This is a genomic window from Atlantibacter sp. (assembly GCF_032062175.1).
In the GTDB taxonomy this organism is placed as follows: Bacteria; Pseudomonadota; Gammaproteobacteria; order Enterobacterales; family Enterobacteriaceae; genus Atlantibacter.
On the sequence record NZ_DAMBQK010000021.1, the window covers coordinates 1 to 90,109 of the forward strand.

The 90,109-nt window shown below is 56.1% G+C and carries 75 protein-coding genes; 35 read left to right on the forward strand and 40 right to left on the reverse strand.

What is annotated here, in order from left to right; genetic code table 11:
• Positions 1–245 precede the first annotated feature (245 nt).
• From RT120_RS16720 to tdcB, 5 genes are read right to left on the reverse strand one after another with little or no spacing between them, the layout of a single operon-like run.
• Positions 246–635, reverse strand: a complete 390-nt coding sequence (locus RT120_RS16720; protein ID WP_312984337.1) for a RidA family protein — start codon at positions 633–635, stop codon at positions 246–248.
• A 52-nt stretch (positions 636–687) separates the two neighbouring features.
• Positions 688–2,979 carry a formate C-acetyltransferase gene (pflB, locus tag RT120_RS16725; protein WP_312984339.1) on the reverse strand — a complete coding sequence of 764 codons (2,292 nt, stop codon included), beginning with the start codon at positions 2,977–2,979 and terminating at the stop codon, positions 688–690.
• Between the two features lie 41 nt (positions 2,980–3,020).
• Positions 3,021–4,229: a propionate kinase gene (gene tdcD, locus RT120_RS16730; protein ID WP_312984341.1), complete on the reverse strand. Its 1,209-nt coding sequence runs from the start codon at positions 4,227–4,229 to the stop codon at positions 3,021–3,023.
• A 53-nt stretch (positions 4,230–4,282) separates the two neighbouring features.
• Positions 4,283–5,617, reverse strand: a complete 1,335-nt coding sequence (gene tdcC / locus RT120_RS16735; RefSeq protein ID WP_312984343.1) for a threonine/serine transporter TdcC — start codon at positions 5,615–5,617, stop codon at positions 4,283–4,285.
• Between the two features lie 24 nt (positions 5,618–5,641).
• A complete protein-coding gene (tdcB, locus tag RT120_RS16740; protein WP_312984345.1) occupies positions 5,642–6,634 on the reverse strand; it encodes a bifunctional threonine ammonia-lyase/L-serine ammonia-lyase TdcB in 993 nt (330 codons plus the stop codon).
• 527 nt (positions 6,635–7,161) lie between these two features.
• Between tdcB and RT120_RS16745 the strand changes: the two genes are divergently transcribed.
• Positions 7,162–8,367, forward strand: a complete 1,206-nt coding sequence (locus RT120_RS16745) for a sugar transporter (RefSeq protein WP_312984347.1) — start codon at positions 7,162–7,164, stop codon at positions 8,365–8,367.
• Between the two features lie 80 nt (positions 8,368–8,447).
• Here the strand turns inward: RT120_RS16745 and RT120_RS16750 are convergent, their stop codons facing one another.
• On the reverse strand, positions 8,448–9,119 hold the full coding sequence (locus RT120_RS16750; protein ID WP_312984349.1) for a MarC family NAAT transporter: 672 nt from the start codon (positions 9,117–9,119) through the stop codon (positions 8,448–8,450).
• Between the two features lie 264 nt (positions 9,120–9,383).
• Between RT120_RS16750 and marR the strand changes: the two genes are divergently transcribed.
• From marR to marB, 3 genes are read left to right on the forward strand one after another with little or no spacing between them, the layout of a single operon-like run.
• A complete protein-coding gene (gene marR / locus RT120_RS16755; RefSeq protein ID WP_312984477.1) occupies positions 9,384–9,818 on the forward strand; it encodes a multiple antibiotic resistance transcriptional regulator MarR in 435 nt (144 codons plus the stop codon).
• A gap of 17 nt (positions 9,819–9,835) precedes the next feature.
• Complete coding sequence (gene marA, locus RT120_RS16760; protein WP_312984351.1) at positions 9,836–10,210, forward strand: MDR efflux pump AcrAB transcriptional activator MarA; 375 nt, start codon at positions 9,836–9,838, stop codon at positions 10,208–10,210.
• Between the two features lie 41 nt (positions 10,211–10,251).
• Positions 10,252–10,455, forward strand: a complete 204-nt coding sequence (gene marB, locus RT120_RS16765; protein WP_312984353.1) for a multiple antibiotic resistance regulatory protein MarB — start codon at positions 10,252–10,254, stop codon at positions 10,453–10,455.
• A gap of 34 nt (positions 10,456–10,489) precedes the next feature.
• Here marB and eamA read toward each other — a convergent pair whose 3' ends face one another.
• Entirely contained in the window at positions 10,490–11,386 is an 897-nt protein-coding gene (gene eamA, locus RT120_RS16770) for an O-acetylserine/cysteine exporter (RefSeq protein WP_312984355.1), read from the reverse strand.
• Positions 11,387–11,585: 199 nt separating this feature from the next.
• Here eamA and ydeE point away from each other — a divergent pair, with 199 nt between their 5' ends.
• Positions 11,586–12,776, forward strand: coding sequence for an efflux MFS transporter YdeE (gene ydeE, locus RT120_RS16775; RefSeq protein WP_312984357.1), 1,191 nt, complete (start codon positions 11,586–11,588; stop codon positions 12,774–12,776).
• 86 nt (positions 12,777–12,862) lie between these two features.
• The gene (locus tag RT120_RS16780) at positions 12,863–13,072 is read left to right on the forward strand and encodes a type II toxin-antitoxin system MqsA family antitoxin (protein ID WP_312984359.1); all 210 of its coding nucleotides are present in this window, start codon (positions 12,863–12,865) and stop codon (positions 13,070–13,072) included.
• Positions 13,073–13,106: 34 nt separating this feature from the next.
• On the opposite strand, the gene urtE is transcribed toward RT120_RS16780, so the two are convergent.
• The 10 genes from urtE to RT120_RS16830 form a co-directional block, all read right to left on the reverse strand.
• Positions 13,107–13,805 carry an urea ABC transporter ATP-binding subunit UrtE gene (gene urtE, locus RT120_RS16785; RefSeq protein WP_312984361.1) on the reverse strand — a complete coding sequence of 233 codons (699 nt, stop codon included), beginning with the start codon at positions 13,803–13,805 and terminating at the stop codon, positions 13,107–13,109.
• Positions 13,806–13,814: 9 nt separating this feature from the next.
• Entirely contained in the window at positions 13,815–14,612 is a 798-nt protein-coding gene (gene urtD, locus RT120_RS16790; RefSeq protein ID WP_312984479.1) for an urea ABC transporter ATP-binding protein UrtD, read from the reverse strand.
• Positions 14,612–15,685: an urea ABC transporter permease subunit UrtC gene (gene urtC, locus RT120_RS16795; protein ID WP_312984481.1), complete on the reverse strand. Its 1,074-nt coding sequence runs from the start codon at positions 15,683–15,685 to the stop codon at positions 14,612–14,614. The genes urtD and urtC overlap by 1 nt, the downstream gene beginning before the upstream one ends.
• Entirely contained in the window at positions 15,685–17,256 is a 1,572-nt protein-coding gene (urtB, locus tag RT120_RS16800) for an urea ABC transporter permease subunit UrtB (RefSeq protein ID WP_312984483.1), read from the reverse strand. The genes urtC and urtB overlap by 1 nt, the downstream gene beginning before the upstream one ends.
• Positions 17,257–17,316: 60 nt before the next feature.
• The gene (gene urtA / locus RT120_RS16805; protein ID WP_312984363.1) at positions 17,317–18,588 is read right to left on the reverse strand and encodes an urea ABC transporter substrate-binding protein; all 1,272 of its coding nucleotides are present in this window, start codon (positions 18,586–18,588) and stop codon (positions 17,317–17,319) included.
• A gap of 37 nt (positions 18,589–18,625) precedes the next feature.
• Positions 18,626–19,309, reverse strand: a complete 684-nt coding sequence (locus RT120_RS16810) for a GntR family transcriptional regulator (protein ID WP_312984365.1) — start codon at positions 19,307–19,309, stop codon at positions 18,626–18,628.
• Positions 19,309–22,926: an urea carboxylase gene (gene uca, locus RT120_RS16815; RefSeq protein ID WP_312984367.1), complete on the reverse strand. Its 3,618-nt coding sequence runs from the start codon at positions 22,924–22,926 to the stop codon at positions 19,309–19,311. The genes RT120_RS16810 and uca overlap by 1 nt, the downstream gene beginning before the upstream one ends.
• A 10-nt stretch (positions 22,927–22,936) precedes the next feature.
• Entirely contained in the window at positions 22,937–24,718 is a 1,782-nt protein-coding gene (gene atzF / locus RT120_RS16820; RefSeq protein WP_312984369.1) for an allophanate hydrolase, read from the reverse strand.
• Between the two features lie 281 nt (positions 24,719–24,999).
• Entirely contained in the window at positions 25,000–26,103 is a 1,104-nt protein-coding gene (locus RT120_RS16825) for a cobalamin-independent methionine synthase II family protein (RefSeq protein WP_312984372.1), read from the reverse strand.
• A gap of 197 nt (positions 26,104–26,300) precedes the next feature.
• Positions 26,301–27,245, reverse strand: a complete 945-nt coding sequence (locus tag RT120_RS16830) for a sugar-binding transcriptional regulator (RefSeq protein ID WP_312984374.1) — start codon at positions 27,243–27,245, stop codon at positions 26,301–26,303.
• Positions 27,246–27,452: 207 nt separating this feature from the next.
• Here RT120_RS16830 and RT120_RS16835 point away from each other — a divergent pair, with 207 nt between their 5' ends.
• The 8 genes from RT120_RS16835 to RT120_RS16870 all read left to right on the forward strand — a co-directional run bounded on the left by RT120_RS16835 (position 27,453) and on the right by RT120_RS16870 (position 36,401).
• On the forward strand, positions 27,453–28,394 hold the full coding sequence (locus RT120_RS16835) for a D-ribose ABC transporter substrate-binding protein (RefSeq protein ID WP_312984376.1): 942 nt from the start codon (positions 27,453–27,455) through the stop codon (positions 28,392–28,394).
• Positions 28,395–28,406: 12 nt separating this feature from the next.
• A complete protein-coding gene (locus tag RT120_RS16840) occupies positions 28,407–29,000 on the forward strand; it encodes a DUF2291 family protein (protein WP_312984379.1) in 594 nt (197 codons plus the stop codon).
• Positions 29,000–30,514, forward strand: a complete 1,515-nt coding sequence (locus RT120_RS16845) for a sugar ABC transporter ATP-binding protein (protein WP_312984381.1) — start codon at positions 29,000–29,002, stop codon at positions 30,512–30,514. The genes RT120_RS16840 and RT120_RS16845 overlap by 1 nt, the downstream gene beginning before the upstream one ends.
• 1 nt (position 30,515) lies before the next feature.
• Positions 30,516–31,616, forward strand: coding sequence for an ABC transporter permease (locus RT120_RS16850; protein WP_312984383.1), 1,101 nt, complete (start codon positions 30,516–30,518; stop codon positions 31,614–31,616).
• An 87-nt stretch (positions 31,617–31,703) separates the two neighbouring features.
• Complete coding sequence (locus RT120_RS16855) at positions 31,704–32,534, forward strand: transketolase (protein ID WP_312984385.1); 831 nt, start codon at positions 31,704–31,706, stop codon at positions 32,532–32,534.
• Positions 32,527–33,471 carry a transketolase C-terminal domain-containing protein gene (locus RT120_RS16860; RefSeq protein WP_312984387.1) on the forward strand — a complete coding sequence of 315 codons (945 nt, stop codon included), beginning with the start codon at positions 32,527–32,529 and terminating at the stop codon, positions 33,469–33,471. The genes RT120_RS16855 and RT120_RS16860 overlap by 8 nt, the downstream gene beginning before the upstream one ends.
• A 2-nt stretch (positions 33,472–33,473) precedes the next feature.
• Positions 33,474–34,961: an FGGY-family carbohydrate kinase gene (locus tag RT120_RS16865; RefSeq protein WP_312984388.1), complete on the forward strand. Its 1,488-nt coding sequence runs from the start codon at positions 33,474–33,476 to the stop codon at positions 34,959–34,961.
• A gap of 21 nt (positions 34,962–34,982) precedes the next feature.
• Entirely contained in the window at positions 34,983–36,401 is a 1,419-nt protein-coding gene (locus RT120_RS16870) for an L-fucose/L-arabinose isomerase family protein (RefSeq protein WP_312984391.1), read from the forward strand.
• Between the two features lie 100 nt (positions 36,402–36,501).
• Here RT120_RS16870 and RT120_RS16875 read toward each other — a convergent pair whose 3' ends face one another.
• The 4 genes from RT120_RS16875 to RT120_RS16890 form a co-directional block, all read right to left on the reverse strand.
• Positions 36,502–37,179 (reverse strand): DUF1963 domain-containing protein, encoded by a 678-nt coding sequence (locus RT120_RS16875; protein ID WP_312984393.1) that lies wholly within the window; start codon positions 37,177–37,179, stop codon positions 36,502–36,504.
• A 310-nt stretch (positions 37,180–37,489) separates the two neighbouring features.
• Positions 37,490–37,906, reverse strand: a complete 417-nt coding sequence (locus RT120_RS16880; protein WP_312984484.1) for a helix-turn-helix domain-containing protein — start codon at positions 37,904–37,906, stop codon at positions 37,490–37,492.
• 63 nt (positions 37,907–37,969) lie between these two features.
• A complete protein-coding gene (locus RT120_RS16885) occupies positions 37,970–38,416 on the reverse strand; it encodes a hypothetical protein (RefSeq protein WP_312984395.1) in 447 nt (148 codons plus the stop codon).
• A 45-nt stretch (positions 38,417–38,461) separates the two neighbouring features.
• Positions 38,462–39,955, reverse strand: coding sequence for a SmvA family efflux MFS transporter (locus RT120_RS16890; RefSeq protein ID WP_312984397.1), 1,494 nt, complete (start codon positions 39,953–39,955; stop codon positions 38,462–38,464).
• 117 nt (positions 39,956–40,072) lie between these two features.
• On the opposite strand from RT120_RS16890, the gene RT120_RS16895 reads away from it, so the two are divergent.
• The 6 genes from RT120_RS16895 to narI all read left to right on the forward strand — a co-directional run bounded on the left by RT120_RS16895 (position 40,073) and on the right by narI (position 49,037).
• On the forward strand, positions 40,073–40,657 hold the full coding sequence (locus RT120_RS16895; protein WP_312984399.1) for a TetR family transcriptional regulator: 585 nt from the start codon (positions 40,073–40,075) through the stop codon (positions 40,655–40,657).
• Positions 40,658–40,941: 284 nt separating this feature from the next.
• Positions 40,942–42,330 carry a NarK family nitrate/nitrite MFS transporter gene (locus RT120_RS16900; RefSeq protein WP_312984401.1) on the forward strand — a complete coding sequence of 463 codons (1,389 nt, stop codon included), beginning with the start codon at positions 40,942–40,944 and terminating at the stop codon, positions 42,328–42,330.
• 53 nt (positions 42,331–42,383) lie between these two features.
• Positions 42,384–46,124 carry a nitrate reductase subunit alpha gene (locus tag RT120_RS16905; RefSeq protein ID WP_312984403.1) on the forward strand — a complete coding sequence of 1,247 codons (3,741 nt, stop codon included), beginning with the start codon at positions 42,384–42,386 and terminating at the stop codon, positions 46,122–46,124.
• Entirely contained in the window at positions 46,121–47,665 is a 1,545-nt protein-coding gene (narH, locus tag RT120_RS16910) for a nitrate reductase subunit beta (protein ID WP_312984405.1), read from the forward strand. Before RT120_RS16905 ends, narH begins: the two co-directional genes overlap by 4 nt.
• Entirely contained in the window at positions 47,665–48,360 is a 696-nt protein-coding gene (narJ, locus tag RT120_RS16915; protein ID WP_312984407.1) for a nitrate reductase molybdenum cofactor assembly chaperone, read from the forward strand. The genes narH and narJ overlap by 1 nt, the downstream gene beginning before the upstream one ends.
• Complete coding sequence (narI, locus tag RT120_RS16920; RefSeq protein WP_312984409.1) at positions 48,357–49,037, forward strand: respiratory nitrate reductase subunit gamma; 681 nt, start codon at positions 48,357–48,359, stop codon at positions 49,035–49,037. Before narJ ends, narI begins: the two co-directional genes overlap by 4 nt.
• A 7-nt stretch (positions 49,038–49,044) precedes the next feature.
• On the opposite strand, the gene smrA is transcribed toward narI, so the two are convergent.
• On the reverse strand, positions 49,045–49,608 hold the full coding sequence (gene smrA / locus RT120_RS16925; RefSeq protein WP_312984412.1) for a DNA endonuclease SmrA: 564 nt from the start codon (positions 49,606–49,608) through the stop codon (positions 49,045–49,047).
• 555 nt (positions 49,609–50,163) lie between these two features.
• Here smrA and ogt point away from each other — a divergent pair.
• The 4 genes from ogt (at position 50,164) to RT120_RS16945 (ending at position 53,834) form a co-directional block, all read left to right on the forward strand.
• On the forward strand, positions 50,164–50,679 hold the full coding sequence (gene ogt / locus RT120_RS16930; RefSeq protein WP_312984414.1) for a methylated-DNA--[protein]-cysteine S-methyltransferase: 516 nt from the start codon (positions 50,164–50,166) through the stop codon (positions 50,677–50,679).
• Between the two features lie 167 nt (positions 50,680–50,846).
• A complete protein-coding gene (fnr, locus tag RT120_RS16935) occupies positions 50,847–51,599 on the forward strand; it encodes a fumarate/nitrate reduction transcriptional regulator Fnr (RefSeq protein WP_125293384.1) in 753 nt (250 codons plus the stop codon).
• 137 nt (positions 51,600–51,736) lie between these two features.
• Complete coding sequence (uspE, locus tag RT120_RS16940; RefSeq protein ID WP_312984418.1) at positions 51,737–52,687, forward strand: universal stress protein UspE; 951 nt, start codon at positions 51,737–51,739, stop codon at positions 52,685–52,687.
• A gap of 133 nt (positions 52,688–52,820) precedes the next feature.
• Positions 52,821–53,834 (forward strand): LacI family DNA-binding transcriptional regulator, encoded by a 1,014-nt coding sequence (locus tag RT120_RS16945; RefSeq protein WP_312984420.1) that lies wholly within the window; start codon positions 52,821–52,823, stop codon positions 53,832–53,834.
• A gap of 63 nt (positions 53,835–53,897) precedes the next feature.
• Here RT120_RS16945 and RT120_RS16950 read toward each other — a convergent pair whose 3' ends face one another.
• From RT120_RS16950 to pntA, 13 genes are all read right to left on the reverse strand, one after another.
• Positions 53,898–54,821, reverse strand: coding sequence for an OmpG family monomeric porin (locus RT120_RS16950; protein WP_312984422.1), 924 nt, complete (start codon positions 54,819–54,821; stop codon positions 53,898–53,900).
• Between the two features lie 72 nt (positions 54,822–54,893).
• Positions 54,894–55,976, reverse strand: a complete 1,083-nt coding sequence (locus tag RT120_RS16955) for a sn-glycerol-3-phosphate ABC transporter ATP-binding protein UgpC (protein WP_312984424.1) — start codon at positions 55,974–55,976, stop codon at positions 54,894–54,896.
• Between the two features lie 9 nt (positions 55,977–55,985).
• The gene (pgmB, locus tag RT120_RS16960) at positions 55,986–56,666 is read right to left on the reverse strand and encodes a beta-phosphoglucomutase (protein ID WP_409515063.1); all 681 of its coding nucleotides are present in this window, start codon (positions 56,664–56,666) and stop codon (positions 55,986–55,988) included.
• Between the two features lie 31 nt (positions 56,667–56,697).
• A complete protein-coding gene (locus RT120_RS16965) occupies positions 56,698–58,917 on the reverse strand; it encodes a glycosyl hydrolase family 65 protein (protein WP_312984425.1) in 2,220 nt (739 codons plus the stop codon).
• The gene (locus RT120_RS16970; protein WP_312984427.1) at positions 58,914–59,960 is read right to left on the reverse strand and encodes a Gfo/Idh/MocA family oxidoreductase; all 1,047 of its coding nucleotides are present in this window, start codon (positions 59,958–59,960) and stop codon (positions 58,914–58,916) included. The genes RT120_RS16965 and RT120_RS16970 overlap by 4 nt, the downstream gene beginning before the upstream one ends.
• A 13-nt stretch (positions 59,961–59,973) precedes the next feature.
• Entirely contained in the window at positions 59,974–60,762 is a 789-nt protein-coding gene (locus tag RT120_RS16975; protein ID WP_312984429.1) for a sugar phosphate isomerase/epimerase family protein, read from the reverse strand.
• Between the two features lie 17 nt (positions 60,763–60,779).
• Positions 60,780–61,832, reverse strand: coding sequence for a zinc-binding alcohol dehydrogenase (locus RT120_RS16980; RefSeq protein ID WP_312984431.1), 1,053 nt, complete (start codon positions 61,830–61,832; stop codon positions 60,780–60,782).
• 26 nt (positions 61,833–61,858) lie between these two features.
• Positions 61,859–62,701 (reverse strand): carbohydrate ABC transporter permease, encoded by an 843-nt coding sequence (locus tag RT120_RS16985; RefSeq protein ID WP_312984434.1) that lies wholly within the window; start codon positions 62,699–62,701, stop codon positions 61,859–61,861.
• Positions 62,688–63,566 (reverse strand): carbohydrate ABC transporter permease, encoded by an 879-nt coding sequence (locus RT120_RS16990; protein WP_409515064.1) that lies wholly within the window; start codon positions 63,564–63,566, stop codon positions 62,688–62,690. The genes RT120_RS16985 and RT120_RS16990 overlap by 14 nt, the downstream gene beginning before the upstream one ends.
• Before the next feature lie 23 nt (positions 63,567–63,589).
• Positions 63,590–64,879 carry an extracellular solute-binding protein gene (locus tag RT120_RS16995; protein ID WP_312984438.1) on the reverse strand — a complete coding sequence of 430 codons (1,290 nt, stop codon included), beginning with the start codon at positions 64,877–64,879 and terminating at the stop codon, positions 63,590–63,592.
• Positions 64,880–64,896: 17 nt separating this feature from the next.
• On the reverse strand, positions 64,897–66,576 hold the full coding sequence (locus RT120_RS17000; protein ID WP_312984440.1) for a sugar phosphorylase: 1,680 nt from the start codon (positions 66,574–66,576) through the stop codon (positions 64,897–64,899).
• Between the two features lie 247 nt (positions 66,577–66,823).
• On the reverse strand, positions 66,824–68,212 hold the full coding sequence (pntB, locus tag RT120_RS17005; protein WP_312984442.1) for a Re/Si-specific NAD(P)(+) transhydrogenase subunit beta: 1,389 nt from the start codon (positions 68,210–68,212) through the stop codon (positions 66,824–66,826).
• 10 nt (positions 68,213–68,222) lie between these two features.
• Positions 68,223–69,752 carry a Re/Si-specific NAD(P)(+) transhydrogenase subunit alpha gene (gene pntA / locus RT120_RS17010; RefSeq protein ID WP_312984444.1) on the reverse strand — a complete coding sequence of 510 codons (1,530 nt, stop codon included), beginning with the start codon at positions 69,750–69,752 and terminating at the stop codon, positions 68,223–68,225.
• A 522-nt stretch (positions 69,753–70,274) separates the two neighbouring features.
• Here pntA and ydgH point away from each other — a divergent pair.
• The 6 genes from ydgH (at position 70,275) to tus (ending at position 76,660) form a co-directional block, all read left to right on the forward strand.
• Complete coding sequence (gene ydgH / locus RT120_RS17015; protein WP_312984446.1) at positions 70,275–71,219, forward strand: DUF1471 family protein YdgH; 945 nt, start codon at positions 70,275–70,277, stop codon at positions 71,217–71,219.
• Positions 71,220–71,409: 190 nt separating this feature from the next.
• Positions 71,410–72,792: an amino acid permease gene (locus tag RT120_RS17020; RefSeq protein ID WP_312984448.1), complete on the forward strand. Its 1,383-nt coding sequence runs from the start codon at positions 71,410–71,412 to the stop codon at positions 72,790–72,792.
• 41 nt (positions 72,793–72,833) lie between these two features.
• Positions 72,834–73,556 carry a dihydromonapterin reductase gene (folM, locus tag RT120_RS17025; protein WP_312984450.1) on the forward strand — a complete coding sequence of 241 codons (723 nt, stop codon included), beginning with the start codon at positions 72,834–72,836 and terminating at the stop codon, positions 73,554–73,556.
• 75 nt (positions 73,557–73,631) lie between these two features.
• Positions 73,632–74,354 carry a two-component system response regulator RstA gene (gene rstA / locus RT120_RS17030; protein ID WP_312984452.1) on the forward strand — a complete coding sequence of 241 codons (723 nt, stop codon included), beginning with the start codon at positions 73,632–73,634 and terminating at the stop codon, positions 74,352–74,354.
• Positions 74,355–74,429: 75 nt separating this feature from the next.
• Positions 74,430–75,644 (forward strand): two-component system sensor histidine kinase RstB, encoded by a 1,215-nt coding sequence (rstB, locus tag RT120_RS17035; protein ID WP_409515065.1) that lies wholly within the window; start codon positions 74,430–74,432, stop codon positions 75,642–75,644.
• A gap of 89 nt (positions 75,645–75,733) precedes the next feature.
• Entirely contained in the window at positions 75,734–76,660 is a 927-nt protein-coding gene (tus, locus tag RT120_RS17040; RefSeq protein WP_312984456.1) for a DNA replication terminus site-binding protein, read from the forward strand.
• Here the strand turns inward: tus and fumC are convergent.
• Together fumC and fumA are read right to left on the reverse strand one after the other, a co-directional pair.
• Entirely contained in the window at positions 76,657–78,054 is a 1,398-nt protein-coding gene (gene fumC, locus RT120_RS17045) for a class II fumarate hydratase (RefSeq protein ID WP_312984458.1), read from the reverse strand. The two genes, tus and fumC, sit on opposite strands and share 4 nt — an antisense overlap.
• 153 nt (positions 78,055–78,207) lie before the next feature.
• The gene (gene fumA, locus RT120_RS17050) at positions 78,208–79,854 is read right to left on the reverse strand and encodes a class I fumarate hydratase FumA (protein WP_312984460.1); all 1,647 of its coding nucleotides are present in this window, start codon (positions 79,852–79,854) and stop codon (positions 78,208–78,210) included.
• 204 nt (positions 79,855–80,058) lie between these two features.
• Between fumA and manA the strand changes: the two genes are divergently transcribed.
• Entirely contained in the window at positions 80,059–81,237 is a 1,179-nt protein-coding gene (gene manA, locus RT120_RS17055; RefSeq protein WP_312984462.1) for a mannose-6-phosphate isomerase, read from the forward strand.
• A 105-nt stretch (positions 81,238–81,342) separates the two neighbouring features.
• The gene (locus RT120_RS17060; RefSeq protein WP_312984464.1) at positions 81,343–82,899 is read left to right on the forward strand and encodes a YdgA family protein; all 1,557 of its coding nucleotides are present in this window, start codon (positions 81,343–81,345) and stop codon (positions 82,897–82,899) included.
• A gap of 111 nt (positions 82,900–83,010) precedes the next feature.
• Here the strand turns inward: RT120_RS17060 and RT120_RS17065 are convergent, their stop codons facing one another.
• The 3 genes from RT120_RS17065 to RT120_RS17075 form a co-directional block, all read right to left on the reverse strand.
• The gene (locus RT120_RS17065) at positions 83,011–83,490 is read right to left on the reverse strand and encodes a type VI secretion system tube protein TssD (protein ID WP_312984466.1); all 480 of its coding nucleotides are present in this window, start codon (positions 83,488–83,490) and stop codon (positions 83,011–83,013) included.
• Between the two features lie 215 nt (positions 83,491–83,705).
• Entirely contained in the window at positions 83,706–84,425 is a 720-nt protein-coding gene (locus RT120_RS17070) for a hypothetical protein (RefSeq protein ID WP_312984468.1), read from the reverse strand.
• A gap of 287 nt (positions 84,426–84,712) precedes the next feature.
• Positions 84,713–85,741: a Mal regulon transcriptional regulator MalI gene (locus RT120_RS17075; protein ID WP_312984470.1), complete on the reverse strand. Its 1,029-nt coding sequence runs from the start codon at positions 85,739–85,741 to the stop codon at positions 84,713–84,715.
• Positions 85,742–85,902: 161 nt separating this feature from the next.
• Between RT120_RS17075 and malX the strand changes: the two genes are divergently transcribed.
• The 3 genes from malX (at position 85,903) to add (ending at position 90,033) form a co-directional block, all read left to right on the forward strand.
• Entirely contained in the window at positions 85,903–87,495 is a 1,593-nt protein-coding gene (malX, locus tag RT120_RS17080; RefSeq protein WP_312984472.1) for a maltose/glucose-specific PTS transporter subunit IIBC, read from the forward strand.
• Between the two features lie 49 nt (positions 87,496–87,544).
• On the forward strand, positions 87,545–88,720 hold the full coding sequence (locus RT120_RS17085) for a MalY/PatB family protein (protein WP_312984473.1): 1,176 nt from the start codon (positions 87,545–87,547) through the stop codon (positions 88,718–88,720).
• A 311-nt stretch (positions 88,721–89,031) separates the two neighbouring features.
• Positions 89,032–90,033: an adenosine deaminase gene (gene add / locus RT120_RS17090; RefSeq protein WP_312984475.1), complete on the forward strand. Its 1,002-nt coding sequence runs from the start codon at positions 89,032–89,034 to the stop codon at positions 90,031–90,033.
• Positions 90,034–90,109: the final 76 nt, after the last annotated feature.

Consider the following 90,109-nt stretch of genomic DNA (forward strand, 5'->3'; position numbering starts at 1 on the left):
GGGAGCCGGGGGTGTTGGGGGCGCGGCGGCGAGCGCCCCCAACCCGTTCGCGTACACCTGCGCTTAAGACGGACTCGACAGCCCAGGCGAACGGAACAATTCCACTGAACAAACTAAACGGAACCCTCCCACTGACCGGAACAACTCCCCTAAACAAAGCCCCCCTGCCCCCAGGCAAAAAAAAAGCTCCCGCCTCATGACGGGAGCAACCAGGGTACTACAAATGAAAAAATGAAAACCTACACTTACGGACGTACTGCAATCGCCTCGATTTCAATCTTCACATCTTTCGGCAAACGCGCCACTTCCACACACGACCGCGCCGGGAAGTTCGCGTTGTGCTCCATAAAGAACCCGTTATACACGCGGTTCACCGCCTCAAAATCCGCCAGGTCTTTCACAAACACGGTAGTCTTAATGATGTTATTCACCGTCAGCCCCGCCGCTTCGATAATCCCTTTGACGTTATGTAACGACTGAAGCGTTTGCGCCTCAATGTCCGCCGCGATCGCACCCGTCTCGGGGCACAGCGGGATCTGCCCGGAAGTAAAGACGAAACTGCCCATATCCACACCCTGGACGTACGGGCCGATGGCTGCCGGAGCTGTGTTGGTCGAAATAATGGTCGTTGTCATACTCACTCCTTTAAAAAAAGGTAAACGTGCGGCTTGCCGCCGCACGCAATAATTACAGAGCGCTGGTAAAGGTCCTGGACACCACATCCTGCTGCTGCTCGCGGGTCAGCGCGTTAAAGCGCACCGCATAGCCGGAAACGCGGATCGTCAGGGTTGGGTATTTTTCCGGGTGATCGATAGCGTCCAACAGCATTTCGCGGTTCATCACGTTGACGTTAAGGTGCTGTCCGCCCTCAATCGCCACGTCATGATGGAAATACCCGTCCAGCAGCCCCACCAGGTTGTTCTTCCGCGCCATCTCGTCTTTACCCAGCGCCGCCGGAACAATAGAGAAGGTGTAAGAAATCCCGTCTTTGGCGTATTTGAACGGCAGTTTCGCCACCGACGTTAGCGATGCCACTGCGCCTTTGCGATCGCGGCCATGCATCGGGTTGGCACCCGGCGCGAACGGCGTGCCGCCACGGCGGCCATCCGGGGTATTGCCGGTTTTCTGGCCGTACACCACGTTGGAGGTAATCGTCAGGATCGACTGGGTCGGCACCGCGTTGCGGTAGGTCGGCAGCGCCTGGATTTTTTGCATAAAGCGCGATACCAGGTCGCAGGCGATGCTGTCAACGCGGTCGTCGTTATTGCCGTATTGCGGGTATTCCCCTTCAATCACAAAATCCAGCGCCAGACCGTTGTGATCGCGCACCGGCATCACGCGGGCATATTTAATGGCCGACAGCGAATCCACCGCCACCGATAGCCCGGCGATGCCGCAGGCCATGGTGCGGTGCACATCGCGGTCGTGCAGCGCCATCAGCGAGGCTTCGTAGCTGTACTTATCATGCATGTAGTGGATCAGGTTCAGGGCGCTAACGTACTGCACCGCCAGCCAGTCCATAAAGTTGTCGAGGCTTGCCATTACGGTGTCGTAATCCAGCACCTCATCCATGATCATCGGCGTTTTCGGGCCAACCTGGATTTTCAGCTTCTCATCCATGCCGCCGTTGATGCAGTACAACAGCGTTTTCGCGAGGTTGGCGCGCGCGCCGAAGAACTGCATCTGCTTGCCGATCACCATCGGGCTGACGCAGCAGGCAATGGCGTAATCGTCGCTTTCAAAATCCGGGCGCATTAAGTCGTCGTTTTCATACTGTAATGAAGACGTGTCGATAGAGACTTTCGCCGCATAGGCTTTAAACGCTTTCGGCAGCGCTTCCGACCACAGAATGGTCAGGTTCGGCTCCGGCGATGGGCCCATGGTGTGCAGGGTATTCAGGTAGCGGAATGAGTTTTTGGTCACCAGGGTGCGGCCATCCAGCCCCATCCCGCCGATCACTTCGGTAGCCCAAATCGGGTCGCCGGAGAACAGGGTGTCGAATTCCGGGGTGCGCAGGAAGCGCACCATGCGGATTTTCATAATGAAATGGTCGATCAGCTCCTGGGCCTGAATCTCATTCAGTACGCCCGCTTTGATGTCGCGCTCAATGTAGATATCAAGGAACGTCGCGGTGCGGCCCAGCGACATCGCGCCGCCGTTCTGCGATTTCACCGCTGCCAGATAGCCAAAGTACAGCCACTGCACCGCTTCCTGGGCGTTACGCGCTGGGCGGGACACGTCGAAGCCGTAGTTACCGGCCATCTCGGTGATTTGTTGCAGCGCACGACGGTGTTCCGCCAGTTCTTCACGCAGACGAATCGTTGCTTCCAGATCTTCGCCCCGCTCCAGCCGGGGTTGCAGATCGGCAAACTGCAATTCGCGTTCGCGGATCAAATACGCCGTACCGTACAGCGCCACGCGGCGGTAATCACCGATAATGCGCCCACGGCCATAGCCGTCCGGCAAGCCGGTCAGCACGCCGGATTTACGGCAGCGCAGCATATCCGGGGAATAAACGTCAAATACACCCTGATTATGGGTTTTACGCAGATGAGTGAAGGTGTACTCGAAATCTTTGTCCATTTCGCGGCCATAGGCATCGAAAGAACTTTTAATCATATTCACGCCGCCGTAGGGGTGCAGCGCACGCTTCAGCGGCTGATCGGTTTGCAGACCGACGATTTTTTCCAGCCGCTGCTCAATGTAACCCGGCCCGTGGGCGGTAATGGTGGTGGCGACGTTGGTATCGAAATCTACCGGCGCATGGGTGGCGTTCTCCTTGCGGATGCCTTCCATAACCTTTTCCCACAGCTGCACGGTAGCCGGCGTCGCATCAGCGAGGAAGCTTTCGTCCCCTTCATACGGGGTGTAGTTATGCTGAATAAAATCGCGGACGTTAATGGTTTCCTGCCAGTCAGAGCCAGCAAAGCCCTGCCAGGCGTCGAGATACGTGTCGTTTAACGCTACATCAACCTTCATTACAAACTCCCTCTGTACGGTACAGATTAAATAATTCGATATCAGGCAAATTCAGGCTGTGAAACCTGGCGGCCCAGGCGGATAGCGTCCTGAGCGATCATTTTTTCTTCATTGGTGGGGATCACCGCCGCAACGGCGCGTGACTGTGCGCCAGAGACCACACGCGGCCCCACGCGGTTCGGCTGGGCGTTTTTGGCCTCGTCTACCTCAATGCCAAACACCTTCAGGCGTTCAATCACCAGATGGCGGATAAGCACCGAGTTCTCGCCGATCCCGCCGGTGAAGATCACCCCATCCAGACGGCGTAGCGAACTGGCATGGCCGCCGATATGGCGGGCAATGCGGTGGACAAACGCGCCAATCGCGCGCTGTGCGCCCGCGTGGCCGTCGTGGTACGCCTGCTCCAGCACGCGTAAATCCGACGACAAACCCGACAGGCCAAGCAGCCCGGAAGATTTATTCACCACCCGCTCCAGATCTTCCAGGCTCTGACCGGTCTGGCGCGCGAGATAGGCCAGCGCACCGAAATCCACATCGCCGCTGCGGGTCCCCATAATCAGCCCTTCCAGCGGGGTCATGCCCATAGAGGTATCGACGCTTTTACCATCCTGCACCGCGCAAATGGATGCGCCGTTGCCCAGATGGGCAATCACCAGCCCGGCATCGTTCTCATCCAGATTAAGCAGCGCAACGGCTTCGCTGGCGACATAGCGGTGCGAGGTGCCGTGGAATCCGTAGCGGCGCACGCCGTGCTGTTCTGCGTACTGATAAGGCAGACCGTAGAGATAAGCTTCAGGCTTTAAGGTTTGATGGAAACCGGTATCGAACACCGCGACCTGCGGCAAACCGGGGAACAGATGGCGCGCAGCTTCCACACCCGCCAGGTTGGCGTAGTTGTGGAGCGGTGCCAGCGGTGAGACTTTCTTGATTTGCTTGATGACGTCATCGGTGATGATCACCGCGTCGCTAAAAATCTCGCCGCCGTGGGCGATGCGATGGCCGATTAACGTCACCGCATCCATTAACTGGCGCTTATCCAGCTCCCCGGCAATAGCCGCCAGCGCGGCGTCGTAGGTGCTGTCAGCAAGTTTAATTTCAGTGGTTTTATCCACCACCAGGAAGGCATTGTCAGAACCAATGCTGTCGGCAATGCCGGAGAGAACCACGTCGCAATGCTCAACGTCTAAAACGGAAAATTTGATCGACGACGAGCCACAATTAATAACAAGGACTACAGAATCTACGTTCATTACACTGCTCCGCCCACCCTTTCGGGTGGGCTTTGAGGTTAATAGAGTGGGGATTAGAACAGTTTGTAAGCGATGTTCAGGATGGTCAGCAGGCCAATCACGGTCACGAAGAAGTTATCCGCACGACCTTTGTATTTCGCCATCGCCGGGGTTTTACCAATCGCGTACATCGGCAGCAGGCACAGCAGAGAAGCGATAATCGGCGCACCCATAGCTTCAATCAGGTCCAGGATGTTCGGGTTCGCGTAAGCCACAACCCAGGTGGAACCCATGATGAAGACCATGCTGATGGTGTTCAGTTTGCTTTCAGAGATTTTGTTTTTGTCGCCCTGGTAACCAAACTTCAGGATCAGGCCGTTCAGACCTTCCAGGGTGCCCAGGTAGTGGCCGAAGAACGATTTGAAAATCGCCACCAGCGCAATCAGGGACGCGGCATACTCCAGAACGGTTGCGAACGTCGATTTGGTTCCGCTCATAGAGGCAAAGTGGTTAGCCAGGTAAGACAGCACCGGAATGTTCTGCGCTTTGGCTTCCGCCATGTTGGCCGGAGACAGCGTGAACAGGCAGCTGAAGGCAAAGAACATCACCACGGCGACCATCAACATGCTGGCGCGGGAGATAATCTGGGAGCATTTCTTCTCGGTGTACTCTTTACCGAATTCGCCTTCGTACTCTTCGCGTTTAGACACCACGAAAGAAGAGACAATCGGCGAGAAGTTAAAGGAGAACACCATGATGGAGATACCCAACCATACGGTGACCAGAATACCGTCATGACCCAGCAGGGAGATATCCGCGACGCTGGCCTGCTCGATCACCGCACCGTTCCAGTAAGGGATCAGCGACAGGGAAATCAGCACCAGGCTGGCGATGAACGGGAATACCAGGAAGCTCATGACTTTCACCATCAGGTCTTTACCAAACCAGATAACGAATGCCATCAGCAGCAGCAGGAACAGCGCCACAAAGCCGCGGTTCAACGGTTCCATGCCAAGCTGGTTAACCCAGAACGTCATAAAGGTGTTGGTGATGGTTACGCCATAGATCCACAGCAGCGGGCAAATCGCGAAGAAGTACAGGAACGTAATCACCACGCCGCCGGTTTTACCGAAGTGCTCTTCGACGGTTTCGGTGATGTTGCCCGATGGGTTACTGCCGGACAGGCACAAGCGAGCCAGCGCGCGGTGGCAATAAAAAGCGATCGGGTAAGCCAGCACTAACATTAATAAAATTGGAATTAAGCCACCGAAACCGGCGCGAATCGGGAAAAATAATACCCCAGCGCCGATTGCCGTACCAAACAGACCGAGTGTCCACGTGGTGTCAGATTTACGCCAGGCGAAGCCCGACGCTTTCTGACCGGTTACAACAGTATTATCCAAACTCATTTGAAGTATCCTGTACAAAAATTATTAGTGAGTGGTTTCAAGACCGGTAATTTGCGATACGCGCGACAGGTCAATATTGCCACCGGAAATAATGCTAACGGTTTTCTTACCCTGGATATAATGATCAAGCTTGCCGCTTAATAATGCAGCGCTGGCTAAAGCCCCTGCCCCTTCAGTGATAATTTTATTTCTCTGGATCAGGTGAACCATACTGGAACGAATCTCTTCTTCGGTGACCAGTACAATATCCGTGACCAGATCTTTAACGATTTCATACGTTAAAATGCCCGGACGCGCGACATCACAGCCGTCGGCTAACGTTCCGGCATTACGGTGATTGGTAATGTGGCCGGCATAATAAGAAGACGCCATTCCGTGAACGTTTTCTGACTGTACGCCGATAATATTAATGCGCGGGTTGATGGATTTAATCGCCAGCGCTACGCCGGCAATCAGTCCGCCGCCGCCGATTGGCACAATAACGTTATCCACATCGTATAAATCTTCAAGGATTTCAAGGCCAATTGTGCCCTGGCCGGCGATGACTTTTTCGTCATCAAATGGCGGGATAAATAAGCGCCCTTCCATTTCCATAATTTCACTGGCTTTAGCGATTGTTTCGTTAAAGCTATTTCCGTGCAGAATCACTTCCGCAGAATAATCGGTGGTTGCGGCCACTTTTGATTTCGGCGCGCAGGAAGGCATGACCACCTTTCCGTTAATTCCCAGCATGGCGCAAGAAAGAGAAACACCCTGAGCATGGTTGCCTGCTGAGCACGCGACTACACCCTGACGCTTTTCATCTTCAGTTAACGAACTTAATTTATTAAAGGCTCCACGAATTTTAAATGACCCGGTGCGTTGCATGTTTTCAAATTTAAGAAATATTTCTCCCTTGCAACGTTCGCTTAAATAATTGGAACGCGGTTGACCGGTTTTATAGATGCGCCCATTAAGACGGGTGCGGGCTTCCATTATGTCATGGATGGTCAGTGGAAGATTATCGTAGGTTATCATGGTAAATCCTTTCGTAGCCGTCTGATACAGAGTTTTATTTTCAAGACGCGGCGATCCTAAGGTACATCCACCACCATTAATGTGACACACACGTCAAAACGCCCCCGGTCAATGTTTTCGGAGAGTAATTAATTAAGAAAATGCTACGGGGTCGACATTTTAATAATTTCGGATTAATTTAACTAATGCGAATTAAATAAAAATAGTAATACCTCTTTAGGAGCAATATGTTTAAATTTAAATCGAAAGTTAATTCGTGAATTAAATACAGCGCTTTTAAATAAATTATAAATTACACAACTCACCAATCATTAACATATTATTTACTTATGGGTGAATTCATGATCATAAGCAGCCTGAATGTTTTTCAGCCAACGTTTTTTCTGCAAGCAAGTTTTGCCGATTTTTACACGTCCTTCCTTGCAGTTAAAAATGAGATTCGGGTCACAAAAAGATTGAATTCACCGGAGTGATGGTTTTATGATCGCCGTACTCCCACCATTTCTTAACCATCGCGATACTTCTCTATGACAAACAACACAGTCTCACGCAAAACCGCGTGGCTGCGGGTGGTTACGCTTGCTGTCGCCGCATTCATCTTTAACACCACCGAGTTTGTGCCGGTGGGTTTACTGTCGGACATCGCCAGCAGCTTTGGTATGCAAAGCGCCCAGGCGGGCATCATGCTGACGATTTACGCCTGGGTGGTGGGGTTGATGTCCCTGCCCTTTATGCTGCTTACCAGCCAGATTGAGCGTCGCAAACTGTTGATTGCGCTGTTTGTGGTGTTTATCGCCAGCCATATTGTGTCGTTTCTGGCCTGGAATTTTGAAGTACTGGTTATCAGCCGCGTTGGCATTGCATTCGCTCATGCGATTTTCTGGTCGATTACCGCCTCGCTGGCGATCCGCCTGGCCCCGGCGGGCAAACGCGCCCAGGCGCTAAGCCTGATCGCCACCGGCACCGCGCTGGCATCCGTGCTGGGTATCCCGATTGGCCGCGTGGTCGGGCAGTACTTCGGCTGGCGTACCACCTTTTTCGCCATCGGGATGGGCGCATTAATTACCCTGGTGTGTCTGGCACGCCTGCTGCCGAAACTGCCGAGCGAGCACTCCGGTTCATTAAAAAGCCTGCCGGTATTGTTCCGCCGTCCGGCGTTAATCAGTATTTATATTCTGACGGTAGTGGTTGTGACCGCGCACTTTACCGCCTACAGCTATATCGAGCCGTTTGTGCAGACCGTGGCGGGGCTGAGCGAAAACTTCGCGACATATATGCTGCTGGTGCTGGGCTTTACCGGCATTATCGGTAGCGTGATTTTCGGCAAACTGGGCAACCAGCACGCCTCGCTGCTGATCGGTATGGCGATAGCCTTGCTGGTGTGCTGCCTGCTTCTGCTGTTGCCCGCCAGCCGTAACACCTGGTCGCTGACCGCGCTGTGCGCCTTCTGGGGGGTGGCGATTATGCTGATCGCACTGGGGATGCAGGTGAAAGTGCTGGCACTGGCCCCGGACGCCACCGATGTGGCGATGTCGCTGTTTTCCGGCATTTTTAATATTGGCATCGGCGCGGGCGCGCTGGTCGGCAACCTGGTGAGCATGAATCTTTCAATGGACTCGGTGGGCTATATCGGCGCGATCCCCGCGCTGGCAGCGCTGGGTTGGGCAGTGATTATTTTTCGCCGCTGGCCGGTGTCGCTGGAAGAGCCGCCCCGCCAGGTTAACCCGAACTAAGCACGCGTTTCATCACGCTCGCCTGCCAGGTGAACCACGGGTGCCTGGCCAGGCGGGCGCGGATTTTCTCCGGTGGTTGCTTACCCTCCGTGATAGCTGGCCACAATCTCAAGCACGCCGTTAATAATAAACTGCACGCCCATACAGACCAGCAGGAAGCCCATCAGGCGTGATATCGCTTCAATGCCGCCCTTACCCACCACGCGCATTACCGCGCCGGAGCTCCGCAAACTGCCCCAGAGAATAATGCCGATAATGATAAACAGCAGCGGCGGCGCAACGGCGACAATCCAGGCCGGAAACGCATCGGAATGGCGCAGCGTGGAGGCGGAACTGATGATCATCGCAATGGTGCCAGGCCCGGCGGTACTCGGCATCGCCAGCGGTACAAAGGCAATATTGGTGTCCGGCTCCTGATGGATCTCTTCGGCTTTGCTCTGCACCTCCGGGGCTTCATGGCCTTTAGCTGGCGGGAACAGCATCCGAAAACCAATAAACGCCACAATCAAGCCGCCTGCAATACGCAAACCGGGAATCGAAATGCCGAAGGTATCCATCACCAGCTGACCGGCGTACCACGCCACCAGCATGATGACCACCACGTTAATCGACGTCATCAGCGCCGTGCGGTTGCGCTCGGCGCTGCTCATATGGCCGGATAAACCCAAAAACAGCGCCACGGTGGTGAGCGGGTTTGCCAGCGGTAACAGCACCACCAGCCCAAGCCCCAGAGCCTTAAATAATTCCAGCATATCAATCCTCTTCCTGTGAATGGCAGGCGGAGTATAAGGAGGCCCGCGCCGGGATACCATCATCAAAGCGTAAGGTTTCGTCGTGTTCTTTACAAACCCGGTTTGCTGCCTAACTCCCTTCTGGCGCGAGTAACATTTCGCCGTTAAAAGTTTAACTTATGAAACGTTTTAGCAGATCGTGTCATCTTCTTTTCATTCAGTTGACTTATATTTGCCTGGGCAATAATATCTGCCGTGACTAATCTACTTGCCTGGGCAACCACCGTGAATCATCCCGACGATCTGTTTAATAACATCATCCCGCTGGGTCGCCTGATCCATCTGGTGAATCAGAAAAAAGATCGTTTGCTTAATGACTACCTCTCCCCGATGGATATCACCGCCGCGCAGTTCAAAGTGCTGTGTTCCATACGCTGTGGAGGTTCCATTACGCCGGTGGAGCTGAAAAAGGTGCTATCGGTAGATTTAGGCGCCCTGACCCGCATGCTTGACCGCCTGGTCTGCAAAGGCTGGATCGAACGCTTGCCGAACCCCAACGACAAGCGCGGCGTACTGATCCAGTTAACGCCTGAGGGCGCTGCGCTGTGTGAGCAATGTCATCAATTAGTAGGGCAAACCCTGCATCAAGAATTAACTAAAAATATGACGGCAGAAGAAGTGGCAACCCTTGAATACCTGCTCAAGAAGGTTCTGCCGTAATCGACGGAGATAAGACGATGTCCAGACGTAACAATGATGCGGTGACGATTCATAGCATTTTGGACTGGATTGAAGAGAATCTGGAGTCCCCGCTTTCACTGGAGAAGGTGTCCGAACGCTCAGGTTATTCGAAATGGCACCTGCAACGGATGTTCAAAAAAGAAACCGGCCATTCATTAGGCCAATACATCCGTAATCGCAAACTGACTGAAATCGCACAGCAGTTGAAAAGCAGCAACGAACCGATCCTGTTTTTGGCGGAGCGCTATGGGTTTGAATCGCAGCAAACCTTAACCCGCACGTTCAAAAACTATTTTTCGCTGCCGCCGCATAAGTTCCGCGTGAATGCCACCGCGAACGATGCGCTGTATTTACACCGAATCCATCATTAAACCTGCAATAACTTCGCGTTTCGAACGTGACTGAGGAAATCATGAAATACGTCTTAGCAGCCTGCGCCCTGCTGGTACTGGCGACAGGCTGTGCTGCGGCGGAGCAATCCACTGGCTTTAGCCATCAGGAAGCCCGCGACCCGATGCTGACGTCCACCACCAACTGCACCTCACCGTATGATTTCAACCATCGCGGCGCGGGCAGCGATAAGTCTGATGAGCTTGGGGTGGCGTACTACAACTGAGTTTGCTGGCGGCCTTTATGCCCGCCAGGGTCACTCACACCCGGCGCGTTTTGCGCGCCATTGGGAAGCCAAACACATTGATATACAGCCCCGCCATAACCAGCACCGCCCCGCACATCTGCAACCACGACAGCCGCTCATCTAATAACAACGCCGCACTGGCCAGCCCAACCACCGGCACCAGCAGCGACAGCGGCGCTACGCGCCAGGTTTCATAACGCCCTAACAGCGTGCCCCAAATCCCGTACCCCACAATGGTTGCGCCAAACGCCAGGTACAACAGCGACAGGATCGTCACCATGTCGATATGCATCAGGCTCAACACCACCGTAGTTGGGCCGTCCAGCAGCATACTGGCCACCAAAAACGGCGCGATGGGGATCAGGGCGCTCCACACCACCAGTGACATTACCGCCGGGCGCGCGTCGTGCTGCATAATCTTCTTATTAAAAATATTGCCGCAGGCCCAGCTAAAGGCCCCGCCCAGCGTCAGGATAAAGCCCAGCAGCGGCACGTGCTCGCCGGTGAGGCTGGCTTCAATCAGCACCAGCACGCCGACGACCGCCAGCAGAATTCCCGCCATCTGGCGCGACTGTAGGCGTTCGCCAAAGGTCAACGCCCCGAGAATAATGGTGAAAAACGCCTGGGCCTGAAGCACCAGCGACGCCAGCCCGGCAGGCATACCGAATTTAATGGCACAGAACAGAAAGGCGAACTGCCCAAAGCTGATGGTCAATCCATAACCCAGCAGCAGGCGTAGCGGGACTTTCGGACGGGCGACAAAAAACAGCGCCGGAAAAGCGACCAGCAGAAAACGTAACCCCGCCAGCAGCAACGGGGGCATGGCGTGCAGCCCCCACTTGATGACAACAAAATTGACTCCCCACACCGTCACCACCAGCAGCGCCAGTAGCCCATCTTTACGTGTCATACCCTGCCCCAAAATAATTAAAAAAGTGTTAACACTTCACCCTACCGCAAAACTTTACAAAAAGGCATCACCAAAATATGCCTTGTTAAAAAGCACGCCAGAACAAAGGGCTGGGTGTACAACGCCGGTATGCCGTGGTATTGCTTGATGGCATAACAACCGCAGCACAACCCACTGTTAATTACAAAAAGATTACAATATGCAGCCCAGGCACACATTTTCTATTGGCGCACTGCTCGCCTCATCGCTCCTGTTAACCATCGGACGCGGCGCGACGCTGCCCTTTATGTCCATCTATTTAAATCGCCAGTACGCGATGCCGGTGGACCAGATTGGTATTGCCATGAGTATCGCCCTGACGGTGGGCGTTTTCTTTAGCCTGGGATTCGGCATCCTGGCCGACCGCTTCGAGAAAAAACGCTATATGCTGTTGGCCATCGCCGTGTTTGTCGGCGGCTTTGTGGCCATTCCGCTCACGCATCATGCCGCACTGGTGGTGGCGTGGTTTTCACTGGTGAACTGCGCCTATTCGGTATTCGCCACGGTATTGAAAAGCTACTTTTCCGACACCCTCACCCCGGCGGTAAAAGCCAAAGTCTTTTCGTTGAACTACACCTTTTTAAATATCGGTTGGACTATCGGGCCGCCACTCGGCACCTGGTTGCTGCTTTACGGCGTGAATATGCCGTTCTGGCTGGCGGCCATCAGCAGTTCGCTCCCGTTTGTGCTGATCCAGTGCTGCGTGAAACCGCTGCATACCTTTTCTGAGCATAACGGCGAAAAGCGCAACGTCATCGCCGTATTGTTGCAGGACCGCGCGCTGATTTATTTCACGCTTTCGGCGTTTCTCGGCTCGCTGGTATTTGGCTCTTTTGCCTCCTGCATCGCGCAGTACGTCATGGTGGTAGCAGACAACCGGCTGGCGGAAACCGTCATAGGCGTGGTGCTGCCGGTGAACGCGGCGGTGGTGGTGTCGTTACAGTACATGGTGGGGAAACGTATACGTGCCGAAAACCTCAAGCGCCTGATGCTGCTGGGCACACTGTTTTTCCTGCTGGGGCTTGGCGGATTTATGTTTGCCGGTGCCAATCTCTGGATTTGGGGGCTGTCTGCCGCCGTGTTTACCTTTGGGGAACTCATCTTCGCGCCTGGCGAATACATGCTGGTGGATAACATCGCGCCCAACGGTTTGAAAGCCAGCTACTTCTCGGCCCAGTCGCTGGGCTGGCTCGGCGGCGCGCTCAACCCACTGGTCACCGGGATTATCTTAACTCACCTGCCGCCCTGGTCACTGTTCGCTATTCTGATGGTGGCGACGACGGGCGCGTACCTGCTGATGCTGAAAGGGATGCGCGCGCCGCGAGCGGCGACGGTAACGGGGTGTGTTTAAGATTCAGGCAGATGCCTTTTTAAACTTTGCAGATATAAGATCTGCGCGGTTAACAACCAACTGAGTCAATCCTTTAAGGAATGATAATGAAGAAATGTTTAATTTGCGGCGGCGGTTATTTAACCCATGTGACCCGCGATCTGCCTTATAAACATCAAACCGGAAAGACAACGCTTAACGGCATTTCCGGCGAGTATTGCGATAAATGCGGTGAAATTATCTTCTCTCCGGAAGAATGCGAGGCTTTCTGTAGCCAGGCCGCAAAGTTGAAGTCAGAAGAACATAATTCTGTCTAATCTGTTTCAGTCAATTGCCGGGCCATCGCCCGGCTTAAATCGCCACCAGCCCCCTGACCCCATCCTGCTCCATCTGGTTGCCCGCGCCGCGCTGGATAATTTCGCCGCGCGACATCACCAGATAGCTGTCCGCCAGTTCGGCGGCGAAGTCGTAAAACTGCTCCACCAGCAATATCGCCATATCCCCGCGCTTCGCCAGTTCAGCAATCACTGCGCCGATCTGTTTAATCACCGAAGGCTGAATGCCCTCCGTCGGTTCATCCAGAATCAGCAACTGAGGGCGGCAGGCCAGCGCCCGACCAATCGCCAACTGCTGCTGTTGGCCGCCGGAGAGATCGCCGCCGCGCCGCTGTTTCATCTCGTGCAGCACCGGGAATAGCGCGTAGATTTCCTCAGGAACAGTGCGCGCGTCGCGACCGGTGAAGCGCGACAGCCCCATCAGCAAATTTTCCTCCACCGTTAAGCGTGGGAATATTTCCCGGCCCTGGGGCACATACGCCATGCCTGCCCGCACCCGCTGGTGCGGCTTCAGGCGGGTGATGTTTTTATCCTGAAAGTGAACGTCGCCGGAACGGGCGGCGATCAGCCCCATCAGGCACTTCAGCAAGGTGCTTTTCCCTACGCCGTTACGCCCCAGCAGGCAGGTCACCTCGCCGGGCTGCACCTCGAACGACACGCCGCGCAGAATATGGCTACCGCCGTAATATTGATTCACACCGCTTACCATTAACATGCCCGCTCCTTAGCGCCCTAAATAGACGTCGATAACCTGCTCGTTGTTCTGTACCTCGCGCAGCGACCCTTCCGCCAGCACCTGCCCCTGATGCAGCACCGTCACCCGGTCGGCGATGGTCTCCACAAAGCCCATATCGTGCTCCACTACCATCAGCGAATGCTTGCCCGCCAGCGTGCGGAACAGCTCAGCGCTGTATTCGGTTTCCGCGTCGGTCATGCCCGCAGCAGGCTCATCCAGCAACAGCAGATGCGGCTCCTGAATCAGCAACATGCCGATCTCCAGAAACTGCTTTTGTCCGTGGGATAGCGTACCCGCAGCGCGATGGCGTTCGGCGTTAAGCCGCAGCAGGCTTAAAACTTCGTCGATGCGGTCACGCTTTTCACCGCTGAGCCGCGCCCGCAGCGTGCCCCACACCGATTTATCGCCTTTCTGCGCCAGTTCGAGATTTTCAAACACGCTCAGGGCTTCAAACACCGTTGGCTTCTGAAATTTTCGCCCGATGCCCTGGCGGGCGATATCGATTGACGACAGCGCGGTTAAGTCAGTGGACTGGTCATAAATTGCCCGCCCGCTTTGGGGCCGGGTTTTCCCGGTGATCACATCCATCAACGTGGTTTTCCCTGCGCCGTTGGGGCCGATAATGCAGCGCAATTCACCGACGCCAATCTGCAAACTGAGATCGGTCAGCGCCTTAAACCCGTCGAAACTGACGTTGATATTTTCCAGTTGCAGTACCGGGTCGGTTTGTGAACGGTAGCGATCGGTCATCTGCTGGCGGGTAAACAGCCCTTCATCTGGTTGCATCATTGTTTGCCTCGCTTAATCACACCCACTACGCCGCGCGGTAAAAAGCGCGTCACCAGAATAAACATCAGCCCAAGAAACAGCAGCCAGTATTCGGGCATCACCACGGTGAACAGGCTTTTTGCGCCGTTGACCAGACCCGCGCCGATCACCGGGCCGATCAGCGTGCCGCGCCCGCCCAGCGCCACCCAGATCGCTGCCTCGATGGAGTTAGTAGGCGACATTTCGCCAGGGTTAATAATGCCCACCTGCGGCACATACAGCGCCCCTGCCAGCCCGCACAGCACCGCCGACAGCGTCCAAACCAGCAGCTTAAAGCCTTTAGGATCGTAACCGCAGAACGTCAGGCGGCTTTCCGCGTCGCGCACCGCCGTCAGCACCCGGCCAAATTTGCTTTTCGCCAGCAGCCAGCCGATCGCCAGGCTGAGGGTTAACACCAGCACCGTGGCGACAAACAGCCCGATTCGCGTGCCGGTGGCGGTGACCGGCATCCCGAGCAGCGTGGTAAACCCGGTAAAACCGTTATTACCGCCGAAGCCGGTTTCATTGCGGAAAAACAGCAGCATTCCGGCCCAGGTGAGTGCCTGGGTCATGATCGAGAAGTAAACGCCTTTGATTTTCGAGCGAAACGCGAAGTAGCCAAACAGCAGCGCCAGCAGGCCCGGCACCAGCACAACCAGCATCAGCGTCCAGAGGAAACTACTGGTGCCGAACCAGTACCAGGGCAATTCGCTCCAGGATAAGAAGCTCATAAACCCCGGCAGCCCGTCTCCGGCAGCCTGGCGCATCAAGTACATCCCCATGGCGTAGCCGCCGAGGGCGAAAAACAGTCCGTGGCCCAGCGACAGCATCCCGGCGTAGCCCCACACCAGATCCAGCGCCACCGCCATGATGGCGTAGCAGAGGATTTTGCCTACCAGCGTCAGCATCCACTCCGACAGGTGCAGCGGGTGCGCGGCGGGCAGCAGCGCCAGGAACGGCAGCACCAGCAGTGCCGCCAGCATCGCGCCGCCCAGCGCCAGGCTCAGTTTTGGCCGCCGCCGGGTGGCGGCAGTGGTTAACGGCAGGCTAATCATTCGACAACCCTCCCTTTGAGTGCAAACAGGCCCTGGGGGCGTTTCTGGATAAACAGCACAATCAACAGCAGGATCAGGATCTTGCCCAATACCGCGCCGAGCTGCGGTTCGAGGATTTTATTCAGGATGCCGAGGCTGAACGCCGCCGCCACGCTGCCTGCCAGCTGGCCGACGCCGCCCAGTACCACCACTAAAAACGAATCGATAATGTAACCCTGGCCAAGTTCCGGGCCGACGTTGCCCAGCTGCGACAGCGCCACGCCGCCCAGCCCGGCGATGCCGGAACCCAGGCCGAACGCCAGCATATCCACGCGCCCTTCCGGTACGCCGCAGCACGCCGCCATCGCGCGGTTCTGGGTTACCGCCCGCACGTTCATCCCCAGCCGGGTGCGGTTGAGCAGTAGCCAGGTAAAGGCCAGCACCAGCAGCACAAAGCCAATCACCGCCACCCGGTTCCACGGCAGGATCAGGTTCGGCAATACCTGAATACCGCCGGAGAGCCACGCCGGGTTCGCCACTTCAACGTTTTGCGCCCCGAACACCCTCCGCACAATCTGGATCAGCATCAGGCTGATGCCCCAGGTGGCGAGCAGTGTCTCCAGCGGTCGCCCGTAAAGATGGCGGATCACGCTACGCTCCAGCGCCATGCCGATCCCCGCCGTGACCAGAAACGCCACCGGCAGCGCCACCAGCGGATAGAGTGCCAGCCACTGCGGCGCCCAGGCGGCGAAGGCGTTCTGGGTAAGCCAGGTGCTGTACGCGCCCAGCATCAGCATTTCGCCGTGGGCCATATTGATCACCCCCAATAGCCCGTAGGTGATCGCAAGGCCCAGCGCCGCCAGCAGCAGAATCGACCCCAGCGACAGGCCCATAAACGCCTGGCCCGCCAGCTCGCCCCACATCAGGCGCTGGCCGATGGCCTTAACGCTTTTTTCCGCCTGGGCGCGCACGTCGGCGTCGCTTTCGTTGTGGGGGTCGGTTAACGGTTGCAGCCGCGCCTGTACCTGCGGCGAGCCGGAGCTTTCAAGCTGCTGCACCGCCGCCAGGCGGATAGCGGGTTGAGAATGATTAAGATTGAGCAGCGCCAGCGCGGTAATCAGCGCCTCGCGCACCGCGCCATCGGTTTCCTGCTGGCGACGGGTTTCCAGCAGCGCGGCCATTTCCGGGCTGGCGTCACGCTGCAACGTCTGGGCTGCGCGCAATCGTTCCGTGACGTTGTCACTCACAAGATAGTGCGACGCCAGCGCGGCTGCCGCCAGATTGCGTAGCCGGTTGGTCAGGCGCAGCTTTTGCGTTTCCCCCGCTGGCGCAGCGGCATCGCCCAACGGTGTCAGGGTTCCGGCGTTTTCGTCAAAAACCTGTTTATGGCTATCCAGCACCACCCGCTCAGCGGCCAGCGCTGTTAAAAACGGTAACCGGCTGGGTTCGGGCGCCGTGCCCCAGGCTTCCAGCATTTTCGCCTGTTCGCTACGGTTGGCCCGCCCAAAGTCATCGCCATCGGCGGCCCATGCCCGTGCCGGTAGCAGCAGCATCACCCACAGCACATACCACAAGGTGGCGAATTTCATCATCGCGTCTCCGCATCGGCTCTGCGTCACACAGCCTCCCGTCGCCGGGAGGCATACGTCTTAGTTGCTGGCGGTTTTCACCGGCTGGTCGGATTTTTTGTCGTTACCGGCGATAAACGGGCTCCAGGGCTGGGCGCGTACCGGCTGTTCGGTCTGCCACACCACGTTGAACTGACCGTTACCCTCGATCTCGCCAATCATCACCGGCTTGTGAAGATGATGGTTGGTGGCGTCCATGGTCAGGGTAAAGCCGGACGGGGCCTTGACGGTTTGCCCGGCCATGGCGGCGCGCACTTTATCCACATCGGTGGTACCCGCTTTCTCGACCGCCTGGGCCCACATATGGATGCCCACCCAGGTGGCTTCCATCGGATCGTTGGTCACTACGCTATCGGCGTTCGGCACCTTATTGGCTTTGGCCCAGGCTTTGTACGCGGCGACAAACTGGGTATTGGTGGGGTTATCCACCGATTCAAAGTAGTTCCACGCCGCGAGATTGCCGACCAGCGGTTTGGTGTCGATGCCGCGCAGTTCCTCTTCGCCCACCGAGAACGCCACCACCGGCACGTCGGTGGCTTTCACCGCCTGGTTAGCCAGCTCTTTATAGAACGGCACGTTGGAGTCACCGTTGATGGTGGAGATCACCGCCGTTTTGCCAGCCGCCGAGAATTTCTTGATGTTAGCCACAATGGTTTGGTAATCGCTGTGGCCAAACGGGGTGTAGACCTCTTCGATATCCTTATCCGCCACGCCTTTGGAGTGCAGGAACGAACGCAGGATTTTGTTGGTGGTACGCGGGTACACATAGTCGGTGCCCAGCAGGAAGAAGCGCTTCGCGCCGCCGCCGTCTTCGCTCATCAGGTATTCCACCGCCGGGATCGCCTGCTGGTTCGGCGCGGCCCCGGTGTAGAACACGTTCGGCGACATCTCTTCGCCTTCATACTGCACCGGGTAGAACAGCAGCCCGTTCAGCTCCTCAAACACCGGCAGCACCGATTTGCGCGATACCGAGGTCCAGCAGCCGAATACCACGTCGACTTTATCCTGGCTCAGTAGCTGGCGGGCTTTCTCCGCGAACAGCGGCCAGTTGGATGCCGGGTCGACGACTACCGGTTCGAGTTTTTTACCCAGAACGCCGCCTTTGGCGTTGATCTCGTCGATGGTCATCAGCGCCACGTTTTTCAGCGGCGTCTCGGAGATCGCCATCGTGCCGGACAGCGAGTGCATAATCCCCACTTTGATGGTATCCGCAGCCTGAACGCTGAAGGTCATGCCCATCGCCGACACCGATGCGCAGAGGGCAAACGCTTTTAACAAGGTACGTCGTTGCATAAAGATCACTCCGAAAAATTGTGCTGTGTGATTAGGGTTAACGACACTTCTCCTGCCGCGCCTGTTGCAGCATATGAAGCGTAATTTTGCGAACCTCTTTCTGGCTTTGTACGATATGCGCGGTCAGTCGGTCACACGCCTCCTCTACGTCGCGGTGGATAATGGCGAGCAAGATGGCGCTATGCTCGGCGTACGTTGCCGCCACGCGCGGTGCCTGGGTGAAATCGAGGCGCCGCACGATGCGTATTTTTTCGGTCACTTCGCGGTGTACCCGCGCCATTTCCGGGTTCCCGGCGGCGCTTACCAGCGTCATATGAAAGGCTTCATCCCAGGGCGCGACGTCGCTGCCCTCCGCCAGCGCGGGAGAATCTATCCAGAAGCTCACCAGCGCCTGGAGCGAGGCAGGCATATCGCCTGCCGGCCGCTGGCATAAGCGCCGCACCGCTTCGCTTTCCAGCACCACCCTTAAGTCGTAAAAGGCTTCCAGCGCGTCGAAGTCCACCGGCTTCACCTGCCAGCCGCTGCGCGGTTGCACGTCGAGATAGCCTTCCTGTTCAAGGGCATACAGCGCCTGGCGCACCGGCGTGCGGCTGACGCCTACCCGGGTAGCGATATCCGATTCGCTAAACCGGTCCCCCGGCAGCAGTTGGAAATCGAAAATCGCCTGTTTAACGTGCTGATAAACCCGTCCGGCGATGCCTTCCTGCGCGAACATGCTCATTAACTGGCCGCCAGCCACAGCAGTGCGTCGCCGGGGCCAACCGGACGGCCCTGCTGGCAGCCAATCGCAGTCACCGTGCCGTCGTTCGGGGCGCAGACCATCAGTTCCATTTTCATCGCTTCAACCACGATCAGCGGTTCGCCCTGCTTCACGCACTGGCCTGGCTCAACGAGGATTTTCCAGATGTTGCCGTTGAGATCGGCGTTCACCCGCTGGCCCTGATGGGGGTTGTCGTCTGTGTCGATGTGGGCAATGCTCGTGACACTGTCACTTTCTTCATATTGCCAGCGCGCGACTTCCTCGCTAAACGCCCTCTGTTGCCGCTCGCGGAACGTGGCGATATCGGCAGCGTTGCTCGCCAAAAACTGTTGATAAGCGGCAAAATCAAACTCGCTTTCCTCAATACGCACCTCTGCGCGCCCTTCCCGGAAGGCTTCACGGAATTCGGTTAACTCGGCTTCGCTGACCGGGTAAAAACGCACCTGGTCAAAGAATTTCAGCAGCCACGGCTCGTCGCCAAACTGACCGTTGCGCAGGAATTTGTTCCAGATAGGCAGCGTGCGCCCCACCAGTTGGTAGCCGCCGGGGGAATCCATGCCGTAGATACACATGTACATCCCGCCGATGCCGACGGTGCCTTCGGCGGTCCAGGTGCGCGCCGGGTTGTATTTCGAACTCAGCAGGCGATGACGCGGGTCGATTGGCACCGCGCACGGCGCGCCGAGATAAACGTCCCCCAGACCGAGGATTAAATAGCGGGCGTCGGCGATGATCCGCAGCACCTCGTCGCGGTCGCTCAGGCCATTGGCCCGGGCGATAAAATCGACGTTATTCGGTAGCCACGGCGCATCCGGCCGCACCGTTTGCTGATAACGTTCCACCGCCGCCAGGGTCGCGCTGTCTTCAAAGGCTATCGGCAGATGGACGATACGCGACGGGATTTTCAATGTCGCCACGTCACCCAGCGACGCTTCAAGGTGCAGGAGCAGCGCCATCAACTGGGACTGAGAAATATGCTGCCCGTCGTAGCGCACCTGTAGCGAACGCACGCCGGGAGAGAGTTCTTCTACGCCCGCGATATTTGCCTGGCGTATCGCCGCCATCAGCAGATGCACCCGCAAGCGCAGCGCCAGATCCAGCACATTTTCGCCGTATTCGATCAGGATGTAACTGTCTCCGGCCTGCCGCCACACCACCGCCGGACGCGAGGCGTCGGCTTCCCACTGGGCGAGGATCGCCGCGCTGCGGGTCATGCCCGGCGCAATCGACACCGGAATATCCGGCAGGGTACTGGCGGCGCACAGGTTGGTGACGGCCACCTGGTGCGCCAGCTCCAGAGACTGCGCCCAGGCGAAGCTCACCGGGTGGAAGCGAATTTTGTCGCCGGGTTTCACCTGGCCGACCTTCCACAATTCGGCTTTGGCGATGGTCACCGGACACACGAAACCGCCGAGGCTCGGGCCATCGCGGGTTAAAATCACCGGGAAATCGCCGGTAAAGTTAATCGCGCCAATGGCGTATTCACAGTCGTGGACGTTGGACGGATGCAGGCCCGCTTCACCGCCGTCCGCCCGAGCCCATTCCGGCTTCGGGCCACTCAGGCGCACGCCGAGGCGGTTAGAGTTGTAATGCACCTCCCACTCGGTGGCGAAAAACGTCTCCATCGATTCGGGGGTAAAGAAATCCGGCGCGCCGTGCGGCCCGTACAGTACGCCGATTTCCCACGACTCGCCGTAGCTCGGGATCAGCGCCGGTTCCGGCATTTGCGGCAGCGCAATCGGCGCGGGCGTGGTGCAGGCCGCCAGTTCCGGGCGCGAAATCGCCAGGATGTCGGCCACCTTCAGGGTGCGTCCGGCGTGGCCGCCAAACTGCCCGAGGGCAAAGGTCGAGCGGCTACCGAGGTACAGCGGCACGTCGATGCCGTTACGCACCGCCAGATAGGTGCGGCAACCGCGGGTGGCGCGGCCCAGCGACAGGGTTTGCCCGGCTTTGACGATAACAGGCTGCCAGTAGGCCACCGGTTGATTGTCCAGAAGCGCCGGGCAACTGGCGCCGGTCAGGGCGATAATCGCGTCGCTGTGAAAACGCAGCGTTGGCCCCTGAAGGGTAAATTCCAGCCCCGCCGCGCTCGGATGGTTACCGACGATGCGGTTGGCAAGCTGAAACGCCAGATCGTCCATCGGCCCGGACGGCGGGACGCCGATATCCCAGTAGCCCGGTCGGCCCGGATAATCCTGCACGCTACTCCAGGTGCCCGGCTCCAGCACTTCGATGGCGTGAGCCTGATAGCTCACCTCGTCCAGCAGCCGGGTCCACATCACTCCGGCTTTAAACTCCGGCAGCACTGCCAACTGGCGTAAATAGTCGAGGTTGGTGGCGATGCCGGATAGCCGGGTGGCGTCAAGCGCGCGGCGCAGCTTAAGCAGCGCATCCTGGCGATCCTGACCGTGAACAATGATTTTGGCGATCATTGGATCGTAAAACGCGCTGACCTCGCTGCCAGTGCTGACCCAGCCGTCTACCCGCACGTTGTCCGGGAAGCAGACCTCGGTGAGCACACCGGGACTGGGCTGAAAGTTTTTCAGCGGATCTTCGGCGTACACGCGCACCTCAATCGCCGCGCCGCCTGGCGCACGGGCCATCGCCTGCCAGTCCAGCGGCTGCGCCGCCGCCAGCCTGACCATGCATTCGATCAGATCAAGACCCGTGACCATTTCGGTCACCGGATGCTCCACCTGCAAACGGGTGTTGACCTCGAGAAAGTAAAACGCGTCCTGCGCCGGTTCGTAGATAAACTCCACGGTGCCTGCGCTGCGGTAGTTCACCGATTCCCCCAGCGCCACGGCGGCGTTGAGCATCGCCTCCCGGGTCGACTGCGGCAAATTGGGCGCCGGGGTTTCTTCCAGCACCTTCTGGTTGCGGCGCTGGAGCGAACAGTCGCGCTCGCCGAGGGCCACGACTTTGCCCTTGCCATCGCCGAAAATTTGCACTTCAAGATGACGCGCCCGGTCAATGCAGCGCTCGAGAAACACGCCGTCATCGCTGAAGAACTGCGCCCCCTGGCGCTTGACGGTTTGCCAGGCCTCGCACAGCGCCGCCCTATCTTCACAGCGCATCAGGCCGATGCCGCCACCGCCCGCCGTGGTTTTCAGCATCAGCGGGAAACCCACCTCCGCCGCCTGTTCGCAGGCCTCTTCCAGGCTTTGCAATAGCCCGGTGCCGGGCGTCATCGGCAAACCCGCCTGAGCCGCCAGCGCCCGGGCGCGGTGCTTCTGGCCGAAGTCGGCAATCTGCGAGGCGTCGGGACCGATAAACGTAATGCCTGCCATTTCGCAGGCAGCGGCGAACTCGGCGCGCTCGGAAAGAAATCCGTAGCCGGGGAAAATCGCCTCAGCGCCGCTCTTTTTCGCTGCCGCAAGGATCTTGTCGATATCCAGATAGGTGTCCCGCGCGCTGTCGCCGCCCAGGGCAATCGCCCAGGTGGCATCGGCAACGTGCGGGGCATTGCGGTCACAGTCGGAATACACCGCCACGCTCTCAATGCCCATGCGGTTGAGGGTGCGAATGGCGCGGCAGGCGATCTCGCCACGGTTGGCAATCAGTACGCGTTGAAACATGGCGTTCTCCTCAGGCGCTGTGGTGACGGGCGAGCCAGGCTTTCCAGCCGCCCCATGACGTGATATCCGTGGCGTCGGCCAGGGCGTAGGGCTCGCAAATAAAGCCTTTCACCTGTCGACCGTCGTGCAGCGTCACTGAGCCGATGCCCAGCGGCGCAGGCACTTCCGCCACCAGTTCACCGAAGCGCGCCAGCGGCACGTCCCACAGTTCCACCACAATCGGCTGGCCCTGCTCGCCCCGCGCCAGGCCCGGTTTTGGCGGCGTGGTGTTCGCCAGGGCATACAACTGATAGCGGGCGTCGGTGGTGGTTTCCTCGACAAAAACGGCATTGCGGGTGGTGAGCTGGAAGTTAAGCGGCTGGCCGCGCAGGTGCGCACCGACTACCGCCAGGCGGACAAAACCCTGTGCGGCAACCGGAGTGCTGATGGGTAACGCTTTGGAGGTTGCGCCTAACGGCAGCGGCAGCGCCTGTTGCCAGAGACGACCAAAATCCGCCAGCGCCGCATCGTGCCAGGCCGGGGCGATCAACGTAATGCCTGCCGGTAATCCGTCGGCGCGAAAATCCCCCGGCAGCGCCAGCGCGCTGAGGTCGGCGAGGTTAGTAAAATTGGTGTAGGTGCCGAACTGCGAGTTGTAGCGCACCGGCTCCTCAGCCATCTCGTCGAGGGTGTGGATGGTGGGAGATGTGGGAACCACCAGCGCATCGAACCCCGCCAGCACGCTATTGATTTCCCTGGCCAGCGCCGCGCGGGTGTATTCCGCCTGCCAGGCATCGCAGGCGCTGAAGCGCTTGCCGCCTTCGACGATGCCGCGCACCGTTGGGTCCATATCCTGCGGGAAACGCGCCAGAGTATCGCCCACCGCCACGGTGCGTTCTGCCACCCACGCCCCGGCGTAAAGCTGTTCGGCGAGCTGGCGGAACGGCGTGAAATCAATCGGGATGCACTGGACGCCCAGCGCTTCCAGGCGCGTCAGGCTTTTGGCAAAGGCGGCTTCACTTAATGGGTCGCCAAAGAATTCAGGACGGTCCGGCACCGCCAGGCGCGGCTTAGGGCTAAAGCGGGCGGGCGCGGTATTGGGATTGCGGCGCGAATACGCGTCTTCTGCATCAAACCCGGCGGCGATGCGGGCAACGTTAGCGGCATCATCAACGGTGAGCGCGAACACCGAAACCGTGTCGTTCAGACGGCAGGCTGGCACCACGCCGCTCGCAGAGAACCAGCCTTTGGTCGGCTTCAGGCCCACAATGTTGTTAAAGCCCGCCGGAACCCGGCCTGAACCGGCGGTGTCGGTGCCGAGGGCAAACGGCACCAGCCCGCGCGCCACCACCGAGGCCGAACCGGAACTGGAGCCGCCGCTGACGTAGCGGGCATCAAAGGTATTGGGGACCGCGCCATACGGCGAACGGGTTCCCACCAGCCCGGTAGCAAACTGATCGAGGTTGGTTTTGCCCACCACAATTGCCCCCGCCGCTTTGAGTTTTGCTACCACGGTGGCGTCTTTTTCCGGCAGATACGCAAAGGCCGGACACGCAGCGGTGGTTTCAAACCCGGCGACGTCGATATTGTCTTTTACCGCAAACGGCACACCCCATAGCGCGAAATCGTGGGGGCTTTTCCCCTCTTTCAGCCAGGCGGTTAATTGCGCAATTTGCGAATCGATTAATTGCTCGCTGGCGCAGCAAATCCAGGCGGGATCCTGTTTATTAAATCCATTTATAAGCTGGCGATAAATATCTGACAGGGCATCGACGGCGTTCGAACAGAAGTGTTTCCATTCATCGACAGTCATTACACCGGGCGAAGAAGAAAGAGGCATCATTGGCTGGCATCCCAACTGGTATACAAGATGGAATGAATAAAGCAATTGTAATGCCAATATTTATAAACACTTAAATATCAATTAATTAAATTATTTTTCTTCTTTTACGGATTTCCAGAGGCACGTCCAGAGAATAATTTGGTGCAAGACTGCATTAAAGCCGTGCAATAAAACAATATCCGCCTGAACTAACCGGCGGATATCACTTTTTAAGATGGCTGATGATTATCGGTAATAAGAAATGCCGATATTTACCACACTTCAGCCGCAATATCCGTCACCAGACGCACTTTATTCCACTGCTCGGCAGGCGTGATGGCGTTGCCCTCTTCCGTTGAGGCAAAACCGCACTGCGGGCTCAGGCATACCTGGTTAAGATCGACATACTGCGAGGCTTCTTTCAGCCGCGCTTTAATCTGCTCGCGATTTTCCAGTTCGCCGTTTTTGGTGGTGATTAAGCCCAGTACCACCTGCTGTTTGCCCGGACGGATAAAGCGCAGCGGGGAGAAATCACCGGAGCGGTCGTTATCATACTCAAGGAAAAACGCGTCGACGTTAACCGTACCGAACAACACTTCAGCCACCGGCTCGTAGCCGCCTTCGGCAATCCAACTGGAGCGGAAGTTACCCCGGCAAACGTGCAGTCCGATGGTCAGATCGTCAGGTTTGCCTTCCAGCGCCTGGTTCAGCACGCGGGCATAAATCTGCGCCAGCTGGTCCGGGTCTTCGCCGCGATCGCGGATCTGCTGGCGCTGCTCGTCGGAACACAGATAGGCCCAGACGGTGTCGTCCAGTTGCAGGTAGCGACAGCCCGCGTCGTAGAACGCGCGGATGGCGTCGCGCCAGGTCACGGCGAGATCGGCAAAATAGTCATCCAGATTCGGGTAGACGTTACGGTCAATGGCCGCCGCGCCGCCTCGGAAGTGCAGCACGCTCGGGCTGGGGATGGTCATTTTTGGCTCGGCGCTGCCGCTGACGCTTTTGAGGAAGCGGAAATCTTCCAGCATCGGATGCTCGCCGAACGCCACTTTGCCGGTAACGCGCACGCTTTGCGCTTTGGTCTGGATGCCGGAAAACTGAATGCCCTGATTCACTTCCACCAGAGCCACACCCTGCAACGCGGCAAAGAAATCGAGGTGCCACCAGGCGCGGCGGAATTCCCCGTCGGTGACCACCGTCAGGCCGCAGGCGCACTGCTCTTCCACACAGGCGCGGATAGCGTCGTTCTCAACCTGGCGTAGCTGTGCCGCGTTGAGTTCGCCCCGGGCGAACTGCTCGCGGGCGGTTTTGATCGCGTCAGGACGTAAAAAACTGCCGACGACATCGGCGCGGTACGGGGGAAGTTGGCGTTGCATGGTGTCTCCTTGACCCTGAAGATAATTGCCCAGGGTGATTGTTCGCATTATGAAGCTTTAGCCATCTGGACGGCTAGATGCATTCAGAGTGTCATGCGTCGGAGGCGTGTGCAAACGAAGAAAATTCATCGCACATGAGGAAAATTCACGTTGGGTTGAAAAGGGTTCAGGGCACCCGACCGGATGCCCATTAGACATCAGGCAAGCTGGCGCGCGGTAGGATAATCGGTAATCAATACGTCAATGTAGTTGCCCTTCAGCGCCCCGCGAATGGCGTTGACCTTCTCAGTGCCGCCCGCCAGCGCCACCACGTGCGGGCAGTTGCGCACCTGGCTCAGTTCCATGCCGATCACCGGATCTTCTTCTTTGCTCAGCACCGGTTCGCCCTCGGCATTGTAATAATGCAGGCAGATATCCCCCACCGCGCCGCGCGCCGCCAGGGTTTTCAGCATCGCTTCGCCATAGTAGTTGCCGGAGTTTTTCAGCAATTGCGACGGTTCCAGATCGCCGATGCCCAGAATCGCCACGTCCACTTCGCTGAACTTGCGCACCACTTCCGCCACGTCGTCGCTGGACACCAGCCGGGCGCGTTCTTCCACGGAATGCTCAATGCTTTGCGAAGGTAATAACCAGGCCCGGCAGCCCAACTGTGCCGCAAGATTCTGGGTCAGGATGGTCGCCTGCACGTTGCCGTTCGGCCCGACGCCGCCGAGCAACTGGATCACCCCGCGCGCTTTGATGCTCTGGGGATGCAGTTCATCCACCATGGCGCGAATGGTGCTGCTCCAGGAGGAAATCCCCACCAGATCGTCAGGCCGCAGGCGCGTTTCAACGTAATGCGCGGCGGCGCTACCAATGGCATGTTTGATTTGCGCGGAAGATGCCGGTTCATCCACGTCCACCACAATCGCCTGGCGAATGCCGTATTTCTGCTCCAGCGCGTTCTCCAGCGACAGAAAAATATTCGGCGGTTGGATCACGCTGATTTTCACCACCCCTTCTTTCTGGCAGCGGGTGATGGCGCGCGAGACAAATGACTGTGAAAGCTGTAGAAGGCCAGCAATTTCAGATTGTTTCATTCCATCGACGTAATAGAGCGTGGCGATTTTCACCAGCAGCCGTTGTTCATCCTGTTTAGACATAGCACCTCCTGAGTCCCTCTGTATTTTTATTCAAGACTGAATAAATAACAAGTAACGCCCTCTTTTGACCCATAAGTGAACAAATTGTGATCGCTTTCGCCTTTTCATCATTTCGCTGAATTGACCGTAGACAGATCAATTTCGGGGGCATATGGTTACATTGAATAATAAATCATGTTTGAATATATATTCAATGTGGAGATAAAAATGAAACATACCCTACTGAAAGCATCATTAGTGGCTGCGCTGTTTGCGGCTTCTGCCAACCTCTATGCCGCTGACAATGGACTGATTGCCATTATCACCCCTTCACACGACAACCCGTTCTTTAAAGCCGAAGCGGACGGCGCTGCCGCTAAAGCCAAAGAGCTTGGCTACACCACACTGGTGGCCTCTCATGATGATGACGTGAACAAGCAGAACCAGTTGATTGAGACCGCCATCGCCCGTAAAGCCAAAGCGATTATTCTCGATAACGCCGGTGCGGACGCCACCGTCGGCCCGCTGGAAAAAGCCAAAGCCGCTGGCGTTCCGGCGTTCCTGATTGACCGGGAAATTAACAAAACCGGCGTCGCTGTAGCGCAGATTGTGTCCAACAACTATCAGGGCGCGCAGTTGGGTGCGGAGAAGTTCGCCAAACTGCTCGACGGCAAAGGCAAGTACGTTGAGCTGCTGGGCCGCCAGTCGGATACCAACGCCCACGTGCGCTCCCAGGGCTATCACGACATCCTCGATGACTACCCGGATATGAAGATGGTGGCCCAGCAGACCGCCAACTGGAGCCAGACTGAAGCCTTTAACCGTATGGAAGCCATTCTGCAAACCCAGCCGGATATCGTTGGCGTGATCTCCGGTAACGACACTATGGCGCTGGGCGCAGAAGCGGCGCTGAAAGCGGCGGGTAAAACCAACGTGATCGTGGTGGGCTTCGACGGCAGCGACTATGTGCGCGATTCGATTAAAGCCGGCAGCAACATCAAAGCCACCGTTCTGCAACCGGGCTGGGAGCAGGCGCAAATGGCAGTGGTTCAGGCGGATTACTACCTGAAAAACGGCAAAGCCCAAGAGCAGGAAAAACAGTTGATGGACTGCGTGCTGATTGACGATTCCAACGCATCCAAACTGAATACCTTCAAACTGAGCAACTAAGCCGGAGGTTGTATGTCGTTGAAACAATGGGGTATTGGCGTGTTGTGTTGCAGTACCCTGTTGCTGACTGCCTGCCGGGTGGTGGATCTGGACGAGAATGGTAAACCGATCATTCCGCCAGATCCCAACGCGAAAGCGAGTTTCGCTAACATGACACCCGCGCAGATAGCGCAACAAACATGGGACAGCCGGGTCAGCGCCCAGGCGCGCGACCATGCGCTGGATGCCGCGACGCTGCCAAACAGCCCGACGCCGCAAAGCGTGTTTGTGCGCCTGCACAGCAACATCGAAAAAGTCGATTTGACCAACCCACGCGAACGGTCGGTGACCGTGACGCTGAACAATAAGCCGCTGGAGGTCCAGATTGGGCCGCTGATCAGAGGCAATGCGGTGCGCGACGCCGCCGGTTTTAAATTTGAGGATTTCACCAACCAGGTCCAGTTTGCTCAGCTTTCCAAAGCCTATAACCGCGAAGCGGTGAAACACTTGCCGCCGGTTGACGCGTCCTGGCAGCAGCAGCCGGTGACGATACTGATCGCCGGCAACCTGAAAGATGGCGTGCTGTCCGACGCCGTGGCGCTGGATATCCAAAAGGGAGCGAAATAATGCAGGATCCGATTGTTTTGCGCACCCGTGGGGTGTCGATGCTGTTCCCCGGCACCGTGGCGCTGGATAACGTCGATTACAACGTCTGGCGTGGCAAGGTGAATGTGATTATCGGCGAGAACGGCGCGGGGAAATCCACCCTGATGAAAATCCTCGCCGGCGTACAACAGCCGAGTTCCGGCACCATTGAACTCAACGGCAAACCGGTGCATTTCGCCAATACCCGCGACGCCGCTGCCCACGGTATCGGCATGGTGCACCAGGAACTCAACCTGTTTGAAAACCTGACCGTGGCGGAAAACATATTTCTGGGCCGCGAATTGCAACAGGGGCTGAAGCCGATTGACGAAGCCACCCAGATTAAACGCAGCGCGGAATTGCTGAAGCGCCTCGACCAGCCGATCTCGCCAAACGAGCAGGTGGCGAACCTGAAAGTCGGCCAGCAGCAGTTGGTGGAAATCGCCAAAGCGCTGGCGGAAGACGCGGACATTTTGATCCTCGATGAACCCACCTCGGCGCTGAGTAAAACCGAAGTGGAAATTCTGTTCCGGGTGATCCGCGAGCTGACCCGTCAGGGCGTGTCCATTATCTATATCTCTCACCGTCTGGAAGAGCTGATGGCGATCGGCGATGTGATCACCATTCTGCGCGACGGCAAGTTCCAGGCCGAAGCCCAGGTGAGCGATATCGACGTGCCGTGGATCGTGCGCGAAATGCTCGGCAGCGAGCCGGTTTCCAGCTTCCTGACGCCGGGCCGTGAGTTTGGCGCGCCAGTACTGGAAGCGGAACACATCACCTGCGTCAACGCCTCGGGCAATGCGGTGGTGGACGACGTGACCTTTAACGTTCGCGCCGGGGAAATCGTCGGCATTTACGGGTTGATGGGCGCGGGGCGCACCGAGCTGTTTGAGTGCCTGCTCGGCACCAATCGCAACTACCTCGGCAAACTGTGGCTCGATAGCAAACCGGTGCCGCCGCGTTTATCCACGGCGGAGCGCATCCGCATGGGGATGAGCCTGGTGCCGGAAGACCGCAAACGCACCGGTATCTTCCCGATCTCGTCGGTGGCCAGCAATTTGACCATCGCCAGCCTGTGGCGGCGCTTGCAGAGCGGTTTCGCGATTTCCCGGCGCGATGAGGAACAGGTGGTGGCAACCACCATCGGCAACCTGTCGATTAAGGTCTCCTCGCCGGAAGTCGAAATCCAGGCGCTGAGCGGCGGCAACCAGCAAAAAGTGGTGATTGGCCGTTCGCTGCTCACCAACCCCAAGCTATTGCTGCTGGATGAACCCACGCGCGGTATCGACGTAGGCGCCAAAGCCGACGTATTCCGCATGATGGTGCAGCTCTCTGAACAGGGGATCGCGGTGGTGTTCTCCACCTCGGACCTGAAAGAAATTATGGCGGTGTCGGACCGCATCCTGGTGATGTCCGGCGGCAAAGTGACCGCTGATATTCCACGTGAAAACGCCGAAGAGTCGGCATTGGTTTCCGCTAGTGCACAAGGGTTCTGATATGAAAACGAATGAGACCGTCGCGCTTAACGCAAGACCCGCCTCGCTATTCAGTTCGCGGGAAAATCTCCTCCTGCTGCTGTTGAAGCTGCGCACCTTTATTGCGCTGTTTTTGATAGTCGGCTTTTTCTCCATCATGGTGCCCGACTTCCTCGCGATGGGCAGTATGGTGATCATGATTAAACACATCGCCATCAACGCCTTCCTGGCGCTGGGCATCACCTTTGTGATTATCACTGCGGGCATTGACCTGTCCATCGGTGCGACCCTCGGGCTGTGCGGGATGGTTGCCGGGTGGCTTATCACCAAAGGCATCGTGCTGCCGATGTTCGGCATCGCGATTTTCCCCAGCGTCTGGGTGATTGTGCCGTTAGTGCTGCTGATTGGCGGGCTGATTGGCGCGACCAACGGCTGGATCATCACCCGTTATAACGTGGCTCCGTTTATCTGCACCCTCGGCACCATGTACGTGCTGCGCGGCGCGGCGATGCTGACCTCAGGAGGCGAAACCTTCCCCGGCCTCTCGGGTAACCCGCAGTTGGGCAACACCGGTTTTGATGAAATCGGCGCGGGTAACTTCCTCGGTATGCCCTGGGCCATCTGGATGATGATTGTGTTGGCGATTGCCATTGCCTACGTGGCCCGTCGCCTGCCGTTTGGCCGCCATGTCTACGCCATCGGCGATAACGAACGCGCGGCCGAACTGTCCGGCGTGAAAGTGAAGCAGGTAAAAATTTGGGTCTACACCCTCTCCGGCTTCTGCGCCGCTATCGCCGGGATTGTGGTTTCCGCCCAACTGGTGGCAAGCCATCCGGCCAACGGTACGGCGTTTGAAATGAACGCTATCGCCGCGGTGGTGCTCGGCGGAACCTCACTGGCCGGCGGACGCGGCACCATTCTCGGCACCCTGGTCGGCGCGTTTGTTATCGGTTTCCTGGCCGATGGGTTGGTGATGATGGGCGTCAGCGAGTTCTGGCAGATGGTGATCAAAGGCATCGTGATTATCGTGGCGGTGATTATCGACCAGATGCAAAACCGGATGCAGCAAAAAGCCGCCGTGGTGGCCCAGAAAGTCGCGATGGAAGGCAACGCAAAAGCGTAGCGCGTCACAGATTGGTTCGAAAGGCGATTTTTTTTACCCTTATCGAATAAATATTCATATATGATTTTTAATGCAAGAGGTAAGCCTATGAATCCGTTTTCATTGTCGGTTGCGGATCTGGAAAAGAAAGCCCGCGCGGTGCGCCGTCGCATCATTCAGCTTAACGCTAACAGCCCGGCAGGCGGGCATACCGGGGCCGATCTCTCTCAGGTTGAGATCCTCACCGCGCTCTATTTCCGGGTGATGAACTGCTCGCCGGAATTAGTGAACAGCGACCAGCGCGATATTTATATTCAGTCCAAAGGCCACGCGGTAGGCGGCTATTACTGCGTGCTGGCGGAAGCCGGTTTTATCCCGGTGGAGTGGCTGTCGACCTATCAGCACGCCGACTCTCACCTGCCCGGCCACCCGGTGAAGCATAAAACGCCGGGCGTGGAGCTGAATACTGGCGCGCTTGGCCACGGATTACCGGTGGCGGTGGGCATTGCCCTGGCGGCCAAACGCAGCAACAACCCACGCCGGGTGTTTGTGGTCACCGGCGACGGCGAACTGGCGGAAGGCAGCAACTGGGAAGCGGCGCTGGTGGCGGCGCATTACCAGCTCGATAACCTGATCATTATTAACGATAAAAACAACTTACAGCTGGCGGGTTTAACCAAAGATATTCTCAACACCGACCCGCTGGATGAAAAATGGCGCGCGTTCGGCATGGAAGTGACCCAATGCAACGGCAACGACATGCAGGACGTGGTGACCACCATTGAAGGGCTGAAACCGGGCGGCAAACCGCAGGTGATTATCGCCAATACCACCAAGGGTGCGGGCGTGTCGTTTATTCAGGGGCGCGCGGAGTGGCACCACCGGGTGCCGAAGGGTGACGAAGTGGAACTGGCTCTGGAGGAACTGAAAGATGAGTAATAGCGAACATCTGGCAACGGTGATGGTGAATGCGTTTATCGACGCGGTTGAGCGCGGCGTCGACCTGGTGCCGGTGGTGGCGGACTCCACCTCCACGGCCAAAATCTCGCCGTTTATTAAGCAGTTCCCGGACCGTCTGGTGAACGTCGGCATCGCCGAGCAAACCCTGGTGGGCACCGCCGTGGGCCTGTCGATGGGCGGTAAAATCGCCGTCACCTGTAACGCCGCGCCGTTTTTGATCTCCCGCGCTAACGAGCAGATCAAAGTGGACGTTTGCTACAACAACAGCAACGTCAAACTGTTCGGTCTGAACGCGGGGGCCAGCTACGGCCCGCTGGCCAGTACCCACCACAGTATCGACGACATCGCCGTGCTGCGCGGCTTCGGCAATATCGAAATCTACGCGCCCTCCTGCCCGGTTGAGTGCCGCCAGATTATCGATTACGCGCTGGATCACGTCGGCCCGGTGTATATCCGCCTCGACGGCAAAGCGCTGCCGGAACTGCATGACGCCAGCTATCGCTTTACGCCTGGCGCGATTAACGTGCTGCGCGAAGGCGCGGACGTGGCGCTGGTGGCGATGGGCTCAACGGTGCATGAAATCGTCAGCGCCGCCGCCGCGCTGGCGGACCAGGGCATCGATGCGGCGGTGATCAATGTGCCATCGATTCGCCCCTGCGATACCGCGCAACTGCTGGCTGCCCTGCAAAAATCCCGCCGGGTGATTACCGTCGAAGAACACAACGTCAACGGCGGCGTCGGCAGCCTGGTGGCGGAAGTGCTGGCGGAAGCTGGCTGCGCCATCCCGCTGACCCGGCTGGGCATTGCCGATGGCGGGTATGCCATTGCCGCCGATCGTAAGGATATGCGTGCCCATCACGGTATTGACGCCGCCGGTGTGGTACGCAAAGCCACTGCGCTGTGTGAAGGAGCATAACCATGTCGAGCCCAATAATTCTCGCGATTGATGAGGGCACAACCAACGCCAAAGCGGTGGCGGTCAACCGCGACGGGCAAATCGTCGGGCGCTGCGGCGTGGGGGTGGAGATCCGCCACCCGGCTCCCGGCCTCGCCGAACAGGACCCGCTGGCTATCTGGCAGGCGGTGAATGATGCGATTAACGGCTGTTTACAGCAGGCGGGCCCGGTGCAGGTTGCCGGGATCGCCATCAGCAACCAGCGTGAATCGGTATTAATCTGGCAACGCGCCGACGGTAAACCGCTTACCCCGGTGGTGAGCTGGCAGGACCGCCGCTCGGAGGCGCGCTGCGCTGAACTTCAGGCGCAAGGCCATGATGCGCTGATTACCCAACTTACCGGGCTGCCGGTGGACCCGCTGTTCCCGGCGGCAAAAATCAGCGCCCTGCTGGATGCGTTGCCGGACGGCGTGGCGCGCGCCGAACGCGGTGAACTGTGCATCGGCACCCTTGATAGCTGGCTGAACTGGCAGTTTACCGGCGGGCGCGCTTTCACTACCGATTACGCCAACGCCGCCCGCACCCAGCTATTCAATATTTATGACGGCCAGTGGGATCAGCAACTGCTCGGCCTGTTTAACGTCCCGCGCGCCGCGCTGGCGGACGTCCGGCCGTCGAGCGGTTTGCACGGAGAAGTGCAGGTCGGGTTTATTCCGGGTGTACCGGTCGGCACACCGATCCTGTCGTTAATCGGCGATTCCCACGCGGCGCTCTACGCCCAGCGCCGCGCCTGCGGCAACGTGGTGAAAGCCACTTACGGCACCGGGTCGTCGCTGATGTTTTCGATACCGGAACCGGTGTCCAGGGCTAATCGCCTAAGCACCACCCTCGCCTGGCACGACGGCGAACGCACCTTCGCGCTGGAAGGCAACATTACCCATACCGGTTCCGGCGCGGCCTGGCTCGGGCGAATGCTCGGCATTCACAACCCGGCGGAACTCACCGCGCTGGCGCAGTCGGTGCCGGATAATCAGGGCGTCTATTACGTCCCGGCGCTGTCGGGACTCGGCGCACCCTGGTGGGATCTTCAGGCGCGCGGCACGATTAGCGGTTTAACCGACGCCGCCACGCCAGCGGTACTGGCCCGCGCCGCGCTGGAATCGGTGGTGTATCAAATCGCCGATGTGTTTTTCGCTATGGAGCAGGCCTGCGGTCAGCCGCTGGAAACGCTGTGCGTCGACGGCACCGCCACCCAAAACCGTTGGCTGATGCAGTTGCAGGCCGACGTGTTACAACGGCCGTTAATTATTCAACCCGCCGCCGAAGTTTCGGCGCTGGGTGCCGCGCTGCTGGCCGGCAACGCGCTGGGCTGGTGGCAGGATGAAACGCCTGCCGCGCTGGCAAGCCAGGGCGAACGAATTGCGCCGCAGCCCGCGCGGCAACAACAGATGCAACAAAACTATAAACAGTGGCTTGAAGCCGTGGCCCGCTGCCGCTTTCAGCCCAAATAATCCTTTTACTGGAGTGATGCCATGTCCCGTATCCCACATCAATTAACCTTCGGCGTAATTATCGGTAACCGTGGATTCTTCCCCAGCTATCTGGTGGCGGAAGCCCGCGAGCAGGCCGAAGCACTGTTTTCTCGTCTCGGCATTAATACCGTGATGCTGAAAGATGGCGAAACCTACCTCGGCGGCGTGGAAACCCGCCAGGATGCCAAAGTATGCGCCGAACTGTTCCGCAAGCACCGCGACCCGATCCACGGCGTGGTGGTACTGCTACCGAACTTTGGCGATGAAAAAGCGGTGGCGGAAGCCCTTCGCCTGTCCGGCCTTAACGTGCCGGTGTTGATCCAGGCCGAAGAAGACAACCTCGATAAAATGGGCCTCGCCACCCGCCGCGACAGCTTCTGCGGCAAGATTTCCCTGTGCAACAACCTGCGCCAGTACGGCATTCCGTTTACCCTGACCACCCAGCACGTTTGCGCCCTGTCCAGCGAGGTCTTCGCCGGCGATCTGCAACGCTTTACCCAAATCTGCCGGGTGGTGGCATCAATGAAAGGCGTGCGCATCGGCGCAATTGGCGCGCGTCCGGCGAGCTTTAACACCGTGCGCTACAGCGAAAAACTGCTGGAAAAAATGGGCGTGGCGGTGGAAACCCTCGACCTGTCGGAGATCTTCACCCGCGTCAAACACATCAGCGACGATGACATTCGCGTCCAGGAAAAACGCGGCATCCTGATGGATAACGCCGACGCCAGCGCCATTCCGGCGGACAAACTGGTCACGATGGCGAAACTGTTCGTCGTCATCAGCGAATGGGTGACGGCCAACGATATCGACACCACCGCCATTCAGTGCTGGACATCGCTGCAAGAAAACCTCGGGATTAACGTCTGCTCGATCATGAGCGTGATGTCCGGACAACTGATGCCGAGCGCCTGCGAAGTGGACGTGATGGGCGCGCTGTCGATGTACGCCCTGGCGAGCTGCTCGCTGAACCCGGCGTCGATTGCCGACTGGAACAACAACTTCGGCGACGATCGTAACAAATGCGTGCTGTTCCACTGCGGCAACTTCGCCAGCGCCAGCCTGGAATCCCCGGCGATGGGCACTGCGGATATCATCGGCACCACCGTGGGTAAAGAGAACACCTGCGGCGCGGTGCACGGTCGCCTAAAAAGCGGCCCGCTCACCTACTTCCGCTTGTCATCGGATGATTTCACCGGCGAGATCAAAGCCTACGTTGGCGAAGGCCAGTCGGTGGACGACGCGCTGGACACCGTGGGCTGCCGCGCGGTGATTGAAGTGCCGCACCTGGAAAACCTGCTGGCGTGGATTTGCAATAACGGCTTCGAGCACCACGTGGCGATGAACCACTCGGCCACCGGCGCGGTGTTGCAGGAGGCGTTTAATAAGTATCTGGGGATTAGCTGTTACTGGCATCGTTGATTTTTGATTAACGCTGCAACCGCATACGGCGCAGGGCCGTGTGCGGTTTTTTTTGTGAGGGTTGAGGGGCGACGGTGAGCGGAAACCTGCCGGTGTACGACTAGTAAAACTGACACGAAAACGTCCAGATCCCCTCGGGTGACTTGTGAAAGTAGCCGATACCCTTGTCCGACCACATCCAGTTTACCTTTTCCTCTGACCCCACCTGAAAGACAAAATCCTGAATCCCCGCACCATGTTGTATCTCCGTTGGATATCCTCCGACCTTGGTTCCCCTGTAGCGGTTAAAATCATCAAAGAAACGGTTGCTTGCTTCTTCATCATCATTTACGTCAGAAAGGTCAATAATATCCCACGCGTCCTCCCATCCCGGAGCATCATCATTGACGCTCACCCATCGAACCGGAAATGCGCGATACGGAGTGTCTGTTGCAGGCAATAACTCCAGCCCCTCAAGGGTGGCATATTCGCGTATTAGCCACCCCTCGCCATGAGGTTTATCGAATGGATGGCTTTCTAAGTTGTGATAGAGCACCAGCAATGCGACATCCTTCAGTTGTTCAGGAACCACGGGAAGCTCGTCTATACGAATCTGAAGAAGCGGAAACATCGGTTGCCCCTTCCAGACTGGCAACCCTTCCCCAGGAAGAGAGACACCTTTCAAAAACCACGATGTAATGGGGTCTTCAGTAGGGCGAAATCCCCCGACTTGCGCCACCGAGGCGGGACGTAATTGGGATCTGAGTTCTTGTAAAACTAACGCACTTTTGGATTTCATATTGGCAGCCTTGCGTATGCAGCGTCTCTTTGGGGTCTGAAAGAGAGACTTTTTATTTTATATCGTAATGATTTTCTAACGGACTTGGGTTTTTTTGTGTGGATTCTTTGAAGAGTAGCGAGGGTCTGCATCTGGTGCGAGCAATTCATTTGCGGCATTGTCTGCGGCTGCAACAGCACTATTCCAGATTCTCGGTTTGTAATGCTGACCTGCCCCCCATTGATTAATACCCGGTGGGGTTGGCAACGTCCACTTTTGGCACGAAGCAGCCCCTATCTCTGATGACCTTTCTCGACTCCCACGCAAAAAATCATTCCTCTCCCCTCATCCCAGCCACCACGCGCTGACGATAACAATCTGCGGGCTCAAGCCTGGCCCCTTGCGATGAGCAAACTTCTAACGCTGGCAACGGCTCGCCATTCAACTTATCGAGCAACACCGAGTGTATCTCGCCCTTTTCAAACATATAGCGTTCGCCCCACTGCCGCATGGCGACCACGATCGGAAACACCGAGCGGCCCCTTTCGGTCAGGATGTATTCCTTGTAAGCGCTGCCATCAGACGCCGGGCAAACGTCAAACACGCCGATTTCCACCAGATGCTTGAGACGTGCGGCCAGAATATTTTTCGCCAGACCCAGGTTCTTCTGGAACTCGCTGAATCTGCATACATCATCAAACGCTTCACGAATAATCATTAAACACCAGCGCTCGCCAATCGACTCCAGGGTCCTGACGACGGGGCATTCGTTGGTTCTGAGCGTTACATAGACAGCCCGTTTTCCCGCTATTCAGAGATTGAAAAACGATAGCGATTTGATTTCAGCTTCAGGATTTGCTTGTTTAACCGCCGACAAAAAACCAGAGAAATTGTGGTTAAAAATCGTTAAGTTATTGAAAAACTCAACGTGCTTTTTCTCGCCGTGGTTAAGATAGCTAACCAACCAGTTTTGCCGGTTATTTATTTTGGTAAATCCCGGCTTTATTTGAATAATTTCACTCAGTGGAATTGTACAGGTAACGTCGTTTTTAACTTCATATAAATAGTCGCTGTCGTAATAATAGTCTTTGTGCGAAGCCCCCCGAAAAATCGAGGGGTTGGTGGAAATTTTTTTCAGGCCGTTTTTTTCTGTAATGATGCGTTTTGGATGTCGCACCGCCCTGAAAAACAGCCTTACCAGAATGAATAACACCATCAAGGGTAAAGCCGCTGACAGGATATTCATTATTTCGCGCATTTTTTAGCCCCGCTATAAGTGAATAGTCATACTTAATGATCAATTTCAGGCTGTCAATCTCTTCACCGGCCTTAGCGCAAACCACACCCCCGCCGTCAGTACCAGCAGCATCCCGCTGGCCACCGACAACACCGCGCTGTGCGATTCTTTAAACGCCACGTTCGCCGCATTGACCACCTGCTCGCCCAGTGCCGGACTGAGCTGTTGAGCCACCAGCAGCGCCTCGTTGATAGACGCGCTGGCCTGGGCCATCAGCGTGGCGGGCAATTCTGCTGGCAGGTCAATCGAACCGCTAAACGAATGGCTTAAAATCATGCCGAAAATGGCGATGCCCATGCCCGCGCCCAGCTCATAGGCCATGGTTTCAATCGCCCCGGCCGCGGTAGCTTTTTCTTTCGGGGCCGCCGACATAATCGCGGCGGTAGACGCCAACAGCGCGGTAGCGGCGCTCAACCCCAGCAAAATCATCCAGCCCCAGGCGACGGCGCGCTGGTTGGCTATGTCGGTCATGGCCAGTCCATAGAAACTCAACGCGCTTAATGCCATGCCGAGCGTCGCAACGTTACGCAAGCCAAAGCGCCCGACCAGCGCACCCGCCGCCGGGCCGCTAAAGCTACAGGCCAGCATCAGCGGCAGCATAAACAGCCCGGCCTCCAGCGGCGTAAAGCCGTGGACGAATTGCAGTTCCTGCGCCATCAGCAGTTCGAACCCGACCAGGGTGATCATCGCGGTCAGCGCCATCAGCACGCCGGTTAAGATAATGCGATGAGTGAACAGCGTCAGGTCGATCATCGGCGCGCGGGTGCGTAGCTGGCTGCGGATAAACAGCGCCAATAAGAGCGCACCGCTGATTAACGCCCCCAGCACCAGCAGGATATTGCTGTTCGCTTTGAGGCTGGTTTTTGCCGCAAATACCAGCAGCAGAATAGCGGCGATCAGCATCAGCGCCTGGGTTAAATTCAAGGTTTGCGAACGCTGTACCGGCTGACGCGGAATGCACAAGGTGGTGAACAGCAGCACCAGCGCGATAATCGGCAGGTTGATCAGGAACACCGAGCCCCAGTAATAGTGCTCAAGCAACATACCGCCCACCAGCGGACCAAATGCCGCGCCGCCGGAGCCGACGGCGACCCAAATCCCCAGCGCGATGCCGCGCTCGCGCTCATCATTAAAGGTGCCGCGAATGCCCGCCAGCGTTGCGGGAACGATCATCGCCGCGCCCACCGCCAGCAACGCCCGCGCGGCAATCAGCTCACTGGCCTGGGTTGAGAACGCCGCCGCCAGCGACGCCACGCCAAACAGGGCGCTACCGATCAGCGTCAGGCGCTTATAGCCGATGCGGTCGCCCAGCGCGCCCATCGGCAGCACCATGCCAGCCATCACCAGCGAATAGATATCGATAATCCACAGCAGCTCGTTGCCGGACGCCCCCAGCGCCAGGGTTAATGACGGCACAGCGACGTGCAGTACCGTGGCGTCAATGGCGACGGGAATATAGATCAACACCAAAATAGCTAAGGTATACCACTTACGAAACATACGCTTATCACTCTTCAAACTAACTTGGACGGTTGTCCAGATTTGCGATTCTACGGAAATTTGAACGCGCGTCCAACTTTTTTGATACACTGACGGTCCGCCACAGAGGAGCCAGATATGCGTTATATGAACCGGGAAGATCGTCGGGAGAACGTGATGGAAGCGGCGATGCGCGTGGCGCTTTCCGAGGGGCTTTCCGCCATGACGGTGCGCCGCATCGCCAGTGAAGCCGGGATTGCCGCAGGCCAGGTGCATCACCATTTCGCCTCGTCGATGGCGTTGAAGGCCGAGACATTTTTGCGCCTCAGCCGTCAGTCGCTGGATCTGGAAAGCGCCCCGCCGCTGTCGACCTGGCGTGCAAAACTCAACTGGACGCTGGGATTTGATAACCCCGATATCGAGAGGTATCTGCGACTGTTTGGCGAAGCGGAGGCCCTCGCCCGGCGCGAAGCAGAAATGAAACAGGCGTGGATAATATCAATGGAAATGTGGCACGACGCGACCACACTCATTATTTCTCACGGGGCAAATGAGAATGAATTTCAACTTCGCGACAGTGCGGAAAATATTGCCTGGCGAATTATCGCCTTTGTCAGCGGGCTGGATGGAATTGTCAAACTCGGTTTATCCGGCATGGATGATGACGCCTTTCGCCGTCACGTTGATATTGTGATTAATAATGAATTAATGCCTGCGTCATAAAATTTAAATATAAAAGGCGCACGCGGAATAATTGTGAATTGCGTCACTATTACTTTTTATGACCTTATTAATGGTTATCTATAACATTCACCGCTACGCGGGCAATTATTACAATTAGTAACAATTAACCAAGCGGTTAATCCTCTCCGTAGCGCGTCTCTGGTACTTTTTTATCTATTCTTGTTTTGTTCACCCGCTCAATTTTGTCGCTTTAATTTCAAACGGATGCGCACTTCTCCGCCGTAACCTTTTGTTTCTAATACCGATACAGGCAAGGGGCGATCATGTTACCCACAACTGCAAAAACCAATAGCCATCTTTTAAAAGACTGGAAACCGGAAAACGACGCATTCTGGAACAATAAAGGCAAGGCCATTGCGCGGCGTAATTTAGTGATATCCGTCGCCTGCTTATTATTAGCTTTCTGCGTCTGGATGTTATTTAGCGCCGTAGCGGTCAATCTCAATAAAGTGGGATTTAATTTTACTACCGATCAGCTTTTTTTATTAACCGCGCTGCCGTCATTATCCGGCGCTATTTTACGGGTGCCCTACTCCTTTATGGTGCCGGTGTTCGGTGGCCGATACTGGACGGTGTTAAGCACCGTGATCCTGATTATTCCCTGCATCTGGCTCGGCTTAGCCATTCAAAACCCGGCTACTCCGTTTGAAGTATTTATGATTATTGCATTGCTGTGCGGCTTCGCCGGTGCCAACTTCGCTTCCAGCATGGGCAATATCAGTTTCTTCTTCCCCAAAGCCCGCCAGGGTAGCGCGCTGGGCATTAACGGCGGCATGGGCAATTTGGGCGTCAGCGTGATGCAGATGGTCTCCCCGCTGGTGATCACCCTGCCGATGTTTGTCTTTCTGGGCGTCCACGGCGTCGAGCAGCCGGACGGCTCCTCGTTATGGCTGGCTAACGCCGCGTGGATCTGGGCACCGCTGCTGCTGGTCGCGACCGTCGCCGCCTGGTTCGGCATGAACGATATCGCCAGCTCGAAGGCGTCAATTCGCTCACAGTTACCGGTCCTGAAGCGCGCGCACCTGTGGCTGCTCAGCCTGCTGTATCTGGCGACCTTCGGCTCGTTTATCGGCTTTTCGGCGGGCTTTGCGATGCTGGCGAAAACCCAGTTTCCGGACGTCAACATCCTCAAGTTGGCGTTTTTCGGCCCGTTTATCGGCGCGCTGGCCCGCTCAGCGGGCGGCATGATCTCTGACCGCTTCGGCGGCGTGCGGGTGACGCTGATTAACTTCATCTTTATGGCTATCTTCAGCGCCCTGCTGTTCCTGACCCTGCCGGGCAGCGGCTCGGGCAGCTTCGTGGCGTTTTATCTGGTGTTTATGGGGCTGTTTCTCACTGCCGGTTTAGGCAGCGGCTCAACCTTTCAGATGATCGCGGTGATTTTCCGGCGCATCACTATTTACCGGGTGAAGCTCAAGGGCGGTAGCGAGCAGCAGGCGCAACAGGAAGCCGTCACCGACACCGCCGCCGCGCTGGGCTTTATCTCCGCCATCGGCGCGGTGGGCGGTTTCTTTATTCCAAAAGCCTTCGGCACGTCGCTGGAAATGACCGGCTCGCCGGTGGGCGCAATGAAAGTGTTCCTGGTGTTCTACATCGTTTGTGTGCTGGTGACCTGGCTGGTGTATGGCCGCCCGCAACGTGGAAAAAAATAACTATCGATTCGGCAATGTCATTCAGGAAGGACCCTTCCTGTCAGGAGAAAGCAATGAGCAAACTTCTCGACCGATTTCGCTATTTCAAACTCAAAGGCGACACCTTCGCCGACGACCACGGGCAGGTGATGCACACTAACCGTGACTGGGAGGACAGTTACCGCCAGCGCTGGCAATACGATAAGGTGGTGCGCTCCACGCACGGCGTGAACTGTACCGGCTCCTGTAGCTGGAAAATTTACGTCAAAAACGGCCTGGTAACCTGGGAAACCCAGCAGACCGACTACCCGCGCACCCGCCCTGATTTGCCCAACCACGAACCGCGTGGCTGCCCGCGCGGTGCCAGTTATTCCTGGTATCTGTACAGCGCCAACCGGCTGAAGTATCCGCTGGTGCGTAAACGCCTGATCGAGCTATGGCGCGAGGCGCTGACCCACAACAGCGACCCGGTGGAAGCCTGGGCGTCAATTATGGCCGACCCGGAAAAAACCCAGAGCTACAAGAAAGTGCGCGGGCGCGGCGGGTTTATCCGCTCCAACTGGCAGGAGCTGAACCAGTTGATTGCCGCCGCCAACGTCTGGACCATCAAAACCTACGGGCCGGACCGGGTGGCCGGTTTCTCGCCGATCCCGGCGATGTCGATGGTCTCCTACGCGGCGGGCACCCGCTATCTGTCGCTGATTGGCGGCACCTGCCTGAGCTTTTATGACTGGTACTGCGATTTGCCGCCCGCCTCGCCGATGACCTGGGGCGAACAGACTGACGTACCCGAATCCGCCGACTGGTACAACTCCAGTTATATCATCGCCTGGGGTTCTAACGTCCCGCAGACCCGCAGCCCGGACGCGCACTTTTTTACCGAAGTGCGCTACAAAGGCACCAAAACCATCGCCATCACCCCTGACTACTCCGAAGTGGCGAAGCTGTGCGACCAGTGGCTGGCCCCAAAACAGGGCACCGACAGCGCGCTGGCGATGGCAATGGGCCATGTGATTTTGCGCCAGTTCCATCTCGATAATCCCGGCGACTACTTTATCAACTACTGCCGCCGCTATACCGATATGCCGATGCTGGTGCTGCTGGAGCCGCGCGCCGAAGGCTACTTCGCGCCGGGCCGGATGCTGCGCGCCAGCGATCTGCTGGACGGGCTCGGCCAGGCCAACAATCCGGAATGGAAAACCGTGGCGGTTAACCGCGCCGGGGATCTGGTGGTGCCGAACGGTTCGATTGGCTTTCGCTGGGGCGAACAGGGCAAATGGAACCTGGAAAGCCTGGCGGCAGGCGTGGAAACCGAGCTGGAACTGAGCCTGCTGGGGCGGCATGACGCGGTAGATGACGTCGCGTTCCCCTACTTCGGCGGCCAGGAGAACCCGCACTTCCGCCATGTTAAACACGACCCGATTATGCTGCACAAGCTGCCGGTCAAAACCCTGATCCTGGCGGACGGCAGTGAAGGCCGGGTGGTCAGCGTTTACGACCTGATTCTGGCGAACTACGGTCTCGATCGCGGGCTGGACGATGCGCATTGCGCCAGCGACTTCAATGAGATCAAACCTTACACCCCGGCCTGGGCCGAGCAGATTTGCGGCGTGCCGCGTCAGCATATTGAACAGATCGCCCACGAGTTCGCCGATACCGCGCTGAAAACCCACGGTCGCTCGATGATTATTCTCGGCGCGGGGGTCAACCACTGGTATCACATGGACATGAACTACCGGGGAATGATCAATATTCTGGTGTTCTGCGGCTGCGTCGGGCAAACCGGCGGCGGCTGGGCGCACTATGTGGGCCAGGAGAAATTGCGCCCGCAAACCGGCTGGATGCCGCTGGCGTTCGCCCTAGACTGGAACCGCCCGCCGCGCCAGATGAACAGCACCTCGTTTTTCTATAACCACGCCAGCCAGTGGCGCTATGAAAAACTCACCGCTCAGGAGCTGCTGTCGCCGCTGGCGGACCCGTCTAAATTTACCGGCCATCTGATCGACTTTAACGTGCGCGCCGAGCGCATGGGCTGGCTGCCGTCCGCGCCGCAGTTGGGGGTCAATCCGCTGCACCTGGCCGCCCGCGCCAAAGAGGCCGGGATGTCGCCCATCGATTACACCGTGCAGTCGCTAAAATCCGGCGATGTGCGCTTCGCCTGCGAACAGCCGGACAACGGGCAGAACCACCCGCGCAATATGTTTATCTGGCGCTCAAATCTGCTGGGCTCGTCCGGTAAAGGCCACGAGTACATGCTGCGCTATCTGCTGGGCACCGAAAGCGGGATCCAGGGCGAGGATTTAGGCAGCACCGACGACGTGAAGCCGGAAGAAGTGGAATGGCAAGGCGGCGCGATTGAGGGCAAGCTGGATCTGCTGGTGACGCTCGACTTCCGCATGTCCAGCACCTGCCTGTTCTCGGATATCGTGCTGCCCACCGCCACCTGGTACGAAAAGGACGATATGAATACCTCGGATATGCATCCGTTTATTCACCCGCTTTCCGCCGCAGTAGACCCGGCCTGGGAATCGAAAAGCGACTGGGAAATTTACAAGGGCATCGCCAACGCGTTTTCGGCGGTGTGCGTCGGGCATCTGGGTAAAGAGACCGACGTGGTGCTGCAACCGTTGCAGCACGACTCTCCGGCAGAACTGGCCCAACCGTTTGAGATCCTCGACTGGCGCAAAGGCGAATGTGACCTTATACCCGGCAAAACCGCGCCGAACATTGTGGTGCTGGAGCGCGATTACCCCGCCACCTGGGAACGCTTTACCTCACTCGGCCCGCTGATGGACAAACTCGGTAACGGCGGGAAAGGCATTAGCTGGAATACCGAGAGCGAAGTCGAACTGCTCGGCAAACTCAACTACCGTAAAACCGACGGGCCCGCCGCCGGACGCCCGAAAATTGACAGCGCCATTGACGCCTCGGAAGTGATCCTAGCACTCGCGCCGGAAACCAACGGCCAGGTGGCGGTGAAAGCCTGGGAAGCGTTGAGCAAGTTCACCGGGCGCGAGCATGCCCATCTGGCGCTACCGAAAGAAGACGAGAAAATTCGTTTTCGCGATATCGTGGCCCAGCCGCGCAAAATCATCTCCAGCCCCACCTGGTCCGGGCTGGAAGACGAACATGTCTCCTATAACGCCGGTTACACCAACGTTCACGAGCTGATCCCCTGGCGCACCCTGTCGGGCCGCCAGCAACTGTATCAGGATCACCAGTGGATGCGCGCCTTCGGGGAAAGCCTGGTGACCTACCGCCCGCCGGTAGATACCCGCAGCGTCAGCGCCATGCGCGAGGTGCCGTCTAACGGGTTCCCGGAAAAAGCGCTTAACTTCCTGACGCCGCATCAGAAATGGGGCATCCACTCGACCTACAGCGAAAACCTGCTGATGCTGACCCTGTCGCGCGGCGGGCCGATTGTCTGGATCAGCGAAACCGATGCCAGAGAGTTAGGCATCGCCGATAACGACTGGATCGAAGCCTTTAACGCCAACGGCGCGCTTACCGCCCGCGCGGTGGTCAGCCAGCGCGTCCCGCCGGGCATGACCATGATGTACCACGCCCAGGAGCGCCTGATGAACATCCCAGGTTCGGAGGTGACCGGTATGCGCGGCGGCATCCACAACTCGGTGACCCGCGTCTGCCCGAAACCAACCCATATGATTGGCGGCTACGCCCAACTGGCGTACAGCTTCAACTACTACGGCACCGTGGGTTCTAACCGCGATGAATTCATCCTGATCCGCAAGATGCGCAACATCGACTGGCTGGATGACGAAGGTAACAATCAGGTACAGGAGGCCGCGAAATGAAAATCCGTTCACAAGTCGGTATGGTCATGAATCTGGATAAGTGCATCGGCTGCCACACCTGTTCGGTGACCTGTAAAAACGTCTGGACCGGGCGCGAGGGCATGGAATACGCGTGGTTTAACAACGTCGAAACCAAGCCGGGCATTGGGTATCCCAAAAACTGGGAAGACCAGGACCGCTGGGAAGGCGGCTGGATCCGCAAAATTAGCGGTCGGCTGGTGCCGCGCCTGGGCGGCAAGCTGGGGGTGATGTCGAAAATTTTCGCCAACCCGGTACTGCCGTCCATCGACGATTATTACGAACCGTTCAGCTTCGACTATCAGCATCTGCATAACGCGCCGGAAGGCAAACACGTCCCCACCGCCCGCCCGCGTTCGCTGCTTACCGGCAAGCGTATGGAAAAAGTGGAATGGGGTCCGAACTGGGAGGAGCTGCTGGGTGGCGAATTCAGCAAACGCCAGGCGGATAAAAACTTCGAAGCCATGCAGACCGAGATGTACGGCCAGTTCGAAAACACCTTCATGATGTATCTGCCGCGCCTGTGCGAGCACTGCCTTAACCCCAGTTGCGTGGCGACCTGCCCGAGCGGCGCGATTTATAAGCGCGAGGAAGACGGCATTGTGCTGATCGACCAGGACAAATGCCGTGGCTGGCGGCTGTGCATCAGCGGCTGCCCGTACAAGAAAATCTACTTTAACTGGAAGAGCGGCAAGTCAGAAAAATGCATTCTCTGCTATCCGCGTATTGAATCCGGCCAGCCGACGGTGTGCTCGGAAACCTGCGTCGGGCGCATTCGCTATCTCGGCGTGGTGCTGTACGACGCGGATCGTATTCTCGAAGCCGCCAGCACCGAACATCAAACTGACCTGTACGAGCGCCAGTGCGACGTGTTCTTAAACCCTAACGACCCGAACGTGATTGAAGAGGCGCTGAAACAGGGCATTCCGGCCAACGTGATCGACGCGGCTCAGAAATCCCCGGTGTACAAACTGGCGATGGACTGGAAGCTGGCGCTGCCGCTACACCCGGAATACCGCACCCTGCCGATGGTCTGGTACGTGCCGCCGTTGTCGCCGATCCAGTCGGTGGCGGATGCGGGCGGCCTGCCGCGCACCGATTCGGTATTACCGGCGGTGGAAAGCCTGCGTATTCCGGTGCAGTACCTGGCGAATATGCTGAGCGCGGGCGACCCGGCCCCGGTACTGCGCGCCCTGAAACGAATGATGGCGATGCGCCACTATATGCGTTCGCAAACCGTGGAAGGCGTGACCGATACCCGCGCCATCGACGAAGTGGGCCTCAGCGAAGCCCAGGTGCAGGAGATGTATCGCTATCTGGCGATCGCCAACTATGAAGACCGCTTCGTGATCCCCACCAGTCACCGGGAAATGGCCCGCGACGCGTTCCCGGAGCGTAACGGCTGCGGCTTTACCTTTGGCGACGGCTGTAAGGGTTCGGACAGTAAATTCAACCTGTTTAACAGCAGCCGTATCGACGCCATCAACATCACCGAGATTCGCGATAAAGCGGAGGGTGAATAATGCAAAGCTTAAAAATTATCGCCCTGCTGATGGAGTACCCCAACGAGGAGCTGTGGGACGCGGCGGAGGAGTTACGCGCCGCCGTGGCGCAGGACGCGCCGAAGGCGATGGCCTTTGCCGAACAGTTTTTCGCCGCCCCACTGATCGACAAGCAGGCGGAATGGTGCGAACTGTTCGACCGGGGCCGCGCCACGTCTTTGTTGTTGTTCGAACACGTCCACGCCGAATCGCGGGATCGCGGCCAGGCGATGGTCGATTTAATGGCCCAGTATGAGAAAGCAGGCCTGCAACTGGACAGCCGTGAACTGCCGGACTGGCTGCCGCTGTATCTGGAATATCTCAGCATCCAGCCCGAACAGGACGCGCGCCAGGGGCTGAACGACGTGGCGCCGATCCTCGCGCTGCTGGGCGGGCGGCTGAAACAGCGCCAGTCGCCGTACAGCCAGTTGTTCGATGCGCTGTTGGCGATTGCCGGCAGCCAGTACCGCAGCGACAGCGTCGCCACTCAGGTGACCAAAGAAGCCCGTGACGATACGCCCCAGGCGCTGGATGCCATCTGGGAAGAGGAGCAGGTGAAGTTTATCGACGACCAGGGTTGCAGTACCGATGCATCACCGCAACAGCAGCATCAACGGCGTTTTAGTGACAACGTCACGCCTCAGTATCTGGATATCAGTGCCGGAGGTCCCAAATGATCAACTATCTGAACTTCTTCTTTTATGACATCTATCCGTACCTGTGCGGGACGGTGTTTATCCTCGGCAGTTGGCTGCGCTACGACTACGGACAGTACACCTGGCGCGCAGGCTCCAGCCAGATGCTGGATAAAAAAGGCATGACGCTGGCGTCTAACCTGTTTCACATCGGGATCATCGGCATCTTCTTCGGGCACTTGTTCGGGATGCTGACGCCGCACTGGGCCTATGCGTGGTTTTTGCCGATGGCGACCAAGCAGTTAATGGCGATGTGGCTCGGCGGGATTTGCGGGGTACTGACGCTGGTGGGCGGGCTAATGCTGTTATACCGGCGGCTGACCAACACGCGCGTGCGGGCCAGTTCCAGTACGGCGGATATTCTGATCCTCGCGTTGCTGATGATCCAGTGCGCGCTGGGCCTGTTAACCATTCCGTTCTCCGCGCAGTTTATGGATGGCAGCGAGATGCTGAAGCTGGTGGACTGGGCGCAGGCGGTAGTCACCTTCCAGGGCGGCGCGGCGACCTATCTTGACGGGGTGGCGTTCGTTTACCGGGTGCATCTGGTGCTGGGGATGACGTTGTTCCTGCTGTTCCCGTTCACCCGTCTGGTGCATATGTGGAGCGCGCCGGTGGAATACTTCACCCGGCGCTACCAGATTGTGAAATCCCGGCGCTAACCTCGTCTCAGCGGCTGCGTTTGGCGTGGCGTTCCCAGTTATCCAGCCGCTGGGCATCTGATTTTTTCAGCGCAACGTAGCAAGCTCCGCTGCCGCCATGATGGGGCAGCGCGGCACAAAACGCCTGTACCTCTTCGAACTCCCCTAACCAACGCGCCAGATAGCTGCGCACGATATTGGCGTGGGATTTCTCTTCCCGCCCCTTGCCGTGCACGATCAGTACATTGCGGATCCCCTGCTGTTTTGCCTGGTGGATAAAGGCAAACAGCTTTTGTCGGCACTGTTCAACCGGCATACGCAGCAGATTCAGGTTGGCCTGCTGGGGATATTTGCCCTGGCGCAGTTTATCGAGCACGCCCTGCTGGACCCCTTCGCGCTTAAATTCCAGCGGCTGATTGAGCGGAATGATGTCCAGATAGCCGGTGGTTAAAAAGTTATCCAGTTGCAGCACGTCTACCGGCGCGGCAACGCGGCCCGGCTTCGGTTTTTGCCAGGTGGTACAAGAGGCGTTCTTCAGCGGTTTAACATCATCCATGGCCTCAAGAAAAAGTGATTTGTCCTCAGGTTTCATGTGCAGGCCTCCGGATGTCTTGCAGGCCCAACACTATAGCCGCCCTTGCTGCGGGTCTCAAGACGGCTAAACGCAATGTCTTATCTTTACCAAACGTGCTGCTTTTTTATTTCCAGGAATTTATTTAAATCTTTCGCAAAATATATTTTCTCCAGACGGCAGATAATTTATTAACGCTGAATAATTCAGCAATATTTAACCATCGAATCGTTTCGCTGTTATTTTTGTGAATTTAATCACTTAAAATTATTATTATTTTTAACCCTTCATTGCTATACCTTAATCACCTGGCGCAATGGAAAAAATCCAGGAAATAAGCCCCGAAAGCACTGCTGTGTATTGTAGAGCCTGTTCGATGTCGGCAGGCTCTTTTTTTTATTATTTAAAATATATTTATCTGGAAATAATCAACACCTGGTTTTATCCGGTTAATTAAGCGCCAGCGCTTAATCCGCCTGGGGTGCAATTCATTGGCATTTAGGGGTATACAGAATATAACCGGAACGTGCTATGTTGAAGAACTCCCCCTGTCTGTGTAGCCGCTGAGAATTAACCATGCTAACCCTTCTTGAAGATAAAATTGAAACCCCGCTGGGGCCGTTATGGATATTGTGCGATGAGCAATTTCAGTTACGCGCCGTGGAATGGGAAGAACACAGCGACAGAATGGTTGAATTGCTGAACATTCATTATCGCCTCAGCGGGTATCACCGCGTCGCCTGCAAAAACCCTGGTGGCCTGAGCGCTAAACTACAGAATTATTTTGACGGCGACCTGGCGGTTATTGATACGCTGCCTACCGCCACTGCCGGGACGCCGTTTCAGCGTGAAGTCTGGAAAGCGCTGCGCGCCATTCCCTGCGGGCAGATCCTCTCTTACGGACAGTTGGCGGCGCAGCTTGGCCGCAGCGGCGCGGCCCGCGCGGTTGGCGCAGCAAATGGTTCCAATCCCGTCAGCATCGTGGTGCCCTGCCACCGGGTGATTGGCAGCAGCGGCGCGCTGACGGGCTATGCAGGCGGGGTCACTCGCAAAGAGTGGTTGCTGCGTCATGAAGGTTATCTTTTACTCTAATTGAACTCAGTTTTCGGAACTTTTTATATCCGTAGTAATCAAGGGGATAGCAAAAAAGTACTCCTTTTTTCATGTGTTTGTGATCGGTTTGCTGTTCCGGTCGATTTACCTGCTCAACAAAAAGATGTTAAAATTGACCAATATCAATGTAAGGCTTGAGCAGACCTATGATCCCGGAAAAGCGAATTATTCGACGCATTCAGTCTGGCGGTTGTGCCATCCATTGTCAGGATTGCAGCATCAGCCAACTGTGCATCCCCTTCACCCTCAACGAACACGAGCTCGACCAGCTTGATAACATTATCGAGCGCAAAAAACCGATTCAGAAAGGGCAAACGCTGTTCAAGGCGGGTGATGAGTTGAAGTCGCTGTATGCCATTCGTTCCGGTACCATTAAGAGCTACACCATTACCGAGCAGGGCGATGAGCAAATCACTGGCTTCCATCTGGCGGGCGATTTAGTCGGCTTTGACGCCATCGGTTCCGGTCATCACCCGAGCTTTGCCCAGGCGCTGGAAACCTCAATGGTTTGCGAAATCCCGTTTGAAACCTTAGACGATCTGTCCGGTAAAATGCCGAACCTGCGCCAGCAGATGATGCGTCTGATGAGCGGCGAGATCAAAGGCGACCAGGATATGATCCTGCTGTTGTCCAAGAAAAACGCCGAAGAGCGCCTGGCCGCGTTTATCTATAACCTGTCGCGCCGCTTTGCCCAGCGTGGTTTCTCGCCGCGTGAGTTCCGTCTCACCATGACCCGGGGTGATATCGGCAACTACCTCGGTCTGACCGTGGAAACCATCAGCCGCCTGTTGGGACGTTTCCAGAAAAGCGGCATGCTGGCGGTAAAAGGCAAATATATCACTATCGAAAACAGTGATACCCTGGCGCAACTGGCTGGCCACTCGCGCAACGTCGCATAACCCCATTTTTCCAGACGCCGTATCGTTAAATTTTTTTAATTTATTGATCCGGCGTTTGCTTCTCCCCTGTTTCATTCAATCTCTATGGGTTAATCTTACTTTACAGACTGTGGTTTGCAGTTGTAAGGAGACCCTGTATGGCAAATTATCAAAACATGCTGGTGGTTATTGACCCAGGCCAGGACGATCAGCCCGCGCTGCGGCGTGCGGTGTATTTGCATCAACGCATTGGCGGCAAAATCAAAGCCTTTTTGCCCATCTATGACTTCTCGTATGAGATGACCACCCTGCTGTCCCCCGATGAGCGCACCGCAATGCGCCAGGGCGTGATTAGCCAGCGCACCGCATGGATACGCGAACAAGCAGAACACTATGTCGAATCCGGTATTCCGATTGAAATCAAAGTGGTATGGCATAACCGCCCCTTTGAAGCCATCATCCAGGAAGTGAAAACCGCTAAGCACGATTTGGTGCTGAAAATGACCCACCAGCACGACAAACTTGAATCCGTGATCTTCACCCCCACCGACTGGCACCTGCTGCGTAAATGCCCTTGCCCGGTGTGGATGGTGAAAGACCAACCGTGGCCGGAAGGCGGTAAAGCCCTGGTAGCGGTGAATCTGGCCAGTGAAGAGATTTACCACAACGCCCTGAACGATAAGCTGGTGCGTGAAACGCTGCATCTGGCTGAGCAGGTCAACCATACCGAAGTGCATCTGGTGGGCGCCTTCCCCGCCACGCCGATTAATATCGCCATCGAACTGCCCGATTTTGACCCCAGCGTGTATAACGACGCAATCCGCGGTCAGCATTTAATTGCTATGAAAGCGTTGCGCCAGAAATACTCGATTGGCGAGAACATGACCCACGTCGAAAAAGGCCTGCCGGAAGAAGTGATCCCCGATCTTGCCGAGCATTTGCAGGCCGGGATTGTGGTGCTGGGCACCGTTGGCCGCACCGGGCTGTCCGCCGCGTTCCTGGGCAATACGGCGGAACAGGTCATCGACCATCTGCGCTGCGATTTACTGGCGATTAAACCGGATGATTACCAAACGCCTGTCGAACTGGACGACGACGAAGACGATTAACCTTATCGTTTCCTACGGCACGCCCCTGCGGCGTGCTTTTTTTCTGGTCTGTTATAAGCCAGGGTTAAAATAGACACACCCGGACGCCTGGAGTAACATCGTTATTCTGATTCAAAATGGAGTTTGCTGACTGATGTCGCCGACAATTTATGATATCGCGCGGGTGGCGAATGTCTCTAAATCCACCGTTTCGCGAGTTCTGAATAAGCAAACCAATATTTCTGACGACGCCCGAGAGCGGGTTTTGAAAGCCATCGAAGAATTAAATTATCAGCCGAATAAACTGGCGCGCGCCCTGACGTCATCGGGTTTTGACGCCATTATGGTTATTTCCACCCGCTCCACCAAAACCACCTCTGGCAATCCTTTCTTTTCAGATGTGCTGCACGCCATTATCGCGCGGGCGGAGAATGAAGGCTTTGACGTAATATTGCAAACGTCAAAGAACAGCGCGGAAGATTTAGAAAAATGCCTGACCAAAATAAAACAAAAAATGATCAAGGGCATTATTATGCTCAGTTCCCCGGTGAATGAGCACTTCTTTGCTGAACTGGATAAATACCCTATTCCGGTGGTAGTTATCGGTGGCCTAAAAGGCCGCTACCAGAACATTTGCTCGGTGGACACCGACAACTTTCAGGATAGTATCCGGCTTACCCAAACCCTGATCGACCGGGGGTTTCAGCGTATCGCCTGTTTGCATGCCCCGCTTGATTACCATGTTTCGCTCGACAGGCTTGAGGGGTGTAAAACTGCCCTGGCCCGTAATGGGCTCGCGGTGCACGAGGAGCTGATGGTTGACGGCGGTTATACCCAGCACAGCGCACTCGAAGCAGCGGAGAAGCTCTTATCCCTGGCCTCACTGCCCGACGCGATTTTCGCCACCGACAGCCTGAAGCTGATGAGCCTGTACCGCGTGGCGGCACGCCTGAATATCGGCATTCCGCAGCAGCTTGCAGTGATCGGTTACAGCGACGCCATTTTATCTTTTATGCTGACGCCCCCGCCGAGCGGAATCGAAATCCCGATTCAGGCGCTGGGTGATACCAGCAGCGCGTTACTGTTCGACCGCATCGCGAATAAACCGACGCCTGGCTCTATTATATTAGCCACCGAAAATGTCATTACCGGCTCGCTTCCAGGATAACGTAAAAAGCGCAGGTGCGTCGGCCTGCGCCCGATGGATATAAAGAACGTTAAGCATGCGCCGTCAGAAAACGTAATTCACGCCTATACCCGCGTAATGAAAAATATCATGGGTATCGCCTTCGCGGTGCGTTTGCCATTCATAAGCATATTCCAGCGTCATGGATAAACCGTTATTAAAATCGTGGGCATAAAGCAATCCCAGACGGTTGTAATCATGATCTTCTGAATCAGAGCCATCATCCTGCCAGTCCCAGTTGCTCCAGCGATCGATAGTTAAACGGGTATATGGCGTAAACGTATTGCTTCCCAGGGAGATGGGAAAATAAATACGCGCCTCATTAGTGGAGAATTCACCCTGTTTATTGCCGCTCACGGTGTTATATCCGCGTTCAAGATAATAGTGGGCCTGAACCGAGAAGGTTTCATTAAAGTGGTAATTCAGACCGGTTTCCGTTTCGACGCGGCTGTCGGAATAGCCGGTTTGGTTAAGATCGTTAACGAACCGATACCAGGCCAGCCACCCTTCAAAGGCCAAATCCGGATTAATTTTTACATTCCAGTCCGGCTGGATTTTCCAGCGCTGGGTATTGGCGGTCCCGGCGGGCGATCCATCCGCATTTTCGAAATGGTAACCGTAATTACGCACGCCGCCGGTTAAGCCCAATGAAAAATCGTCGTTTTCGATTACCTGATAACGCAGGTTAAATTCCGGGCGGTTAAAATACGTTCCCCGTGACATGGAACTGTAATCAACGGGCCCTTCCTGATACATCACCAGATTAATGCTCCACGGGCCATATGCGGCATTGAAATAAACGGAGGGTTCATATAACCCGTCCATATCTTCCGCCTGCCCTTCAACGTTCTCGATTTCATACATCGCGCCGATGCTGTATTTCCAACTGTTTGCCGGTATGTCCTGCGCCTGGGCACACATTGCGCCAGCAACAGGCAACAGGAGTAGCGTCCGAATTATGGCATTCATATTTGCGTTCCTTCTTTTGTAGGTCGTGCAGAGGTTATGCAAGGGCATGGCGAACGCCTGCCTTTGCGTCGTTTAATTAATCGCTAATTCCGTCTCGCTATTAAAGAAATGGGATTTGGCCATATCAAAATGGATGGGGAGCGTTTGCCCGGCGTGATAATGGCCGTCTGCACTGGCGCGGACCACAAATTCATGCCCACCGACCGTGGTATAAAGCATAAATTCCGCACCGGTTAATTCCGCCACGCTAATATGCGCATCGACGCGATTATCCCGCAGCGCCAGGGTGGAAATATCTTCCGGGCGAATGCCCAAAATAACCGGCTTGCGGTTATATCCTCCGGCGTTAAGCAGTTCACGCTTCTCGTCCGGCAGTGCCAGCTTCAGCGTTTCGGTGACAAAATGGCTGCCGTCAAATGCCCCGCGCACGAAATTCATCGCCGGTGAGCCGATAAAACCGGCAACAAACATATTGGCCGGATGGTTATAAACCGTTTTCGGTGCACCCACCTGCTGGATGATGCCGTCCTTTAGGATCACAATTCGCGTCGCCATGGTCATGGCTTCGGTCTGGTCGTGGGTGACATAAATCATGGTGGTATTGAGTTTCTGGTGCAGTTTGCCGATCTCGGCGCGCATCTGCACCCGCAGTTTGGCGTCCAGGTTCGACAGTGGTTCGTCCATCAGGAACACGCCCGCTTCCCGGACAATCGCCCTGCCCAGCGCCACGCGCTGGCGCTGTCCGCCGGAGAGCGCGCCGGGTTTGCGCTTCAGGTACTCCTTCAGACCGAGGATTTGCGCCGCCCACTCGACTCTTTCAGCGATCACCGCCGGAGCGATTTTCTGCATTTTCAGCCCGAACGCCATATTGTCATAGACGCTCATATGGGGATAAAGCGCGTAGTTTTGAAACACCATGGCGATATCGCGCGATTTAGCCGGGACATCGTTCATCCGCACCCCGCCGATATAGAGTTCGCCGTGGGTAATCGCTTCCAGCCCGGCGATCATGCGCAACGTGGTGGACTTACCGCAGCCAGACGGACCGACGAAAACAATAAACTCCTTGTCGGCGATGTCGAGAGTGAAGTCCTTCACGACATGAACGTTATTGTCATAAACCTTTTGAATGTGTTGTAAGGAAAGTTGTGCCATGTGAATCCCTTAGCGGCGAACAGACGTCGCCCTGTCTGTGAGGTCCATAAGCCCGGCGATCCGCCGCCAGGTCAGTTCTTCCGTGCTGTTAAGCCGTAAATCCGCATCCCGGAGCGTGGCCCCGATGCCAATCGACACCATACCGCTGGCATTAATCGCTGCGATCCCGGCCTGGGCGTCTTCCACGCCGATACACCGCGACGGGGTGACGCCCAGCCCGGCGCAGGCCGCGAGAAAAATACCTGGGTCGGGTTTGGAATGCGCAACGCGGCTGGCATCGGCGCAGTAATCAAACATCGCCGCCAGCCCCAGCGCCTGCAATATGCCCGGCGCGTTCAGCGATGCAGACGCCAGGCCTATACCGATACCCCGCGCCCTGAGCTCCTCGAGCAATGGCGCTATTCCCGGCAGAATCGAACCTGGCCCCAACGAGCCCAGCAGCTCGACGTAACGTTGATTTTTACGGGCAGCGATCACCTCTTTTTCGGCTTCGCTAAACAATCCCGCTTTACCGCCCACCTGTAGAATGCACTCCAGCGACGCCATCCGGCTGATGCCCTTTAACGACTGGTTCACCTCTTCATCAATCGTGATGCCTAATTCTGCGGCTACCGACCGCCACGCGGTAAAGTGCAAATGCGCGGTATCGGTAATCACGCCGTCTAAATCGAATATCAGTGCCTGTAACATGATCCCTTCCCGGGAGCGCTCCCATCCTGAGTTAAATAAAATCCTGATACGCCCAGCTTCCCTGCCCACTAAAAGAGACGGAGTGGCCATACAGCCTGAAGGTCAAGGGCGCTGAAGTGGTCATGTTCAGATGCGTCGGCGTCAGCTCAATCTCCAGCCGAATCCCCTGATAGCACAGCGGGAAACGCAACCGTCGCCAGCCGTCCGGCAGACGCGGCGCAATGCACAACCCCTGCTCAACGCTCACCCCGGCAAAGCCTTCAATCACCCCGAGCCAAATGGCCCCTGTCGCGGCGGCATGCAAACCGTCGTCGCAGCTGTGCGGGTCATCCCCGAGATCGATTTGGCTGCCTTCGCGCCAGAAGCGGTATGCAGTCTGTCGATCGTGACAGCGCGCCGCCACGATGCCGTGGATGGTCTTGCTGAGCGAAGAATCGTGGATCGTGCGCGGCAGATACCACGCCAGGCTGGCCTGTTGTGTTTGTGGCGTAAACAACCCCGGCTGGAGATAAAACAACATCACCACGTCCGCTTGCTTGAGGATTTGCATTTCGTTGACTTCGGCGCGCGAGTAATCCAGCAAAATTGTTTGTTTGCCCGCCTTCGCCTGGTAGCGGCTTAAGTCGATAAAGGGTTTGCTAAAAAAACTGTCATCCTGCGGCACCACGTGGCGCATATCAGGCCTGGGCAGCCGTAAGCGAGCGATAAAATCCGCTGCTTTAGCCGCAAAATCCGCGTCCATCCGCTCTGGTGGCAAATGCTTCAACGCGCTGGCGACGTTGTAGAGCGCCATATAATTGGTGAAGGCGTTGTTGTTAACGTGCTCGGTATACTCATCCGGCCCGATAACATCGTGGATCTCCAGATGCCCGTCGACGTCGGTTGTTCGGCTGATCCAGAAGCAGGCGGTTTGGTACAGCAACTCGCCGCCCTCCCGCTGTAAAAACGCCTCATCACCGGTAATGTCCACATAGCGCATCACCGCCCAGGCGATATCAGCGACCAGGTGGTGCTCCGCCAGGGCGGAGGCAACGCGCTGTCGCTGTCCGGTGCGGATATTAATGGCCGCGAATTCCGGGGTTTCTTCTTCACCGGTGCGGGCGCTTTCCCAGGGAAACAGCGCGCCCTGATAACCACATCGCCGGGCTTTTTGCTGCGCACCCGACAGGTTATGCCAACGATAACGCAGCAATTGGCGCGCGGTTTCGGGTTGGGTGTAGAGATAAAAAGGCAGTAAAAACACCTCGGTATCCCAGAAGACATGGCCCTTATAGCCCTCACCGGTTAACCCCTTCGCCGCAATACTGGCGCGTTCGTCATGAACCGGCGTCATGGCATACAGATGATAAAGCGCAAAATCGAGCGCCTGCCTGTCCTGCATATCATCGCAGTCCAGCTCCACGCGGCTTTGCCGCCACCATTGCCCCAGCGCCTGGCACGACTGGTTTAACAGCGCGTCATAACCGATATCCGCCGCCGCCTTTAACGCCGCCAGAGTTTGCGTCTCAAGGCCGCCAGGAGTGGTATCGGGATTGCCCTGGATCCAGCATATTTTTTCACAGCACAACGTTTCACCCTGTGCGATAAAGGCAGTAGAGTGCTGCAACAACTTACGGTTGACGGCGCTGATTCGATTGACCGCACGGGTCACTACGCAATGGCAACCGATAGCCACATCGATTTGACTGTCCTGCACACGATAAACGCCCTGTAAGTACCGTTCGTCATAAACGCGCAACGACAATTCATCCAGATGCTGCCGCCCGCTGTTGGTCTGGGTCGCGTCAATACCGGTGGTCAGTTTAATCTGCGCCGCGCCGTCCAGTGGGGTAACCGCCAGCCGCAAGGCGAACAGCGGTTTCTGGGCGGCAGACAGAAAACGCCGGCTTTCGATGCGGTAGCGCTGCCCGTTCGGCGCGCGCCACAGCACATCGCGCACCACTTCGCCGCTGGAGAATGCTATCTCGCGTCGCCAGTCGAGTATCTCACCGGATAACAGACTAAAAATCACGCCATCGATTTCAATCTCCATGCCCACCACATCGGGCAAATTAATCAGCTCGGTGACGTCCCGCTCCCCGGCGCAGTGGTATAACCCCGCCAGATACATGCCACGGGTTTGCTGGCTGTAACTCTCTTCATGCGTGGCGCGAATGCCCAGATAACCGTTTCCCGCCGCCATCAGTGTGGCGTATTTGTTCAGGGTATGCGGGTCAAAGCGCGGTTCGTTAAGCGTGGTCATCGGTTTCATAAGGCAACGGTGACTCCCTGCTCAGCGGCGTCATAAATCGCCTGCACCAGCCGCTGGATTTGATATCCCTGCTCCGCATCGGCCAGCGCTACGGGGCTGCCTTTCACCGCATCCACAAAGGCGGTCATTGAGCGAAAATGACGTAAGTCATCCGCCGTTTCACGCTGTATCAGCGTGACCAGTTCACCGTCCTCGTCATGGTAAATGTGCGCCGGGAACAGTGTGGCACCGGCTTTATCGCCGCAGAACTGTACGTTCATAATGCTCTGTTCCGGGATGTTGAGCGCGAACGAGGTTTCGAGACGCAGAATGCCGCCGTTGTGGAATTCGAGGGTAGCGAACAGCGCGTCTTCAACGGTATAACTCGCCGGGTCCCATGCGCCGAACTGCCCACTATTTTTAGTGGTGCCCAGCTTCTGGAAGCTGTGGGCGGTGACGCACTTCACCGCCGGAAACCCGAGAACGAACATAGCGGCATCCAGCATATGAATGCCGATGTCGATCAGCGGCCCGCCGCCCTGGAGCGTTTTGTTAGTAAACACGCCCCAGCCCGGCACGCCGCAGCGGCGCAGCGCCCGGGCATTGGTCACATAGACCTCGCCCAGGGTGCCTGCCGCGACCTGTTCACGCAGCAGTTGAACGTCAAGGGCAAACCGATGGTGAAAGTCATACGCCAACAGACATCTGGCTTTGCGCGCCGCCTGGCGCATGGCGTCGGCTTCCTGGGGCGACATGGCAGGCGGTTTTTCGCACATCACATGGCAACCCGCCGCCAGGGCGGCCAGCACATGCTGATAATGAAACCGATTGGGAGAACAGACGCTGACCACATCCGGGCGCAGCGTCGACAGCATGGTGTCCACCTCGTCAAACGCCGCGCAGCCGTATTTGTTGGCGAATATTTGCGCCTGCTCAGGACGGTTATCGCACACGCCCACCAGTTCGGTATCCTGGCAGGCGTGGTAAAACGATGCGTGAACCCTTTCGGCAATGTTACCGGCACCGATAATGGCAACCCGTAATCTCGTGTCGCTACCGCTCATAATGCAACGCCCCTTAGCATGACCGTAAGAAAGCGAGTGACTGGTGGTAGGCGGCGGCAGGATCGTCGGCGCGGACGCGGCACTCGTATACGACCCACCCGTCATAATCGTTGGCGCGCAGCGTATCAAAATGCTTTTTGAAATCGATGCAGCCGCTACCCGGTTGGTAGCGATGATTATCAGCAAGGTGCACGTGCCCGAGCAGATCGCGATGGGTATTCAGCGCCGCGCTCAGGTCATCCTCTTCAATATTCATATGGTAGAAGTCCCCGATAATGCGCACATTGCGATACCCGCCTTCGTCGATATAGCGACGCGCGTCGGCGAGGGTATTGATCATGTGATCCTGATAGCGATTAAGCGGCTCAAGGAAAATTATAGTGCCTGTGCGGCGTGCCACCGCATCGAGCTGGCGCAGCGAATCGCTCACGGCTTTGCGGTCGCCCCCGACGCTGCGCGGTGAGGTCATCGGCGGCAGGCGATAAGTAAACATGCCCCATGCAGCAGGAACGATAATGCCCTTGCCCCCTACGTCCGCCAACGCTTCCAGAATGCGGGTGATTTGGGCAATTCCGTTCAGGCGGCGCTCTTCAATAAAGTCGCCAATCCAGCCGTCATAGCCGCCGCAGGCGGTCACCACCGGTAAGCCTGTCTCATGAATCGCGGCTTTGACTTCCGCCAGATTATCCACCAGCAGCTTGCCGTCGATTTCAAATCCGTCAAAGCCCATAGCCTTGATATAACGAAATTTCGCCAGGATATCCTGGGGGAAAAATGCCTGGTTCTGCGTTGCGATTTTCATTTTCTACCTCCCTGTAGTTAAAACGTGACGCCCATTTTGATGCTCAGTTCCGGCTGACGGTCGACGTATTTCATGTAGCTGTCGGGGCTGCTGGCGAAGGTCACCACCGGATCGATTAAGTCCTCGCAGTTGAGATAACCGTTCATCAGTAATTCCCAACAGGTTTCCTCAATGCGTTTGCGGTTCCAGCGCGGGTAGTCCGGGTTAGGTTCGCTACAGGCGCGGGAAAAAACGATTTTGGCATTATTAAAATGCGCCTCGCGGCCCAGGTTGAAGCCTGCCGGGAAAGGTTTAGCAAACGCGATATAGGAGATAGTGCCGCCGTAGGCCAGGCCACGCAGCGCGCTCTGCAACGCGTCTGCATAGCCGCTGGATTCAATAATGCTGTCGGCCCCCTGCTTACCGGTAAGCCGTTTGATCTCCAATCCGACATCGCACTCCAGCGGATTGAGGCAGAAATCCGCGCCGTGCCGCCGGGCGATGTCACAGCGATGGGCAATGGGATCCACGCCGATGACAATCGATGCGCCCGCCTTTTTAGCTAACTGAATGGCGATTTGGCCAATCGCCCCGAGGCCGACCACCACCACGAAATCCCCGACCCGCACATTGGCATCACGTACGCCGCTCATGGCGAACTGTGCCGGATCGTAACAAACCGCGTTTTTCCAGCTTGCGCCTTCAGGCATTTTGCGCAGCTTGTAATTATTTACCGCGTTGACAATGACGGTTTCCTGCAACGGACCGTAGGTACAGACGCGATCGCCTTTTTTAACCGCGCTGACCTCTGCGCCGACCTCAATAATGTCGCCGACGACCATATTGCCAAGCTGGAAGTGACCAAACTGGATCCCGCGCGGCGCATCGTCAGGGCGCGGCATAAACATCTGCCATTCCGGGTTAAAATCTTCATCGATAAACGGGCTGGCGGCACGAAAGTCCACCACTTCGGTACCGTGCTTCGGCGCGCCGAACAGCACCTTAATTTTGACTTCATGAGCCGCCACCGGGCGGTCCTGATATTCCACAAGCGCCGCCACGCGGGGCGCTGCTGCGATAAGCTTTTTCATTAAAATTCCCTGTATGCAGATTGCGGTTAGCCTTTAACGCCGCCCGCGGTTAAACCACTTTTAATAAAACGTTCGGAAAGCGCGTACATCACCACCACCGGCAATGCAGTAACCAGCGATGCCGCCATCATGCGGCCCCAGATATAGTCCGGCGTGCTGAATAGCGCGTTCAGCCCAACCGGAAGCGTGAAGTTGCTGGCGCTGGAGAGGAAAATCGAGGCGAAAAGAAAGTCGTTCCACGCCACCATAAAGCAGTAGACAAACACCGAGATCAGCCCGGAGATCGCCAGCGGCACGGTGATGTAAAAGATGATTTGCAACCGGTTCAGGCCATCCATCATGGCGGCCTCTTCGATTTCATCCGGCAGCGTGTCGAAGTAGCTTTTCAGCATGAATACCGCCGTCGGCAGGGTCTGCGTCACCATGGTGATAATCAGCGCCATTTCCGTATCGTAAACCCCGAGGGCAGTGATGATTTTGAACAGCGGCACCACCAGCAGGATCCCCGAAAACATATACACGGTGTAGAAGCTGGCATTGACCGCCATCCGTCCTTTAAAGCGCAGTTTTGACAGGGCATACGCGCCGAGGATACCAATCACCACCGCCAGCCCGGACGACACCAGCGACACCACCAGGCTATTTTGAAAATAGGTGACAAAGGGAAAGATGGTCGGGTTGAAAATGTCGAGGTAGTGCTGGAGTGTCCAGTGCTGCGGCAACAGCGTCGGATGCAGCGAAATCGCCTCTTTGGAGCTTTTGAACGAGGTCATCAGCATCACAAAAAATGGAAATAACGTGATGCCGAGAAACAGGACCAGCCCGAGATAAAAGCCGACGCGCGGCGCAAGGCGCTTATTTGTTGCCATAGAGATTCACCCGTTTTCTGGAGAGCAGGATCACTGCGAACACAATCGCGAACAGCACCACGGAGATGGCAGATGCTTTACTTAAGTCGTTAAATGCGAACGCGGTTTTGTAGAGATAGACGCCGAGAATGTCGACTTTGGTGGTGAGCAGCCAGACGTCGGCGAACATGTAAAACATCCAGATGGTGCGCAGGGTGATCACCGTTGCCAGCACCGGCATGATCGCGGGTAGCGTCACGATGCGAAACCGCTGCCAGGCGTTTGCGCCGTCCATTTCCGCCGCTTCGTACAGCGATTTGTCGATGGTCTGCAAAATCGCCAGGAACGAGATAAACGCATACGGGAAATAGCGCCAGATGGCGAACAGCACCACCAGCACAAAGCTGCTGCCGGGGTTGTCGAACCACAGCGGGGCTTTGTCATACAGGTGCAGGATATCCACGCCGAGATAGTTCACCAGCCCGTAACCGTTGTTGAACATGTACTTCCACGCGAACACCAATGAGATCGACGGTGTGACGTAAGAGAGGATCACCAGCGAGCGCGCGGTTTTGCGAAAGCGGAATTCACGATTGAAAAACAGCGCCACCGCCAGCCCTAACCCGGAACTCCCGATTACCACCAGCGCGGTGTACCAGAAGGTGGTCCACAGCGCATGCCAGAAACCTGGGTCGCTAAGGATGCCTGCATAGTTCGCCAGCCCAACAAAATGGGCGGCAATACGCGGATTCAGCGGCAAGCGCAAAAAACTGATTTCAACATTTGAGAGCATCGGCCAGGCTACCAGGCCCCCCAGCAACACCAGGCTGGGGGCCAGCAACATCAGGGCAAATGGCAAATCTGAACGGCCAGAAAATACCTTCATAACAACCCTTCCCTGCGTTGACATTACTGCGCGGCCAGCGCGGCGATGCGCGTTTGGCTCTGGGCCAGCGTGGCTTGTACGTCCTTGTTGCCTACGGTCACGTTATTCACCATGGCGTTTAGCGCGCCGGAGCCAGTGATATCGCCCATGCGAGTGAAGTTTTTATCGCCGACAGAGCCAAACACCTGCACGTTGGGGTACTGGGCAATCAGTTGTGCCGGCAGTTCGCCGAAGGCTTTGATCACCGGGTTGTCTTTATAGGACGGGGTATCCGATACGGCACGGATCACCGGCAGCGCGGCACCTGGCGACATCAACACCCAGTCCGCCGCGTTTTGTGCTTGCTCCATAAACACCACGAATTTTTTCGCCGCGTCGGTCTCGGCTTCGGTCTGCCCCGCCGTGAGGGTTAACGAGGTGATCATTCCGTACACCGCTGGCGACTTCTGATTTGGCACCACAAATCCCAGATCCTGCGGGTCGCCTTCACTGTAAACGGCAGGCAGGATATAGGTTGAGTAAATCGCCATCGGCGCGGCGCCGTTCATAAAGGCGTCTTTAATTTCCATGACGTTGTTCGAGCCCGGCATGGTGTCTTTGGCCAGTGCCTGGTAGAACGTCAGCGCCTGCGCCATTTGCGGGGTATCGATGGTCACCGCGCCGCTGGCGTCGAATACGTTAGCGTTATTCGAGAGCGCAAACTGGGAAAACGCCTGTTCGGTCATGACGCTTTCCGCTGTGGGCAGCGCGATGCCATATTTTTTATGCGCCGGATCGTTTAACGAACCAGCGGTAGCCAGCAACGAATCCCAGTCCTGTGGCGGTTGCAAACCGGCTTGCTCCAGCACCGATTTTTTGTACCAGATACCCTGGATCCAGGCACTAATCGGAACGCCGGTCCAGGCTTTGGCGTCTTCCGTTCGCACGATGCGCAACACGCCATCGTAAAAAGCGTTATCGCCCAGCGTAGTAATGACGCCCTGAATCGCCTCCCGGTCGAGTAGTTGCTCTTTATCCATCACTTTGGCGTAATCGTGACTGATTTCGATAATCTCAGGCAAAGCCCCGGAACGCGCCAGCGTGGTCACTTTCGTGTTGTAAGCGTCCTCTTCAACGGGGACCTGTTTTACCGTGATCCCCGGATTGTCATGCTCGAAGCGCTCAATCAATTTACCGATAATGGCCTGGCGCTCTTGTTCAACGGAGGAGTGCATAAATTCAATAGTGACGGAATCCTTTTTTTCCTCGTTGCAGCCTGTCATTAAGGCGCAGGCAACCAGTGCTGATAACAGCACAAATTTATTTTTCCGCATGATCGTTTCCTTTTGTATTAGCTAAGCCACAGGGACTGCCAGGGTCCTAATGTTATTGCTTCGCCATTAATAAATTCACCGCGGATGATTTCATTGTATTGCCCCTGCCCTAATGATAACCACTGAGGCCGGTCGGTGAAATTAAACAGCGCGGTAATTTTTCCTTCTTGCGCGTTGCCTCGAATAATTTCCAGCACGCCGTGACATTTTTCATTAATGCTGAATTCACTGTCGGGATGGAAAGCCGCGTGACGCTGGCGAACGTTAATATATTGCGTCAATACTTCCAGAACTCGCGCGCGTAAATGTTCAGGTTGCGCGAGTAACGATTCAATTTCCGGTTCACTGTATTTCTGGCGATTGATAGCCCGGTTATAACCCAGGCGCTCAACGCCCTGATAATCATTACGTGAACCCAATACGCTTTGAATATATATCGCCGGGACGCCAGGGAAAGTTAATAACAGCGCGTGCGCCAGGATAAACCGCGCCAGCCGCTCATCGTCATGACATTCAGGCGGCGTCAGGGCATCCATATACGTCACGTTTAATTCATAAGGGCTGCGGGTGCCGTCGGGATTATTTTTCCAGTTGACCTTCGCACCTTCGGTTTCCAGCGTGTCGACTAAGGTTAAGATTTCTTTTTCGGCTATGATACCCCGCAGCGGATTCAAACCTATGCCGTCATGGGAGGCGAGAAAATTAAACCAGGTTGTCCGCCCGTCGCCCTGCGCGGGCAGCACGCTGGCCCAGCTTTTCAGCGTACTCACGGATTGCGTACGGATCGCATGCAGCACCAGCGGCGGCAGCGGAAACTGATACACCATCTGCGCTTCGTCGCTGCCGTTGCCAAGATAAGAGACGTTGTCTTTATGGGGCACGTTGGTTTCGGTGACGATCACCGTACCCGGCGCGACCTTATCGGCAATGGCGCGGAACAGTTTTACCAGCAGATGCGTGTTTTCCAGATGGATGCAGGAGGTTCCAGGCGTTTTCCACATAAAACCTACGGCATCGAGGCGAATATAATCCGCGCCCTGTACAAGGTAATGCACCAGCACATCCACCATCGCCAGCAGGACATGGGGGTTGGCGAAATTGAGATCGACTTGGTCTGCGCTAAAGGTCGTCCAGATATGTTTCGTCTCGCCGCTCGCGAAAGTAAACGGCGTTAACAGCGGCAGTGTACGGGGACGCGTGACAGCGGATAAATCTACCGCCGGGTCTACGGCAATAAAGAAATCCTGATATTGTGGGTCATCGTTAAGATAGCCTTTAAACCATTCGCTTTCGGCTGACATATGATTACAGACAAAATCAAACATCAGGCGGGTGGATTTCTTTATCGCCGCGATATCACCCCAGTCGCCGTAATCAGGCGAAATGGGATAATAATCTTTTACCGAGAAACCATCATCCGATGTCCAGGGGTAAAACGGTAAGAAATGAATAACGGAAAAAGCGTTGGCGAGATAGTCATTATAAAGCCGACTGAACGTGGTCAACGTTTTTTCATTCGGCGAGGAGAATTGATCGGCATAGGTAATAAGCACGACATCTGATTCATCCCACCCCTGCTTACGTGAGGAAATAATCTTGCTTCGGCCTTCATTGATACATTTAATTAATTTATTACGCAGCTCGTCATCAAAGGCGGAGGAATAAATGCGATCGGCAATCTGTAATATTTTGTCCATTGATTCAATTCTCATGGTAGCGGTCCCACGAAAATGAAATCTACTCCTGAGGATTATTTATGTCAATGCGACCCCCATCACAGAAATTGTTTCCACTGATTATCGTGCCGTATAAAAATGAACAGTAGCGGATTTAATTTTCAGGAAATAGCCCTAACTTGTCTGGATAGGAAATATAACGGGGAAATCCATTGAGAAAAGATATAAAAAAACCGCTCCGAAGAGCGGTTGATATTAGCATCAGTGATTACAGCGCTTTCAGAATCGCGTCCACGCTGGCTTTGGCATCGCCAAACAGCATATGGGTATTGTCTTTAAAGAACAGCGGGTTCTGCACGCCGGCATAGCCTGTGTTCATTGAGCGTTTAAACACGATAACGTTTTGCGCTTTCCACACTTCCAGCACCGGCATACCGGCGATGGGGCTGCGCGGATCGTCTTGCGCCGCCGGGTTCACGGTGTCGTTAGCGCCGATAACCAGAACGGTGTCGGTATCAGCGAAGTCGTCGTTGATTTCGTCCATTTCCAGCACGATGTCATACGGCACTTTCGCTTCCGCCAGCAGTACGTTCATATGGCCCGGCAAACGGCCCGCAACCGGGTGAATACCGAAACGTACCTTAATGCCGCGGGCGCGCAGGCGTTCGGTGATTTCCGCCACCGGATACTGCGCCTGTGCCACCGCCATGCCGTAGCCTGGGGTGATGATCACTGAGTGGGAGTTTTTCAGCATATCTGCCGTGTCTTCCGCGCTGATTTCACGGTGCTCGCCCACTTCATCGCTTTCGCCGGTTGATGAACCGTCAGTGCCGAAGCCGCCCGCGATCACGCTGATAAACGAGCGGTTCATCGCCTTACACATAATGTAAGACAGGATCGCACCCGAAGAACCTACCAGCGCGCCGGTGACGATCAGCAGGTCGTTGCTGAGCATAAAGCCCGCCGCCGCTGCGGCCCAACCGGAATAGGAGTTGAGCATCGACACCACCACCGGCATGTCTGCCCCGCCGATTGAGGCCACCAGGTGCCAGCCGAACGCCAGCGCGATAATGGTCATAATCAGCAGCGCCAGCACTTGCAGGCCTACGCTTTCGGTACGGACAAACACCACCAACAGCAGGAAAGAGACTACCAGCGCCGCCAGGTTCAGCTTATGACGGTTCGGCAGCATCAGCGGTTTAGATGAAATCTTGCCGCGCAGTTTACCGAAGGCCACGATGGAGCCGGTAAAGGTCACCGCACCGATAAACACGCCAAGGAACACTTCGGTCAAATGGATATTAACCAGAATCGGCTCCAGGCCCGCATCGTGATACAGATAGCTGTTAAAGCCCACCAGCACCGCCGCCAGACCCACGAAGCTGTGCAGGATCGCCACCAGTTCTGGCATTTCGGTCATTTCGACTTTCTTCGCCAGGTGGATACCAATTGCGCCGCCGATCACCATCGCGACGATAATCCATACCACGTTACCGGTATCCGGCCCAAAGATGGTGGCGACCAGCGCAATCGCCATACCGGCGATACCAAACATGTTGCCCTGACGGGACGTCTCATGTTTGGAAAGCCCGGCCAGGCTGAAAATAAACAGAATCGCGGCAACAATGTATGCAGCTGTTACTAATCCTCCAGACATGTGTTACCCCTTAGTTCTTCCGGAACATTTTCAGCATGCGCTGAGTGACGGTGAATCCACCAAAAATGTTGATACTGGCGATCAGGACGGCGATGAAGCTTAAGAAGCTCACCCAGCCGCCGTGGCCAATTTGTAGCAGCGCGCCCACCACGATAATCCCCGAGATGGCGTTAGTGACCGACATCAGGGGCGTATGCAGTGCGTGGGAAACGTTCCACACCACGTAATAACCCACCACACAGGCCAGGGCGAACACGGTGAAGTGACCCAGGAACGCTTTCGGCGCTACATCCGCCAGCCAGCCAAACAGAATGATTGCCAGCGCCATCAGGGCGTATTTGCGCCACGGCGAGGCCGGTTTCGGCGGCTCGACCGGCGCGGCGTCGGCTTTTTTGGCGGCCTGCGGCTGCGCGGAAACCTGAATCGGCGGCGCGGGCCAGGTGACTTCGCCGTCGCGGATCACGGTCACGCCGCGCACCACCACGTCATCGAAATCAATCACAACATTGCCGTCTTTTTCTTTGCACAGCAGTTTAAGCAGGTTGACCAGGTTGGTGCCGTAAAGCTGGGATGACTGCGTCGGCAGACGGCCCGGCAGATCGGTATAGCCGATGATTTTCACGCCATTGGCGGTTTCAAACACCTGATTCGGGACAGTGTATTCGCAGTTACCGCCATTCTGCGCGGCCAGATCGACCACCACGCTGCCCGGTTTCATGGAATCGACCATTTCGCGGGTGATCAGTTTCGGGGCTGGTTTACCGGGGATCAATGCCGTAGTGACGATAATATCGACGTCTTTCGCCTGCGCGGCGAACAGCGCCATTTCGGCTTTGATGAACTCCTCAGACATCACTTTGGCGTAGCCATCACCGCTGCCGGCTTCTTCCTTGAAATCAAGCTCAAGGAATTCAGCACCCATACTCTGCACCTGCTCTTTCACTTCCGGGCGGGTGTCAAAGGCGCGCACAATTGCACCGAGGCTGTTGGCTGCGCCAATTGCCGCGAGACCGGCGACGCCGGCGCCAATGACCATTACTTTGGCGGGCGGGACTTTCCCTGCTGCGGTGATCTGCCCGGTGAAGAAGCGGCCAAACTGGTGTGCGGCCTCCACAATGGCACGGTAACCCGCGATGTTCGCCATTGAGCTTAAGGCGTCGAGAGACTGGGCGCGCGAAATACGCGGCACCGAATCCATCGCCATCACGGTGACGTTACGCGCGGCGAGCTGCTCCAGCAATGCGGGGTTTTGCGCCGGCCAGATAAAGCTCACCAACGTGGTACCCGGCTTAAGAAGCGGGATTTCCTCTTCGCTGGGTGCGTTAACTTTTAAAATAACGTCCGACGCCCAGATCTCATCGGAACCCACCACTTCCGCGCCTGCCTGTACAAACGCGTCGTCATCAAAGCTTGCCAGTTTGCCCGCGTCGCGCTCAATGGCGACGGTGAAACCCAGCTTAAGCAGCTGTTCAACCGTTTTCGGCGTTGCTGCAACACGGGTTTCATTGGCCAACCGCTCTTTTGGTACACCAATACGCATAGTATTCCCTTCCATCGGTTTTTTAATGATGGTTTGCCCATTTAACTTTGGCGCAAGCAGCCCGTTTGAGCGCTGCTTAAACCGTAGAAAAATATCTTTGTAACAAACTTTCTATAACCTACTGAAAATAACGACTGTGATCCAGATTCGATCTGCTGAATTTATGGGTTAATCGGTGAAACGGAAGTGAATACCGGCGCTGATAGCTTTTTTTATCTGGTTTTCCTTCCCGAAGGCCGATTTTACGCTTTATTGAGGCGACAAAACATGATTCTACGCCGCGCCAAATCGCTGTTTTAACATCAATTTAACGCTAAAAGTCATAAGCTTTATCATTTATTCCGGTCAGGCGGCTATTTTTGCATCCATAACGACAGGTTATTACCCGAAATATTACCTGGCGCACCAGATGATAAAAATGGCGCAGACAATTACGCCCTTTCAATGCAATAATCAGCGGCTGACGGTTTTTAGCATGCAATATCAGTTTTCATTTTTGCGCAAGGCAAAGGATTAATGTTTATGAAGCTCAAGAATTCCCTTCTGGTGTCTGCTGTGTTGTCGCTCTGCGCCTTATCTGCACAGGCTGCCACCGAGTTAACGCCAGATCAGGCAGCCGCGCTGAAACCCTTTGACCGTATTACTGTAACGGGAAGGTTCAACGCAATTAACGAGGCGGCTAAGGCCATCTCTCGTAAAGCCGATAGCGTTGGCGCCGCCTCTTTCTACATCATCGATACCAACGATACGGGCAATAGCGGTAACTGGCGCGTCATTGCAGACGTTTACCATGAAAACGCGGAAAAAGCAGAAGCGCCTAAAAACCGTGTGATCGCGGGCGTAACGGAATTGCCGAAAGACCAGGCGATTGCCCTTGAGCCTTTCGATACCGTGACCGTTCAGGGTTTTTATCGCAGCCAACCGGAAGTGAATGAAGCCATCGCCAAAGCCGCGAAAGCGAAAGACGCCGCCTCGTTCTACATTGTTCGCCAGGTTGACGCCAACCAGGGTGGCAACCAGCGCATCACTGCGTTTGTTTATAAAGCGGACGCGAAAAAACGCGTGCTTCAGAGCCCGGACGCCACCCCGGCGGATTCTGATGCCGGCCGCGCGGCCATTGCCGCCGGTGGCGAAGCCGCTAAACAGGTTGAGATCCCGGGCGTAGCGACTACCGCATCACCCAGCAGTGATGTGGGCCGTTTCTTTGAAACCCAGTCATCAAAAGGTGGTCGTTACACTGTCACTCTGCCGGACGGCACAAAAATTGAAGAAGTGAATAAAATCACCGCCGCACAAATGGTGCCATTCGATAGCGTGAAGTTCACCGGCAACTACGGCAACATGACTGAAATCTCCTATCAAGTGGCGAAACGCGCCGCTAAAAAAGGCGCTAAGTATTATCACATTACGCGCCAGTGGCAGGAACGCGGCGGCAACATCACCATCAGCGCCGACCTCTTCAAGTAAGCGTCTCGACTACGCTTTTAAAGGCAGCCAATGGCTGCCTTTTTTAATGCGGGTAATTTTTTGTGTGATACATCATTGAAAGCTGACTTCGCACTCCGTAGAATCGCGCGCCTCAGAGCGATCCTCCATGGTTATGCGCCCAGGCGGTATAATTATTCTGGATCGGCCTTATTTTTCAAACAGGACTCCTATGGATAAAAAACTGGGCCTTACCGCATTAACCGCGCTGGTATTGAGTTCGATGCTGGGCGCGGGCGTTTTCAGTTTGCCGCAGAATATGGCGCAAGTAGCCAGCCCCGCCGCGCTGTTGATTGGCTGGACGATTACCGGCGTCGGGATCCTGATGCTGGCGATGGCGATGCTGTTGCTGACCCGTATCCGTCCCGACCTGGACGGCGGCATTTTTACCTACGCCCGCGATGGTTTTGGCGAGTTAATCGGTTTTTGCTCGGCATGGGGATACTGGCTTTGCGCGGTAATCGCCAACGTCTCTTATCTGGTGATCGTATTCTCGGCGCTCAGTTTCTTTACCGATACCCCCGAACTCCGCCTGTTTGGCGATGGCAATACCTGGCAATCCATCGTTGGCGCATCGGTATTATTGTGGTTTGTGCACTGGCTGGTGCTGCGCGGGGTGCAAACCGCTGCGAGCATCAACCTGGCCGCCACGCTGGCGAAACTGTTGCCGCTGGGCCTGTTTATTATCCTGGCGATTATCGCTTTCCGTTTACCCACCTTTAGCCTCGACTTTAGCGGCGTGGCGTTAGGCGTCCCGGTTTGGGAACAGGTGAAGAACACCATGCTGATCACCCTGTGGGTGTTTATCGGCGTAGAAGGCGCGGTGGTAGTTTCGGCACGCGCCCGCAATAAGCGCGACGTGGGGCGCGCCACGCTGCTGGCGGTGTTTGCCGCGCTGGCGGTATATCTGCTGGTGACCCTGCTGTCGCTGGGTGTGATCGCCCGTCCTGAACTGGCGCAAATGCGCAACCCGTCGATGGCGGGTCTGATGGTGGAAATGATGGGCCCTTGGGGCGAAGTGATTATCGCCGCCGGGCTGATTGTGTCGGTGTGTGGCGCGTACCTGAGCTGGACCATTATGGCCGCTGAGGTGCCGCTGCTGGCCGCCACCCATAAAGCGTTCCCGCGTATTTTTGCGCGACAAAATCAAAACGGCGCGCCGTCGGCGTCGCTGTGGCTGACCAATATCAGCATTCAGCTTTGCCTGGTGCTGATCTGGGCTACCGGTTCGGATTACAACACGCTGTTGACCATCGCCTCCGAGATGATTCTGGTGCCTTATTTCCTGGTCGGCGCCTATCTGCTCAAAGTCGCTACCCGCCCGCTTCATACCGCGGTGGGTGTCGGCGCCTGCATTTATGGTTTATGGTTGCTGTATGCGTCGGGCCCCATGCACCTGTTGCTGTCCGTGGTGCTGTACGCGCCGGGCTTGCTGGTGTTCCTGTATGCCCGCCGCACGCACGATAACAATATCCTGCTTAAGCAAACTGAGAAATTGCTGATAGGCTTATTACTGGTTGCCGCTTTGCCAGCCACATGGATGCTGATGGGGTAAACGCCCCATCTTCGTCATGACCTACTGACGAGGGTTACTTTATGGGGAAATCACCACACCGACCAATTTTGATCACCGGGGGCGGCCGCCGTATCGGGCTCGCCCTCGCCCACCATTTTCTGGCTGAAAAGCATCCGGTTATCGTTAGCTATCGCGCCGCTTATCCTGCCATCGACGTGCTAACGGAGATGGGCGCAAAATGCATCAAGGCCGATTTTTCAACTGATGAAGGTATCCTGGACTTCGCCGAACAGGTAAAAAGCCTGACGCCGTGCCTGCGCGCCATTATTCATAACGCCAGCGCCTGGCAAACCGAAAAGGCCGGACCGATCTCCGGGGACGTGATCACAGAAATGATGCAGGTGCATGTTCATGCACCCTATTTGATCAACCTCGCGCTGGAACCGCTGCTGCGCGGCCACGGCCATGCGGCCAGCGATATTATTCATTTTACGGATTACGTGGTGGAGCGTGGCAGCGAGAAGCACATCGCCTATGCCGCCAGTAAAGCGGCGCTGGACAATATGACGCGCTCTTTTGCCCGCAAACTGGCCCCGGAAGTAAAAGTCAACGCCATCGCGCCTTCACTGATTTTGTTTAACGAACTGGATGATGCCGCCTACCGGCAGCGCGCGCTGAATAAATCGCTGATGAAAACTGAACCGGGCGAGAAAGAAGTTATCGATTTAGTGGAATATCTACTGACCAGCTGTTACGTGACCGGACGCAGCTTCCCGGTGGATGGCGGTCGCCATCTTCGCTAGCGGTTTACCCGGCGTTAATGGAACCCGGCAGGTTGAAGGTGTAACCTGTGGTTTTTGGTCGATAAGCTCCGGTCTATGAGCAAAATTGTATTTGTTGAAGACGATCCCGAGGTAGGGTCGCTGATTGCGGCCTATCTCGGTAAGCATGATATTGACGTGCTACTGGAAACGCGCGGCGATCGGGCCATCGACGTGATTCTGGCGCATCAGCCGGACCTGGTGCTGTTGGATATTATGCTGCCAGGCAAAGACGGCATGAGCCTGTGCCGTGATTTACGCCCGCTGTGGCAAGGGCCGATTGTTCTGCTGACCTCCCTCGACAGCGATATGAACCACATCCTGTCGCTGGAAATGGGCGCCAGCGATTACATCCTCAAGACTACCCCGCCTGCGGTGCTGCTTGCCCGCCTGCGCCTGCATTTACGCCAGCATCACACCACCACGTTACCTGAATCCGCAACCACCCGCTCGCCGCATAAAGTGCTGCATTTCGGTACGCTGTGCATCGATCCGCTGAACCGCCAGGTGCGGCTGGGCGAGCGCAATGTGGTGCTGTCTACCGCCGATTTCGATTTGCTCTGGGAACTGGCGACCCACGCCGGCAACATTATGGACCGTGACGCGTTGCTCAAGAATCTGCGCGGCGTGAGTTATGACGGGCTGGACCGCAGCGTGGATGTTGCCATTTCGCGGCTGAGAAAAAAACTCAACGACAGCGCGACGGAACCGTACCGGATCAAGACCGTGCGCAATAAGGGCTATCTTTTTGCTCCCCACGCCTGGGAAACGGCGGAATAAACGCAGAGCGGGTTTATGAAGAAGCTATTTATCCAGTTTTATTTGCTGCTGTTCGTCTGCTTTTTAGTCATGACAATGCTGGTCGGCCTGGTCTATAAATTTACCGCTGAACGTGCCGGACGGCAGTCGCTGGATGATTTAATGAAAAGCTCGCTGTATCTGATGCGTAGCGAGCTGCGGGAAATCCCGCCGCGCGACTGGAATAAGACCATCAAGCGGCTCGATTTTAATCTCTCATTCGATCTGCGCATTGAACCCCTGAATCACTATCATCTCGCTGCCCAGCCCGCCCAACGCCTGCGCAGCGGGGAAATCGTGGCGCTGGATGATGAATATACGTTTATCCAGCGCATTCCCCGCAGCCACTATGTGCTGGCGGTCGGGCCGGTGCCCTATCTCTATTTTATGCACCAAATGCGCCTGCTGGACGTGGCGCTGATTGTGTTTATCGCTTTTTCGCTCGCCGTCCCGGTGCTTATCTGGATGCGTCCGCACTGGAAAGAGATGCTCAAACTGGAATCTGCCGCGCAGCGCTTCGGTGAAGGCCATCTTGATGAGCGCATTCATTTTGACGATGCCTCGAGCTTTGAACGGCTCGGCGTTGCCTTTAATCAGATGGCGGATAATATCAATACCCTGATAGCCAGTAAAAAACAGCTGATCGACGGTATTGCTCACGAACTGCGCACCCCGCTGGTGCGACTGCGTTACCGGCTGGAGATGAGTGATAACCTGTCCGACGCCGAAAGCGCCGCGCTAAACCGCGATATCGGCCAGCTTGAGGCGCTGATCGACGAATTGCTGACTTACGCCCGGCTGGACCGCCCGCAAAATGAGCTGCATCTTAACCCGGTGGAGTTATCCGGCTGGCTGGAAAATCACGTCGCTGAATTGCAGGCGCTGCATCCAGACAAAGCGCTGACGGTGTTGCCCTCCACCGCCTGCGAAAGTTTGCTGGATCTGCGCCTGATGGCAAGGGTGCTGGACAATTTGGTCAATAATGCCCTGCGCTACTGCCAGCAGCGCATTGAGATCCGTTTTGCCAGCGACGGCCACACTGGCGTGTTGACGGTAGAGGATGATGGTCCGGGCATTCCGGAAAGCGAACGGCACCGGGTATTTGAGCCGTTTGTGCGTCTCGACCCCAGCCGCGACCGCGCCACGGGAGGCTGCGGGCTGGGCCTGGCGATTGTCAGTTCCGTGGCGACGGCGATGGGCGGCAGCGTGGCGGCACGGCAAAGCCCACTGGGCGGCGCGCGCTTTGAATTCAGTTGGCCGATTCAGCGATGATTTTCTCTCTGCCAGACGCCCCGGCACGGTGGTCAGAGCCCGGCAACCGTGCTATACCTATAAGTATGTTGTAACTAAAGGTGCTTGCTATGCGCTACGATCTCGCCCAACGTCTGACGTCCACTTTTCAGGAGATGGAGCATCTGCTGCTCGCGTTTAAAGAGATGCTCGAACCCTGCCGGCGGCTCAGCGCCCGGGTGTTTGCCCTGCCGCCGGTTGATAAAGGCAAAGAACACGATCCGCTGGAGAAAATCAGCGTTACCCAACTGCTGAGTAAAGAAGCCCATGACGCCACGATGCGCCACTTCACCCATCTGTTTATCCAGCAGCAGTCGGAAAATCGCAGCAGCAAGGCCGCCCTGCGTCTGCCGGGCGCTATCTGCTATGCGGTGAGCGCCGCCCAGCGCCAGCAGCTTCAGGAAACTATTCAGGCCATTAACCAGTTGAAAGCGCAGTTCTCGGAGATTGTCGCCGTCGAATCCGGCCTGACGCCCGCGCAGCGCTTTGAGTGGGTGCATCACTACCTGCCTGGCCTGATCACCCTGAATGCCTACCGGCAAATCACGGTGCTGGAGAACCCGGCAACCCTCCGTTTCGGCTGGGCCAATAAGCATTTCATCAAGAACTTCAGCCGGGAAGAGGTGCTGGCGATGCTGGAGAAAAGCCTTAAATCGCCACGCGCCGTTGCACCGTGGAGCAAGGATCAGTGGCGCGAAAAAGTGGAGCAGGAATATCACGCCATCGCCTCGCTGCCCGAAGCCGCGCGTTTTAAGATCAAGCGCCCGGTGAAGGTGCAGCCGGTGGCGCGGGTCTGGTATGCGGCGCAGCAAAAGCAGGTACAGATTGCCTGCCCGTCGCCGTTAATCGTGCTGTGTTCCGATGAGCCGGGTACGCCAGTGCCGGAAATCGGCGAGCTGTTGAACTACGATGCAGAACAGATCCAGCACCGGCATAAACCGCAGGCGGAGCCGCTGGAACTGCTGATCCCCCGCCTGCATTTATACCTTGCCCGTTAAGGCTTCATGCTGCCAACCATATCCTGCGGGCGTACCCAGGCATCGAATTCCGCGTCTGTCAGGTAGCCCAGTTTCAGGGCGGACGCTTTGAGCGTCAGCCCCTCTTTATGGGCTTTTTTGGCGATTTCCGCCGCCTTGTCGTAGCCGATATGGGTGTTGAGTGCCGTCACCAGCATCAGCGAATCGTTGAGCAACTGGTCGATACGCTCGCGGTTCGGTTCGATTCCGGTGGCGCAGTGGTGGTCAAAGCTGTCCATCCCGTCTGCCAACAGGCGAATCGATTGCAGGAAGTTATCGATGACCATCGGGCGAAACACGTTCAACTCAAAGTTGCCCATCGCCCCGCCCATGTTGATGGCGACATCGTTGCCCATCACCTGGCAGCAGAGCATGGTTAGCGCTTCGCACTGCGTCGGGTTGACTTTGCCTGGCATGATGGAACTTCCCGGTTCGTTTTCCGGAATGGAGATTTCACCAATGCCGCAGCGCGGTCCAGAGGCCAGCCAGCGCACATCGTTGGCGATTTTCATCAGCGAGGCAGCCAGCCCTTTCAGCGCACCGTGGGCATGAACCAGCGCGTCGCAGGTCGCCAGCGCTTCAAATTTATTCGGCGCGGTGATAAACGGCTGGTTAGTGATTGCCGCCAGCTCGTTAGCAACCCGTTCGGCGTATTCCGGATGGGTGTTCAGGCCGGTGCCCACCGCCGTACCGCCCAGCGCCAATTCGGCCACGTGCGGGAGGCTCTGCTCGATATGCTTCAGGTTATGCTCCAGCATCGCCACCCAGCCGGAAATCTCCTGACCGAGGGTCAGCGGCGTGGCGTCCTGTAAATGCGTACGGCCAATTTTGACGATGTCGCTAAAGGCGGTGGATTTGGCTTTCAGGGTCGCGGTGAGCTGGTTCAGCGACGGGATCAACTGCTCGCGCAGGGCAAGCACCGCCGCCACGTGCATAGCGGTAGGAAAAACGTCGTTCGAACTCTGGCTTTTGTTAACGTCATCGTTGGGGTGAACCTTGCGCCCCATGCCCCGCTCGCCGCCCAGTAATTCACTCGCCCGGTTAGCCAGCACCTCGTTCATGTTCATATTGGTCTGGGTGCCGGAGCCGGTTTGCCAGATAGCCAGCGGGAATTCCCCCGCATGTTGGCCGTTAAGCACTTCATCCGCGGCGGAAATAATCGCCTCGCCCCGCTCTTGCGCCAGGAGCTTCAAATCCATATTCACTTTTGCCGCCGCGCGTTTAGTGAGCGCCAGCGCATGGATCAGCGCCGTCGGCATTTTTTCCGTTGAAATGCGAAAGTGCTCCAGCGAGCGCTGGGTTTGCGCGCCCCACAGTTTATCGGCAGGCACATCAATCGCGCCCATGGAATCACTTTCACTACGATACGTTGCCATTCAATGTCTCCTTAACAAGAAAGTTATCAAGCCGACATGACTCACAGAAAATTGACGCTTTAAGTATTGATTAAGAAGGTCGTTCAGTTTGGTGGTTAGTGCGGTTAACGAAGGGAAAAACCGCCTCCCGTGAATGAGAGGCGGTAAGAACAGTTATTTCACGCAGCTGGCGCACTGCGAAGACTGGATTTGCGCGAAGAAGTCGTTGCCTTTGTCATCCACCAGGATAAATGCCGGGAAATCTTCCACTTCGATCTTCCAGATGGCTTCCATACCCAGTTCCGGGTATTCGACGCATTCCAGGCTCTTGATGCTGCTTTGCGCCAGCACCGCCGCCGGGCCGCCGATGCTGCCGAGGTAGAAACCGCCGTGCTTATGGCAGGCATCGGTAACCTGCTGGCTGCGGTTGCCCTTCGCCAGCATGATCATGCTGCCGCCGTTGGCTTGTAGCAGGTCGACATAGGAATCCATACGCCCTGCGGTGGTTGGGCCAAGCGAACCGGACGCATAGCCTTCCGGCGTTTTGGCCGGGCCGGCGTAATAGATGGGGTGATCCTTCACGTACTGCGGCAGCCCTTCGCCGTTGTCGATACGCTCTTTGAGTTTGGCGTGGGCGATGTCGCGCGCCACGATGATGGTGCCGGAGAGCGACAGACGGGTCGACACCGGATACTGCGAGAGTTGGGCCAGAATGTCGTTCATCGGGCGGTTGAGATCCACACGCACCGCTTCGCCTTCGCCAGCGCGTTGCAGTTCTTTCGGAATGTACTTACCTGGGTTGTTTTCCAGTTTTTCGATCCAGATGCCCTGACGGTTGATTTTGGCTTTGATATTGCGGTCTGCCGAGCAGGAAACGCCCATGCCCACCGGGCAGGACGCACCGTGGCGCGGCAGGCGTACGACGCGGATATCGTGGGCGAAATACTTGCCGCCGAACTGCGCGCCGAGGCCGAGTTTCTGGGCTTCTTCCAGCAGCTCTTTTTCAAGCTGGATGTCCCGGAACGCCTGGCCGTGCTCGTTACCTTCGGTCGGCAGGCCGTCGTAATATTTGGTGGATGCCAGCTTCACGGTTTTCAGGGTGGATTCCGCTGAAGTGCCGCCGATGACAAAGGCAATGTGGTACGGCGGGCAGGCTGCGGTGCCCAGGCTGCGCATTTTCTCCACCAGCCAGTTTTTTAGCTTGCCGGGGCTGAGCAGCGCTTTGGTTTCCTGATACAGATAGGTTTTATTGGCTGAGCCGCCGCCTTTGGCGATGCACAGGAATTTATACTCGTCGCCGTCCACGCTATAGAGGTCGATTTGCGCCGGTAAGTTAGTACCGGTATTCACCTCTTTATACATATCCAGCGCGGCGTTCTGGGAGTAGCGCAGGTTATCTTCGATGTAGGTGTTGTAAACGCCGTGTGCCAGCGCCGCTTCATCCCCGCCGCCCGTCCAGACGCGCTGGCCTTTTTTCCCGACAATGATTGCGGTGCCGGTGTCCTGGCAGGTCGGCAGAATGCCTTTGGCGGCGATTTCCGAGTTGCGCAGGAATTGCAGTGCCACGTACTTGTCGTTTTCGCTGGCTTCCGGGTCGGCCAGGATATCCGCCACCTGCTGTTGATGAGCCGGGCGCAGCATAAACGAGGCATCATGAAAAGCATGTTGCGCCAGCAGGGTCAGAGCCTGCGGGTCGACTTTAACGATTTCCTGGCCTTCGAATTCGCTGACGCTGACGTGATCGGTGCTCAACAGATAGTATTCGGTTTCTTCCTTTTTGAGCGGAAAGGGGTCCTGATAATGGAAGGGTTTGTTTGACATTGTTCTCTCACTGACAGCCTAAGTTTAACTATTATTCATTCAGCACATTGTCCATGTGCCGTGTGCAAAAGCGAGTTCAGACATGCTACACAATTTTTTAACAAAAACTGAGACAAAGACGACTTTTTACCATCCGGGGTTACTTCACCACGGATTGTTGGTTTAATACAGCAAGTTAATTTCACCTAGTTACAGGGCTTAATCATGCAAAAACTCATTAACTCAGTGCAAAACTATGCCTGGGGTAGCCAAACTGCGCTGACGGAGCTATATGGCATCGCCAATCCTGAAAACCTGCCGATGGCAGAACTGTGGATGGGCGCGCACCCGAAAAGCAGTTCAAAGATTGAGGGCCAGGACGGCAATCTTCATGCATTGCGTGACGTGATTGATGCGGATAAGTCCACTCTGTTAGGCGACGCGGTGGCGCAACGCTTTGGCGAACTGCCGTTCCTGTTTAAGGTTCTGTGCGCTGACCAGCCGCTGTCGATTCAGGTCCACCCTAATAAGCAGGCATCGGAAGAAGGCTTCGCCAGGGAAAACGCGGCGGGTATTCCGCTGGACGCCCCGGTGCGTAACTACAAGGATCCCAACCACAAGCCGGAACTGGTGTTCGCGTTAACGCCCTTTTTAGCCATGAACGCGTTCCGCGAATTTTCTGACATTATCGCCCTGCTGCAACCGGTCGCGGGCGCGCATACCGCTATCGCCCACTTCCTTGAAAAACCCTGTGAAGAGCGGTTAAGCCAACTGTTCGCCAGTTTGCTGAATATGGAAGGCGAGAAAAAATCCCGGGCGTTGGCGATCCTGAAAGCGGCGCTGAACAGCCAGCAAGGCGAACCCTGGCAGACTATCCGCGTGATTTCGGAATTTTACCCGGACGACAGCGGCCTGTTCTCGCCGCTGCTGCTGAATGTGGTGAAACTCAAGCCCGGCGAAGCCATGTTCCTGTTCGCAGAAACCCCGCACGCCTACTTAAAAGGCGTGGCGCTGGAAGTGATGGCCAACTCGGATAATGTGCTGCGTGCCGGTTTAACGCCGAAATACATCGACATCCCGGAACTGGTGGCGAACGTGAAATTCGCCCCGCGCGCCGCCGATACTCTGCTGACCACGCCGACGCGCGATGGCAACACGCTGGACTTCCCAATCCCGGTTGATGATTTCGCCTTCTCGTTGCATGACCTGACCGCCGAGCCCTCTAACCTGAGCCAGCAAAGCGCCGCCATCCTGTTCTGTGTAGAAGGTGAAGCGACGATCGACAAAGAGAGCCAGACGCTGACGCTTAAACCCGGCGAATCCGCTTTTATCAGCGCCGCCGACTCGCCTGTGGCTATTCACGGTGCAGGTCGTTTAGCGCGCGTTTATAATAAGCTCAACTAAGTTACTGATCTTTTAGAAATGCATTGCTAAGCTTTATCCAGCATGTCATTCATCACGCCAGACGATGAGAACCGTCTGGTTTTATTTTTTTAGGGATAAACGATTATGAAAAAATCTCTGGTTGCCGTAGGTGTGATTGTCGCACTGGGTGTGGTGTGGACCGGCGCGTCCTGGTACACCGGCAAACAACTTGAATCACGGATTGCAAACATGGTCGCTAACGCCAACAGCGAGCTGAAACGCAGCGCGCCGCAGGCAGGCGTGGAACTGGGCTATCAAAACTATCATCGTGGCGTGTTCTCCAGCCAGCTGCAACTGGTGGTTAAACCCATCGAAGGTGTCGAAAACCCGCTGCTTAAGCCGGGCCAGAATGTGGTGTTTAATGAGGACGTGAGCCATGGTCCTTTCCCCCTCGCCCAGTTGAAAAAGCTCAATCTGATCCCGTCGATGGCGTCGGTTCGCACCACGCTGGTCAACAACGAGGCTTCTAAGCCGCTGTTCGATATGACCAAAGGACAGTCGGTATTCGATTCCCAGACCCGCGTAGGCTACAACGGCAGCACCGCCTCTGAGATCACCCTGGCGGCGCTGAACTACGAAAACGCGGAAGAGAAAGTGGCGTTCAGCGGCGGCACCTTTACTCTCGATGCCGATGGCGAAGGTAATGAAATCAGCCTGAAAGGCGATGCGCAAAGTGGCCTGGTCAGCGCGGTGAACGAGTACGGCCAGCGGGTGCAGATGACCTTCAACGGTCTGAAATCCGATGGTTCCAGCAAACTGACTGAATTTGACGAGCGCGTCGGCGCACAGAAATTGTCCGTTGAGAAATTTGCCGTGGCGGTGGAAGGCAAAGAGATGGCGGTGATCGATGGGCTGCATCTGGACGCGAAATCCGACGTCGGTCAGGACAAGAAAAAAATCGATAGCGAAATAAACTATGTGATGGACGCGCTTAAGGTTCAAAACCAGAACCTGGGCAGCGGCAAACTCACCGTTAAAATCGGCGGCATTGACGGCCAGGCGTGGCATCAGTTCAGCCAGCAATATAACGGCCAAATCCAGGGTCTGTTGACCGATCCTGCCGTTAAGGACAACCCTGCGCTTTATCAGCAGAAGGCGTTAGAAATCCTGATGGCGAACGTCCCGTTGCTGCTCAAAGGCGACCCGGTGGTTACCGTGGCCCCGCTGAGCTGGAAAAACGATAAGGGCGAGAGTTCCTTCAACCTGTCGCTGTTCCTGAAAGATCCGTCGGCCAATACCACACCAGCCACCACGCCGGAACAGCAACTCGACCGTTTGGTGAAATCGCTGGATAGCAAGCTGGTGATCCCGGTGGATATGGCAACCGAATTTATGACCCAGATTGCCCGCCTGGAAGGGTATCAGGAAGATCAGGCTGAGAAGCTGGCGTCCCAGCAAGTGAAAGGCCTGGCGGCGATGGGACAGATGTTCCGTATCACCTCGATGGAAGACAATAATATTGTCTCCAGCCTGCAATACGGTAACGGCCAGGTTACGCTGAACGGGCAAAAAATGCCGCTGGCGGACTTTGTCGGCATGTTCGGCTTAGCGGGTAATGCCGTACCGGTACCCGTTCCGGTTCCGGTGCCCGTCCCGGTCCCTGCCCCGGCGACACCGCCTGCGGCCGTACCGCAGCAGTAACTGCACAAATGATGGGGGCCGATAAGTAGTTGAACTGTTCGGTTATCATGCAAAAATCCGTAATTTCGATGAAATTACGGATTTTTAGCTTTAGCGCATGAAACATTCACTTTACCCTATCGCACGATCGTTCCACGAATCCTTGTAAATAATATTTCCATCCATATATTTCCATGTAATTATTTCATAGCGAAATTCCAGGTCTTCAAGGTGTGTACTGCTCATTCCGCGTGGGTGCAAATTTGGGGTAATTGCAGTGATTTTGCCGTTTTCCAGGATAATATTAAAATATTCAACCTCTACCCCTGCATCGTTAATATGATACATTTTTAATGTCGCTGACTTTAGTGTTCGCCCCTCGCAGAGGGCACGAAACAGTAAAGGCGTCGTTTTATCAAACTCCTTCTGTGCTTTTATTGGTGTATGAAGTCTGGTTCCTGTTTGTTTTCCTGTGTTATGATCTGTAGGTAACCATACATGATGATTAACAGAGCGTAATTCAATAGAGCCAAGGCGAGTTGGCATCAAACAGGAACCTATAATGGGCGAGCCATTTTCATCGGTTAACCATAGGTATGCTGGACATGACATATTTTATAAGCCTCTAGTTACTTCCTATATTTAAACCAAAGAAAAACATGAACAATAATAATAAATAAAATAAACAACCCCGTGAGGTTAATTGCAATGTCAGGGAGGAATACAACAGCCAGCATAGCAAAAATAACAACTAACAATATTACTACCCCCCCCATAAGAAAAGCATGACTTCTTCTTTTAACCACTTTTTAAAAAAGCCCATAGAATCACCTTGTCAGCTTAACAATTAAATCAACAAGTTCGTCATCCGATATCAACATCGGATTTAGATACGGACTTCTTGTAATAATGGGTTCAATAAGAAAATACATCATTTCAAGATTGTGCTCATACAAAGCGCTATAATAAAATGCATTAAATTTATACAAATTGTTCGCACTATCTGCAGCCTCCTGAACTAAACCATACATGTTTAAAGCAATGGCTACCGAGGTTACCCCCCCCCCCTTCAAAACAGTTGTTCTTGCGCAACTGATACGCCCATTTACAATGGTGTTAAAACTATAACTTTGACAAATCATAGTCGCAACAGTGCCAATGAGTAATCTATTAGTCAATCCTGCTGAAGAGATATGAACACCAGCGCCAACGAGTTTTCTAATGATGTTTTGAACTCGCCCTTCCTTTTTATTCTTAAAGTGTATTTCTATATATATTCGTACCATTTCAAAAATAACATTTCGATCCTTTACTAACTGGACAAGGCCAGCAATAAACCTTATGTCTTCTTGCTTGAGTCTGGAACAGACATCCTGATAATTATCCATAAAACAAGAGAAATAATATGACGCACGAGTCAATCCATTCTCCATTTGATTGAGTGTGTTAATAAAGTTATCTCTTACTCCTCTTAGTGCATCTTCTAATTTAAGTGCCAGAATTTTTTCAGCTTCTATAGACGTAATCAATGATTCGCTATAATACATAACCAAATCCTTTTTTGATAATCCTTCATGTACAAACTAAGAATAACAGGTTATCTTCACTAGCGATTTTTTCATAAAAAAATGGCTTTTTCTTTTTAATGGCTCACAGATTTAAGTGAGATAAATATGTGTTTATAATTAAACTATACAGGTCAAGGTAATTAAGATGACTTCTGTTAGCTCCTGCCGGGATCCTAAGTTGATTAGCTGCTGACAGTCATCGGAAAATATCAAAAGCCAGCAGGTTACCTTACCTGCTGGCTTTTTTACCGAGCACGCAGCTCACTTTATTTACGTTTAATCAGCCTTCCTGCCAGAACACGGTGCCGTTGTACTTCATCACTGTGTTCAATCCGTTGCGCCATACGCTCCGCGACTTCATGCCCCATCTCCTGGGCCGGAAGCGTCATCCAGGTCACCGGAATATCTTCCAGCTTATCGTCCGATAATTCGGTAAACGCCCCGAGTGCCACGCTGCGATCGAAATAGCTTTCCAGCCCGGATTCGCCGCTTTGCAGGCCCGCCCGCATCAGGCCGAACCAGGCACCCAGCGCGATGGTACTGTTATGGCAAATCACAGCGCTGATAGTGGGATTGTGGCGCAGCAGCGCAGTGATGGCCTCCGCCGCCTGCTTCTGGCTGTTTTCACACTCCACCACCCATTCGCTGTGAAAAGGCAATCCGTATTGCAGCAGGGTGGCGCAATACCCTCCGAGCCGTTCGGCGCGGGTGAGCGAGCCGCTGTTCCCCCCCAGCCAGGCGATACGCTGATGCCCCTGCTTGATCAGATGCTCGGTGAGCATTTGCGCGGCCTGGAGATTGTCGGGGCGCAGCGTGTCGGCTTCATCGAGATAGCTGGCGCGCGAGGCGAAGACCAGCGGGATGTCTTTTTGCTGCGCCTTTTCGCGCAATTCTGCACCCATTCCGGCTGCGCCTGCGATGATCACCCCGTCCACGCCCTGATTCAGTAACGTTTCAAAGCAGTGCAGCATCTGCTGGCCGTCGCGCCCGCTCTGGCTGAGCAGCAGCATGCGGCCCTGGCGTTCGAGGGCATCGGTCAGCCCGGCAATCAGTTGCGCATAGAACGGATGGCAGACGTCCCGGGCAATCAGGCCAATCACCCCGCTTTGCCCGCCGCGCAGGGCCGAGGCTTGCCGGTTGCGTACAAACCCTAATTTCTCCACGGCCTCGTTGACCCGCTGCCCGGTCGCCGCCGAGATGCGGCCTTTGCCGCTGAGAACCAGAGAAACGGTGCTAACCGAGACGCCTGCCGCCAGCGCCACGTCGTTAATGGTAATTTTCTTTTCCTGCGTCATCCGGCAGGCGCTCCTGAACAGTCGATAAAACGTTTTATCAATATCGGAATATTATAAATATTTCCCGATAAGAAATTGTGACTGGCTGCTCATTAAAATTTGATAAAACGTTTTATCTTGCGCTGCATCATCAAAACCCTGGCGTTTAACAAGGAGCCGCTATGGCGACATCAGCCACCCCAAAAATTACCCTGTGGGAATTCTTTCAACAGTTGGGCAAGACGTTTATGTTGCCCGTCGCCCTGCTTTCGTTTTGCGGCATTATGCTGGGGATCGGCAGTTCCCTGAGTAGCCACGATGTCACCACGCTGATCCCGTTCCTGGGTAATCCGGTTTTACAATCCATTTTTGTGTGGATGAGCAAAATCGGGTCTTTTGCGTTTAGCTTCCTGCCAGTGATGTTTTGTATCGCTATTCCGTTAGGGCTGGCGCGCGAAAACAAAGGCGTTGCCGCCTTCGCTGGTTTCGTCGGCTTTGCGGTAATGAACCTGGCGGTGAACTTTTGGCTGACGGCGAAAGGCATTCTGCCCACCAGCGATCCGGCGATCCTGAAGGCCAATAATATTCAGAGCATCCTCGGCATTCAGTCTATCGACACCGGGATTCTGGGCGCGGTCATCGCCGGGGTCATTGTCTGGCTGCTGCACGAGCGTTTTCATAGCGTGCGTCTGCCGGATGCGCTGGCCTTTTTCGGCGGCACCCGCTTTGTGCCGATCGTGACCACCTTTGTGATGGGCCTGGTCGGCCTGGTTGTGCCGTTGATTTGGCCGTTCTTCGCCATGGGAATTAACGGGCTGGGCCATATTATCAACAGCGCCGGGGATTTCGGCCCGATGCTGTTCGGCACCGGCGAGCGCCTGCTGCTGCCGTTCGGCTTGCAGCACATTCTGGTGGCGTTGATTCGCTTTACCGATGCCGGCGGCACCATGGACGTCTGCGGCCATACAGTGAGCGGCGCGCTGACGATTTTCCAGGCGCAGTTGAGCTGCCCGGAAACGCACGGTTTCTCGGAGAGCGCGACCCGCTTCCTGTCCCAGGGTAAAATGCCGGCGTTTTTAGGCGGATTACCAGGTGCAGCACTGGCGATGTATCATTGCGCGCGCCCGGAAAACCGCCACAAAATTAAAGGACTGCTGATTTCCGGCGTGATTGCCTGTGTTGTTGGCGGTACCACCGAACCGCTGGAATTCCTGTTCCTGTTTGTTGCCCCGCTGCTGTACTTAATCCACGCGCTGCTGACTGGTCTGGGCTTTACCCTGATGGCGGTGCTGGGGGTAACTATCGGCAATACCGACGGTAACGTTATCGACTTTGTGGTGTTTGGCATTCTGCATGGCCTGTCCACCAAATGGTATATGGTACCGGTGGTGGCTGCCGTGTGGTTCGTGGCCTATTACGCGATTTTCCGCTTCGCCATCACCCGCTGGAATATCAACACGCCGGGCCGCGATATTGAAACCGCTAACGTGCAGGAAAAAATGCAGGCCGGCGCGCCGGGGAAATCGGGCTATAACGTACCGGCCATTCTGGCGGCGCTGGGCGGCGCGGATAATATTGTCTCCCTCGACAACTGTATTACCCGCCTGCGCCTGTCGGTGAAAGATATGTCACTGGTGGATACCGAGGCGCTAAAAGCCAACCGCGCTATTGGCGTGGTAAAACTTAATCAGCATAATTTACAGGTCGTTATTGGTACGCAGGTCCAGTCCGTGAAAGATGAGATGGCCGGCCTGATGAATATGGTCGAAGCATAACGTGAAATGCCCTTTCGCTGCGCGAAGGGGCATTGCCAGAGGAAGGACTATGTTTGATTTTTCTACGCCGGTCGATCGGCACGGCACCTGGTGTACGCAATGGGATTATGTCGCCGACCGCTTCGGCGCCGCCGACCTACTGCCGTTCACTATCTCTGATATGGATTTCCCCACCGCGCCCTGCATCCTCGATGCGCTAAGCCAGCGTATCGGCCACGGTGTTTTCGGCTACAGCCGCTGGAAGCATGACGATTTTCTTTCCGCCATCAGTCACTGGTTTGTCACGCGCTTTGACGCGCGGGTCGATAATGACGCCATCGTCTATGGCCCCTCGGTCATTTATATGGCGTCGGAGATGATTCGCCAGTGGTCTCAACCGGGCGAGGCGGTACTTATCCATACTCCGGCTTATGACGCTTTTTATAAGGCTATCGTGGGCAACCAGCGCCAGGTGCTGGCCGCGCCGCTGCAAAAAACCGCTAACGACTGGCACTGCGATATGCAGCAGCTTGACGCGCTGCTGGCGCGCCCGGAATGCAAAATCATGCTGCTGTGCAGCCCGCATAACCCCACCGGCAAAGTGTGGAGCCGGGATGAACTCGTGTTTATGGCGCAACTGTGCGCCCGCCACGGTGTGCGGGTCATCAGTGATGAAATCCATATGGACATGGTGTGGCGCGATCGCCGCCATATTCCCTGGAGCGAAGTCGGCGGCGATCGCTACGCGCTATTCACCTCAGGCTCGAAAAGCTTCAATATCCCCGCGCTGACTGGCGCATGGGGGATCATTACCGATGCTACGGATCGCGACGCGTATCTCTCGGCCCTGAAAGGCCGCGATGGGCTCTCTTCCCCGGCGGTGCTGGCGGTTGCCGCGCATATTGCCGCCTACCGCGACGGCGCGCCCTGGCTCGACGCATTGCGCCGCTATCTTGAACAGAATATGCAGTACATCGCGCAACGGCTGAACCGCGCTTTTCCACAACTCACCTGGCAGCCGCCTGAAGCGACGTATCTGGCATGGATTGATTTACGTGCCTTGCAGATTGATGACGCCCGGTTGCAAAAAAACCTGATCGAACAACAGAAAGTCGCCATTATGCGCGGCGATACTTACGGCGACGAGGGCCGGGGTTTTGTGCGGCTCAACGCCGGTTGCCCTCGCGTGAAGCTGGAAAAAGGCGTTGAGGGGTTAATTAATGCGATACGCGCCTGCATGGCATAACGCCATTATGGTATTGTGTCGCCGCAAAACGTCTGCGGAGGCAATATCGTAAAGTTATGCGTAAAACAACCTGGATACTTATCGCCGTCGCCATTGTGGTGTGGGCAGCCAGTCAGGCTGGTTGGATCTAACCAAACCCGGGAAACCGGGTTTTTTATAGGCTAACGGCAGGTTGTTGCGCAACAACCGGTCATCTGATGCGCAAATAACAGAATGTTGCGTGCATGGCTGGCGACAAAGCCTTTATAATAAAATGCACTTTATTCAAAAAACGCGTGGTTCGACCACGCAAATCCAAAAAGAGTGCAACTATGATTGATACCACCCTGCCGTTAACCGACCTGCATCGCCACCTCGACGGCAATATTCGCCCGGAAACCATTCTTGACCTCGGGCTGCAATACAACCTTCCCCTGCCTTCACGCACCCTTGAAGGATTACGACCGCACGTTCAGGTGATCGAAACTGAACCCGACCTGGTCAGCTTTTTAAGCAAACTCGACTGGGGCGTCAAAGTCCTCGGTTCACTCGATGCCTGCCGCCGTGTGGCGCGTGAAAACGTCGAAGATGCCGCGCGTCAGGGTCTGCATTACGTCGAGCTGCGTTTTTCCCCCTGGTATATGGCAATGAACCACAATCTGCCGGTAGCTGGCGTGGTGGAAGCGGTGATCGACGGCGTACGCCAGGGCTCCCGCGAATACGGTGTCGAAGTACGTTTAATCGGCATTCTGAGCCGCACATTTGGCGAGACCGCCTGCCTGAACGAACTGGATGCCCTACTGGCGCATCGCGATCGTATTACCGCGCTGGATTTAGCAGGCGATGAACTCGGCTTTCCGGGGAGCCTGTTTTTGAATCACTTTAATCGCGGCCGCGACGCGGGCTGGCGTATTACAGTCCATGCGGGCGAGGCCGCCGGTCCAGAAAGCATCTGGCAGGCGATTCGTGAACTGGGTGCCGAGCGTATTGGCCACGGCGTGAAGGCCATCGAAGATCCCGCGCTGATGGATTTCCTCGCGGAACAGAAAATCGGCATTGAATCCTGCCTGACCTCCAATATCCAGACCAGCACCGTACCGTCGCTGGAGGCGCATCCCCTAAAACGCTTCCTTGAGCACGGGATTCTGGCGACGATTAACACCGACGATCCGGGCGTTCAGGGCGTAGATATTATTCATGAATACCAGATTGCCGCCGTTCAGGCCGGGCTGACGCTTGACCAGATGCGTACCGCCCAGCGTAATGGGCTGGAAATCGCGTTCCTGTCGGAAAGCGAAAAACAGGCCATACGGGATAAGATTGCTAAAGCCTAATAAATATCCTCCGGCATAGCCGTAATGCCGATCAGTTAAGGATCGGTTGACCGATCCGGCAGTTGTGCAAAAATCC

Bases quoted from the DNA above. Each gene is read 5' to 3' on its own strand.
- RT120_RS16855 (WP_312984385.1), top strand. From the start codon at position 31,704: ATGAATCCGTTTTCATTGTCGGTTGCGGATCTGGAAAAGAAAGCCCGC.
- rstA (WP_312984452.1), top strand. From the start codon at position 73,632: ATGAGCAAAATTGTATTTGTTGAAGACGATCCCGAGGTAGGGTCGCTG.
- RT120_RS16860 (WP_312984387.1), top strand. From the start codon at position 32,527: ATGAGTAATAGCGAACATCTGGCAACGGTGATGGTGAATGCGTTTATC.
- RT120_RS17070 (WP_312984468.1), bottom strand. From the start codon at position 84,425: ATGTATTATAGCGAATCATTGATTACGTCTATAGAAGCTGAAAAAATT.
- RT120_RS16720 (WP_312984337.1), bottom strand. From the start codon at position 635: ATGACAACGACCATTATTTCGACCAACACAGCTCCGGCAGCCATCGGC.
- ogt (WP_312984414.1), top strand. From the start codon at position 50,164: ATGCTAACCCTTCTTGAAGATAAAATTGAAACCCCGCTGGGGCCGTTA.
- pntB (WP_312984442.1), bottom strand. From the start codon at position 68,212: ATGTCTGGAGGATTAGTAACAGCTGCATACATTGTTGCCGCGATTCTG.
- RT120_RS16985 (WP_312984434.1), bottom strand. From the start codon at position 62,701: ATGGCAACAAATAAGCGCCTTGCGCCGCGCGTCGGCTTTTATCTCGGG.
- smrA (WP_312984412.1), bottom strand. From the start codon at position 49,608: ATGAAACCTGAGGACAAATCACTTTTTCTTGAGGCCATGGATGATGTT.
- RT120_RS16950 (WP_312984422.1), bottom strand. From the start codon at position 54,821: ATGAATGCCATAATTCGGACGCTACTCCTGTTGCCTGTTGCTGGCGCA.
- narI (WP_312984409.1), top strand. From the start codon at position 48,357: ATGATCAACTATCTGAACTTCTTCTTTTATGACATCTATCCGTACCTG.
- RT120_RS16825 (WP_312984372.1), bottom strand. From the start codon at position 26,103: ATGCAACGCCAACTTCCCCCGTACCGCGCCGATGTCGTCGGCAGTTTT.
- RT120_RS16975 (WP_312984429.1), bottom strand. From the start codon at position 60,762: ATGAAAATCGCAACGCAGAACCAGGCATTTTTCCCCCAGGATATCCTG.
- narH (WP_312984405.1), top strand. From the start codon at position 46,121: ATGAAAATCCGTTCACAAGTCGGTATGGTCATGAATCTGGATAAGTGC.
- pntA (WP_312984444.1), bottom strand. From the start codon at position 69,752: ATGCGTATTGGTGTACCAAAAGAGCGGTTGGCCAATGAAACCCGTGTT.
- RT120_RS16970 (WP_312984427.1), bottom strand. From the start codon at position 59,960: ATGAGCGGTAGCGACACGAGATTACGGGTTGCCATTATCGGTGCCGGT.
- RT120_RS17020 (WP_312984448.1), top strand. From the start codon at position 71,410: ATGGATAAAAAACTGGGCCTTACCGCATTAACCGCGCTGGTATTGAGT.
- malX (WP_312984472.1), top strand. From the start codon at position 85,903: ATGGCGACATCAGCCACCCCAAAAATTACCCTGTGGGAATTCTTTCAA.
- rstB (WP_409515065.1), top strand. From the start codon at position 74,430: ATGCTGGTCGGCCTGGTCTATAAATTTACCGCTGAACGTGCCGGACGG.
- pgmB (WP_409515063.1), bottom strand. From the start codon at position 56,666: ATGTTACAGGCACTGATATTCGATTTAGACGGCGTGATTACCGATACC.
- RT120_RS16965 (WP_312984425.1), bottom strand. From the start codon at position 58,917: ATGAAACCGATGACCACGCTTAACGAACCGCGCTTTGACCCGCATACC.
- folM (WP_312984450.1), top strand. From the start codon at position 72,834: ATGGGGAAATCACCACACCGACCAATTTTGATCACCGGGGGCGGCCGC.
- RT120_RS16810 (WP_312984365.1), bottom strand. From the start codon at position 19,309: ATGAGCATGTTCGCGCAGGAAGGCATCGCCGGACGGGTTTATCAGCAC.
- RT120_RS16955 (WP_312984424.1), bottom strand. From the start codon at position 55,976: ATGGCACAACTTTCCTTACAACACATTCAAAAGGTTTATGACAATAAC.
- RT120_RS17060 (WP_312984464.1), top strand. From the start codon at position 81,343: ATGAAAAAATCTCTGGTTGCCGTAGGTGTGATTGTCGCACTGGGTGTG.
- marA (WP_312984351.1), top strand. From the start codon at position 9,836: ATGTCCAGACGTAACAATGATGCGGTGACGATTCATAGCATTTTGGAC.
- RT120_RS16980 (WP_312984431.1), bottom strand. From the start codon at position 61,832: ATGAAAAAGCTTATCGCAGCAGCGCCCCGCGTGGCGGCGCTTGTGGAA.
- pflB (WP_312984339.1), bottom strand. From the start codon at position 2,979: ATGAAGGTTGATGTAGCGTTAAACGACACGTATCTCGACGCCTGGCAG.
- fumC (WP_312984458.1), bottom strand. From the start codon at position 78,054: ATGGCAACGTATCGTAGTGAAAGTGATTCCATGGGCGCGATTGATGTG.
- RT120_RS16840 (WP_312984379.1), top strand. From the start codon at position 28,407: ATGTCGTTGAAACAATGGGGTATTGGCGTGTTGTGTTGCAGTACCCTG.
- urtE (WP_312984361.1), bottom strand. From the start codon at position 13,805: ATGTTAATGGTAAGCGGTGTGAATCAATATTACGGCGGTAGCCATATT.
- RT120_RS16895 (WP_312984399.1), top strand. From the start codon at position 40,073: ATGCGTTATATGAACCGGGAAGATCGTCGGGAGAACGTGATGGAAGCG.
- RT120_RS16945 (WP_312984420.1), top strand. From the start codon at position 52,821: ATGTCGCCGACAATTTATGATATCGCGCGGGTGGCGAATGTCTCTAAA.
- eamA (WP_312984355.1), bottom strand. From the start codon at position 11,386: ATGACACGTAAAGATGGGCTACTGGCGCTGCTGGTGGTGACGGTGTGG.
- urtD (WP_312984479.1), bottom strand. From the start codon at position 14,612: ATGCAACCAGATGAAGGGCTGTTTACCCGCCAGCAGATGACCGATCGC.
- narJ (WP_312984407.1), top strand. From the start codon at position 47,665: ATGCAAAGCTTAAAAATTATCGCCCTGCTGATGGAGTACCCCAACGAG.
- RT120_RS16875 (WP_312984393.1), bottom strand. From the start codon at position 37,179: ATGAAATCCAAAAGTGCGTTAGTTTTACAAGAACTCAGATCCCAATTA.
- RT120_RS16905 (WP_312984403.1), top strand. From the start codon at position 42,384: ATGAGCAAACTTCTCGACCGATTTCGCTATTTCAAACTCAAAGGCGAC.
- tdcB (WP_312984345.1), bottom strand. From the start codon at position 6,634: ATGATAACCTACGATAATCTTCCACTGACCATCCATGACATAATGGAA.
- fnr (WP_125293384.1), top strand. From the start codon at position 50,847: ATGATCCCGGAAAAGCGAATTATTCGACGCATTCAGTCTGGCGGTTGT.
- uca (WP_312984367.1), bottom strand. From the start codon at position 22,926: ATGTTTCAACGCGTACTGATTGCCAACCGTGGCGAGATCGCCTGCCGC.
- RT120_RS16995 (WP_312984438.1), bottom strand. From the start codon at position 64,879: ATGCGGAAAAATAAATTTGTGCTGTTATCAGCACTGGTTGCCTGCGCC.
- RT120_RS16890 (WP_312984397.1), bottom strand. From the start codon at position 39,955: ATGTTTCGTAAGTGGTATACCTTAGCTATTTTGGTGTTGATCTATATT.
- urtB (WP_312984483.1), bottom strand. From the start codon at position 17,256: ATGAAATTCGCCACCTTGTGGTATGTGCTGTGGGTGATGCTGCTGCTA.
- urtA (WP_312984363.1), bottom strand. From the start codon at position 18,588: ATGCAACGACGTACCTTGTTAAAAGCGTTTGCCCTCTGCGCATCGGTG.
- marB (WP_312984353.1), top strand. From the start codon at position 10,252: ATGAAATACGTCTTAGCAGCCTGCGCCCTGCTGGTACTGGCGACAGGC.
- RT120_RS16845 (WP_312984381.1), top strand. From the start codon at position 29,000: ATGCAGGATCCGATTGTTTTGCGCACCCGTGGGGTGTCGATGCTGTTC.
- ydeE (WP_312984357.1), top strand. From the start codon at position 11,586: ATGCAGCCCAGGCACACATTTTCTATTGGCGCACTGCTCGCCTCATCG.
- RT120_RS16835 (WP_312984376.1), top strand. From the start codon at position 27,453: ATGAAACATACCCTACTGAAAGCATCATTAGTGGCTGCGCTGTTTGCG.
- tdcD (WP_312984341.1), bottom strand. From the start codon at position 4,229: ATGAACGTAGATTCTGTAGTCCTTGTTATTAATTGTGGCTCGTCGTCG.
- manA (WP_312984462.1), top strand. From the start codon at position 80,059: ATGCAAAAACTCATTAACTCAGTGCAAAACTATGCCTGGGGTAGCCAA.
- RT120_RS16830 (WP_312984374.1), bottom strand. From the start codon at position 27,245: ATGTCTAAACAGGATGAACAACGGCTGCTGGTGAAAATCGCCACGCTC.
- RT120_RS16745 (WP_312984347.1), top strand. From the start codon at position 7,162: ATGACAAACAACACAGTCTCACGCAAAACCGCGTGGCTGCGGGTGGTT.
- RT120_RS16900 (WP_312984401.1), top strand. From the start codon at position 40,942: ATGTTACCCACAACTGCAAAAACCAATAGCCATCTTTTAAAAGACTGG.
- RT120_RS16870 (WP_312984391.1), top strand. From the start codon at position 34,983: ATGTCCCGTATCCCACATCAATTAACCTTCGGCGTAATTATCGGTAAC.
- atzF (WP_312984369.1), bottom strand. From the start codon at position 24,718: ATGACTGTCGATGAATGGAAACACTTCTGTTCGAACGCCGTCGATGCC.
- RT120_RS17085 (WP_312984473.1), top strand. From the start codon at position 87,545: ATGTTTGATTTTTCTACGCCGGTCGATCGGCACGGCACCTGGTGTACG.
- RT120_RS16990 (WP_409515064.1), bottom strand. From the start codon at position 63,566: ATGAAGGTATTTTCTGGCCGTTCAGATTTGCCATTTGCCCTGATGTTG.
- RT120_RS16885 (WP_312984395.1), bottom strand. From the start codon at position 38,416: ATGCGCGAAATAATGAATATCCTGTCAGCGGCTTTACCCTTGATGGTG.
- RT120_RS17065 (WP_312984466.1), bottom strand. From the start codon at position 83,490: ATGTCATGTCCAGCATACCTATGGTTAACCGATGAAAATGGCTCGCCC.
- uspE (WP_312984418.1), top strand. From the start codon at position 51,737: ATGGCAAATTATCAAAACATGCTGGTGGTTATTGACCCAGGCCAGGAC.
- add (WP_312984475.1), top strand. From the start codon at position 89,032: ATGATTGATACCACCCTGCCGTTAACCGACCTGCATCGCCACCTCGAC.
- ydgH (WP_312984446.1), top strand. From the start codon at position 70,275: ATGAAGCTCAAGAATTCCCTTCTGGTGTCTGCTGTGTTGTCGCTCTGC.
- RT120_RS16750 (WP_312984349.1), bottom strand. From the start codon at position 9,119: ATGCTGGAATTATTTAAGGCTCTGGGGCTTGGGCTGGTGGTGCTGTTA.
- RT120_RS17000 (WP_312984440.1), bottom strand. From the start codon at position 66,576: ATGGACAAAATATTACAGATTGCCGATCGCATTTATTCCTCCGCCTTT.
- RT120_RS16850 (WP_312984383.1), top strand. From the start codon at position 30,516: ATGAAAACGAATGAGACCGTCGCGCTTAACGCAAGACCCGCCTCGCTA.
- tus (WP_312984456.1), top strand. From the start codon at position 75,734: ATGCGCTACGATCTCGCCCAACGTCTGACGTCCACTTTTCAGGAGATG.
- fumA (WP_312984460.1), bottom strand. From the start codon at position 79,854: ATGTCAAACAAACCCTTCCATTATCAGGACCCCTTTCCGCTCAAAAAG.
- RT120_RS16780 (WP_312984359.1), top strand. From the start codon at position 12,863: ATGAAGAAATGTTTAATTTGCGGCGGCGGTTATTTAACCCATGTGACC.
- tdcC (WP_312984343.1), bottom strand. From the start codon at position 5,617: ATGAGTTTGGATAATACTGTTGTAACCGGTCAGAAAGCGTCGGGCTTC.
- RT120_RS16865 (WP_312984388.1), top strand. From the start codon at position 33,474: ATGTCGAGCCCAATAATTCTCGCGATTGATGAGGGCACAACCAACGCC.
- RT120_RS17075 (WP_312984470.1), bottom strand. From the start codon at position 85,741: ATGACGCAGGAAAAGAAAATTACCATTAACGACGTGGCGCTGGCGGCA.